The 115,343-nt window shown below is 51.6% G+C and carries 44 protein-coding genes and 2 CRISPR repeat arrays (2 of these 46 only partly in view); of the genes, 31 read left to right on the top strand and 13 right to left on the bottom strand.

The annotated features are described in order from the left end of the window. Positions 1–1,009 carry the 3' portion of an EAL domain-containing protein gene (locus CWB98_RS11675; protein WP_212751135.1) on the top strand. 161 nt of this gene lie to the left of the window's left edge, so only the last 1,009 of its 1,170 coding nucleotides appear in the window; its start codon lies beyond the left edge, outside the window; it ends in the stop codon at positions 1,007–1,009. Positions 1,010–1,105: 96 nt separating this feature from the next. Further along, on the top strand, positions 1,106–1,606 hold the full coding sequence (locus CWB98_RS11670; RefSeq protein ID WP_138545043.1) for a zf-TFIIB domain-containing protein: 501 nt from the start codon (positions 1,106–1,108) through the stop codon (positions 1,604–1,606). 40 nt (positions 1,607–1,646) lie between these two features. Here CWB98_RS11670 and CWB98_RS11665 read toward each other — a convergent pair whose 3' ends face one another. The 4 genes from CWB98_RS11665 to CWB98_RS11655 form a co-directional block, all read right to left on the bottom strand. After that, positions 1,647–1,988: a hypothetical protein gene (locus CWB98_RS11665; RefSeq protein ID WP_138545042.1), complete on the bottom strand. Its 342-nt coding sequence runs from the start codon at positions 1,986–1,988 to the stop codon at positions 1,647–1,649. Positions 1,989–2,041: 53 nt separating this feature from the next. Beyond that, entirely contained in the window at positions 2,042–2,218 is a 177-nt protein-coding gene (locus CWB98_RS23955) for a hypothetical protein (RefSeq protein ID WP_171045636.1), read from the bottom strand. A 195-nt stretch (positions 2,219–2,413) separates the two neighbouring features. Beyond that, the gene (locus CWB98_RS11660) at positions 2,414–3,385 is read right to left on the bottom strand and encodes a glutathione S-transferase family protein (protein WP_138545041.1); all 972 of its coding nucleotides are present in this window, start codon (positions 3,383–3,385) and stop codon (positions 2,414–2,416) included. Positions 3,386–3,423: 38 nt separating this feature from the next. Continuing rightward, a complete protein-coding gene (locus CWB98_RS11655) occupies positions 3,424–4,260 on the bottom strand; it encodes a pirin family protein (RefSeq protein WP_138545040.1) in 837 nt (278 codons plus the stop codon). 241 nt (positions 4,261–4,501) lie between these two features. On the opposite strand from CWB98_RS11655, the gene CWB98_RS11650 reads away from it, so the two are divergent. From CWB98_RS11650 to CWB98_RS11595, 12 genes are all read left to right on the top strand, one after another. Next, positions 4,502–5,467: a hypothetical protein gene (locus tag CWB98_RS11650; RefSeq protein ID WP_138545039.1), complete on the top strand. Its 966-nt coding sequence runs from the start codon at positions 4,502–4,504 to the stop codon at positions 5,465–5,467. 203 nt (positions 5,468–5,670) lie between these two features. Next, a complete protein-coding gene (locus CWB98_RS11645) occupies positions 5,671–6,735 on the top strand; it encodes a hypothetical protein (protein WP_138545038.1) in 1,065 nt (354 codons plus the stop codon). Positions 6,736–7,612: 877 nt separating this feature from the next. After that, entirely contained in the window at positions 7,613–7,810 is a 198-nt protein-coding gene (locus CWB98_RS11640; protein ID WP_138545037.1) for a hypothetical protein, read from the top strand. A 349-nt stretch (positions 7,811–8,159) separates the two neighbouring features. Further along, positions 8,160–14,849, top strand: a complete 6,690-nt coding sequence (locus tag CWB98_RS11635; protein ID WP_138545036.1) for a non-ribosomal peptide synthetase — start codon at positions 8,160–8,162, stop codon at positions 14,847–14,849. A 211-nt stretch (positions 14,850–15,060) separates the two neighbouring features. Beyond that, positions 15,061–21,807: a non-ribosomal peptide synthetase gene (locus CWB98_RS11630; protein WP_138545035.1), complete on the top strand. Its 6,747-nt coding sequence runs from the start codon at positions 15,061–15,063 to the stop codon at positions 21,805–21,807. Beyond that, positions 21,804–29,252 (top strand): non-ribosomal peptide synthetase, encoded by a 7,449-nt coding sequence (locus CWB98_RS11625; protein WP_138545034.1) that lies wholly within the window; start codon positions 21,804–21,806, stop codon positions 29,250–29,252. Before CWB98_RS11630 ends, CWB98_RS11625 begins: the two co-directional genes overlap by 4 nt. A 111-nt stretch (positions 29,253–29,363) precedes the next feature. Beyond that, entirely contained in the window at positions 29,364–31,037 is a 1,674-nt protein-coding gene (locus CWB98_RS11620; RefSeq protein ID WP_138545033.1) for a cyclic peptide export ABC transporter, read from the top strand. Positions 31,038–31,153: 116 nt separating this feature from the next. Beyond that, the gene (locus CWB98_RS11615; RefSeq protein ID WP_171045635.1) at positions 31,154–44,146 is read left to right on the top strand and encodes a non-ribosomal peptide synthetase; all 12,993 of its coding nucleotides are present in this window, start codon (positions 31,154–31,156) and stop codon (positions 44,144–44,146) included. Next, on the top strand, positions 44,146–47,670 hold the full coding sequence (locus tag CWB98_RS11610) for a non-ribosomal peptide synthetase (protein ID WP_138545031.1): 3,525 nt from the start codon (positions 44,146–44,148) through the stop codon (positions 47,668–47,670). The genes CWB98_RS11615 and CWB98_RS11610 overlap by 1 nt, the downstream gene beginning before the upstream one ends. Further along, a complete protein-coding gene (locus CWB98_RS11605; RefSeq protein WP_138545030.1) occupies positions 47,670–57,677 on the top strand; it encodes a non-ribosomal peptide synthetase in 10,008 nt (3,335 codons plus the stop codon). Before CWB98_RS11610 ends, CWB98_RS11605 begins: the two co-directional genes overlap by 1 nt. Next, on the top strand, positions 57,677–67,645 hold the full coding sequence (locus CWB98_RS11600) for a non-ribosomal peptide synthetase (RefSeq protein WP_138545029.1): 9,969 nt from the start codon (positions 57,677–57,679) through the stop codon (positions 67,643–67,645). Before CWB98_RS11605 ends, CWB98_RS11600 begins: the two co-directional genes overlap by 1 nt. A 460-nt stretch (positions 67,646–68,105) precedes the next feature. Then, positions 68,106–68,777, top strand: a complete 672-nt coding sequence (locus tag CWB98_RS11595; protein WP_138545028.1) for a hypothetical protein — start codon at positions 68,106–68,108, stop codon at positions 68,775–68,777. A 60-nt stretch (positions 68,778–68,837) separates the two neighbouring features. Here the strand turns inward: CWB98_RS11595 and CWB98_RS11590 are convergent, their stop codons facing one another. Together CWB98_RS11590 and CWB98_RS11585 are read right to left on the bottom strand one after the other, a co-directional pair. Then, positions 68,838–69,284 carry a DoxX family protein gene (locus CWB98_RS11590; protein ID WP_138545027.1) on the bottom strand — a complete coding sequence of 149 codons (447 nt, stop codon included), beginning with the start codon at positions 69,282–69,284 and terminating at the stop codon, positions 68,838–68,840. A gap of 149 nt (positions 69,285–69,433) precedes the next feature. Beyond that, entirely contained in the window at positions 69,434–70,333 is a 900-nt protein-coding gene (locus CWB98_RS11585; RefSeq protein ID WP_138545026.1) for a LysR family transcriptional regulator, read from the bottom strand. A 99-nt stretch (positions 70,334–70,432) separates the two neighbouring features. Between CWB98_RS11585 and CWB98_RS11580 the strand changes: the two genes are divergently transcribed. Then, positions 70,433–71,287, top strand: a complete 855-nt coding sequence (locus tag CWB98_RS11580) for an SDR family oxidoreductase (protein WP_138545025.1) — start codon at positions 70,433–70,435, stop codon at positions 71,285–71,287. Between the two features lie 8 nt (positions 71,288–71,295). On the opposite strand, the gene CWB98_RS11575 is transcribed toward CWB98_RS11580, so the two are convergent. Beyond that, positions 71,296–72,489 (bottom strand): GGDEF domain-containing protein, encoded by a 1,194-nt coding sequence (locus tag CWB98_RS11575; RefSeq protein WP_138545024.1) that lies wholly within the window; start codon positions 72,487–72,489, stop codon positions 71,296–71,298. Positions 72,490–72,821: 332 nt separating this feature from the next. On the opposite strand from CWB98_RS11575, the gene CWB98_RS11570 reads away from it, so the two are divergent. From CWB98_RS11570 to CWB98_RS11495, 16 genes are all read left to right on the top strand, one after another. Then, positions 72,822–73,553, top strand: a complete 732-nt coding sequence (locus CWB98_RS11570; protein ID WP_138545023.1) for a hypothetical protein — start codon at positions 72,822–72,824, stop codon at positions 73,551–73,553. Positions 73,554–73,663: 110 nt separating this feature from the next. Beyond that, on the top strand, positions 73,664–74,656 hold the full coding sequence (locus CWB98_RS11565; RefSeq protein WP_249364668.1) for an LNS2 domain-containing protein: 993 nt from the start codon (positions 73,664–73,666) through the stop codon (positions 74,654–74,656). Positions 74,657–75,082: 426 nt separating this feature from the next. Further along, on the top strand, positions 75,083–75,769 hold the full coding sequence (locus tag CWB98_RS11560; protein WP_138545022.1) for a hypothetical protein: 687 nt from the start codon (positions 75,083–75,085) through the stop codon (positions 75,767–75,769). Positions 75,770–75,974: 205 nt separating this feature from the next. Next, on the top strand, positions 75,975–76,652 hold the full coding sequence (locus tag CWB98_RS11555; protein ID WP_138545021.1) for a porin: 678 nt from the start codon (positions 75,975–75,977) through the stop codon (positions 76,650–76,652). A 145-nt stretch (positions 76,653–76,797) separates the two neighbouring features. Beyond that, positions 76,798–77,052, top strand: coding sequence for a hypothetical protein (locus CWB98_RS11550; RefSeq protein WP_054013689.1), 255 nt, complete (start codon positions 76,798–76,800; stop codon positions 77,050–77,052). Between the two features lie 9 nt (positions 77,053–77,061). Continuing rightward, positions 77,062–77,496, top strand: a complete 435-nt coding sequence (locus tag CWB98_RS11545; RefSeq protein WP_138545020.1) for a hypothetical protein — start codon at positions 77,062–77,064, stop codon at positions 77,494–77,496. Between the two features lie 255 nt (positions 77,497–77,751). Continuing rightward, positions 77,752–79,031: a CRISPR direct-repeat array (repeat unit 32 nt; unit sequence GTCGCGTCCTTCACGGGCGCGTGGATTGAAAC). Positions 79,032–79,453: 422 nt separating this feature from the next. Continuing rightward, entirely contained in the window at positions 79,454–81,937 is a 2,484-nt protein-coding gene (gene cas3, locus CWB98_RS11540) for a CRISPR-associated helicase Cas3' (protein ID WP_138545019.1), read from the top strand. 32 nt (positions 81,938–81,969) lie between these two features. Continuing rightward, positions 81,970–82,674 (top strand): type I-C CRISPR-associated protein Cas5c, encoded by a 705-nt coding sequence (cas5c, locus tag CWB98_RS11535; protein ID WP_138545018.1) that lies wholly within the window; start codon positions 81,970–81,972, stop codon positions 82,672–82,674. Beyond that, positions 82,671–84,635 (top strand): type I-C CRISPR-associated protein Cas8c/Csd1, encoded by a 1,965-nt coding sequence (gene cas8c, locus CWB98_RS11530; protein ID WP_138545017.1) that lies wholly within the window; start codon positions 82,671–82,673, stop codon positions 84,633–84,635. The genes cas5c and cas8c overlap by 4 nt, the downstream gene beginning before the upstream one ends. Positions 84,636–84,653: 18 nt before the next feature. Then, positions 84,654–85,523 (top strand): type I-C CRISPR-associated protein Cas7/Csd2, encoded by an 870-nt coding sequence (cas7c, locus tag CWB98_RS11525; RefSeq protein WP_138545016.1) that lies wholly within the window; start codon positions 84,654–84,656, stop codon positions 85,521–85,523. 2 nt (positions 85,524–85,525) lie between these two features. Further along, positions 85,526–86,161, top strand: a complete 636-nt coding sequence (cas4, locus tag CWB98_RS11520) for a CRISPR-associated protein Cas4 (protein ID WP_138545015.1) — start codon at positions 85,526–85,528, stop codon at positions 86,159–86,161. Next, complete coding sequence (cas1c, locus tag CWB98_RS11515; RefSeq protein ID WP_138545014.1) at positions 86,158–87,189, top strand: type I-C CRISPR-associated endonuclease Cas1c; 1,032 nt, start codon at positions 86,158–86,160, stop codon at positions 87,187–87,189. The genes cas4 and cas1c overlap by 4 nt, the downstream gene beginning before the upstream one ends. Before the next feature lie 11 nt (positions 87,190–87,200). Continuing rightward, the gene (cas2, locus tag CWB98_RS11510; RefSeq protein ID WP_138545013.1) at positions 87,201–87,494 is read left to right on the top strand and encodes a CRISPR-associated endonuclease Cas2; all 294 of its coding nucleotides are present in this window, start codon (positions 87,201–87,203) and stop codon (positions 87,492–87,494) included. 195 nt (positions 87,495–87,689) lie between these two features. Continuing rightward, positions 87,690–90,350: direct repeats of the CRISPR family, unit length 32 nt; unit sequence GTCGCGTCCTGCACGGGCGCGTGGATTGAAAC. Between the two features lie 238 nt (positions 90,351–90,588). Further along, positions 90,589–92,649: a M13 family metallopeptidase gene (locus tag CWB98_RS11505; RefSeq protein WP_171045634.1), complete on the top strand. Its 2,061-nt coding sequence runs from the start codon at positions 90,589–90,591 to the stop codon at positions 92,647–92,649. 221 nt (positions 92,650–92,870) lie between these two features. Then, the gene (locus CWB98_RS11500) at positions 92,871–94,259 is read left to right on the top strand and encodes a pentapeptide repeat-containing protein (protein ID WP_138545011.1); all 1,389 of its coding nucleotides are present in this window, start codon (positions 92,871–92,873) and stop codon (positions 94,257–94,259) included. 264 nt (positions 94,260–94,523) lie between these two features. Beyond that, positions 94,524–96,584 carry a M13 family metallopeptidase gene (locus CWB98_RS11495; RefSeq protein ID WP_138545010.1) on the top strand — a complete coding sequence of 687 codons (2,061 nt, stop codon included), beginning with the start codon at positions 94,524–94,526 and terminating at the stop codon, positions 96,582–96,584. Positions 96,585–96,785: 201 nt separating this feature from the next. On the opposite strand, the gene CWB98_RS11490 is transcribed toward CWB98_RS11495, so the two are convergent. From CWB98_RS11490 to fabZ, 6 genes are all read right to left on the bottom strand, one after another. Continuing rightward, positions 96,786–112,100 carry a non-ribosomal peptide synthetase gene (locus tag CWB98_RS11490; RefSeq protein WP_138545009.1) on the bottom strand — a complete coding sequence of 5,105 codons (15,315 nt, stop codon included), beginning with the start codon at positions 112,098–112,100 and terminating at the stop codon, positions 96,786–96,788. Positions 112,101–112,193: 93 nt separating this feature from the next. After that, entirely contained in the window at positions 112,194–112,967 is a 774-nt protein-coding gene (locus CWB98_RS11485) for an SDR family NAD(P)-dependent oxidoreductase (protein ID WP_171045633.1), read from the bottom strand. Next, entirely contained in the window at positions 112,957–113,724 is a 768-nt protein-coding gene (locus CWB98_RS11480) for a thioesterase II family protein (protein WP_138545007.1), read from the bottom strand. Before CWB98_RS11480 ends, CWB98_RS11485 begins: the two co-directional genes overlap by 11 nt. Continuing rightward, positions 113,721–114,431, bottom strand: coding sequence for a hypothetical protein (locus CWB98_RS11475; protein ID WP_138545006.1), 711 nt, complete (start codon positions 114,429–114,431; stop codon positions 113,721–113,723). Before CWB98_RS11475 ends, CWB98_RS11480 begins: the two co-directional genes overlap by 4 nt. Then, on the bottom strand, positions 114,428–115,156 hold the full coding sequence (locus CWB98_RS11470) for an SDR family NAD(P)-dependent oxidoreductase (protein WP_138545005.1): 729 nt from the start codon (positions 115,154–115,156) through the stop codon (positions 114,428–114,430). Before CWB98_RS11470 ends, CWB98_RS11475 begins: the two co-directional genes overlap by 4 nt. A 1-nt stretch (position 115,157) precedes the next feature. Continuing rightward, a protein-coding gene (fabZ, locus tag CWB98_RS11465; protein ID WP_138545004.1) for a 3-hydroxyacyl-ACP dehydratase FabZ crosses the window boundary here: on the bottom strand, positions 115,158–115,343 show its 3' portion. 261 nt of this gene lie beyond the right edge of the window; only the last 186 of its 447 coding nucleotides appear in the window; its start codon lies off the right edge, out of view; the stop codon is at positions 115,158–115,160.

The following is a 115,343-nucleotide window of genomic DNA, read 5'->3' as shown; positions in this document are numbered from 1 at the left end:
GCATGCGTTGGTCGCTTTACTGTCTCAGAATCAACAAGCAGGGCTGAAGCAAGACATTTTTGAGTTGGGCGAGTTGTGGTTCGAATCCGCGCAATTTGATACGCGGGAACAAGCTGAACGAGTGTGCAGTCAGTGCGTTGCACAGCACCTATTGAAAGAATTGGATAATCAGCTTGTCCATGAGGCTGAGATTCAGATTAGTTCAGCTGTTGTGACGGAGCAACCACAGGAAGAGCAGGTTATTCGTGCTGGGGCAGCCTGCGCACTAAATGAGCTTTACCCGGATAGTAAAGAAGCGCTGCTGAGGGTTTTTGCCAACAAAAACCTGCTCCCGTATTGGCAGTCAATTCAGTTAGTGCAAAGCGAGGGCATATTTGGCTATGAAGCCCTGATCCGGGGCCCGAAAGAGTCACAATTACATCGGGCGGATAAACTATTTGGTGCCGCGATGGCACAGGGACGGCAATTTGATATGGAAAAGCTCGCGCTTATGACACATTTTTCTGCGCACCAGCAGCATTGTGATTGTGCGCCCCTGGACGGTCATTCTAACAGGCTCACTGTTAATCTGTCTCCGGGATTACTGTTTGATGCAGAGGTATCGGATACGCTGTGTTGTTATCCATATGCTCATCTGATCTGCATCGAATTAACAGAACATCTGCCCGTCGAGGACTGGGCTCCCATCAAACAAAAAATGACTGAACTGCGGCAGCTGGGTTATACCTTCTGGTTAGATGATGTTGGCTGCGGCTTTTTCGAGCTGGCACTGATCAATGCCGTGAAGCCCGACGTTGCAAAGCTCTGTATTACCATTATCAGTCGGCTCGATTATGGTGCTGAGATTATTGAGGAGATCAAACAGGTTGTTGATACGGTACACCTGTATGGCGGTAAGGTACTGGCCGAAGGGATTGAAACTCAACAGCAACTGGATATTGCCCGTGACCTGGGGGTGGATTATGCGCAAGGCTACTTTTTTGATAAACCAAAGGAATTCGGCACTTAATGCTTGGATTTTGCAAACCTGGACACAAAAAGTATACTATTTTGCTCTGTGGCTCGGTAATGAGTACAGCGATTGCAAGAAGATTGGAGTTTAAATATGCAGTGTCCCAGAACTTTACACCCACTGAAAAAGGTCAAAGTGGGTGGTATTGAGGTGTTTATATCTGAACAAAGTGGCGGCGTCTTTTTTGACAATCAGGTATTGGCTAATTTCACCAATCCAGCTGAATTGCGTGCAGAGGTGCTGGCCAAGCACTTACGCCAGTTTTCAGCTCCACTGGCCGATGAAAGTAACCGAGTCAACTGCCCTAAATGTCCGGATATTGTGATGATGCGCCGTTATTTCAGTCCACTACGTGTCGTTGAGATTGACGAGTGTCCGGGCTGTGGCGGTATCTGGCTTGATACAGGTGAGCTGGACAAATTACACGAGAATCACCTGAGTGCAAAAGAGCGTGAGATGTTAAGGATCAAAATGCTGGAGGAGCACCGGGCTTTTCATATTGATAGTCCCAGTCGCTATAAATTGTCCGGGCAAGATGGCCGCAGCAACCTGGAAAAAGCGTTTGAAATCGCCGCGGAAATGATAAGTGATTGAGCTATAAACGGCAAATGACTGAACTGTGAAGTCTGTGTATTTAAACAACTAATGCTATTGAATGGAACAGCAGCATGGCTGACTGAATCCCAATACAACACCAAAATACGCAGGCAGAAATGACATACCATGTATGTCGTCGTTGCTTGAATTCAGGCTTGTCAGGATACTTGTAATCAGGCGGACCAACATACATGGGCAGACCCAGTTTATAGTCATTCATTAGGATCACAAAGGTGAGTCCCACTAACAGGTTTAGCGTTGCCAGGCTGAAAAATTGCTCTGCAGAGTAGCTAAAGTAATTCAAAGCAGACACGACCACAAGACAGGCCCAGCAACGAGACAATGCATACTGCGCAGACAAAAAGTGCAATAGCGGCACTGTGGCTGTCCTTAAAAAATCGAGCACCTGGATTGAGTTGGCTCCGCTGCTGTCTAACTGTTGATATCCAGTAGCATCCCTACTGCCACGCCGATTGCGATGCCCAGAGCCACACCATTGGCAATATTTTCCGATGAAACACCAATGGCCGTACCGACGGCTAAGCCCGTTACCATGCCAATACCTATTTTGCTGGCGGTTTTTTTACGGGTCTCTTTACTTGCCTTCATGATTTCGCTCCTTAAAACTCACGTTAGACTGTGGCTAATTTTACACCAATTGATTTCCTATTCCAGCAATTTTATCTAAAGTGCATCGTTAAACGCCAAGTCAGGGAAAGTGATATATGAACCGGAATGCGTGTGACGGGGTTTGGCAATAACAAGCCACTGTAAACGGGGTTTACAGTGGCTTAGGCAAAGCGGTTATCCGCGATTGTGCGGCTGTGTGTAGTCTATGTCCGGGCCGACAGGGACGACCTGGGTTGGATTGATCATGGTGTGGCTAAAATAGTAGTGACGCTTAATATGGTAAAAATCCACTGTTTCGGCCACGTTCGGCCACTGATATAGCTCACGAATATACCCAGCAAGATTCGGGTAGTCCTCGATTTGTTTCAGGTTACATTTAAAGTGGCCATGGTACACGCTGTCGAAACGGATCAGTGTGGTAAACAAGCGCCAGTCTGCTTCGGTGAGTGTATCGCCCACCAGGTAGCGCTGCTTGCTCAGTCGTTGTTCCAACTGTTCAAGGGCTTCAAACAAGGCCGTTACGGCTTCTTCGTAGGCTGCTTGTTCTGTCGCAAACCCTGCTTTATATACTCCGTTATTGATTTTGTGATATACAAACTCGTTGATTTCATCAATGTCCTGACGCAATGCTTCGGGGTAGTAATCATCGGTATTGCCCGTCAGTTCATTGAAAGCCGAATTGAACATGCGAATAATTTCGCTCGACTCATTGCTGACAATTCGGTTGGTGTGCTTGTCCCAGAGGACAGGCACAGTCACACGACCAGAGTAGTCTGTTTTATTACGGGTATATAGCTGGTGCATATAGCTTTGCTCAAATAGCGTGTCGCCACTGCTAAGCGTCTCTTTATCAAAGGTCCAGCCGTGCTCCAGCATGTCCGGGCTAACTACTGATATGTCGATATGGGTCTCAAGTTGCTTTAGCTTTCTGAAGATCAGGGTTCTATGTGCCCAGGGACATGCCAGCGACACATATAAGTGATAGCGGCCAGACTCAGCTTTGAAGCCGCTGTCTCCACTCGGTCCTGCACTGCCATCGGCGGTTACCCAATTGCGTAACTGGGCGTCTTCACGTTGAAACTTGCCCTGGTTACTTTTAGTGTCGTACCAGACATCATGCCATTTACCTTCAATCAATCGTCCCATTGTCTTGTCCTCTCAATTTGGTTAATTCTGACTCTGCGTTAAATGCTACCGAATTTACCGGCATGATAGTCACGCACGGCCTGATGTAGCTCTTCCTGTGTATTCATAACAAACGGCCCCATATGGGCAATTTTCTCCCCGATTGGCTGGCCTGCCAGCACCAGCATGCCAGCTCCTTGCTCGCCACTTTGCAGCTCTACAGGATGAGATGGGTCAAGCTCCAGCTGGTAGGTGGCGCTCAGGCGTGCATCGGCCAGGCTACCCGTGTGAATGTAGATCAGCACTTTGCCAAAACCCGACATATCCAGCGAGATCTGTTGCTGAGGGGGTAAAACCACATCTGCAATGGCGCCATTACCTGCTAAGTCATTTATCGGTGAGCTGGCTGTTTGCCCTTCAAGTTGCCAGTCTCCTGCCAGTGCCTTGAGTTCAGCGCCAGAGTGGGTGACTATGACGGGAGCCTTGTGCTCTGTCGTATCCTGATAACGGGGAGCGCGCATTTTTTCTTTGGCAGGCATATTGAGCCAGATCTGAAAACCGTGCATACCCTGTTCGGCATCACTCAGTGGCATTTCCGAATGGATCACGCCGCGTCCGGTACTCATCCATTGCACATCTCCGGCACGAATGGCTTTCTTGTTGCCCATCTGATCCTGATGTTCAAAGCCGCCCTTACGAATGTAGGTAAAAGTTTCAATACCTCGATGTGGATGGGGTGGAAAACCAGCCATATAGTCACTGCTGTTGTCTGATTTCAGTTCATCGATCATCAAAAAGGGATCCAAACTTTTACCATCAAAGCCCGCAATCCGGGTGATGTTTACGCCTGCACCATCCTGCGTAGCCTGCGCTTTATTGATACGAATAATTTGCATAAAAACCTCGTTGCCTGCGCCATCAGTTAAAGTTAGTCCAATGCGCTGTGTTTGCCTGTTGAAGTCACTTTAGCAATGGTATCAAGAGAATGATATTTGCAAATATTGAAGGTTTTGTTCGATTAAATAGAATCTACATCGTTCATGGACCGCTCAGTTTACCGATTGGATACTGGCGGCGTATAATTATAAGGTACGCTTAATCGCGACTAACAGCGATAGACATTATAAGGAAAGCATAATGAATAAAATCGGATTACTTGCCGCTATGGTGAGTGTTGTTTTACACACTCCCTTATCTGCGCAGGCGTCGGAACCAAGCTGGCACTGTAACGAGCAAGCGCTGGTGTTTAGGAATAAAGCGGAGGACAACTTACATGCTTACCTGAGTTTTCTGGCGCGCAACCCCAGTGTGTTTCCTCGCGGACTCAATGACCAAGATCAGCAAAAATGGCATGCCGCCATTGAGCAGTATCGTTTACTAACAAGCCAACCCAGATATCACCCTTTGTTCAGCGACTCGGAATTAAGTGAACTGACTCAGCATCTTTTGGATCCCAATAATGTTATGACCGATTTGCCAGTCAACAACCTGACGCGTGACTATTTCGCGGTGATGAGCAGCTATCGGGACGAGATATGGCCACAACATCAAGCTCAGAATATGGCCTGGACTGAGCAGAGCATCGCACTACTCAATGAGTATGGCGACGGTGTTTGCTCGCGGTTGAGTGACATATTTGGAACAGACGTGATTGTGGTGGAGCAACATCAGGTTTCTACCGTTGCCCGGCCTTTTGCGCACGCTGGCGCATTTACCTCAGGTAGGAACTATTTTACGTTTATCAATACATTTCAGGAGGGTTATAAAGACTGGTTTGCGCTTGAAATGGTATTTCATGAGGTGGCGCATACCAGCTTCCCTGATTCTCCTTTATATCAGACGTTAAAACGTCAGGCTAAACTGCAGGGCAAGCAAGAAGCCTTTAAGTCACTGTGGCACCCCATGTTGTTTTATATTGTCGGTGAGGTAACTCGGCAATCACTGGCCGCTCAGGGCCATAACTTTGTGCCCTATGTCGCCTGGAAAGGGTTATATAAAAAGCGCCAGGACCAGCTGACGAAGTTAGCGCGATATTTGCAGCCCTACATAGATGGCCAAGTATCGCAGGAACTAGCGATTAAAAATCTGATAGATGCCTTGTAAAAGGCAAATATAGTAGCCTGCAGCCTTGACCGATACCAAAATGTGGCATTTAATTTAGTCGGCTCTGCGGGCTGAATCGCGTAGATTGTTGCAACGGATTGTTTCAGTTACACTACGGCATGAAAGTAGGCAGATAAAGCCTTTTTAGCTTTTGGTGAGCGTCTTGCTGGCTGTCAGAGTCAGTAGTCAATAGAGTAATAAATATGTTAGAACAAATGCTGCTGAGCAACCTGAACAATAAAGCAGAACTCGATGATGAGTCTTTTGAGTACAAGAGTATCTTTTTAAGCTCTGTTGTTCCGGATCCCACCAATGGCCGGTTTTTACCTTCTATATGTATTGATGATGAAGATGCGCGCCTGTTTGTGGCCCGTAAATTAAGCAAGGCACAACTCACAAAGCTTTATCAGGGCGAAAACCACGTCCTGATTGGCAAATCTATCATTATTAACTGTCTGGAACACGGCTCGGAAGACTGGAAGCGTGCTTCTCAGACCATAGATTCGATCATCGAGTTGGGTGACAACATTTCTGTGTCGGAGATGATCCAGGCACCCACTTTGTATCCTCTGGAGGACGGCCGCTTCCAAATTCTAACCGGCCACCGTCGCTTTTTTGCACTGGTATATGCAAAAGGGTATGGCGCTGCGGCCCAGTTTAAAGTCTATGATAGTAAGCCCTTGCTTACTAAAGTGAAGCAGTTTCAGGAAAATGCCAGCCGTGAAGACTTGCCTCAGTATGGTAAGTTACAGGCATTTTCAAATGCGCTGACTGAGATCGAACAGTTAAATAAAGCACGTTTACAATCCGGTTTGTCGCGTCTCACAGTACGAGAAATAGTCCCTAAGCTTGGCATTTCAATGGGGGCGTATGATAACTACAAGGTGCTATCTCGCTACCCTGTGGTGATGTCAGCCTATGAAAGGGGCTGTAGTTACTCTTTTATAAAAATGAAGCGGCTGATTTTATCATTGGAATCCCAGTATAAAGAAGCGCACAATAAGTCGACCCTGAATGCCATGGACAAACGTGCAGTTTCAGAGCTGATTGAACAGCAATTACAGGGGATTAAAAAGCAGCCTGCGAAAAGCAAATCTTCCTTTATCACCACGTCGTTTGCATCACATACGGCCTTGCAAAGACTACTCACGCAAGATGTGACGCAACTGGCCTGTGGAGTGGATTGGCCAACACTGGACTGGCAAGATAAGAAAGCCGTCTCAGCGGCGTTGGAATGTGTTATTGCTTACCTAGAACAAGAGTCATAAGCTGAAAAACGGCGATTATGTCAGTATTTTATCGTATGTATCAGTGATAATAGCGGCATAATCGCACCAACTCAGTCCCGTTGTTTGATGGCTTATTATTGCACCTTGCGACGTATCGCTATCAGTATTATCCGCACAATTATAGCTTACAGACAGGCATTTTCTTATTAATTTCGTGCACTTTTTGGGTATTTTTATCTGAATAATCTGGCATGTAAACAGGGCCTAAAGTTGTCATATCCCAGAGTCACATTACCTTCTCTGATGCAGGGGGAGCTATATTTCAGTTTTGCAATTCTGCAAATAAAGGACGCTTTTTTCATACTGAGACAGTCAAGAGCCATCAAATTATGGTAATTTTCTTTCCCAATTCATAAAAACAAAATCTATAAATTAATCATAATAGTAGACGTCAATAGTACAGAAAATCTGTGTGTTGGAGCTAGTTGATACAGTTCCTTTCGGTACATTTTGAAACATATAATTCCTCAAATCGTCATGTTATTGTCCCGATGTGTGGGGTATAAATAAACCCATTGAAGATGATTGAGATGGCTGTAACGTTGAGTGCCAGGCGGGGAGTCTGTATAAAACCAATGCGTAGAGAATGATTCTTCCTGGTTCCAATGTTAACCGATGTTTTTTTTGTTAAATTTTTGATTGGTCGATGGTTGTCTGGGGGTGAGGGGGCTTTATGGGTAGGTTGGTGGAAGTGAGGGGTAAAATAAAATCAATAAAAATATAGGTTTATTGATCTGTTTTATGAAATTTATAATTTTTAGAAACAAAAGTGTAGAAAAAAAATGCAGATTACATAATAATGCGTTTGCGTGAAACATTTAACACTTTGCAATACTTTTTAACATGGACTGATAAGATGAAAAATGACGCATTGACAGAGTTGGGTATCAATCTGAACATTCACAATATGAATTCAGACGCTGTAGATGTGCAGCTGCTCCATCATATCTTCAAACTGGCCTATGACTTTGGCTATAAAGACGGTTGCAGCGGTGTATATGTGTGCCCGGCTTCTTCACTACGTTCATTAAACGGCAGTGAGCTTGACGCGTAAGTCAGGCTATGAATTTATACATATCTTAGCACTGCGACCGGACATATCAGCGCGGTGCAATAGCAACATAACAATGAAGAGCTGGGTGTGTTCGCATGTTGTTCTTCGTATCCCAATTCGCTTAATTAGGTGAGCTATTTTGTAGCGGAGAAATCGAGTTTTCGCATGACGCATTATCTATGCGCTTTGATTGTGTAAAAATTCTGGATAAATACGGTCAAAATCGGATTTTTCTCGCTGATAGTACAAGGGTTATGGCTGATTGGATTTGTGTGCACCTGGCGACCTCAAATGATGACATGTCTGCCAGTGTTTTCTTTATCATCAACTTGATTGCAAAAGCGAAAATATGAAACAGTTCTTTTTACAGCTCAGTGAAAAAGGGATCAAACTCACTGTCGATGAACAGGGTAAGTTGCTCGTCAGGGGTAAGTTAAAAGCCCTGACTACAGAAGAAAAAGATTTTCTAAAAAACAATAAAGCGCAGATCATAGAGTGTATTCTGGCACACCAAAAGGTGTCGGATGTTTCACCCATTGTTGCAGCAAAGCCTGAGTTACCGACTGAGTCTGTCTTGTCCTTTTCCCAGCGTCGTTTGTGGTTTATCGATAAGCTCAATGGAGGCTCCCGTGAATATAATATGCCAATGGCGTTTGAGGTGCACGGACAGCTAAACATCGATAGGGTAGAGAAGGCCCTGAACGAGATAATACAGCGACATGAAGTATTAAGAACGGTTTTTTATGAGCGCGATGGCGAGCCTAGCCAGACAGTGCTGGACAATACGTCGTTAACTATCACAGTGCAGGATATGAGCGGGCACCAAGATCCTCATGGTGCTGCTGAAGCCTATCTTATTCGTGACGCTGCCAGAACATTTGATTTGAGCAAGGACCTGATGGTGCGGGCCAGTTATTTGCAGCTGACGCATGATGACAGTGCTGCCTGCCAGGCCATTTTAAGTTTCAACATGCATCATATTGCCTCTGACGGTTGGTCGATGGATGTGCTGACCAAAGAGTTTTTTGCTATCTATCAGGCGCTTGAGCAAGGCATGCCAGGTACACTGACGCCGCTACCTATCCAGTATCGTGACTTTGCCTGCTGGCAACAGCAAGCCTTGGCGGGGGAAGGACTAAACAAACAATTAGATTACTGGCAACAGCAGTTAGAGAATTTGCCAGCACTGCATCAGCTGCCATTAGATGCAAGCCGACCTGCTGAAAAACAGTATCAGGGAGAACTGGTCACGGCACAGCTAAGCGGTACTATTGCTACTCAGTTACTGGAGCTGGCCAGAGCCTTTCAGTTAACTCCATTTATGCTGTTACATGGTGCTCTGGCGTTAGTGTTAAGCCGACACAGTAACACTAAAGACATTGTGATAGGCAGCCCGGTCGCTAACCGCCAGGATCCGGCTTTGGCACCTTTAATCGGTTTCTTTGTCAACACTTTGGTGTTCAGAGTCAGTACTGCACATGACACCCTGAGCGATTATCTGGGCCATGTCAGAGCTGTGCACCTGGGGGCACAGAGCAACCAGGATGTACCATTTGAGCAGCTGGTTGAAGTGCTTAATGTGCCTCGAAATAACGCTTACAGTCCATTATTTCAGATCTTACTGACCACGGATAATCACTATGGAACAGCCTCGTCTGACGCGCAGGGAGTAAAGCTTGGGGCTGCCACGTTGCAGGCCATGCAGGAAGTCGCGCTGACCACCAAGTTTGATTTGGACATTCATATGTCAATGAATGAAGCGGGTGTGTCCATGGGTTGGACTTATGATGTTACCCTGTTCAGCAAAGCACATATCAGTCAGTTGAGTAAGCACTTGTGCAATGTATTGACCTCTTTGGCTGAGTTGGCCAAAGCAGGTGATTGGTCTGTCAGGCTGGCTGCAATAGTGATGGAGAGTGAGCAAGAGCAGCAACACGCGTTAGCGCTAGGCTGCGGCCGTGCAGTTGATCCCCAGTACTCTGCTGTACATCACTTGCTTGAACATCAGGCGCAGGTCAACCCTGATGCCGTCGCGCTGGAAACACAGGAAGCACAGGTCACTTTTGCTCAGTTAAATGCACGTGCCGATGCACTGGCCAAGCGGCTGCTGACAGAGCATAAATTGACTGTGGGCCAGCCGGTGGGCATTGTAGCGCAGCGCTGCATTGACACTTTGTGTGGGATTGTCGCGATACTGAAAGCAGGTGGCGCTTATGTGCCACTTGACCCCCAGGCACCTGCAGACCGATTAAACTATATTGTCGGCGAACTCTCACTGTCGTTGATATTATCTCATTCGCTGGATTCTTTTGCCGGACTGTCGTGCGTAAAGCTGGATGATCCTGTACTGTGGCAACCCCCTGAACAGCCAGCTCGACTCCCTGAGGTGGCAGCCGACAATCCGGCTTATATTCTGTATACCTCAGGCTCGACAGGCAGGCCAAAAGGTGTCAGCCAGCGCCACAGTACGCTGGTTAATCTATGCATGCATCAGGCACATGTTGACGGCATTACACAACCCTATCGGACACTGCAATTTACGCCACTGACATTTGATGTCTCTGCTCAGGAGTTAGCAACAAGCTGGTATACCGGGTCTCCTCTGGTGCTGATGTCACAGCAGCAAAAAGACCAGTTACAGGACTTATTCGATCTGGTTGCACAACAGAGTATTGAGCGCTTATTCTTGCCACCAGCCGTGTTTGACCTAATGGCTGAACAGGCTAATCAGCATCCGGATATACCTAGGGCGGCACTTAAGCAAGTGTGTGTTGCCGGAGATGTGCTGAAGATCACCCCCAGCATTCGCGAATTTATGGCGCAGTACCCGCAGTGTGATTTATATAACCATTATGGTCCGACAGAGACGCATGTCGCCACCACCTATCATGTACAGAACCTAAACGAAGAAGAGGTCAGTATAGGCCAGACAATTGTCAATACGACTTGTCTGATCCTGGACGCCGATTTAGCACCTGTACCTGTGGGCTGTGTGGGCGAGCTTTATGTTGCCGGGCCTGGTGTGGCGTTGGGTTACCACAACAACCCAAGCCTGACTGAAGCGCGTTTTCTTGACGCATCGCAGTTGCAGGTACCACAGACGGATATCGCGTGCGTCTACAAAACGGGCGACTTGGTACGCATGACGTCACAGGGCAACTTGCAGTATCTGGGCCGCAGTGACGAACAAATAAAAATTCGAGGTTTCCGTATCGAGCCGAGTGAGATAAGTGCGGTGCTTGAATCTTGCCCTGAGGTGGAATCGGCGCTGGTGCTTGCCACTGGAGAAGCTGACAATAAACAGCTGATTGCGTATGTGCGTCCTTGTATCACGTGTGAGACAAAAGAGGCTCAGCAGCGCCTGAACACTGATTTACAGGCTCAACTAAAGGATCTGTTACCCGCTTACATGGTGCCTGCCGCCATTGTTGTGGTGGACCAATGGCCGCTGACCCGTAACGGTAAAATTGACCGACGTGCATTGCCTGTCATCGACTTGACTCAAACGCAGTGTCAGGGAGAGGCGCCACAAACTGCGACCGAACAGACATTGGCACGGATCTGGTCAACCCTGTTAGGATGTGAGGCTGATACGCTGACCCGAGATGCCGATTTCTTCGCGCTGGGTGGTCATTCGTTGCTGGCAGTCAGGTTAGTTTCTTTGATCCGCAGTGAGTTTGAGATTGAAATTGCGGTAAAACAGATTTTTTCAGCGAGCACGTTACTGACTCTGGCGGCTCTGATTGAGTCTGGTACTAAAGCCACTCGGCCACCCATTGAGCCACAGGAGAGAAATACAGATCGCTTTGCGTTATCTTATGCTCAGCAACGCCTGTGGTTTATCGACCAGTTCCAGGGCAGCTCCGCACAGTACAACATGCCGATGGCCTTTGAAATAGACGGTCCATTCGACCTGACTCTGGCCCAGCAGGCACTAACGGCGATAGTGGAACGTCATGAGGTCTTACGAACTGTCTATCAGGAAGGGCAACACGGACCTGTGCAAGTTATCATGGCGGTGCAACCGGTTGTGATACGACATCTGGAACTCAGTCACCTGGACGGTGCGCACACACACCAACTTGACCAGCTGTTGGCGGAAGATGCGCATGCGGCCTTCGATTTAGCCTCCGACCTGATGCTACGTGCCAGCTATATTAGCCTGGGCACGCAGCGGGGTGTGCTACTCCTTAATATGCATCATATTGCCTCCGATGGCTGGTCATTAAACCTGTTCAGAGAAGAATTTTTCACGCTTTATCGTGCATTCACTGCAGGTCAGGACAACCCGCTGCCTGCACTGAAAATTCAGTATGCCGATTTTGCCCAGTGGCAACGTAACTGGCTGCAAGGTGAGGTGCTGCAACAGCAGCTAGAATACTGGCAGGCACAACTGAGTGAAGCGCCGGGCGTACATAGTATTCCACTGGATAACCCAAGACCTGCCGACAAACAGTATGACGGCGCTATGGTGTCGGGCAAAGCGTCAGCACAGCTGGCTACACAGTTGTGTGATATGGCCGCGCACTACCAGATGACGCCATTTATGCTTTTGCATGCGGCACTGGCATTGACCATCAGCCGTTACAGCAACAGTCTGGATGTGGTGATTGGTACGCCTGTTGCGAATCGGATGCAAGCGGAAGTTGAGCCGCTAATCGGTTTTTTTGTTAATATTCTTGCGCTGCGGGTCAACACAGAACAGCCCTCTTTGGACTGTTATCTGCAACATGTCAGAGCCGTTCATCTGGATGCACAGAGTCATCAGGACTTACCATTTGAGCAGCTGGTTGATGCGTTACAGATCCCCCGGGGTGATGCCCATGCGCCGCTTTGTCAGATCATGACCTCATTTAACAGCACTCAGGCACAGGCAGGCTCAACACAGAGTGCACCAGAGGGCTTGGTGATCACGCCCGTTATGCAGGCCGGTTGTGTAGCAAAATTTGATCTCGAAGTGGAGTTTTCCATGAGTGAGTCCGGACTGCAGGCCAACTGGATTTATGATACTTCACTGTTTACTGAGTCGCATATCATTGAATTGAGTGAGCATCTGATGCTGTTACTGGAGCGCCTGGTGCAAACTGAGATGACACAAAATCTGAATCATTCTCCCGGACAGCTGAGTGTGCTGGCGAACGAACAAAGCCAGTATTTGGTTAATGCCCTCAATGACAATTACCATGACTATGATCGATCGTTATGTATTCATCAGGCATTTGAACAACAGGTAGCGCGTAATCCAGCGCATATTGCGCTGATCTTTGCCGATCAACAACTGAGTTATGCTCAGCTAAATGGCAAAGCCAACCAGCTTGCACACTATCTGCGCGAGCGCGGTGCCATACAGTCGGACACTTTGATAGGTGTGGCACTTGAGCGTTCACTGGAAATGATCGTCGCCACACTTGCGGTGTTGAAAGCGGGTGGCGCTTACGTACCGCTGGATCCGGCCTATCCGCCAGCACGACTGAGCTATATGCTCGAAGATGCTGGCATCAAAACCATTATCAGCAATGAGACCATTAGCGAAGCCGTACGTCTCTCGGGGTATGACCTTATCACTGTAGACGGTCTGCTGAGTGATGATGCGCTGGGGCCTTTCAGTTATTGCAGTGAGGAGAACCTGGACAGCAGAGCACTTGGGCTACTGCCCACCAGTTTGGCGTATGAAATCTATACCTCAGGGTCAACCGGTCAGCCAAAAGGCGTGTTGCTTGAGCATCAGGGGATCGTGAACCTGGCGGATAATCAGCGCCGGGCATTTGCCATCACCCCACGCAGCAGAATCCTGCATTTTGCTTCCATGAGTTTTGATGCTGGTACCTGGGAATACGCCATGGCGCTGCTAAATGGCGCGACTTTGGTGATTGCACAGAGCGAGCAAAGACGCTCGCCCGAGGCCATTACGGCGCTGCTGGCAGAGCAACAGATCAGCCATGTCACTTTGCCACCCGCATTCCTGGCCATGATGCCACTCGATACAACCTTGGCTTTACAGGCTCTGATTGTGGCCGGTGAAGCGTGTGAACCTGAACTGGTTAATCAGTGGTCGGCACATTATCCTTTCTTTAATGCCTATGGCCCAACGGAAGCCTCCGTGTGTGCGTCCTATCAGCGGCTCTATCCGGGTGCGCCAATCACCATAGGTAAACCCCTGAACAATGTCAGCCTGTATGTATTGGATAAACAGATGAACCTGGTGCCACCGGGTGTGATCGGAGAGTTGCACATTGGCGGTGATGGTCTGGCTCGTGGCTATCATCAACGTCCCCAGCTGAGCGCTGAGAAGTTCGTCGATAACCCGTTTTATTATTGCCCGGCTCATCGTGACAGCACACGCTTGTATAAGACGGGAGATCTGGCCCGGGTTCTGCCCGATGGCAGTATCGACTTTGTGGGTCGTCTGGATGCTCAGGTTAAAATCAGGGGCTTTCGGATTGAGCTGAGCGAAATTGAAGCGCAATTAAATCGCTGTCCGCAACTGGATTCGGCCGTGGTGTTAGTGAAACAAGCCAGTAACGGGGCAGATATGCTGGTCGCATACATCCAGCCACACACTGAGGCTGAAAACACCACAGAGACTATACAAAGCGTTGAGCAGGATATGTATGAGCAACTACCGGAATATATGGTGCCGAGCCGATTTGTGGTGGTTATGCAATGGCCACTGACTCCTAACGGTAAGATTGATAAAAAAGCCCTGCCTGACATATCCGCAGAAGACTCTGAGCAGCCTTATGTGGCGCCACAGACTGAAACTGAGCTGGCGCTGACCCAGGTCTGGTCCGATTTACTGGGTATAGATGCGGCTCTGATCAGCAGCCATGCGCGTTTCTTTGAGCAAGGGGGGAACTCCATTTTGGTCACCCGGCTTGAGACTCAGATCCGGCATCGTTTTGCGGTGGAGTTTTCAGTCAAAGAGCTGTTTGCCCAACCTCAGCTTAAAGAGCAGGCACTATATATTGATTATCTGCTCAGCCGCCAGAGCGACCTGCAGACCCAAGATGATACTGAGCTGGAGGAAATGGACTGGTAAAGATGGCGGCGGGTTACACAATTCGCCCGCTCAACATGAGAAAAGGTACCAATAAGCACGTATAAACCTGCCAGCCTAAGTATTCAACCAGGCTGGCTTTAAGTCGTAGAGGCTAAGCCGGTGTCGGGGCTTTGTTCGGATAGATGAACAGCACACCTGTTGCGGGCGCAGCGCTTTTGCAGTTAACACAGATATGAGTTAGTCAGTCATTATGGAAAATATCAAACAGCTACTCGTTCAGCTTGAGCTGGCGGGGATCCGGCTATTTCTGCAGGACGGGGCATTGAAGTCTAAGGCCAAAAAAGGGGCCATAACGCCCGAGATTGCTAAGCAGATCAAACAACATAAAAGTGCAATTATTGAGGCGCTGACACACTATAGCGATGCCCCGCTGGTAAACCCGGTGACCCCGCGTGAAGACCTCAGCCATTATCCAATATCGTTTGCACAGCAACGCCTGTATACGTTGGACCAAATTCAGGGTGGCTCCGCTGAGTATCATATGCCGATGGTCTTCAGGCTCAGTGGACAGATAGATGTGGCATTGATAGAGCGCGTGTTTCGCGAGATTGTTTCCCGCCATGAGGTACTCAGAGCCGTTTTCCGGCAATCCGCACAAGGTGTGCAGCAATCCCTGCTTGAGCCGCAAGACTTTGTCGTTGAGCTGTCACACCTGACAAGTCAGGACGAGGCAAGTGATATTGAGCGCTTTATTCGCGAGGCTGCTGAGCTGCCGTTTAATCTGGCTGAGGATTTTATGCTGCGCGTGCATTTTGCGACTCTGCCTGCGGGTGAAGCGGGCGTGTTGTTTATTAATATGCACCATATCGCTACCGACGGCTGGTCTATGGATATCCTGCTTCGGGAATTCTTTGCCCTGTTCCATGCCTTTGGTTATGGTCAGCCCAATCCACTGCCTGAACTTTCCATTCAGTATGCCGACTATGCACAATGGCAACGTGACTGGCTGCAAGGTGAGGTGCTGGATACCCAGCTCAGTTACTGGCAGCAGCAACTGGCCGAACTGCCCCGGGTTCATGCTCTGGGGCTCGACTTTCCAAGGCCTGAGGTGAAAACATATCAGGGCGAGGTTGTATCACAGACTTTGAGTGCACCGTTATGTCAGCAGCTGGCGGCCGTTGCCCGTCGCTATGGGTTAACCCCGTTTATGCTGATCCATGGGGCGCTGGCGCTGGTACTGTCTCGCAACAGTAATCACCATGATATTGTCGTCGGCACGCCTGTGGCCAACCGCCGTCAGGTGGAGCTCGAATCGCTGATCGGCTTCTTTGTTAATACACTCATCCTCAGAGTGAATACGCAGGCGCAACCTCTGGGTGACTATCTGGCTCAGCTCAGGCAGGTACACCTGGACGCCCAGTCTCATCAGGATCTGCCTTTTGAAAAACTCGTTGAAGTGCTGAAAGTGCCACGTAGCACTGCCCATAGTCCGCTGTTCCAGATCATGCTGACCACAAACTCAGAATTCGGTGTGCGTGATGCGCATGCTGATACCACTGAGCTGGCGGGTCTGTCCATCAGCCCGTTACAGAGTAATGGCGTAACGACCAAGTTTGATCTGGACATCAATGCCTCGATAAGTGATGACGGCGGCGCGATCGAATGGACCTATGATGTGGCACTGTTCACGCGCGAGCGCATCGAAATCCTGGCGCAGCACCTCAACAACACACTGGCTTTTCTGGCACAGCTCAATGCCGACAGTACGCTGAGCACCGCTGCTATCCCTATGCTGACTGATGCCGAGATTGCACAGCTCAGCGCGTTTAACGACAACGCCATTGAGTATCCACAACAGCGCTGTATACACGAGCTGTTTGAAGCACAGGCGGAGCAAACACCTGAACGCATTGCTGTGCAGTGTGGCGATGTTGCTGTGAGTTATGGTGAGCTGAATGCCAGAGCCAATCAGCTGGCTCACTATTTGCGGTTTGAGCACCACATTGCTCCGGATTGTCCGGTCGGGATATGCCTGGAGCGTGGCGTGGAAATGGTGATTGCTATGCTGGCCATCCTCAAAGCGGGTGGCGCTTATGTTCCGCTCGACCCGGCTTATCCTGAGGAGCGCCTGGCTTATTTGATTGACGATGCCAGCCTGAAAGTGGTCCTGACTCAGCAAACACTCACCGACACAGTGTCATTGCCCGGCACACAGGCGGTAATGCTGGACGACCTGATTGCGCAGCCCGGCTGTGCGTTCTCGCATTATTCCACAGCAAATATCGGGCGCTGCGAAAGTGGCGTGACCGAGCAGCACCTGGCCTATCTGATCTATACCTCGGGATCGACTGGTAAACCCAAGGGGGTGATGATCGAACATCGCAACACAGTCGCAATGCTTTACTGGGCCAGAGCAGCTTTTAGTGATCAGGCTCTGCGCCGGGTACTGGCCTCTACGTCACTGAACTTTGACTTATCGGTGTATGAAATCTTCTTACCTTTAAGCTTTGGATTCGAGGTGGTCGTGGTAAAAAATGCCCTGGCATTGGCGGATCAGCAGCTGGATATCAGCCTGATCAATACCGTGCCATCCGCGATGAAAGCGTTGCTGGATGTGGGCGCATTACCCGCAAGTCTGACCACAGTGAATCTGGCCGGTGAACCACTGACAGCACAACAGGTAAACCAAATTTTTGCAGCCTTGCCCGAGGCTGAGGTGTGTAATCTGTATGGACCGTCGGAAGATACCACCTACTCAACCTGTGCGCGTTTTTCCACACAGCTAGAGTCGGTGCCAGACATAGGTTATGTCATTGCCAACAGTCAGGCCTATGTGCTGGGTGACGCGATGGAGCGACTGCCGGTTGGCTGTGTTGGAGAGCTCTATCTTGGCGGTGCCGGTGTTGCCCGTGGTTATCTCAATCGGCCTGAACTGACCGAAGAACGCTTTATCGCCAACCCTTATCACGAGACACACAACACGGATTGCAGCCCTCGCCTCTATCGCACAGGAGACTTGGTGCGTTACCGTCAGGACGGACGACTGGAGTTTATTGGTCGCAGCGATGATCAGGTGAAAATCCGTGGTTTTCGTATCGAGCTGGGTGAGGTTGAGCATCGCCTGAACCAACTCGATGATGTTGCATTGTCGCAGGTACTGGCGCGCACAGTGGCGGATGGTCAGCAGCAATTGGTGGCTTATGTCCAGCCTTGTATCACGTGTGAGACAGCTCAGGGTGAGACGCAACAGGCAGGCTGGATCAGCGATATCAAACTACGTCTGGGACAACAATTACCGGCCCATATGGTACCCGGCCTGTTTGTGGTTATGCCACAGTGGCCGTTGACACCAAATGGTAAAATTGACAAAAAAGCCCTGCCAGTGCCGGATGCGTTACAACAAAGTAGTGCACAATATGTGGCACCTGAGACTGGGCTTGCCCAATTACTTGCCAGCCTGTGGGCCGAACTGCTGGGGCTGGAGCAGGATAAAATCAGTGCCACCGCTAACTTCTTTGAGCTGGGCGGCCACTCGTTGCTGATTATGCAGTTACTGGCCAAACTGCAGCAGCATAATCTGAGTTGCAGCGCCCAGCAGCTGTTCCAGGCCGTTGATCTGGCAGCTATGGCGAAGGTTATCTGCGAGGCCGACGACACCTTTGCCATTCCTGAGAATAAAATACCGCCTCAGTGTGATGCCATTACGCCCGACATGCTGACGCTGGCGACGCTTGAACAGTCTGAGATTGATGCTATCGCCGCGGCAACATCCGGCGGGATGCGCAATATTCAGGACATTTACCCACTGGCGCCTCTGCAAGAGGGTGTACTCTTCGTTCATACGCTGAATCCAGAACATGACCCTTATGTCACTACCGCCAGTTTTGAGTTCACATCCGCGGGTAAATTGTCCGGGTTTGTGACTCAGCTGAACTGGCTGATCCAGCGCCATGATGTGCTGCGTACCGCGATTTTCTGGCGTGGTCGTCAGCAGGCGATGCAGGTAGTCATGCGTGAAGCCAGGCTGCCGGTCACTGAACTGGCGTTCCGTGAGGGCAACATTGAGGCGCAGTTTACTGAGTTCGTGGCAAGCGGGCCACATGGGTTTGATCTGGAGTCTGCACCGCTGATCCAACTGGTGGTCACGCCAGAGGATGAACAAGGGCGGGTATTCGCCATGCTCAAATTCCATCATCTCATTACCGATCATGTGTCATTAGAGATCCTGATGAGTGAACTCGAAGCCGACAATGTGTTGGCACTGCCAGCGCCTCTGCCTTACCGGGAATTTATCGCTCGTTCAATGGCGCAAAGCGCTGAGCTGGACACTGAAGCCTTCTTCACCGAGCAACTGGGCGACATAGATACACCCACCTTGCCGTTTGATTTGGCTCAGGTCACCGGGGATGGTAACTCGGTAGTTGAATATCACTCGACGCTCAGCGACACGCAGTCTCAGCTGATCCGCACTTTATGTAAACGCCACCAGTGCAGCCCGGCGGCTTTGTTTCATCTTGCCTGGGCGCAAGTACTCAGTGCCTGTTGTGGCCGTGATGACGTTGTGTTTGGCACTGTGATGTCTGGCCGGATGAATGGTATGGCGGGCATAGAGCGTATGATGGGTATGCTTATCAATACCTTGCCATTGCGCGTGTCATTAGGTCATCAGGCAGCTCATGTTGCACTTAAGGAAGTGAATGATGCCTTGCAGGCGCTGTTACCCTATGAGCAGATATCTCTGGCCGAAGCGCAAAGTTACAGTGGGATAGACGGCAATACGCCGCTGTTCAGTGCCATTGTGAATTATCGCCACTCGGCAACACAGTCGGACCCTGCGGATGAACAGGATACGTCGCCCGGCGTGGCGCTGCTTAGCACGCGTGAGCGCACCAATTATCCATTCGATTTATCGGTGAATGATCTGGGAGAGGGCGATAGTTTTAGTCTGGACTATCAGATTGAACAAAGCGTCAGTGCAGCACGGATCGCTGAGCTAATGCACACAGCGTTAGACGCGCTGGTGGAGGCATTGGGTGAACACAGTGAGCAGCCGGTTGCGACACTGGCGGTACTGAGTGAGCCTGAGCTGACACAACTCAGTCAGGGGCAAAGTGGTGAAGCAAGTTATCCTCGCAGTGCCTGTATTCATGAGGTGTTTGAGCTTCATGCGAAGGCTACACCGGACAGCATCGCCTTACAGCTGAATGAGCAGATGCTCAGTTATGATGAGCTAAACGCTAAAGCCAACCAGTTAGCGCGTTATTTACGCGAAGCGCATCAGGTTAGCTCCGGAACTTTAGTGGGTCTGTGTATAGGCCGCTCTGTAGAGATGATAGTGGCCAGTTTGGCGATTCTGAAAGCCGGTGGTGCGTATGTCCCGCTGGACCCTAACTATCCGCAATCACGACTGGCCTATATGTTAGAAGATACTCAGTTGAGTGTGATCCTGACCGAGCGTTCGCAACAAGAGACTCTGGCTTTCAGTCAGGTGACAAAACTGATGCTGGATGACGCAGGCACGCCCTGGTCAGCCCTGAGTAAAGACAATCTGACCCGGGCAGATGCGCTGACACCGCAATCGCTGGCCTATGTGATTTACACCTCTGGCTCCACGGGCACACCTAAAGGCGTAATGACCCCACACCGTGCCGTCAATCGCCTGGTACATGCGCCTAATTTTATGGCTCTGGATAGCCAAACGGTATTTCTGCAAAGTGCCAACATTGCCTTCGATGCCGCGACGCTCGAAATCTGGGGACCCTTACTGAATGGCGGGCGCTGTGTGTTATATCCGGACAGCCTGATCACACTGGATGGGCTGAATCGGGTATTGCGTACTCAGGAGATCACGGCACTGTGGCTGACCTCGGGGCTGTTTACCGAGTGGAGCAAAGTGTGTAATGAACTGGCAGCTGACACACTGGCGTTGCAAAACGTGCTGGCCGGTGGAGACGTGCTCAATCCGCAGGCGGTTGTCGCCGTACAACAGGCACTGCCGGAGGTCACTGTGATCAACGGTTATGGACCAACGGAAAACACCACTTTTACTTGCTGTTACCCGGTGCCGCAACACAGTGACTTAAGCTCAGGCGTACCAATTGGTCGCGCAGTGCAAGGCGATCAGCTGCTGATCTTAACGCCGCATGGTCGTCGGGTACCACAAGGGGTGGTTGGTGAGCTGTGCGTTGGCGGTGATGGTCTGGCATTGGGTTATCTTAATCAGCCTGCACTGAGCAAAGAGCGTTTTATTCGCAATCCGTATCAGACTCTGGGCGACCAGCCTGAAATTTTGTATCGTACCGGCGATCTGGTGCGCTGCAATACTGAAGGGCTGATTGAATATGCAGGCCGGGTAGATGATCAAATTAAAATTCGTGGCTTTCGGGTTGAGCTGGGTGAAATTGAACGCCAGCTGGAAGCGCTGGACGATGTTGCCGCGGCTCTGATCACCATTAAAACGCGCACCGGGGCGGACAAACAGCTGGTGGCCTACGTGGAATTAAAGTGTGGTGGCAAACAGGAGGATCAAGGTGGGCACATTCAGGGGCTGGCTCAGGCACTGGCCGCCCAGTTACCTGCCTATATGATCCCCGCGGCCTTTGTACTGGTGCAAGACTGGCCGTTAACACCGAATGGAAAAATCGACAGGAGCGCTTTACCAGAGGCAGATTTCAGTCTCATGCAGGCCGAATATGTGGCACCGGCCAGCGAGCTGGAAACACAGCTGGTTGCATTGTGGTCGGAGTTACTGGACCTGCCAGCGGAGCAGATCAGTACACAGGCCAACTTTTTTGAGCTGGGTGGCCATTCACTGTTGGTCATGAAGTTGCTTCAGGCGCTTAACCAGCACCTTGAAATTGAACTGCAAATCGCCGACCTGTATCGCTGCGAAAATATTCAGCAGATTGCCGGGTTTATTGAGTCGGTTCAGGCCATTCATGACCAGACGCTGCCAGCGCAGCAAGACAACAATGAATTTGAGGATTTTGAGCTATGAGTGTTGAGTTGCTCTTTCAACAACTACAACAGGCGGGTGTTATTTTCCAGTCTCAGGACGAAAAAATCACCCTCAAGCTACCCAAAGAAATGGACAGCCAGTTGAAACGTCAGCTGGCCGAAAACAAGGACGCGCTCAAGGCATTTTTACACCAGCTTTATGCTCGCAGTCACAAACGCCCGACGCTTAAACAGATGCCGGGTTGCAGCGCACCTTTATCTTTTGCACAGCAACGCTTGTGGATGCTCAATGAGCTGCACGGAGGCAGTGCGCACTATAATATGCCGCAGATCTATCGTGTCGAAGGTCAGCTGAAGCCTGCACTGGTGGAACAGGCGCTCGCACAAATTGTGCAGCGTCACCAGGTATTGCGTACAGTGTACCAGTCTCAACAGGGCAAAGCAGTGCAGGTTGTGCGCGATGAAGTGGGTTTCTCACTAACTTGTGTGGATCTGAGTGCGCAGGCACCTGAGGCAGCACAACAGGCTTTGGATGCGTTGCTGCAAGAAGATGCTCAGACACCCTTTGACCTGAGCCAGGATCTGATGATCCGTGCAACCTGGGTGAGCATGAGTCATACGGCTCCGGGCCAGGTAGTGGGATACTTGTTATTAAACATGCACCATATTGCTTCTGATGGCTGGTCGATGGCGATTCTGAGCCAGGAGTTCTTTGCGATTTATGCCAGCCTGGTGCAGGGCAATGCGTGTCCGCTGCCTGCGCTGGCTTTGCAATACAAAGATTATGCGCACTGGCAGCGTGAGTGGCTGAGCGAAGAGGTGCTTGCATCCGCTTTGCAATACTGGCAGCAGACACTGACCGACTTACCCGCATTGCATAGCCTGCCGCTGAGCTATCCAAGACCCGCACAAAAAGGGTATCTGGGCGCCAGGCATGACGCCTCGCTGGGGGCACCTGTTGCCACCGCGCTTACTCAGCTGGGTGAGCAACATCAGCTCACCCCGTTTATGCTCATGCATGGGGCGCTGGCACTGACCTTGTCACGGTTTAGCGGCAACTCAGATGTGGTGATTGGCACCCCGGTTGCAAATCGCAGCGATGCCCAGCTTAAAGACCTGATTGGTTTTTTTGTCAATTCTCTGGTGCTCAGAGCAAGCACAGAGCACGACACGCTGGCAGACTTTTTAGCCCATATTCGCCACGTCAACCAGCAGGCTCAATCCCATCAGGATGTGCCGTTTGAACAGATTGTCGAGGCATTGAATATAGAGCGTGACAGCGCTCATACGCCTCTATTTCAGATAGTTTTGACCACTAACTCTGATTATGGTGTGGCCAGTGAGCAGGCGCACAGTGTGGCGCTGCCCGAGCTGAGCATGACACCGCTGAGTGGCGACGAGCCTATCTGTAAGTTTGATCTGGAGATCAATCTGAGTCTGGATGAGCAAGGTGTTCATATTAGCTGGTTATATGACAAAGCCTTATTCAGCCCGGCGCTCATTGCACGTTTCAACGCCCAGTTGATGGCAGTTATCGAAAGACTGGCAGGCGCCGCGGTGAGTGCCAGTCAGCCAATGTTGAGTGACATTTCGGCGCTTAATGCAACAGAGCAGGCGCAGCTGGCGGCGCTGATGACCCCCAGTGAGCTGCCAGAGGCGGCGCATCAGACGGTGACAGAGTTGTTCAGCCGCAGTGTCGCACTTGCGCCCCAGCATACCGCACTAGTGTGTGGCCAGCGTCAGCTTAGCTATGGTGAACTCGACAATGCGTCCAATCGCCTAGCCCGTTATTTGATAGCACAAGGTCGCCAGGCGCATATCGGCTTGTTACTGCCGCGTGGTATCGAGATGATAGTGGCGATGCTGGCTGTGCTCAAAAGTGGCGCGACCTATGTGCCGCTGAACCCAGATTATCCGCAGTCTCGTATCGATCATATTGTCGCAGATGCTGATCTTAAAATGGTGATCACCTGTGCTGAACACCGCCCGATACTACAAAGCGGTAATATACAGGCGCTTGAACTGACCCCTGATTTCACCATTGAGGGATGTGATGCGTTTATGCGTTTTGGCTCTGCACAGTTTACTGAGCATTCACCTGAACCAGACAGCCCAGCCTATGTGATTTATACATCGGGCTCGACCGGGTTACCTAAAGGGGTTGCGGTGCCACATCGGGCCATCAGTCGACTGGTGGTGTCGCCCAACTTTATGAGTTTGGACCGGGATACCGTGTTTTTGCAGGCTGCGAATGTGGCGTTTGATGCGGCAACGCTGGAAATTTGGGGCCCGCTACTCAATGGTGGTTGCTGCGTGATCTATCCGCAAGCCCATATCACGCTGGAGACACTGAATCAGGTGATTGAGACGCATCGGGTTAATGCGATGTGGTTAACCGCCGGACTGTTTAGTGAGTGGAGTAAGGTGAGCACGCAGGCACAGACACAGCTGAGCTCGCTGCGCACTGTGCTGGCTGGTGGTGATGTGTTAGACCCGCAGGCTGTGGCCCGGGTGCAACACGCTTTGCCAGCAGTGCAAGTGGTCAATGGTTACGGTCCGACCGAAAACACTACCTTTACCTGTTGTTATCCGGTGCCTGCGGACTTTGATCCCGCAAACGCGGTGCCGATTGGTCGTGCACTGCAGGGCGACAGTGTGATGGTGCTCAGCGGCAATCAACTGGTACCGCTGGGGAGTGTGGGTGAGCTGTGTGTCAGCGGGCCTGGGCTGGCGCTCGGCTATTTAAACCTTGCTGAGCTGAGCGCAGAGAAATTCACCGCTAACCCTTTCTATGACGATGCTCAAAGTGATGCCTATCGACGCCTTTATCGTACCGGTGACTTAGTACGTGTTCAGGCTGATGGCGTCATTGACTATGTGGGTCGTACCGACAACCAGATCAAGATCCGCGGTTTCCGGGTTGAGCTGGGTGAAATCGAGCAACAAATCACGCAGCTGGAGAGCGTGGCCAGTGCGCTGGTGGTGGTAAAAGGCGAAGTGAGTAAACGCCTGGTGGCTTACATTGAGCTAACCTGTGCAGCACGGGAGGCCGGGGTCGTGGATAGCACTCAACTGAGCCAGGCACTGGCACAGCGGTTACCTGGCTATATGGTCCCGGATACGTTGGTCCTGATTGAGCACTGGCCGTTAACCAGCAACGGAAAAATCGACCGCCGTGCGCTACCGGAACCGGCACTGACAGAGGCTGGTGCAGCATACACGGCCCCCGCCTCTGAAGCGGAACAGGTAGTGGTTGACGTGTGTGGTGACTTGCTTGAACGCGACCCGGCAGAGCTCAGCACAACGGCAAATTTCTTTGCGCTGGGTGGTCACTCGTTGCTGATGATACAGCTTATTGCTGCACTCAAAGAGCGGGGGTATCAGGTTGATAGTCAGGCCCTGTTTACCAGCAGCACACTGGCGCAGATGGCGACTCAATTGAGTGAGGATGCAGAACAGGGCTTTGTGGTGCCGCAAAATCGGATCCCTCCTGAGTGTACTGAAATTACGCCTGAACTGCTGGATCTGGTGAGCCTTACGCAAGACGAGATCAATGAGATAACGGCACAGGTTCCGGGTGGAGCTAGAAACATTCAGGATATCTATCCTCTGGCGCCGTTGCAGCAGGGGATCCTGGCGATGCATACACTCAGTGATGGCCGCGACCCCTATGTCACAACCATGGCGTTTTCATTCTCTCAGCGAGCATTATTATCGCTGTTGGAGGCGCAGCTCAATGCGCTGATCGCCCGTCATGATGTATTGCGCACCGCGATTTTGTGGCGTGGCCGGACAGAGCCCGTCCAGGTGGTGCTGCGTGAGGCGCAGATAGCGGCGCAATGGCTGCCGGTCAACGCCGGGCAGGAGGTGCAAGCGGTATTCGAAAACTATGTCGCACATGGCGCACATCGCCTTGAGCTAGAATCGGCACCTATGATGCAGTTACAGGCGATGGAGGATAAACAATCCCAGCAAATCTATGTTGTGCTTAAAGTGCACCACTTGCTGATTGACCATGTCTCGCTGGATATTCTGATGGCTGAGCTGGCCCGGATAGAAAGCGAAGGCGCAGCCAGTTTACCTGCTGTGACACCCTATCGTCATTTTATCGCTCGTGTACTACACGACCAGCAGCACCACGACGCTCAGCAATACTTTAAAGCGCAACTAGGAGACTTTGACCAGCCGGCCTACCCGTTTGGGCTGAGTGAAGTAAACGGCGATGGTGGTCAAATTGACGAGTTTAAACAGCGCATTCCGGCTGAGCTTGCCAGTAAAGTGAGAGACTATGCCAAAAGCCAGGCAATGAGTCCGGCTGCGTTATTTCATCTGGCCTGGGGGCGAGTAGTGGCCGCTTGTTCGGGTCAGCAGGATGTGGTGTTTGGCACTGTGTTATCGGGGCGAATGCAGGGCGGTCCTGAAATGGCAAACATGCTGGGCATGATGATTAATACCTTGCCTGTGCGTGTCAAACTAGACCTGCGCAGTGCACAGGAGGCTTTGCACGATGTGCATGCGGCCCTGCAGTCGCTGCTCCCTCATGAGCAGGCGCCGCTTTCTGAGGCCATGCAGGCTTCGGGCGTCGAGGGCAATATGCCATTGTTCAGTGCGGTACTTAATTATCGTCATTCTCACGATGTGAGTGCGCCCGATGAAGCGGCGGAGCTGAAACTATTGGGCGTGAAAGAGCGTACTAACTACCCGTGTGTGATGTCGGTCGACGATCTGGGCAATGATTTTTCACTAACGCTGCAAATCGACAACAAGGTGAATGGCCAACGGATTAATGCGTATCTGGTTACCGCGCTGACTCAGTTACTGGATGCGCTGCAAAGCGATTCACTCCAGCCAGTTGCTGCGCTGCCAGTGTTGCCGGATGACGAGCAACATCGTTATCTGGAACAGTGGAATGACACTGAGCAAAGTTATGCGCGTGAGGCCTGTGTGCATCAGCTGTTTGAACAACAGGTCGCAGCGACCCCCGGGAATATTGCACTGCGCTTCGAGGCGCAGACCCTCACTTATACCGCGCTGAACAGTAAGGCCAATCAGCTGGCACACTATTTACGCAACACTCATAGCATTGGCCCGGACTCACTGGTTGGACTGTGTGTTGAACGTTCTTTCGAAATGGTGATTGGCATCTGGGGCATTCTCAAAGCCGGTGGTGCTTATGTGCCGCTGGACCCTGAGCTACCTGCCGCCCGACTCAACTATCTGGTTGAGAATGCCAGTGCCGATGTGGTGCTCAGCACCCGCGCTGTGGCCAATCGCGTTGAACTGGGCGACGCTACTGTAGTGGCGCTGGATGAGTTTGATTATGACGCCCATGACGAGCGAAATATTGCCGTCGATGAAATCGGCCTGACGTCGCAGCATCTGGCTTATATGATCTATACCTCAGGCTCAACGGGCAAACCCAAAGGTGTACTGCTTGAGCATCAGGCGTTGCATAACCGCATCGACTGGATGGACAAAGAATATGGCTGTGATACGTCAGATAAAATTCTGCAAAAAACCCCTTACAGCTTTGATGTATCAGTGTGGGAGTTCGTCTGGCCTATGCTCAAAGGCGCCGAGCTGGTGATTGCTAAGCCCGGTGGACACAAAGACCCAACCTATCTGAGCGAGTTAGTTGTGGCCACCGGTGTCACTAAGCTGCACTTTGTGCCCTCGATGCTGGGGGTGATGCTGGAACAGGGCGATCTGGGCCGCTGCACCTCGATACAACAGGTGTTTTGTAGTGGTGAGGCATTACAGATAAGTCATGTCGAACAGTTTAAGGCCAGCTTACCAACTGCGCAGTTACATAACCTGTATGGCCCGACGGAAGCCGCCATCGACGTGAGCTACTGGGACTGTGCGCAGCCCTATGGCAGCAGTGTGCCGATAGGCAAGCCTATTCAGAATATTCAGCTTCTGATCCTCGATGAAGCACTGAACCTGCTACCGCAAGGGGCGTGCGGTGAGTTACACATTGGCGGTGAAGGCCTGGCCCGCGGCTATCTGAATCGCCCGGAGCTGACTGACGAGCGCTTTATCGCTAACCCGTTTTTCGATGCCAGTGCAGCAAACAGCAGCCAGCGGTTGTACAAAACCGGCGACCTGGTACGCTATCGCGAAGACGGCAACATTGAATACATGGGCCGACTGGATCATCAGGTGAAGATCCGTGGTTTGCGTATCGAGCTGGGCGAAATTGAATTCTATATCGGTGAGCACAGCGACGTAGACTCGGCACTGGTGATGGCTTTAACGGATGAGCATGGCAGTCAGCGTCTGGTGGCTTATGTGAAGCCGCTGGCTGAATATGATGAGCAGGCACTGACGACTGCCATCAGAGCACAGCTTAGCGAGGTACTGGCCGAGTACATGGTGCCCGATAGCTTTATCTATATTAGCCAGTGGCCACAGACGCCAAACGGAAAAATTGACCGCAAGGCGCTGCCTGCGCCAGAGTTATCCGCCCTGGCTGGCGGTTATGAGGCACCGACAGGAGATACTGAAGTGATGCTCGCTCAGGTGTGGGCCGATGTGCTTAAACTGCCCGCCGAACAGATCAGCCGTGACGCCAACTTCTTTGCACTGGGTGGCCACTCGTTGTTGGTAATGAAGCTGGTGCAGAATATTGATCAGGTTTTCAAAACCCACGGAATTGCTATCAACAAAGTGGTAGAGCGACCCACACTCAGCGCTATGGCCGAGTGCATTGCTCATCATAATGACCAGCAATGGCAGGCAATTCGCCCCGTGTTGTCACTGGATTTTGACCCGGCAGTAACGATTTATCTGGCGCCCGGAGCGGGCATGACCAGCGGTGGCTACATGGACCTGGCACGGGCGTTACCGCAGGTGCAGATCATGAGTCTGGAGCCTGTAGGCATGAGCGAGCAGGACCCGGTTATCGACAGCTGGGATGAACTTATCAGTTGCTATGCAGATGCCATTGTCAGTGAGCGCAATGCGCGTGGCGCAGAGGCGGAACCGGCTGTACTGATGGGTCATAGTTCAGGGGGAGCCGTGGCATTTGCAACCGCACTGAAACTGGAGTCATTAGGATGTAAAACACAACTGCTACTGTGCGAGTGTTTAGTGGCAACCGATGATGAAGCCCAGTTCGAGATCAGCGATGCTGAAAAGCAGGAGTTAATGCTGTCCTATGCCAAAGCGCTTAAACCTGAAGACAGCGAAGAGCAGTTGTTGTCCTGGCTCAGTCTGGCTATGACTCAGCGCCTGTTCAATGTGTATTTCCAGCAGGTGGACTGGTCAAGACGCTATCAGCCCGAAGCCAGCCTCAATGGTACGCTAAGCATGATAGTGACTCCTGAGCTGGGAGAAGCATACTGGCAGCAAAAACAGACCCAGTTGCAGGCATATGTCAGCACACAGGTAGAGACCATCCACACAGAAGGCAAGCATGTCACTATGGTGAAAAGTCCTTATGTCAGTGGCCTGGCAGACAAACTCATGGCGCTACTGGCCTGAGTAAACAAAGAGTAAAACGGGTTATCTGACCCAAGCAGGCAGGCTGGAGAAAATTAGTTCAAGCCTGCCTAATACCTATTTTAGAATTAGTAACCATTACAAGGCTGTTTTATGTTATATCGGCTAGTTTTATCTCATAAGAAACTCCTCATACTTGCCACGCTTTTGAGTGTTGTCAGTGCGCTTTCAGGCATCGGCATCATCTCACTGGTCAATGCTGAGATAGAAAATGTGTCTAACCCGGACTCTGACGTACTCAAAGCACTGGGCATTTTTTTCGCCGCACTGGCAGGGTTTCTAACCTTTAGTGTGATTTCTCAGTACATACTGACTAAGTTATCCGTTCAGATCATGGTAAGTATTCGTGAGAATCTGGTTCAGCGTGTTCTGTCGACCAGTTATGAACAGATCGAGCGCGTAGGGGGGCATCGTATTTTTGCCACTTTGACCAAAGACATTGAATCACTCACCGCTACCCTGAGTGCCGTACCGCATGTGGCCTATAACCTGGCTACCGTGTTGCTGTGTTTTGCTTATATGAGCTATCAGTCCTGGCAGCTGTTTTTGTTTGTCGGTGGCGTGTTGTTGCTAGCTATGCTGGTCGCTCAGCTGCTTATGAGCCTGGGCATTCAGCGCTTTCAGGCTGTACGGGAACTGGATGACAGCCTGTTTAAGAACTTTCGTGCCCTGATTGACGGTGGTAAAGAACTGAATATTAACTTCAACCGTAAGCGCTTCTTTTACAAAGAGGTGGTGACGCCAAATATTCAGGAAATTAAAAAGTCGACAATTTCAGCGCACATTATATTTATCATTCTGAGCAACTGGACCAATCTGATTCTGTTCCTCGCGCTGGGGTCTGTGGTTTTTATGTCACAACTGTTTTTGAGCGGCATAGCCACTGAGGTGGTGGTGAGCTTTGTGCTGACGCTGGTCTATGTGATAGGTCCACTGACGGTGTTAATTAACACCTACTCTGTGGTTGCTGAGGGCATAGTGTCGAGCCAGAAAATAGAAAAGCTGCAACTATCGGAAGAGATTTTGACTGATCAGCTGGACAACACGCTGCACCCTGAGCATAACTGGCACACTTTGGACATCGAGGCCATCGAATATGAATACCGTCGTGATGACAGCGACGACTACCACTTCTCCATCGGGCCCATCAGTACGCACATCCAGCGTGGCGAAATCGTTTTCCTGATTGGCGGCAATGGCTGTGGTAAATCCACCTTCGCCAAAGTGTTATGTGGTTTGTATACCCCAACTCGCGGCAGTATCCGCCTGGATGGTCGGGATGCCGCGCATGCAATGGACTGGTACCGTTGCCACTTTAGCACCATCTTCTCTGACTTCTACCTGTTTGAGCAAGTAATTGATGCCAACGGCATGCTGGCCGATGACAACAAAATTCGACAGTATCTGAGCAAGCTGAAACTGGATCAGAAAGTCACGGTAGAAAAAGGCATTTTATCGACCACTGAGCTTTCTCAGGGTCAGAAGAAACGTCTGGGCTTATTGCTGTCGTACATGGAAGATACACCGCTTTATATTTTTGATGAATGGGCAGCCGATCAGGACCCGTATTTCAGAAACTTCTTTTATCGCGAACTCTTACCTGAGCTTAAGTCTTTGGGTAAGACCGTATTCGTGATCAGTCACGACGAACATTACTTCTCACTGTCTGACCGCATTCTCAAATTTGAAGCTGGTCAGATGGAAGACGTAACCACGTCATTTGCATCTGCAGAACCTGTTGCTGAACAGCCTGTAGCGCTGGCCTAAAAGCCAGATAGCGGGCTTTCGGCCCGCCACGTTTTGTGCCTTACGGTTATGCCTTATGGCCTGAGTATTATCAAGGTCCCCGCGCATCGGGGCCAGTGAGTATGGATAGACCAAGAATGAATAATAGACGTTACCCCCTGACATCATCTCAGCAACCAGTCTGGATGGAGCAAGTATTCAAGAGTGAATCCCCACTGTACAACGTTGGGGGTCGGTTTGTATTAACAGGGGCACTGGACCCGATACGCTTTAAGCATGCACTGGATCACGTCGTGGCACATACCGACGCGTATCGTATCAATCTGGTACTGGAAGACACCCAGCCCTGGCAAATCATCAATGATGATCTGCAACTGGACTGGAAGTGTATTGACCTCAGTGGCTATGCGGATGCGCATCAGCGTGCCGCGGACTATTGCCAGACTCAGATGTCTACCCCTTTTGATATTTATGGACCTTGTTTATGGCGCATTCACTGGTTAAAAATCTCCGAGCAGGAGAGTGCCATGTGTATGGTGTTCCACCATCTGATAGTGGATGGTATCGCGGGCAGCCTGTTCCTTGAATACCTCAGTGAAACGTATCTGGCGATGAATGCACAGGGTCAGTTCATCAAAGAAGTGCCTGAACGCCCGTCGTACAGCGAGTTTATTGAAAAAGATCTGGCCTATCGACAAAGCAGCCGGTTCGAAAAAGACCGGGCTTTCTGGCAGGAAAAGTTTAAGACCCTACCCGATCCACTGCTGCTGAAGAAAACCAACCAGTTTGATGACCAGCCGTTTGCTCGCCGCGAGTATGAATTTACCCAGCAGCAGTACAATCAAATCGGCGCGGTTGCCGCGCGTTATGGCTGCTCAGCAACGCACTTTTTCACCACTTTGGTCGCGGTGTATTTTTCGCAGATGAATGATAAGCGTGATCTGGTCCACATCGGGATGCCCGTCCACAACCGCAGCTCGGCTAAATTACGCCAGACGATAGGTATGATGGCGTCAGTGATCCCCGTTGGCGTGGCCTTTTCGCGTACCGATAGCTTTGCTGACACTTTCAAAGCCGTGGCCGCCGAGCTCAAACGCAGCTATAAATATCAAAAGTACCCGCTGCATGAAATGATCCGCGACCTCAGGCCAATGAATGAGGGTGAGGGCCAGTTGTTTGATATTCAGTTATCGGTAGAAGATCACCCGTCCGATACCCAGTTTGGTGAAGTGTCCAGTTACAAGGCGGTACTGAACAGTGGCTTTAGCTCATACCCTTTGTCTATTTATGTGCGCAGCCATGATAATATTAATAACGTCCATGTTGAGTTTAACTTTGACCGAAATTTCTTCAACGAAGATGAGATTGATGGCCATGTCAGTCGTCTGACGACCATGATCACCGATGTAGTAACTAACCCAACCATGCTGATTGGCGATTACACGTTAGCCACTGAGCAGGAAATTGAGCAGCAGCTGTTCGACTGGAATGGCAACCAGGTGGACTATGCGTCTCAGTTAACGATACAGCAAGTGTTTGAGCAGCAAGTTGCTGCCACGCCTAACCACTGCGCTTTGGTGTTTGGTGAGACGTCCCTGAGCTACCAGGCACTGAATGAACGGGCCAATCAGCTGGCGCATTATATGGCGCAACAAGGCGTTATGCCGGGCAGCTATGTGGGTGTGTGTATCAACCGCTCCATCGAAATGATGATAGCCATCCTGGCGACTCTAAAAGCGGGGGGGGTTTACGTGCCTCTGGATCCCAATTACCCGGCGGAGCGCCTGGCTTACATGATGGAAGACTCCGCAGTCAGTGTGATCCTGACCAATGAGCGATGTCGTGAGTCGCTGGCATTTGCTGCTGACAAAGTGATCTCGCTGGACACCCAGGCTGGACGATGGGCTCAGCATGGCCTGCACAACCTCAGCACAGAGATACAGCAGCACAGCGATGAGCTGGCTTACCTGATTTATACGTCGGGTTCGACGGGCAAACCTAAGGGCGTGATGTGTACCCACCGTGGTATTGTCAATCTGGCCCAGAATCAGCAAGCCCGATTTGCCATCACGCCACAAAGCCGGGTATTACATTACGCGTCAATCAGCTTTGATGCGGGCACCTGGGACTGGGTGATGGCGCTGCTGAACGGCGCAACTCTGGTGATAAGCAGCGATGAAGCACGTCTTGAGCCTGGCAAAGTGGCCGAGTTGTTCACCCATCAGCAGATCACTCATGTGACCTTGCCACCGGCGTTTTTGGCGACCATGGAATATCGCGAAGACTATGCCCTGCAATGTCTGATTGTGGCGGGTGAGGCCTGCGAGCAAGAACTGATGGACTTATGGTCTGCACGTTATAGTTTTTATAATGCCTACGGTCCGTCTGAGGCATCGGTGTGTGCCACTGTGTGTCAATTGATGCCGGGTAATGCGGTTCGCATCGGTAAGGCGCTCGATAATGTGTCTTTGTTTGTCCTGGATGAATATCAAAAAATGCTACCGGTTGGCTCAATTGGTGAGTTGTATATCGGTGGTGCCGGATTGGCGCAAGGCTATCTGAATCGCCCTGAATTAAGCGAAGAGAAGTTTGTCGCTAATCCCTTTTATCAGCAAAACCCGCAAACCGGAGCGCGTCTGTATCGCAGTGGCGACCTGGTTCGTTATTTGCCGGATGGTGAGCTGGAGTTTGTCGGGCGTGCTGACGATCAGGTTAAAGTGCGCGGGTTCCGCGTCGAGCTGGGAGAAATTGAGCACGGCCTGAATAAACTCTCGGCCGTGCACTCCTGTGTGGTGCTGGCAAAGCGCCAGGGTGGCACCAATCAGTTACTGGCCTGTGTGATTCCGGAGCAGCCGGTGGCAGAGTCGGAGCAGGCTGAGTTTGTCTTTGCGCTGCAACGAGAGCTTGAGCAGGAGTTGCCTGCACATATGGTGCCTGGGCATTTCACTTTGCTGACTCAGTGGCCACTGACCCCGAACGGTAAAATTGATAAGAAAGCCCTGTTAGCGTGCACAACCATTGCGTTGCAGGGGGAATACCTTGCACCACAAACGGAGACCGAAATGACGTTGGCGGCCTTATGGTCTGAGTTACTCAAAGTCGATGATGTAAGCGCGACCGCCAACTTCTTCCAGCTGGGTGGTCATTCCCTGTTGCTGATGCAACTGGCCAGTCAGCTGCAAAGTCGTGGCTGGCAGGCGCGGGTTCACGATCTGTTTGCTACCGCGTCGTTGCGGGAAATGGCAGAACTGCTAGACAGGCAGGGTAAAGATGGCAGCACGTTTGAAGTGCCCAAAAATGGCATCCCGGCTGACTGTCACTATGTGACGCCCGAGATGCTGGATCTGGTTGAGTTGAGCCAGCATGAAATTGATGAAATTGCCGCAAAAATACCGGGTACGCATCGTAATATTGCCGATATATACCCACTGGCACCCCTTCAGGAAGGTGTGCTATTTGTTCATACCTTAAATACCCAGGCTGACCCTTATGTCACCACGGCGGCGTTTGAGTTTACCAGCCCGGCACAGCTGACTAATTTCCAGCAGGCGCTGCAACGCATGCTGACAACCCACGATGTGCTGCGTACTGCTGTGATGTGGCGTGAGCGAGAAACCGCGGTACAAGTGGTGATGCGTGAAGCAAAACTGAGCGTATCGCATCTGGTGTTTGATACTGAACAACCGATCAAAGCCGCATTTGAAGCCTATGTGGCTGAGCATCAGCACACTCTTGACCTTGAACAAGCACCGCTTATCAAGCTGGCTGTTACAGAAGCCTGCGAACAGGGCAAATGCTACGCACTATTGACTTTCCATCACCTCACAACGGATCACGTGTCACTGGGTATTCTGGTATCCCAGTTACAGCAGCTATGTGATGATCCCGATTCGGCATTGCCCACGCCCTTGCCTTATCGTGCCTTTATCGCGCATACGCTTGAACACAATCGAGGGCTTGACGTAGCCGGATTCTTCTCGGCGCAATTGGGCGATATAGAAACCCCCACACTGCCTTTTGGTCTGAGTGAGGTGACAGGCAGTGGTGAGACTATCGTTGACCACCATGACACATTACCGATTGAGTTGAGTGACGCAATCCGCACCCTGGCCCGGCGTGAAAGTCTGAGTCCTGCAGCCTTGTTCCATCTGGCCTGGGCGCAGGTGATAGCCGCCTGTTGTGGGTCGCAGGAGGTGGTGTTTGGCAGTGTGATGTCTGGCCGGATGAATGGCATGGCGGGCATTGAGACCATGATGGGGATGATGATCAATACCCTGCCGCTGCGGGTTTCACTGGATGAGGCTCCTGTGCTGACTCAGCTTAAGCGGGTCGATCAGAGCCTCAAAGCCTTGTTGCCTTACGAGCAGGTATCGCTGGCCGAAGCACAAAAATACAGTGGACTGGCCAGCGGCGCAACCCTGTTCAGCGCCATGCTGAACTATCGCCATTCTGCTGCGCAGGATGATATAACTGCGCTGCACGACAGCAATGCTGCCTGGACTTTACTGAGTGCCAAAGAGCGCACCAATTATCCGTTTGGCGTGTCGGTAAATGATTTAGGACAAGGCTTCTCGCTGGAGTATCAGATTGACCAACAGGTTGATGTAAAGCAGGTAGCGGCTTATCTGGCCAATGCGCTGACAAACCTGGTGACAGCATTAAATGAGACACCGGAGCAGCCTGTTTCTTGCAGTATACTGCCTGATCAGGCACAGCAGCATCAGTTGTTGCAGTGGCAGGCGGATGTGCCCTGGTATCGCAGTGACATGCAGATCCAACAGGTGTTTGAAGCACAAGCTGCAAAGACACCAGACGCCATTGCATTGCAACTTGATGAGCAGACACTCAGCTATGGCGAGCTCAACGCGCAGGCTAACCAGCTGGCCCATTACTTACGTGAGCAACATAGCGTGACTGATGGTACTTTAGTGGGTTTGTGTATCGGTCGCTCAGTTCAAATGGTTGTTGCGACTCTGGCTATTCTTAAAGCGGGTGGTGCTTACCTGCCACTGGAGCCAACTTATCCGCAAACCCGCCTCGAATATATGCTGGCAGACTGCGGCGCCCACTTAGTACTGACTGAATCTGCACTTTGTGAGCGACTTTCTTTCAGCAACGCTCATTTGTTGGCCGTAGATAATGACAGTGCCCGGTTTGCCCACTATGGGACGGAAAACCCTGCAGCGGGTGGCGCTCAGTCACCTGAGTCTCTTGCCTATGTAATTTATACTTCAGGTTCAACAGGCAACCCTAAAGGGGTTATGACGCCGCACCGTGCGGTTGTGCGTTTGGTGGATAATCCTGACTTTATTCAGCTTGGTGATGAAACCGTTTTCTTACAGTGTGCCAACATCGCTTTTGATGCTGCGACCATAGAAATTTGGGGACCGCTGCTCAATGGAGGTCGTTGTGTACTGTTCCCCGACGAGTTCTTAACTGTGTCTCGTTTGGATGAGGTGATAGACGAGCAACAGATCACTGATATGTTCCTGACAACCGGGCTATTTGATGAATGGAGTCGCACGCAGGTTAAGCAACCATCGTTAAAATGTGTGATTTCCGGTGGTGAGGCGGCCCGACTGAATGGCCTTAAACGTGCTATGGCGACCAACCCTCACTGTACTTTTGTAAATGGCTATGGACCTACTGAAAACACCACATTTACTACATGGCACGCGTTTACCAGTGAAGATCTGGCGTGCGGAATATTACCGATAGGGACCGGCATCTGTGGTGATCGATGCTTTATTCTCTCGCAACAACAACAACTTTTGCCCGTTGGTGCTATCGGAGAGTTATATGTCGGTGGTGCCGGATTGGCACTGGGTTATCTGAATCGTCCAGATTTGACCACTGAGAAATTCATCCCTAATCCATTTTCCACTGACCCCGAACAGCCTTCGATGTTGTATCGAACTGGCGATCTGGTGCGATATGACGAACAGGGCCAGATTGTGTACGTTGGTCGGGTAGACGACCAGATTAAGATCCGGGGTTTTCGCGTCGAGTTAGGTGAGATTGAACACACACTCAATGCATTGGAGCAGGTTGAGCAGGCACTGGTCGTTGCCCGTAAAGACCTCAGCAATAATGCCTTGATAGTGGCCTATGTGGAACCTGCAACTCAGGTGCCTGAGGGCCAGACGCTGGGTCACTGGTTAAGTGAGGCACTGGGCGATAGTTTACCGGCCTACATGGTTCCGGGTGCGTTTGTAGCAATGACGCAATGGCCACTCAATGCCAATGGTAAAATTGATAAACGCGCGCTGCCGGAACCCGATATGGTCGCAGGGCAGGGACACTATGAAGCGCCCGAGTCGGATACGGAAATTCTGCTCAGTGAGATATGGTCGCAGTTGCTCGGTATTGAAGCGAGCAACATCAGCCGCACGGCGAACTTCTTTGAGCTGGGCGGACACTCACTGCTGGTGATGAAGATCCATGCCCGGCTTAAGCAAGCTGGGTTTACGGCAGAAGCGGCGGCTATTTTTAAGGCCCAGACCCTGGCTGAGATGGCCACCACTGTGACTAAGCAGGACGAAGAAGCGCTGAGCTGGCAAGTACCCGAGAATGGGATAATGGCTGATACCACTATTATCACGCCACAAATGCTGCCATTGATTGCGCTGACCCAAAGTGAAATCGATTCAGTCTGTGCGCAGATCCCTGGCGGTGTGCAAAACATTCAGGATATTTATCCGCTGGCGCCACTGCAGGAAGGCATTTTATTTGCGCACTCTCTACAGCAGGAATTCGACCCTTATGTGATTTCTGCGGCACTGACCTTTGCTGATGATGACAAGTTTGGGCGCTTCGTTAATGCATTGGAGCAGGTTGTCGCGCGCCATGATATCTTGCGTAGCGTGATCCTCTGGCGTGGCCGGGACAAAGCGATTCAGGTGGTGCAAAGAGAGGTTGGCAGTCTGGTTGAGTGGCTGGACTTTGCTGCACAGCAAGATGTGCTGGTGGCATTTAATGACTTTGTTGAGCACGGCAATCATAAAATAGATGTTGAGCAGGCCCCGCTGGTACGCATGCAGGTTGTTCGGGACGAGGCCAGTGGCAAAGTCCATGCTTTGTTTAAGCATCATCACCTGATCACCGACCATGTCTCCGTCGAGCTGATCCTCGAAGAGCTTGCCATGTGTGTGGCGGGTGAGCAGGCCAGTTTGCCACCTCAGGTGCCGTATCGCGAGTTCGTTGCCAAATCACAGCACATTGCCAAAACCCTCGACAGCGCAGCCTTTTTCTCGGCGCGTCTGGGTGATGTTGATACGCCAACGTTACCTTTTGGCCTGGCAGATACGCTGGGTGATGGGTCGAATTCGCAGGAGCTTAGCTATGCGCTGGTACCTGAGCTGAATGAACGAATTCGTCAGTTGTCGCGGCAGTTACAAATGGGCCCCGCAGTGCTGTTCCATGCAGCCTGGGCACAGGTGCTGAGCCACTGCTGTAATATGCAGGATGTGGTGTTTGGTACTGTCCTCTCCGGACGCATGAGTGGAGAGGCGGGTGTAGACCGTATGCTGGGCATGTTGATCAATACCTTGCCGGTGCGTGTAACGCTTGCGGATGTGGATGCCAGAACCTTGCTGACTCAGGTCCATGAGCAGCTGCAGGGATTGATCCCCTACGAGCAGGTAGCACTGGCCGAGGCACAGCGCCATTCGCAGGTGGATGCCAGTTCGCCCCTGTTCAGCACCACGCTGAATTTCCGCCACTCTGAAAACCTCGATGAGCAACAAAGCAGCCTATATGATATTGCTGCAGTGCGTGAGCGCAGTAACTATCCATTGGACTTGTCGGTCAATGACTTTGGTGATGCATTCACCCTCGACTTTCAGGCAGATGCGCGTGTGCCGCTGGCGCTGGTAGCAGATCTGATGAATACTGCCATCGACAACTTATTACATCACGCTATGCGCGATTCTGAGGAATCTCCGTCTCAGTGGACGGCCTATTCTGCTGAGCAGCGTCAGGTATTACTGAGTGCACAGCTGGGGCCGGTTGTGGATTTACCACAAGTTTCAGTGCACCAGCTGTTTGAGCAGCAGGCCACTAAAACCATGGACAGAGTGGCCGTCAGCTATGACGATGATATCCTGACCTACCATTTACTCAATGAGCGTGCCAATCAGCTGGCGCATTATTTACGCGCCGAGCATCAGGTGGGCCCGGATACGCTAGTTGGCCTGTGTGTGGGCCGCTCGCTGGAAATGATGGTCGCCGTACTGGCCATCCTTAAAGCAGGCGGGGCCTATGTGCCGCTGGACCCGGATTATCCGCAGGAACGTCTGGCGTACATGGTCGAAGACACCGGCCTGTCTGTGGTGCTGACCCAGCAAAAGGTCGCCGGGATCCTGAACGACTTTAACGTCACGCCAGTGCTGCTGGACGATGCCAGCCAGTTTGCAAGCTACCCAATCAGCAACCCGGATGTGGCGCTGACTCCTGAGAGCCTGGCCTATGTGATGTATACCTCAGGCTCAACCGGTAATCCTAAGGGCGTGATGATAAGCCATCATAACCTGATCAACTTTGCCGCGAACTGTGAGCAGCGCTACGAAATCACCGAAGCGGATAACGTGCTGCAGTTCTCAACTATGAACTTCGATATTTTCGTCGAGGAATGGCTGGCAACGTTGACTCAGGGCGCCACTTTGGTGCTGCGCGATGAAGAGGTGTCGCTGAGCCGCGAGGCCTTTATTGCCTTCTGTGACAGCCATGCCATCAGCGTGGCCAGCCTGCCAACGGCGTTCTGGCATATGCTGGCGCTGAGCGAAGCAGAGCTTGAATCTCTGGCGCTGCGCCTGGTAATTGTGGGCGGTGAAGCACTGGATAAACAATCGGTGGCCGCGCTTAAACCGGGCTTTGTGCTGCTCAATACCTATGGCCCGACCGAGACCACAGTCACCGCATCCGGCTATGCCATCCGCGGCCGGTACGATGACCCGCGCGCGGTGCCCATTGGCCGCGCCAACGTCAATACCGCGACGCTGGTACTCAGCGAGCAGCTGACCTTATGCCCGCCGGGTGTAGTGGGTGAGCTGTACATCAGTGGTCAGTGTCTGGCCAGCGGTTATCTGCATCAAAGCGAACTCACCGCCGAGCGATTTATTGATAACCCGTATTGTGACCCGGCTAATCCTGCACTGAGCGCCCGTTTATACAAAACCGGTGACCTGGTGCGCATAGGGGCAGATGGCGAAATCGAGTTTGTCGGGCGCAGCGACGATCAGGTCAAGATCCGTGGTTTCCGGGTTGAACTGGGTGAGATAGAAAGCCAGCTGATGAGTCACCCTGAGGTGGAGTCGGCGGTGGTACTGGCTGAGGCCGGTCAGCAAGGTGGCAAGGTACTGCGCGCTTTCATTCAAAGTGCGCAAGACAGCAGCCTGATTGACGCACTGCAACAGCACCTGAGCGGCAATCTGCCGGATTACATGGTGGCGTCGGCTTACAGTTTTGTGGCGCAGTGGCCGCTGACTGCCAATGGCAAGCTGGACAAGCGCGCGCTGCTGGCTCTGCCTGCGAAAACGGTCGAGCAACCTTATCAGGCACCACACACCGAGGCCGAGAAAATGGTGGTCGAGATTGTCGCGTCGCTGTTGTCTCTGGACGTCGATAAGGTGGGTGTCCACGCTAATTTCTTTGCGCTGGGGGGCCACTCGCTACTGATTATGCAGCTGGTCAGTCAGCTGCGCGCACGTCAGTATCAGGCGGACGTGCAGGCCTTGTTCAGGGCACACACGCTACAGGACATGGCGCGCCAGGTTCGGGCACTTGGGAGTGAGGAATCAAGTTGTGTGCCCGCCAATTTAATCCCGACAGACTGCAGTAAAATTACCCCGGAGATGGTGACGCTCACCGAGCTGGATGCGCAACAACTCGACGACATTGCGGCAACCATCCCCGGTGGCATGGCCAATATTCAGGACATCTACCCACTGGCACCGCTGCAAGAAGGCGTGTTGTTTGTGCACACCATGAGTGAAGGGCAGGACCCGTATGTTACCAGCACCACCTTTGAGTTCGACAGCACGGAGTCCCTTGAGCGCTTTAAATGGGCACTGAATACGCTGATTGCCCGTCACGATGTGCTGCGCACCGCCATATTATGGCGCAACCGCACCACTGCACTTCAGGTGGTGCAGCGCGAGGTGGAGCTGCCCGTGACTGAGCTGGACTTCAGCGGGGAAGCGGATGTCCGGGCCGCGTTCAGTACGCATGTGGCTGAGCAGCCGCTATGGATTGAGCTGGAAAATGCGCCGCTTTTACAACTGAGCGTGTGCGAAGACGCCGCGCAGGGCAAGCATTATGCGCTGTTGTGCGAGCATCACCTGATCTCAGATCACGTGTCGCTGGAAATTCTGGTGCACGAGCTGACGGCGCTGCTGAATGGCAATGAAGCCAGTCTGGCTGAGCCGGTGCCGTACCGGGAGTTTGTCGGTCGCACACTGGCACGCACCGCGAGTCTGGACACCGAAGCCTTCTTCACACAGATGTTGGGGGATGTTAGCGAACCCACCTTGCCTTATGGTCTGACGGACGTACTGAATGACGGCTCAGGCATTGAAACCGTGCATGTTACGCTGGATGAGGCACAGGCGCAGCGCATTCGCCGTCTGACCCGCCAGTATCACAGCAGCCCGGCGGCGTTGTTCCATCTGGTGTGGGCCAAAGTGCTGGGGGTGTGTAGCGGTCAGTCGGAGGTGGTGTTCGGTACTGTGTTATCGGGCCGCATGAGCGATGATGGCCTGAGCAGCCAGCTGATGGGCATGATGATCAACACGCTGCCGCTGCGCGTGTCGTTGAGCGGGCAGGATGCGATGAGTCTGCTGGCACAAATTAACGACGACCTGCATGCACTGATGCCGTACGAGCAGGTCTCTCTGGCCGAGGCGCAGCGCTGTAGCGGCGTGAGCGCTCAGCTGCCCCTGTTCAGCGCGATGCTGAACTATCGTCACTCGGCGACGCAGGAGTCTCAGCTGGAACAGGATGCCGGGTTTAAAGTGCTGGCCACCGAGGAGCGGACCAACTATCCGTTTAATCTGTCGGTGGATGACTTCGGCGATGGTTTTGGCTTTGAGCTTCAGGTGGATAAACGTGCCCCGGCGGCGCGCATAGCACAGTACCTGCAAGTGACTTTGACTCAGGTGCTGGATTTACTGGACAGCCAGAGTTGTACAGCGGTGCAGAGCCTGTGTGTGCTGGATGAAGCGGAGCGTCAGCAGCAACTGCACAGCTGGAATGACACAACGCTGGATTACCCGCGCGAGCTGTGTATTCACGAGCTGTTTGAGCAGCAGGCAGCGGCGATGCCGGAGCAGATTGCGCTGCGCTTTGGAGAGCAGACTCTGAGCTATGGTGAACTCAATGCCAGAGCCAACCAGCTGGCTCATTATCTGCGTGCAGAGCACAATATCGGACCGGATTCGTTAGTGGGCTTATGTGTTGAGCGTTCACTGGAGATGGTCATCGGGATTTGGGGCATTCTCAAGGCCGGTGGGGCTTATGTGCCATTGGATCCTAACTACCCGCAGTCTCGTCTGGCCTACCTGATTGAGGATGCAAGTCTAAATGTTGTATTAAGTCAACAGAATGTTGCAGAAGAGGTAACGCTGGGGTATGCTAACGTCGTTTTACTGGACGCACCAGAATCTCATAATCACGACATATTTTCGGCTTATCCTGCACACAATTTGACGCGAGCAGAAACGGGTGTGTGTGCCCGGAGCCTGGCTTATCTGATCTACACGTCGGGGTCGACCGGTAAGCCAAAAGGGGTGATGATTGAGCATCGCAATACTGTGGCTATGTTGCAGTGGGCGAAACAGGCCTACAGCGATGCTGAGCTGGATAAAGTGCTGGCATCGACGTCACTAAACTTTGACTTGTCGATTTATGAATTGTTCTTACCGTTGTGCTTTGGTTATCAAAGTGTGATTGTGAACAATGCCATGGCACTGGCCGAACAGCAGCTTGATATCAGCATGATCAATACCGTGCCGTCTGCAATGAAAGCCTTGCTGGAAGTGGGGGCGGTGCCGCAAGGGGTTAAAGTGATTAATCTGGCTGGTGAGCCTCTGACCGCTCAGCAGGTAAATCAGATTTTAGAAGCGTGCCCTGGGGTGGTCGTATGTAACCTTTATGGTCCATCGGAAGACACCACTTATTCGACGGCAGCGCGCTTTACGTCTGCCTTGAGTCAGGTGCCGGATATTGGTCGGGTGATTGCGAACAGTCAGGCGTATGTACTTGGCAGCGCACAAGAATTGTTGCCGACAGGCAGTGTCGGTGAGCTGTATCTGGGTGGTGCCGGTGTCGCGCGGGGGTATTTGAACCGTCCTGAACTGACGGCCGAGCGTTTTATTGACAACCCTTACTATGAAGCGGCGGGAGTTAATAACAGCAAACGCTTATATCGCACTGGTGATTTGGTTCGCTATTGCGAAGATGGTCGAATTGAGTTTATTGGCCGGATAGATGATCAGGTCAAGATCCGCGGTTTCAGGATTGAGTTGGGTGAAATTGAGCACCGACTTAATAGCCTTACTGAGGTTTCAACGTCTCTGGTGATGGCACAAGAGCACAGTGGTGGCGGACAATACTTGGTGGCGTATCTGCAGCCTTGTCTCACGTGTGATACAAGAGAAGAAACACAGCAACAAGTCTGGTTGAGTGATGTTAAGAGCGCGCTGGCAGGTGAGTTACCGGCACATATGATCCCGAGCCAGTTTGTCCTGATAGACGAATGGCCACTGACGCCAAACGGAAAAGTAGATAAAAAAGCCCTGCCAGCGCCGCAAGGTATGTTGGCAGGGCAAGAGTATATTGCACCACAGAGTGAGACAGAACATGCCTTGGTGGCAATTTGGGCTGAGTTGCTTGGCCTGGATCCACAGCAGATCAGTACCTGCGCTAACTTCTTCGAGTTGGGCGGGCATTCTCTGTATCTAATCAAGCTGGCAGGTGCAGTTAAAACCCAGTTCGAAATCGAGCTGACATTACGGGAAATTTACGACGCTGCAGAATTAGCGGTCCTTTCGCAGGTAATTGAGAGCAAGCAGGCACAAAAATATCTCGAAGACAAAAAAGCCAATGAATCGGTAATGATGAGTGGAACACTATAATGATTGCACAACTAGTTAAATCGGCAGCAGATCAAGGCGTTTATCTGTATGCCAAAGAGGGCGCGTTACATTTTGACCTGACGGTGGCTGAATTCCCGGCCGCACTGAAGCAGGACATCATCGCAAATAAGGCAGAGATCATCGCATTTCTGTCTCATGCCCAAAGCGCAGGCAGCGAGTCACAAGGACCGCAACCCGGAGAGTATCCGGATGGCTGCGTGCTCTCTTATACCCAGCAGCGCTTCTGGCTGCTGGAGCAAATGCAATCAGGCCAGAGTCAGTACAACATGCCTGTCGCGTTGAATGTTGAAGGCGCACTTGAACTGACTTTGGTTGAAAAGGTGCTCAGCACTATTGTGGCACGCCATCAGATCCTGCGTACCGTTTATCGTGAGCAGGATGATGAAGTGCGTCAGCATGTTTTGCAAGACAGCGAGTTTACTCTGAGTTTTGTCGATCTCAGTGACAGTGAAGGTGAGCAACAGCAGGCGCAGTTGTCTCAGTGTCTGCTTGAAGAAGCGCAACGTCCTTTTGATTTGACCCGGCAACTTTCAATCCGGGGTCAGTACCTCAAGCTTCATGGAGCCGGCCATGCCCAGCAAGGCGTGTTATTGCTGACGCTGCATCACATTGCTTCTGATGGCTGGTCGATGGATGTATTGATCAATGAGTTTGTGACTTTGTATCGGGCCTATTCTGCTCAGCAGGTTAACCCGTTACCTGAGCTGGCACTGCAATACGCCGACTTTGCCGTGTGGCAAAGAGACAAAATGCAGGGCGGCGAATTTGAGAAGCAACTGACATACTGGCAGCAGGCGCTGGAAGATGCGCCATTGACACACAGTCTGCCGACCCAGCATCATCGCCCGGAAGTAAAACAGACACGGGGCGCGCATGTCACGACGTCGTTGCCTGCATATGTGGCACAGCAATTGGAGCTCGTTGCCAGGCAGGCACAGCTGAGTCCGTTCATGTTAATGCATGCTGTGTTGGGAGTGGTCATCAGTCGTCACAGTAATCAGTCGGATATTGTAATAGGCACACCGGTGGCAAACCGCGCCGATGAGGGACTTAGCCCGTTAATTGGTTGTTTTGTTAATACTTTAGCACTGCGTCTGAATACCTGTCATAGCACACTGGCCGAGTACTTGGATCATGTTCGTCAGGTACATATGAACGCCCAGGTTAATCAGGACGTGCCGTTCGAGCAGCTCATAGATGCCCTTAACCTGCCTCGCACTTCTTCCTATACACCTTTGGTGCAGATCATGCTGACCACCAATGACAAGTTTACCGATGGCGCTGATGAATCGTCTTTACTGAACCTGCCAGACCTGAGGCTGTCTCCATTGCAAGGCAGTCATCCGGCCATAAAATTCGATATGGAAATTGCGCTGAATATCAGCGATAAGCACATTGAGACTACATGGAATTATGACGTGGCCTTGTTCGACGCTGAGTTTGTCGAACAGCTCAGTGAACACTTTAACAATGCCTTGATATCATTGGCAGATATGACTGCTCAGACACGTAGCACCTTACCTTTGAATCGTTTGTCTATTCTGGGTGACAAGCTCGAATCGTATCTGATCGATGGTCTGAATAACAATGCCGCGGATTATCCGGTCGATCAGTGTATTCATGAGGTCTTCGAGCAGCAGGCGATGCAAACGCCTGAGCAGATCGCCGTTAAGTTTGGCAGTAAACAGCTGACCTATCGTGAGCTTAATGAGCGTGCCAACCAGCTGGCCCACTTCCTGACTCGTGAATACCAGGTTACCCCGGATTCCTTTATCGGCTTGTGTGTTGAGCGTTCGCTGGAAATGATCATAGGTACTCTGGCCATCCTCAAAGCCGGTGCAGCATACGTACCACTGGATCCGGCTTATCCGCGTCAGCGTGTCACCTATATGATGGAAAATTCCGGCGTTAAAATCATCCTTTCAACGCACTTTATCATTGAGCAACTGGATTTAACCGATTACCACAGCATTTGTATTGACGGACTTGGCAATGCGCAAGTGGTTCAGACTTTTGTTGATTACCCTACCTACAACCCAAGTGAGTTGGTAAAAGGGCTGACATCGTCAAATCTGGCCTATGCCATTTACACCTCGGGCTCAACCGGCAAACCTAAGGGCGTGCTGCTAGAGCATAAGGGAATAGTCAATATTGCGTTTAACCACCGCCACTATCTGAAAGTGGATGGGCAAAGCAAGGTCTTACACTTTGCTTCTATGAGCTTTGACGCAGGGACCTGGGAATATGTGATGGCGTTGTTGAGCGGCGCCACTTTGGTCATTGCTGACAGTGTTCAGCGTTTGTCTCCGGAGAGCATTACTCAGTTACTTCACAGCGAAGCCATTACCCATGTGCTGTTGCCACCGGCATTTCTGGCCATGATGGAGTTTCGTGATGACTTAGCACTCAAAGCGCTAGCTGTGGGTGGAGAAGCCTGTGATCAGGAAGTGGTTGAGCAGTGGGGGGGCACCTACCGGATGGTCAATGCCTACGGCCCGACTGAGATCTCTATCTGTGCAACCTGGGCTGAATTGCGTCCCGGGCAGAAAGTCACCATAGGTAAGCCCCTGAAAAATACCAGTGCCTTTGTGCTGGACAGTAATCAGGCCTTGCTATCGCCGGGGGTAGTCGGTGAGCTGTACATCAGTGGTGTTGGTCTGGCGCGGGGGTATCACCAGTTACCTGAGCAAACCGCAGAGCGATTTGTGTCGAACCCTTATTTCGATGGCCACAATAAATGTGTAACCGAAACCTTGTATAAAACAGGGGACCTGGTCCGATATTTACCCGATGGCGAGCTGGAATACCTGGGTCGGATTGACCAGCAGGTCAAGATCCGGGGCTTCAGAATCGAAATCAGTGAAATAGAAGGCTTACTGAGTGAGTGTCTTGATGTGGATGCCGCGGTGGTCACTGTTGCGACCAGTGCAACGGGTGCCAAACACTTAGTGGCCTATGTGCAGCTTAGTAATCAAACCGCTGTTAATAGTGCCTCTGGCCATGAAAATATTAATGACAGTCAGGCTGCGATCCAGCGGATCAAAACAGAGTTGGCAGACAGACTCCCCGATTACATGGTACCCGGGATGTTTGTACCAGTATCGCAGTGGCCTTTGACCAGTAACGGCAAGATAGACAAACGTGCGTTGCCAGAGCCGGACATGACCGCGGTTGAAGGGGAATACATCGCGCCCGAAACCAACAGTGAAAAACGTTTGGTGATCATCTGGGCGCAGCTACTGCATTTGCAGGAGAGTGAGATAAGCACTTCTGCTAACTTTTTTGCGTTGGGTGGTCACTCACTGCTGGTCAGCAAGTTGGTCAGAGCAGTCACATCGGACCCGGAATTACAGCTACAACAGATAGACATGCAGGACATTTTTACGGCGCAGTCGCTGGCCCAGCTGGCTCAGCACATTGATCTGCTGCGTATGCAACAGCTTAATGCACAGGCGGCAGACAGTATCTGCGATCAGGATTTAGTTGAGGATGGTGAGATTTAATGAATGTACATCAGGCTTTCGAGTTAGCGATATCACAGGGCGTTCATCTGTATGTCGAGCAGGGCAAACTCAAGTTTAAAGCAGCAAAAGGCAGTATGACTGATGAGCTGAAAAGCGCACTCAAGGAAAACAAAGCTCAGCTTATTGAGTTGTTGAGCCAGCAAGCAGTAAAACCAAATGCGTTCACCCAGTCCGCAGGCGCGATCCCCGCCCTGGGGTTAACGCAAAGCGTGTTGTCTTTCTCACAGCAGCGTTTATGGTTTTTAGAGCAGCTACGAGGGCCATCGGCCGAGTACAATATCCCCCTTGCACTGGATGTGCAGGGCTGTGTGGATTTGGCGGCCGTAGAAGATGCATTCAACGACATAATGGTGCGCCACACTGTTTTGCGCTCCGGTTACTATGATTCTGAGGATGGACCAAGGCAGACGACACGCGAGGATGTGGCGCTCAATATCCACCAAATTGATTTGTGTGATAGCGACGACCTGGCGACAGAGCTGGCTGCATACATAGAGCGCGATACCCTCAAGCCGTTTGATTTGACTAAAGATGTGCTGTTCAGAGTGACCTACCTGTGTACTCACCAGCACAATGATGGCACCCAGCAGGGCGTGTTACTGCTCAATATGCATCATATTGTATCGGATGGCTGGTCGATGGAAATTCTGACCCGTGAGTTTGTCCAGGCCTATCAGGCCAGAGTTACCGGACAGGTCCCCGGCTGGACGCCATTGCCGCTGCAATATGCGGATTATGCACACTGGCAACGTGAACACCTGACTAAAGAGGCGCTTGCTGAGCAGCTATCATACTGGCAACAAAGTTTAGCCGACGCACCTGCGGTGCACGGGATCATACCGGACTTTGAACGACCAGCTACTAAGCAGCTGCACGGTGATCTGGTGCGCAGTGAGCTGGGATCCGCTGAAGCACAAGCGCTGCAAAACTTAGCCCGACAGCACCAGTTAACGCCCTTTATGCTCATCCACAGTGCACTGGCCTATGTATTATCGCGTCACAGCAACAGCAATGATATTGTCATCGGCACGCCCATCGCCAACCGGGGCCACGCAGAGTTAGAGGGCTTGATTGGTTACTTTGCCAATACCCTGGTGCTGCGAGTCAATACCGGGCAGTCCAGTATTGGCGATTATTTTACCCATGTTAAATCGGTGCATCTAGGCGCTCAGGCCAATCAGGATGTGCCTTTTGAGCAGCTGGTCGAAAAGCTTAACGTTCCTCGCAGCGGCGCCCATGCGCCGCTGTTTCAGATCATGCTGACCACCAATTCTGACTATGGTGTCAGAGATCAGCAATTAGCACTGGATGGCCTGCATATTTCACAACGCCGTGCCAGCAGTGTGACGACTAAGTTTGATTTGGAAATTGAAGTCGCGCTGAACGAGCAGGGCGTGGCGATAGAAATCACCTATGATACAGCCTTGTATCGTGCACACCGTGTGGCCGCCATCGCCCAGCACCTGAATACGGTGCTTACGCAGCTGGCAAGGCTGACACCCGCTGACGTGTCTGGAAAGCTAAGCGCATTGTCATTGCTGTCTGACGCCGAACGTAAGCAGCAACTTGCTGACTGGAATGATACACAGCTTGCCTACCCTCGCCAGTTGTGTGTCCATGAATTATTTGAACAGCAAGCCAAAGCCACGCCGGATGCTATCGCCTTGCGCTTTGGCGGACTTACCATGAGCTATGAGTCACTCAATACCAAAGCGAATCAGCTGGCGCATTGTCTGCGTACTGAGTATAACATCGGCCCAGATACCCTGGTTGGCTTATGCACAGAGCGCTCATTTGAGATGGTGATTGGCATCTGGGGAATATTGAAGGCCGGTGGGGCGTATGTGCCGTTGGATCCTGAATTACCATCAGGTCGGCTGAATTATTTAATCGAAGATGCCAGCGTCAATGTAGTGTTGAGTACCCAAAAAGTGATTGAACAGGTGTCACTGGGCGATGCTGCCGTGATCTCGCTGGATAGCTTCGATTTCGATGCATATGCGAGCGGCAATATACCGGTTGGTGACGTCGGCCTGACAGCCAATCATCTTGCTTATGCCATTTATACTTCGGGCTCCACAGGTAAACCCAAGGGCGTGTTGCTGGAGCATCAGGCGCTGCATAACCGCATTGACTGGATGGACAATGAATACGGATGTGAGCCACAGGATAAAATCTTACAAAAAACGCCTTACAGTTTTGATGTCTCGGTATGGGAATTTGTCTGGCCTATGCTCAAGGGGGCACAGCTTGTTATTGCCAAACCCGGTGGTCACAAAGATCCTGCTTATCTGAGTGAGCTGATTGAGAAAACGGGCGTAACTAAACTGCACTTTGTGCCCTCTATGCTGGGTGTGATGCTGGAGCATGGCGACCTGGCCAGGTGCGGCACGATTAAACAGGTGTTCTGTAGTGGTGAAGCCCTGCAGGTAAGCCATGTCGAGCAGTTTAAAGTCCGGCTGCCTGAGGCGCAGCTGCATAACCTCTATGGTCCGACGGAAGCAGCCATCGATGTCAGCTACTGGGATTGTGCTTTGCCTCATGGCAGCAGCATCCCTATCGGTAAACCCATCCAGAATATTCAGCTATATATACTGGACGATACACTTGACCTATTGCCACAAGGCGCTTGTGGTGAGTTACATATTGGCGGTGAGGGGTTAGCAAGGGGCTATCATAACCGCCCTGAGTTGACCGAAGAGCGCTTTATCACTAATCCATTTTATCCGCAAAACCCCAGTAAGCGTTTATATAAAACCGGCGATCTGGTGCGTTTTCGTGAAGACGGCAATATCGAATATATGGGTCGTCTGGACCATCAGGTCAAGATCCGGGGGCAGCGCATCGAGCTGGGTGAAATCGAATATCACATTGGCGAGCATGAACTGGTTGATTCTGCGCTGGTGATGGCAATGAGTGATGATAAAGGCAATCAGCGACTGATTGCCTACGTTAAGCCTTGCATTGAATTGACTGAAGACACACAGCAGGCGCTGATCGCTTCCGTTCAGGCGCTGCTGGGTGAGTCGCTTGCCGATTATATGATCCCGGCAAACTTCGTTTTATTAAACGAATGGCCACAAACGCCAAACGGTAAAATTGACCGCAAAGCGCTGCCGGTGCCACAAAACCTTGGTTATGAAGTGGCATATGAGGCCCCAGTCACCGAGCAGGAAAAGGTGTTGGCCGAGTTATGTGCTGAGCTGTTAACCCTTGAACTTGCCGAAGTTAGCATGGCCGCCAACTTCTTTGAGTTAGGCGGGCATTCACTGATGGTGATGGAGCTGGTCAGTCGGTTGAAAAAGCAAGGCTGGTGCACCTCGGTACAGGCGCTGTTTAATGCCAGGGTATTGGGCGAAATGGCCAAAACCATCAAGGATGGCACACAGCAGAGCGCCCCTGAACTACCGCAAAATGGCATCCCGGCGCAATGCACACGGATCACCCCAGACATGGTAACGCTGGCCTCGGTGACTCAGAGCGAACTGGATTCGCTGGCACAGCGTATTCCCGGCGGGGCCGCCAATATCGCGGATATCTATCCGCTTGCTCCTTTGCAGGAGAGTATTTTCCTGGTTCATAGTGCGACGGAAAAAACCGACCCTTATGTGACCACCATCACGCTGGAGTTTGGCTGCAAAGATGAAATTGACCGGTTTGTCACACGCTTCAATCAGATCATTGCACGCTATGATGTGCTGCGTACATTGGTTGCGTGGCGAGAGCGTCAAGCCCCTTTACAGCTGGTATTACGCCATTGTGAATTGCTGCCAACCTGGTTGTCATTCTCTGGTCAGCAAGACGCCAGACAAAAACTCGATGCTTACGTGGCACAAGGCACACACCGTATGGATCTGGAGCTGGCGCCTTTGGTGCAACTGGAGCTGGCCCATGACCCCATCACAGATAAATACTGTGGCGTGCTCAAAGAGCACCACATTTTGCTCGACCATATCTCAGTTGAAATGATCATGACTGAGCTGGCAATGGATGAGCAAACCTTCCGGCAATTGCCGGAACCACTGGCGTATCGACAATTTATAGCTCACACACTGCACAATGCCGAGCAGCTGAATACCCGTGACTATTTTACCGAACAGCTGGGCGATATCGACACGCCCTGCCATCCGTTTGGGCTGGACAGCATCCAAGCCGATGAGTTGCATTGCAACGATTTGCATGTTGAGCTGACTCTGGAACACTCGCAACAGATCCGCACTCAGATGCAACAACGTGGCATGAGCCCGGCGGCATTTTTCCATCTGGCCTGGGCCATGGTGGTATCGGCCTGTAGCCAGAGCCGGGATGTGGTATTTGGTACAGTATTGTCGGGCCGCATGAGCGCTCAGCAGGGCATTGAACAGATGATGGGTATGATGATCAATACCCTGCCTTTGCGTGTTGATCTGGCTGACAAAACGGCAGCAGCGCTGTTGGAGCAGGTCGATAAGTCCCTGCTCGGGTTAATGCCTTACGAGCAGGCGTCGCTAACCGAAGCGCTGGCATGCAGCGGAGTCAGCACACAAACACCGTTATTCAGCGCCATTTTCAATTACCGTCATTCACGTCTGGCAGAGTCCTCAGCGCAGGGGGGCGCGCAGGCCACAGCCGCCAGAGAGCGCACTAACTATCCATTTAACTTATGTGTTGATGACTGGGGTGAGGGTTTTTCTTTCAACCTGCAGGTTGAGCGCTCTGTCGACATTAACGCGGTGGGTGACTACGTGGCATGCGCCATCGAACAGTTACTGAGTGCACTGAATAAAGAGTCAGACACACCAGTGGCACAGCTGGCGGTACTGACTGAGGCGCAACAGGATGTCCTGATGCAGGCGAATGTCGGCGAAGTGGTGAACATAGATAGCGTCAGCAGTATTCAGGCCCGCTTCGAGCGCCAGGTGGCCAGAGTTGGTGAGCGCGTTGCACTGGTGTATCAACAAGAGTCGCTAACCTATCATGAACTGAACGCGCGGGCGAATGCACTGGCACACTATCTGGTTGATGCACACGATATCCGTCCGGACACGTTGGTAGGCTTGTGTGTCGGTCGCGGTGTCAACATGATTGTGGGCATACTGGCGATACTTAAAGCCGGTGGTGCGTATGTGCCGCTTGATCCCAATTATCCGCAAGAGCGTCTCGATTTTATCTGTCAGGATGCTGGCGTGACACTGGTACTAAGCGAAGATCAGGTGGCTGATGCGTTAGCGATACAAGACACGCCTGTTATCGACCTGAACCAGCTGACACTAATCGACTACAGCACCGATAATGTGCAGCTGACAGGGCTTACATCTGACAATCTGGCCTATGTCATTTACACCTCAGGCTCCACGGGCAAACCAAAAGGGGTGCTGCAAACCCACCGTAATGTCGGTCGTCTGTTTGATGTGACTCAGCCTGATTTTAACTTCAGTGAAGACGATTGCTGGTGTGTGTTTCATTCCTTTGCCTTCGATTTCAGTGTCTGGGAGATCTGGGGCGCCTTGTTGTTTGGCGGCAAACTGCTGATGCCGAGCCTGGATGAAGTCAAAGACAGTCAGTTGTTCGTAGAACTGTGTCAGCGCAATGCACTGACTATTCTTAACCAGACGCCGAGTGCATTTAAACAACTCACCGAATATCTGGTTACGGCTCAGCTGGCGCTGCCCTCATTGCGTAGCATCGTATTTGGTGGGGAAGGGCTGACGCCAAGCCATGTAACTCAGTGGTGGACGCATTTTGCGAGTCAGCCAACTGAGCTGATTAATATGTATGGGATCACAGAAACCACTGTGCATGTGACCTACAAACGTATTGAGCCAGGTGCGCCGATCAATATCGGCAGACCGTTGCGCGACCAGCATATTGTATTGCTGGACGACGCGTTAAAGCTGGTACCTAAAGGCTGTGCGGGCGAAATCTATGTCGGTGGAGCAGGCTTAGCACTGGGCTACCTCAACCGCGAAGCACTCAGTGCAGAACGTTTTATTGACAATCCGTTCGACAGAGGACGTTACCCCTGGTTGGGTGAGCGCTTGTACCGTGCTGGAGATTTAGCGCGTTATGACGAGCAGGGCGAGCTACATTATCTGGGCCGTCAGGATGACCAGGTGAAAATTCGCGGTCATCGCATTGAACTAGGCGAAGTTGAGAATCGCATTGCTGAGCTGACATTGGTTGACTCTGCTCTGGTGTTGGCTTTGCCTGCTGTGGATGGCACGCTACAACTGGTTGCTTATGTCAAAAGTGCACAGGACAGTGCTGATGAGCACTGGCTGAGCAACTTAAAAGTGGCACTTGGCGAGCAGTTACCTGCATACATGCTACCGGGCGCTATCGTCACTGTGCAGCAGTGGCCGCTGACCGCCAATGGCAAGGTCGACAGGCGCGCTTTACCTGCGCCAGATAGTGGACTGTCTCAGCAAGTGTATGTCGCCCCACGCGATGACGTCGAATACACCCTGGTTGGGATCTGGGCCGAGTTGCTTAAGCTTGAGCACAGTCAGGTTAGTGTCGAGGCGAACTTCTTCGAGCTTGGCGGGCACTCTTTACTCCTTATGAAGCTGCTTGCAGGTATTCGCGAGCAGCTCAATTGTGAGCTGAGCGTGAAGGATATCTTTGCCGCCACCACCATTACACAACAAGCGCAGCGGGTCGCGCAGCAGGCAGATAACGTGGTGCGGCCGCCTATTGCCGCACAACCACGTGAAGCAAATGCCCACCTGCCATTATCGTTTGCCCAGCAGCGTCTGTGGTTTATCGATAAACTCAATGGTAGCAGCGCCGAGTACAATATGCCTGTAGCGTTTGATGTTGATGGCGTATTGGACCTGAATGCGGCAGAAGCTGCGTTGAATCGCCTGATTGCCCGACATGAAGCGTTACGTACAGTGTATCTGGAACAGGGGGCGGAGCCTGTTCAGCTGATCCGTAGTGAAGCGCAGCTGACGCTGACCCTGCATGACTTAAGCGACCTGAATGAGCACAGTAAAGCAGAGCGACTTAGTCAGTTGCTAAGTGAAGATGCACGAACGCCATTTAAGCTGGATAGCGACCTGATGCTGCGTGCTCAGTATATCCTGCTGAATTATGCCGATCAGAGCGAGGCACAGCGTGGTGTGCTGGCGTTCAATATGCACCATATTGCCTCGGATGGTTGGTCAGTCGAGCTGATGTCGAATGAGTTTATGGCGCTTTACGAAGCCGCCATTGTGGGCACTGTGGCTTCCTTGTCGCCTTTAACTATCCAGTATGCCGATTATGCCTTGTGGCAACGCGACTGGCTGAGTCAGGCACAAGGGGGAGCAAAAGCGCTGGAAACACAACTCAATTACTGGCGTGAGACACTGGCCGATGCGCCGGCGGTGCATGGTCTGCAACTGGATAAAGCTCGCCCGGAAGAAAAAGCATTCAATGCCAATGGCTTCACCAGTTTATTGCCAGGCTCGCTGAGTCAGGGTCTCAAAGCGTTTGCTGAAGCGGCAGGGATCACGCCATTTATGCTGGTGCACAGCGCGCTGGCCTATATTTTGTCGCGGCACAGTAATCAGCAGGATATTGTGATAGGCACGCCGGTGGCGAATCGTGCCCAGCCAGAAGTGGCCGGTCTTATCGGATACTTTGCCAATACCCTGGTACTGCGCGTGAACACCCATCATTCTAGCCTTGGTGACTATCTTGCTCATGTGAAAGACGCCCATATTGGTGCACAATCGCATCAGGATGTGCCGTTTGAACAGCTGGTCGATGCCTTACAGATCCCCCGTTCAACGGCTTATAGTCCGGTGTTCCAGATAATGCTGACAACCAACTCAGAATTTGCCCTAGCAGAACAACCTGAGCAGGGACTGGCAGGACTGACGTTTACTCCAAGACTGCCACAGGCCTGTTCGACCAAGTTTGATATTGAAATTAACATCGATCTCGATGAGGCCGGACTGACCGTTAACTGGTTGTATGATTGTGGTCTGTTTACAGAGCAACACATAGCAGCGCTGGATAAACATCTGCAAGGCGTACTCAGATATCTGGCGCGACTGACTCAGGCTCAGCTAGCCAATCCTCTGGATACGCTCCCGTTGCTATCTGAACAGGAACGTTATGAGCAGTTGCACCAATGGAATGATACGGCGCGGGAATATGATCACACGCTGTGTGTCCACGAATTGTTTGAGCAACAGGTTGTAAAATCGCCCAATCAGACAGCCTTACGTTTTGGCGCTCAGTCCATGAGCTATCGTGAACTCAATACCAGAGCGAACCAGCTTGCACATTATCTGCGCAGTGAACACGGCGTCGGACCTGACACTCTGGTGGGACTATGTGTAGAACGCTCATTTGAAATGGTGATTGGGATCTGGGGCATTTTGAAGGCCGGCGGGGCTTATGTGCCGCTGGATCCTGAGTTGCCCAGCGCCAGGCTGAACTATCTGGTTGCCGATGCCAGTGCCAGCGTCGTGCTCAGCACGCAAGAGGTCGCCGCACGTGTCGTGCTGGGCGAGGCCTGTGTTGTTGAGCTTGATGGCTTTAATTATGACGCGTTCAGCGAAGCCAATATTGCACCGAACGACATTGGTCTGAGTGCCCGAAATCTGGCCTATACCATTTACACCTCGGGCTCTACGGGTATGCCAAAAGGTGTGCTGCTTGAGCATCAGGCGCTGCATAACCGCATCGACTGGATGGACAATGAATACCATTGCGGACCTGACGACAAGATCCTACAGAAAACGCCGTACAGCTTTGATGTGTCGGTATGGGAATTTGTCTGGCCGATGCTCAAAGGTGCTGAGCTGGTGATTGCTAAGCCGGGCGGCCACAAAGACCCGGGCTACCTGAGCGACCTGATTGTTGAGACGGGCATCACCAAATTGCACTTTGTGCCGTCTATGCTGGGCGTTATGCTGGAGCATGGTGACCTGAGCCGCTGTACGTCAATCCAGCAGGTCTTCTGTAGTGGTGAAGCCTTGCAGATCAGCCATGTTGAGCAATTCCAAAGCGTGCTGCCAGCGGCGCAGCTTCATAACCTCTATGGCCCAACTGAAGCGGCCATTGACGTCAGCTATTGGGATTGCGTGCAACCACATGGCAGCAGCGTACCCATTGGTCAGCCAATCCAGAATATCCAGTTATACATCCTTGATGAGGCGCTGAACCTGTTGCCACAGGGCGCCTGCGGCGAGTTACACATAGGCGGAGAGGGTCTGGCACGCGGGTATCACAATCGCGCTGATCTGACTGAAGAACGCTTTATCGCCAACCCGTTTTACGATGACAGCCAGGCAGGCAGCAGTCAGCGTCTGTATAAAACCGGCGATCTGGTCCGTTATCGCGCTGATGGCATTATTGAATACATGGGTCGTATTGACCATCAGGTAAAGATCCGCGGGTTGCGTATCGAGCTGGGCGAGATTGAGTATCACATCGGTGAGCACAGTGAAGTGGACTCCGCCTTGGTGATGGCGCTCGATGACACGCAAGGTAATCAGCACCTGGTGGCCTATGTGAAGCCGCATACGTTGGGCGATGAAGCGTCTCAACAGGTACTGATCGACACTATCAAGTCACAACTCGGTGACGCCTTGGTTGAGTATATGATCCCCGCCAGCTTTGTGCTGCTGGAAGAATGGCCACAAACGCCCAACGGCAAAATTGATCGTAAAGCCCTGCCAGCTCCGGAGCACGCCGGGCTCGGTGGTGAATACGTTGCGCCTGACAGCGACACCGAGCGGACTCTGGTGACTATCTGGTCGCAGGTACTTGGCCTGGATGAAGCGCATATCAGCACGCAGGCGAGTTTCTTCTCACTGGGTGGTCAGTCTTTGCTGGTCGTCAAACTGATGAAAGAAATAGAGGCCAAGTTTGACTGCGCGCTGACCATCAAACAGTTATTTAAGTACACCTCGGTGGCTGAACAAGCCTTGCAGTTAGACGAGCTGCACGCTGCTCAGGCTCTGAAAGACAAGTTAGAACAATCAGATAATGTAGAAAGGATTGTGTTTTAATGAAACCGCAACAGTTAGTCAGTCTGCTTCAGGACAAGTTGATTTTGGTGAGTGTCTCTGACGGGTCGCTCGTAGTCGAAGCTGAAAAGGGCGCAGTCACCGCAGAGATTGCGCAACTGATCAGAGATAATAAAACACAATTGCTGGCTTATTTGAGTGACAGCGAAGCACAACCTAAGCGTGAGGCCGTTACGCCGCGTCCTGAACAATATCAGACCTTAGCACCGCTGTCGTTTTCACAGCGTCGATTATGGTTTATCGACCAGCTGCAACAGGGCTCGGCACACTATAATATGCCAGCCCTGATGACCGTCACCGGGGAGCTGGATCTGGCGGTGGCTGAACGTGCCTGTCAAACCATTATCCGCCGTCATGAAGTACTGCGCACCGTGGTGCTTGAGGGCGAAAACGGGGCCCAGCAGCATATTCGTGATGAGGTGACGTTTGCTATCGCCCACAGCGATTTGACCACACTGGAGGCAAGTGCTCGTGCGGCGCAGCTCGACACCCTGATTGATGAGGAGCTGAATACCCCGTTTGATCTGACTCAGGATGTGATGATGCGGGCACGTTATATTTTGCTTGCCAATCCGGGTAGCGCGCAGCAAGACGGGGTGTTGCTGTTCAATATGCATCATATTGCGTCTGATGGCTGGTCAATTGAATTGCTCAGTCAGGAGTTTCTGACTTTATACCGCGCGTTTGCGCAAGGGGCAGAGAATCCTTTGCCTGAACTGGCGATTCAGTACGCTGATTATGCGCTGTGGCAGCAAACCTGGTTGCAGGAAAATGTGCTGGAATCACAGTTATCGTACTGGCAGGAAACCTTAGCCGACGCGCCCTCGGTCCATAGCCTGCCGTTGAAACAACCGCGCCCGGAAGAAAAACAAAACGCAGCCGGGTGCCAGAGCTTTGTCCTTGACAGCGCTCTCAGTCAGCAGCTGAGCACAGCGGCACAGCGCAATGACATGTCGCCCTTTATGCTGGTCCACAGTGCACTGAGCTGGGTGCTGGCACAACACAGTAATCAGCAGGATATTCTAATTGGCACGCCGGTTGCCAACCGATTGCAAAGTGAACTGGAACCGCTGATCGGCTTTTTCGTTAATAACCTGGTGCTCAGAACTCAGGCCAGACATGCCAAGCTGGGCGATTATTTTGCCCATGTACGCGATGTGCATCGCAATGCGCAGGCCAATCAGGATGTGCCGTTTGAACAACTGGTTGAACGTCTTAATGTGGAGCGCAGCTTGTCTCACGATCCGCTGTTTCAGATCATGTTGTCCATGGACAGCGAGTTTGGTGTTAGCGACCAGGCCGATGCTGGACTGGACGGACTGCGCTTTGGTCGATATGAACGCGAGATAGTGTCGCTGAAGTACGACATAGATATCGATATTACCCCACAGGACGGAGGCTACGTACTGCGCTGGACCTATGATCTGGCGTTGTTTGATGCCGACTATATTGCAACTCTGAATCGTCATCTGATCCGGGCAATACACCTGTTCAGTGAAAGTGCTGCCAGCACGGCCCTGACTCAATTGAGTTTGATGGACACACAAGAGCAACAAGCCTATCTGGCAGATTTATGTGGGCCAAGCGTGGCTTTGTCTGCGATGCCCGTACATCAGCTCATTGAAACACGCGCCGCACAAAACGACGCGCGCATTGCCGTTAAGAGCAATGGGGGCACACTGAGTTATCAGCAGTTGAACGAACGCGCCAATCAGCTGGCGCATTATTTACGGGCCGAGCATCAGGTGGGCCCGGATACCCTGGTGGGCCTGTGTGTGGGCCGCTCGCTGGAAATGATGGTCGCCGTACTGGCCATCCTTAAAGCAGGCGGGGCCTATGTGCCGCTGGACCCGGATTACCCGCAGGAACGTTTAGCGTACATGGTCGAAGACACCGGCCTGTCTGTGGTGCTGACTCAGCAAAAGGTCGCCGCTATGCTGAACGACTTTAACGTCATGCCAGTGCTGCTGGACGATGCCAGCCAGTTTGCAAGCTACCCAATCAGCAACCCGGATGTGGCGCTGACTCCTGAGAGCCTGGCCTATGTGATGTATACCTCAGGCTCAACCGGTAATCCCAAGGGCGTGATGATAAGCCATCATAACCTGATCAACTTTGCCGCGAACTGTGAGCAGCGTTACGAAATCACCGAAGCGGATAACGTGCTGCAGTTCTCAACTATGAACTTCGATATTTTCGTCGAAGAATGGCTGGCAACGTTGACTCAGGGCGCCACTTTGGTGCTGCGCGATGAAGAGGTGTCGCTGAGTCGCGAGGCCTTTATTGCCTTCTGCGACAGCCATGCCATCAGCGTGGCCAGCTTACCTACGGCGTTCTGGCATATGCTGGCGCTGAGCGAGGCAGAGCTTGAATCTCTGGCATTGCGCCTGGTGATTGTCGGTGGTGAAGCGCTGGATAAACAGTCGGTAGCGTCGCTTAAACCGGGCTTTGTGCTGCTTAATACCTATGGCCCGACCGAGACCACAGTCACCGCATCCGGCTATGCCATCCGCGGTGGATACGATGACCCCCGCGCGGTGCCCATTGGCCGCGCCAACGTCAATACCGCGACGCTGGTACTCAGCGAGCAGCTGACCTTATGCCCGCCGGGTGTAGTGGGTGAGCTGTACATCAGTGGTCAGTGTCTGGCCAGCGGCTATCTGCATCAGAATGAACTCACCGCCGAGCGATTTATTGATAACCCGTATTTTGACCCAGCTAATCCTGCACTGAGCGCCCGTTTATACAAAACCGGTGACTTAGTGCGCATGGGCGCAGATGGCGAAATCGAGTTTGTCGGGCGCAGCGACGATCAGGTCAAGATCCGTGGTTTCCGGGTCGAACTGGGGGAGATAGAAAGCCAGCTGATGAGTCACCCTGAGGTGGAGTCGGCGGTGGTACTGGCTGAGGCCGGTAAGCAAGGTGGCAAGGTACTGCGCGCTTTCATTCAAAGTGAGCAAGACAGCAGCCTGATTGACGCACTGCAACAGCACCTGAGCGGCAATCTGCCGGATTACATGGTGGCGTCGGCTTACAGTTTTGTGGCGCAGTGGCCGCTGACGGCCAATGGTAAGCTGGACAAGCGCGCGCTGCTGGCTCTGCCTGCGAAAACGGTCGAGCAGCCTTATCAGGCACCACACACCGAGGCCGAGAAAATGGTAGTCGAGATTGTCGCGTCGCTGTTGTCGCTGGACGTCGATAAGGTGGGTGTCCACGCTAATTTCTTCGCGCTGGGGGGCCACTCGCTACTGATTATGCAGCTGGTCAGTCAGCTGCGCGCACGTCAGTATCAGGCGGACGTGCAGGCCTTGTTCAGGGCACACACGCTACAGGACATGGCACGCCAGGTTCGGGCACTTGGGAGTGAGGAATCAAGTTGTGTGCCCGCCAATTTAATCCCGACGGACTGCAGCAGAATCACCCCGGAGATGGTGACGCTCACCGAGCTGGATGCGCAACAGCTCGACGACATTGCGGCAACCGTTCCCGGTGGCATGGCCAATATTCAGGACATCTACCCGCTGGCACCGCTGCAAGAAGGCGTGCTGTTTGTGCACACCATGAGTGAAGGGCAGGACCCGTATGTTACCAGCACCACCTTTGAGTTCGACAGCCGCGAGTCCCTTGAGCGCTTTAAATGGGCACTGAATACGCTGATTGCCCGTCACGATGTGCTGCGCACCGCCATATTATGGCGTAACCGCACCACTGCACTTCAGGTGGTGCAGCGCGAGGTAACGCTGCCCGTGACTGAGCTGGACTTCAGCGGGGAAGCGGATGTCCGGGCTGCGTTCAGTACGTATGTGGCTGAGCAGCCGCTGTGGATTGAGCTGGAAAATGCGCCGCTTTTACAACTGAGCGTGTGCGAAGACGCCGCGCAGGGCAAGTATTATGCGCTGTTGTGCGAGCATCACCTGATCTCAGATCACGTCTCGCTGGAAATTCTGGTCCATGAATTAACGGCGCTGCTGAATGGCAATGAAGCCCGTCTGGCTGAGCCGGTGCCGTACCGGGAATTTGTTGGTCGCACCCTGGCACGCACCGCGAGTCTGGATACCGAAACCTTCTTCACTCAGATGCTGGGGGACGTTAGCGAACCCACTCTGCCTTATGGTCTGACGGATGTGCTCAATGATGGCTCGGGCATTGAAACCGTGCATGTCACGCTGGATGAGGCACAGGCGCAGCGCATTCGCCGTCTGACCCGCCAGTATCACAGCAGCCCGGCGGCGCTGTTCCACCTGGTGTGGGCCAAAGTGCTGGGCGTATGCAGTGGTCAGTCCGAGGTGGTGTTTGGTACTGTGTTATCGGGCCGCATGAGCGATGATGGCCTGAGCAGCCAGCTGATGGGCATGATGATCAACACGCTGCCGCTGCGCGTGTCGTTGAGCGGGCAGGATGCAATGCGCCTGCTGGCACAAATTAACGACGACCTGCATGCACTGATGCCGTACGAGCAGGTCTCCCTGGCCGAGGCGCAGCGCTGTAGCGGCGTAAGTGGCCAGCTGCCCCTGTTCAGCGCGATGCTGAACTATCGTCACTCTGCGACGCAGGAGTCTCAGCTGGAACAGGATGCCGGATTCAAGGTGATTGCCAGTGAAGAGCGCACCAACTATCCGTTTAATCTGTCGGTGGATGACTTCGGTGATGGCTTTGGCTTTGAGCTTCAGGTAGACAAACGCGCCCCGGCGGCGCGCATTGCCGAGTATCTGCAAGTGACCCTGACTCAGGTGCTGGATTTACTGGACAGCCAGAGCAGTACAGCGGTTCAAAGTCTGTGTGTACTGGATGAAGCAGAGCGTCAGCAGCAACTGCACAGCTGGAATGACACGGCGTTGGATTACCCGCGTGAGCTGTGTATTCACGAGCTGTTTGAGCAGCAGGCGGCGGCGACGCCGGAGCAGGTTGCATTGCGCTTTGGAGAGCAGACTCTGAGCTATGGTGAACTCAATGCCAGAGCCAATCAGCTGGCTCATTATCTGCGCGCAGAGCACAATATCGGACCGGATTCGTTAGTGGGCTTATGTGTTGAGCGCTCGCTGGAGATGGTCATCGGAATTTGGGGCATTCTCAAAGCCGGTGGGGCTTATGTGCCATTGGACCCCGAGCTGCCACCGGCGCGCCTGAGCTATCTGGTTGAAGATGCGAATGCTACGGCAGTGCTGAGCACAACCTCAGTGGCCGAGCGAGTTAGCCTTGGCGAAGCCCGTATTACCCGACTGGATGAGTTCGATTTTGGCGCATATCCGGATACCAATATTGCAGTGGACGATGTCGGTGTGAGTGCGCACAACCTGGCCTATGCCATTTACACGTCAGGTTCCACCGGGCTACCTAAAGGCGTGCTGGTTGAGCATCAGGCGTTGCATAACCGTATTGACTGGATGGACAACGAATACGGCTGTGGCCCGGACGACAGAATTTTGCAAAAGACGCCTTACAGTTTTGATGTCTCCGTGTGGGAATTCGTCTGGCCTATGCTCAAAGGCGCGGAGCTGGTGATTGCCAAACCGGGTGGTCATAAAGAGCCGGAATACCTCAGTGAGCTGATTGTCGCGACCGGGATCACCAAATTACACTTTGTCCCCTCTATGCTGGGTGTGATGCTGGAGCATGGCGACCTGGCTCGTTGTACGTCTATTAATCAGGTGTTCTGTAGCGGTGAAGCATTGCAAATCAGCCACGTTGAACAGTTCAGAGCGAGTTTACCTTCGGCACAACTGCACAACTTATATGGCCCGACAGAAGCGGCCATTGATGTCAGCTACTGGGATTGCCGTCAGCCACACGGCAGCAGTGTACCTATTGGTAAACCCATTCAGAATATTCAGCTGGTGATTTTGGACGAGTCACTGAATTTATTACCGCAAGGTGCCTGTGGTGAGTTGCACATCGGCGGTGAAGGTCTGGCGCGTGGTTATCATAACCGCCCTGAGCTGACGGCCGAGCGCTTTATCGACAACCCGTTTAAAGATGAGTTACCAAGCGCACGACTTTATAAAACCGGCGATCTGGTGCGTTTTCGTGATGACGGCAGCATAGAATATATGGGCCGGATGGACCATCAGGTGAAAATTCGTGGCTTACGCATCGAACTGGGTGAGATCGAATATCATATTGGCGAGCATCATGAAGTGGATTCGGCACTGGTAATGGCCTTGTCTGATCCGCAAGGCAACCAGCGTTTGGTGGCCTACGTTAAGCCGCTCACTGAGCAGCCGGATACGGCAAAGCAGGTGTTGATTGAGTCGATTGTCACCGAGTTGAGCCAGTCACTGGCAGAGTATATGGTGCCGACCAGTTTTGTATTGATGGATGAATGGCCACAGACACCAAATGGTAAAATTGACCGTAAGGCCCTGCCTGCGCCCGAACAGGCTGATTTAAATAGCGACTATGTGCCGCCGCGGAGCGACACAGAGCGCACGCTGGCGGTAATCTGGGCCGACGTACTTACTCTGCCCGTTAAGCAAGTTAGCCGCGATGCCAACTTCTTTGCGCTGGGTGGTCACTCCTTATTGGTGATGCAGCTGCTTACCCGGGTTAAACAGCTAGGCTATCAATGTCAGGCACAGGCCCTGTTTAAGGCCAGCAGTCTGAGTGCAATGGCCGCGCATCTCGATGCACAACCTCAGGTTGAGTGTGAATTCATAGTGCCGCAAAACCTCATTCCAGCGCAGGCAAGCACCATTTCGCCAGAGATGTTGCCTCTGATTGAACTAACGCAAGACAGTATTGATGCGATTATTACGCAGGTGCCCGGTGGTACTGCGAATGTGCAGGATATGTACCCGCTTGCGCCACTGCAGGAAGGGGTGTTGTTTGTTCATACCATGAATCAGCAGCACGATCCGTATGTTAGTACTATGGCGTTTGAGCTGGACAGCGAACAACAGCTGGCTCAGCTTAAAGAAGAGTTGAACTTTGTGATTAAGCGCCATGACGTGCTGCGTACCGCTATTTTCTGGCGCGGCCGCGAGCAGGCTGTGCAGGTGGTATTACGTGACGCTGAGTTGCCCGTGACATTGCTGTCATTTGAGCCGACAAGGGTTAAGGTACAATTTGAAGAGTATGTGGCAAATGCCTCTCATGGCTTTGATCTTGAATCTGCGCCGCTGATCCAGTTAATGGTTTCGCCGCAGGATGAACAGGGCAAAGTCTATGCGCTACTGAAATTTCACCACCTGATCACCGACCATGTGTCACTGGAAATTCTGCTGGCAGAACTCGGTGCCCAGAACAAGGCTGATTTGCCCGCTCCTTTGCCTTATCGTGAGTTTATTGCCCGCTCCATGGCGCAAAGCGCTAAGCTGAACACCGCGGCGTTTTTCTCTGCGCAGCTTGGTGATATCGATACGCCAACCCTGCCATTTGGCCTGGCTCAGGTGACCGGCAATGGAAATGCGGTGGTAGAGTACGCTACGGAGCTAAGCCCGGCGTTGTCACAACAGATCCGCGCTTTGTCCAGACGTCTGCAATGCAGTCCGGCAGCGTTGTTCCACCTGGCCTGGGCACAAGTGTTGAGCGCCAGTACGGGCCGCGATGAGGTGGTATTTGGTACTGTGATGTCGGGGCGGATGAACGGTATGCCGGGCATTGAGCGTATGATGGGTATGCTGATCAATACCTTACCGCTAAAAGTTAAGCTAGGACAGCAATCGGCACAGGCGGCGCTCCATGAAGTCAACGATGCGCTCCAGTCGTTACTGCCTTATGAACAAGTCTCACTGGCCGAAGCGCAAAGTCATAGTGCCATCAGTGGCAATACGCCTTTATTCAGTGCCATTCTCAATTATCGCCATACTGAGCAGTCTCAGGCGTCTCCTGAGGGAGGTGCCAACCTATTAAGTACCCGTGAGAGAACCAACTATCCGTTTGACTTGTCTGTCAATGATCTGGGCGAGCAGGCCAACTTTACGCTGGACTTCCAGATTGACCAAAGTATTGCAGCAACCCGGATTGCGGCATTAATGGATACGGCGCTGAAGGCACTGGTCGTGGCGTTAGAAAGCCACAGTACGCAGCCAATTGCCACTCTGGCGGTGTTACCGGCAACCGAGCAAGCGCAGCAAAGTGCGTGGCAAAGTAATGCGGCAAACTATCCACGGACTGCATGTATTCATGAGTTATTTGAACAACAAGTTGTGGCACATCCACAGCAGATTGCCGTGCAGCTCAACGAGCAGGTCCTCAGCTATGGTGAGCTAAATGCGCGAGCCAACCAGCTGGCCGGATATCTGCGTGACGAATATCAGGTAGGCGCAGGGTCTTTAGTTGGACTGTGTCTGGGTCGCTCTCTCGATTTACTGGTAGCAACCCTGGCTATTTTAAAAGCGGGTGGGGCGTATGTACCGCTGGATCCGAGTTACCCTGAATCACGCCTGGCATATATGCTTGAAGATACTCAGCTGTCAGTTGTGCTGACAAGTACAGCAGAGCGCGACGTGTTGGCGTTTAGCTCGGTTGCTAAAGTTACGCTGGATGAGGGCAGTGTGCGCTGGTCTACTCTCAGCCCCCAAAATCTGGCTCGCCCTGAAGGACTAACGGCGCAGTCACTGGCCTATGTTATTTATACATCAGGCTCCACCGGCACGCCCAAAGGGGTTATGACCCCGCACCGGGCAGTCAATCGTCTGGTGTGTGACCCCAACTTTATGACACTCAATTCAGAGACGGTCTTTTTACAAAGCGCCAATATTGCCTTTGATGCGGCAACTCTGGAAATGTGGGGGCCATTGCTCAATGGCGGGCGTTGTGTACTCTATCCTGAAGCCTACATCTCACTGGCTGGGATCAACAAAGTGTTGGCAACTCAGGGGATTACGGCTATGTGGCTAACCTCGGGATTGTTCACCGAATGGAGCAAGGCCTGTGCTGAACTCGATACCGGGTCACTGGCACTGCAGAGTGTGCTGGCTGGCGGAGATGTGCTCAACCCGCAGGCTGTGATGGCAGTGCAGTCGGCACTCCCTAATGTGACTGTGATCAATGGCTATGGTCCGACCGAAAATACCACCTTTACCTGCTGCTATCCGGTACCTGCGGAGCGGGATATCAGTGCAGGAGTGCCCATCGGGCACGGCGTTCAGGGCGATCAAATTTTGATCCTGAGTCCGCAGGGACGCAAAGTGTCTAACACTGTCGTTGGTGAGTTATGCGTAGGCGGCGATGGTCTGGCGCTGGGCTACCTCAATCAGCCTGAGCTGAGTAAAGCGCGGTTTATCGATAACCCGTATGCGGCTGAGCTGGGGCAGCCATCGCACTTATACCTAACTGGCGATTTGGTACGCTTTAACACTGAGGGGCTGATCGAATATGTCGGGCGGGTAGATGATCAAATCAAGATCCGTGGTTTTCGGGTGGAACTGGGCGAAATCGAAAACGCCCTGAATGCAGATGAACGGGTCGCGCAATCTCTGGTGGCTGTCAATAAAGAAAAAGGCGTTATTGTGGCCTATGTTGAGCCCGTTTCTGAGGTGTATCAAGACACGTTAACCGCGCAATTAACGGCAAGCTTATCAGCAAGTCTGCCTCCATACATGGTGCCCTCAGCCTGGAAACTGGTCGATACCTGGCCACTTACCGCGAATGGCAAAATTGACAGAAAGGCATTACCAGAAGTTGAGCTGACAGCCCTGGCCGCTGAGTACGTTGCACCGCAAAACGAGCTTGAGCAACAGCTGGTCGAGATTGTGGCACGTTTGCTGGGCGTAGACGCGGGTGATATCAGTATGTCAGCCAACTTCTTTGATCTTGGGGGACATTCCCTGTTGATGATGCGACTGTTGAGTGAGGTGAACACACACTGGCAGATTGAGTTGAGTGTTGGGGATGTCTTTGAATGCCAGTATCTTGCTCAGGTGGCGGAGCTTATTCATAGCGAAGTTGCCTTGTTATCGGCCTTTGATGACAGTGACATTGATGAGGATGAAGAAGTCCTTGAGATCTGAGCCTATAAAAGCAACTCGATAGCACATTTTCGGGTTGCTTTTATTTTTTACTAAATTGTGATTTTTTTGTCTTTTAAGCTGAGATTAACTTGCCAATCATATCCTGATACAGGTGTTTGTAAGATGCCTGGGTCACGCCTTTGTTAAATGTTGACTTAATCTTTTTATAGGGAATCTAGTGATTGATTTTTATTGTTTTTCTTAGCTCTTGTATAAGCTGGTTGAAGTATATGACAGCGTTGTCATTTGTCTTACAAAATTAAACAATTGTGCACATTTACCAACCTTGGCGTAGGTAATAAATATGTTAATATTTGCGCGTAAAAAACATAGTTAGACGCAGGTGAACAACACCGTCGGGTGCCGCCGTAGGTTGGGGCCGGATGACACTTATGATTTGTTTCAGGCCCAATGATGCCTGGCAGAATGACTTTTATTGTATGGATTTATGGAGATGAGTATGAACAATGGCAACAAGGGATTAGGGTTTGCGTTAGTGCTGGGTTTATCAGCGGCTCTGACAGGATGTGGCGAAGGTAGTGAAGAGCTAAAAGAGCAATTGAACCACGACGCGAAGATGTCTTTCATTAATTCACTGGACTACATGGCGGATTTTCATGCTAAAAAGCGCTCTATCAGTTCAGGATATAGTGGCCTGTTTGATAGCGGCAGTGTGGTGTCGGCGGATGTACCTGCAAAAGAAGTCGGTCAGACCTACAGCTACAGCTATAAAGCCATCAACAATATGATCAACCTGGGCGTTAAGGACAGCAACAGCGGCGAAAAACAGGATCGCATGAACACCACGCTAAAAGATGGCGCCAACTTATGGGTGATTGCCTGGGAAGCGGACGGGGAGCGCGCTTTATCTGTGGTAGGTAAAAAGCAAGACAATAAAGCGGATGTCTTTAACGTGCGTTTGTTTGCCAACGGTAGCTACGAGGTAATGGTCGATGGCGCTGCAGTCGCGCCAACCGAGAAAGGCAAAGTAACTGATTACTATGCTGTCAGCAGCTGCGCTGATGGCTTACAGGTTGCTGACAACGCGATTGACCTGTGTAACGGTGACTTTGGCAAGTCTTATTTGCTGGTCGTTGATGCCAATGGCAAGCGTGTTATGGCGACAGAATAATACCGAAAACGCGCAGTGACCAAAGTCACTGCGCGTTGTTAATCATGGTAAACTGACGGCTTAAGCTAGTTTTCCTTTTACCAGTGACTGAGATGCCATTACTTTGTGGTCGATACTGAATTTCCCCGCACCGTGTGCCGCTAGCGCCAGGAAGCCTCCCGCCATAGCGACGTTTTTGAAGAACATAATAAACTGCATCTGATCCGCCAGGTCGAAGTGGAACAGCAATGCACTGATCAGACTAAACCCTGCAAATGCAATGGCCGTCAGACGAGTCAACAGGCCTCCGAGTATCATCAGGCCACCAATGAGCTCAAATGCGATGACCAGAGGGAGCAACTCACCAGGCAAACCACTTGATGCCATATACTGGGCATTGCCCTCAAAGTATTGAATTTTGTTCATTGCAGCGAGAATAAAGATGGCTGACAGGCCAACTCGTGCCAATAAAGCCGCAAGATGAGACAAAGATGTGTTTTGGTCGAATAGTTGAATTAGTTTAGTCATTACCGTTTCCTCAAGTTTGTAGAATCAAAGTCAGGGCTTGCGGGAAACGCCCTTAGTTGTTTTCCCCTCAGCCGATATGAAACAGTATAAATTCGTTTTTTAATTTTAAAATTTCTTAAAATCGCACTCTTCGTTCTATAAAAAAGAACTTAACTCGTAAACAAAGATTCCGAGAGCAGAAAGTCAATCACGGCACGAGTGCGCTGAGGTACCTGTCTTCTGGAGGGGTAAACTAAAGAAAAGACCAGTGGCTCACTGTGTAGTTGTTCAAAAATGCGTATCAGTTTGCCCTGTTCAACCTCTTGACGTACGGTGGAAGGGAGCAAGGTAGCCACGCCAAGCCCGCAGGCGACCATTTGCTGTAACAGGTAAGGTGAGTTACAGCTGTGATGCCGCTGTGGGCGGAGGAGTACTGGTTCATCATTGCAATACAGTATCTGCGCCCCCTGCTCAGCCGTTTGCTTTAGCTCCAGCCAGGGCATGGCTTCCAATTCGTTCAGGCTGTTCGGCATGCCATACTGCTCTAATAGCGCGGGGCTGGCGAACAAAGCAAAGCGCTCCTGATGTAAAATACGGGCAACCAGAGATTCATCCCTTACAAAGCCTATACGAATGGCCAGGTCAATCTGTTGCTCAATCAAATCGAGCGGGTCATCATCGACAATGAGGTCCAGGCTTATTTGCGGGTAGCGCTGCGACAGTTTATCAAGCTTGGGCAAAATGAATTTATGTGCAATGTCATGATTCATCGTCAGCGTGACCCGGCCACTGGGTTCTGGATCTGTCAGCTGGGCCTCAATATGTTGCAAAATGCCGTTGAGCTGCCGGGCATGTTGCAGCACTTTTTCTCCTTCCTGCGTCAGTTTTAACTGGCGGGTACTGCGTTGCAGCAGGCGTACATTTAATTGCGACTCTAATTGAGAAACCTGCTCACTGATGCGTGAGCGACTGGAATGCAGGCGCCTAGCGGCAGCCGCAAAGCTACCACTGTCTATGACTGTAGCGAAGATAGCTAAAAGTTTCAGGGAGTTATGATTTATTGTAATCAATTATAGAACACTCCATTTTGAAATAACCATCTTATGATAACAATGTTTATGCCAGACAATAAGCCCATCGACAGTAATCACACTAAGTGGAGATAAAATATGATTGCAGTAACAGGAGCAAATGGGCAGTTGGGTCGTCAGGTAATCGATGCATTATTGAAGCGTGTAGCGGCTTCGCAGATTGTTGCCTTAGTACGCACACCAGAGCAGGCAGATGATTTGGCCCAGCTGGGGGTTGAACTCAGACATGCTGACTATGACAAGCCAGAAACCCTAGATAATGCACTTGAAGGTGTAAGTAAGTTATTACTTATATCCGGTAATATGATTGGCGAGCGAGTACGACAGCACAAAGCCGTCATTAGCGCAGCGCAGCAAGCGGGTGTCACTTTGCTGGCTTACACCAGTATTTTACATGCCGATAGGTCGCCTTTGCTGCTGAGTGAAGAGCATAAAGTCACCGAGCAGCTAATCACACAGTCGGGCTTGCCCTATGTGCTGCTGCGCAACGGTTGGTACAACGAAAATTACAGCGACGGGATTGCCGGTAGTCTTGCCGCCGGAGCCATCACAGGTGCCATGCATGAAGGGCGTATTGCCAGCGCAGCCCGCGCAGATTACGCAGAAGCGGCGGCTGTGGTACTGACGGAGCCCGGTCATGCAGGTAAAACTTATGAACTGGCGGGCGATCAGAGCTTTTCTTTGCAGACGCTGGCTGAGCAGGTGGCAGAACTCAGTGGTAAAATCTTGCTAACCAATTTTGTCTCTGAGCAGCAGTATGCTGAGTTTCTGACTCAGGTAGGCGTACCGGCCGGGTTTGCTGCACTGCTTGCTGATGCAGAAATCCAGGCCAATAGGGGATGGCTGAATGAGCAAAGTGGCACACTGAGTACCTTAATTGGCCGACCAACCACGCCTATGCGTGAGAGCCTGACACAGCAGCTTACTGCCTGATCAGCCCGTTACGGCTGTTCTTCTAATAAACTGAGCGACATGCTGGCGACTTTTACACAGTTTCGTCCAGCATGTTTGGCTTCGTACAGAGCACTGTCGGCCTGGTTTTGTGTCGTTTCGAACCCTTGTTGACTGATCTCCCGGCTGCAAGCTATGCCAACACTGATGGTCAACGGGGTATCATCTAGCCCAAGTGTCAGGCTTTGCTGTGCAAAGGCGTGCTGCAGTTTATTTGCGCAGGTTACAGCCATGTCTGGTTGCATATCAAATAGCACCAGGCAAAACTCTTCGCCACCCCAGCGTGCTAACAGATCGGCACTGCGAAACTGCTTTTTAAGTACCTCGGCAATGCAGCGAATGGCACGGTCGCCACTTTGATGCCCATACAGATCATTGACGCGCTTGAAGTGGTCCATATCTATCATCATGACGGTGAGGGAATCGCACTTTCTTTTACTTAGGGGCAATAGTTCATTTAATTGCCTGGCAAGCCCACGACGATTCAACAGGCCGGTCAGCAGGTCATGATTGGCCGCAAACTCCAGTTGCTTTACGAAGCGCCCTGCACTGAGCAGCAGCAAGATAGGGGCGCCTGCCAGGATCCCTAGTAGTGCCGCAACCCAAGTGTATCCGGCTACCCAGTTAAAAGCCTCGCCAATCTGTGGCAGGTTCCCCAGTGCACCTTGTAGCGTGTATAACACAGTAAATGATACTTCCAGCAATACCACGCCTGCGGTTATTTGTGCAGCCAGAAACTCGTTTTTGTCTTGCCGCGCATGTTTGTAAAGTACCCAGGCGTAATGACACCGTACGGCTATCAGCCAGATACCAATGATCGTAATGCGTAGCTCTCGTTCAGGGTAAACTGTGGCGGTCAGCCAGGAAGCAAGCAAAACCGGTAAAATAAGCGCGGCAATTTTCCGTTTTGATGGGGTACGCTGAACAAATTGCCAGGTGCCTATCAGCCAGGCAGAGTGACCTAATATAAGAAAACTATTGAAGGTTAAAACCCGCCACTGCACGTCGAGGTTTTGCATACTCAGCTGAGCTAAATAAGCGAATGAAAGTAGCAACATGGCCAGCGACCAGAATCGAGTGCCGGATATAGTCTGAGTCATTTTGGAAATTACAAATAGCACTGTTGCACCCGCAAGTGATGCAATCCATAGCGACAACATCAATGTAAGATCATGAACCTGCATTAAATCGACCTATTGTTCTTCTACTAGCTGCCCGTGCCTTTGAGGTTAGTTTTGTAGCGCGAGCCAGGGATCTTCAAGATTCAAGCATAGCATTGTCATACTCAGATGAGCAGATATTGTTCGAATTACAGCCTTTTATCAACATATTGAGGCTACCTTCATTCTGGGTAATGTAAACAAAGGTAAATAATGTTTCTCTTTTAACATATTGATATTAGATTATTTATATCTCGGACGAGTGCAGATGGGCGGTGTCTCAATTAATCTCACTTGATAAAAAATGGCAGAGCAATTAATGTTCCCATAAGTACTTTATTTGTTAATTTTTTGATATGTTGAAAGTGTTCACTTACATATTGATGGGCGTCTTTACGTGGTCGTCACTCGCTTTATTGCTGTTTTATGGCAATGTAAGCGCATACTTCGATGCGCAAGAGGTGTCGGGCGAACAGGTGAGTGCCTCTTTTAATGTATCCGAGTTGCAGCAGGCGATGACCCATGAACCTGAGTTGATGGCTTCGGGTCTGCAAACTAGTTCGGTCCGACTACCGCAGCATGAATTACAGAGCACCTATTACACTATCAACAAAGAGTCTCAACACGCCAGAGCCTTCTTTAAATCAGGTACTACGGTACCTTATGAGCTGCATAACGAAGCCTACCTTGAATTAGATGTCAAAAGTATTCGTGAGTTGGATATGGGTGATAGCTTTGAGTTTCTGATCCCTCAGACTCAGGAAAAAGTGTGCGCAGAAATCGTTGAGGTAACATTAAACGAACGAGAAAAACGCTTGATCGGGCAGGTAAGTAAGCAGCCGGACGACCACTATCAGGTGCACCTGACTCTGACGGATGAGGTGATTTATGGCCAAATCCAGCTGCCCAGTGGCAACTACGTTTTTGAGTCCTACGAGCAGTATGCCTGGGTGGCTGCAAAACGAAATATTCACTCGACTCCGACTCGGGTAAAAGGGCTGGCAGCCCAAAGCCTGGCACCCAAAACAAGTGGTGCAGACCATGTCGCGAAACCACTAAAACCTCAAACCGTTCCCACCAGTTTATGATCTTGATCACACCTTGTTGTTAATTTGTTTGTTAATGTGAAAAGTTTGCGTTAATAAAAATGTAATCTAGAGTATATATTCTTGCCTCGAATTTAACGACGGGAGTATGTATGAAGTTATCAAGGTTGACTCATATCACAGCTAAAACGGTTGCCGCTGTAGCCATTGCATGGTCTGTTGGTGCGCAGGCGCTGCCACAATGTCCAGATCCAAGCTGGATTGAGCAAAATTATGCCAAACCTGAGGTACCCAGTGCCGGGTATCGCAATGGTCTTAATCGGTTTATTACCTGGCTGCCAAGCTTTCATATGGTCCATGACGAGGTTGTGGCTGAGGGTCATAGTGTCAAAGTGACTGCAAAGTTTGATTATGGCGCGATTGCACACAAAGATCTGGAATTTGAAACTGTGCGCTTTTACCTGCGCGGACAACAAGACAGTGACTGGCACTATCTGGGTGATGCTGTGACCAACAGTGATGGCAAAGCCAGCGTCACTTTACCGGCCATGAATGCAGGTCAGTACCGTATTTATGCCGCTGTCCCTGCTGATGGAACCGGTGCCGAAGGGTTTGTGACTGTGGTTCAGCCAAACACACCCGCCGTGCTTTTTGATATTGATGGCACCTTGACCGAATCAGACGCTGAGCAAATAGGCGACTACACCGGCATTGATCGTGCCGATCAAAAAGAAGGTGCTTACACTCTGGTACGTCGTTATCTGGACTTGGGGTACCAGCCTGTCTATCTGACCGCTCGTGTCTACTGGTATGCCAAAGGAACACGCGACTGGCTAAACTGGATGGGCCTGCCAAGGGGCTTCCTACGCACTTCACTCAGTAATGAAACCAGCTTATTTAGAACGGCTGAGTATAAAATTGAGCAGATCCAACAGCTACAATCACAGGGCCTGAACATAGTGCGGGCGTACGGTAACGCAAAAACCGATGCTGAAGCATTTATCCGTGCTGGCCTGGGTGCACAGAACAGCTTCACAATTGGCCCGGATGCCGGACATTACGGCACCACGGCGATTACCAATAATAACTATTATTCACATATTACCAATGAGGTAGATACCTACCCGGCTGCACAATGTGAGTAACATGTTAGCTGCGGGGCTTATGCGAGAGTAAGCCCCCGAACCCTTCAAAATTGAGTAATACCAATTTGCTTAATTAAGTGTCCTATTTTGAAGCGAGAGGATGTGGTCGATAACACCGCTCCCGCGTCCTGCAATCGCAGCGGCACTTATATCCATACAGGCGAGGCGAAAATCTGCCAACTCATACCTTAGAGACAAGTTCTAAACGAGAAATTTCTAATCTCGTTAGTGTCTTATTTGTTCCTCCAAATTGAACGGGAATTAGGTGAAATTGGTAATGTATAATCCCCAATTAGCCTGTTTCTTATACATTTATTGCGGTGAGTCTATACATTTTAAAACAAATATCTATAATGCCGCATCGATATTAGGGTCAATACAGGCCCGGTAGTCAGTATTTTTTGAGATAGAATTATAAGGAATACAATGAAGCAGTTATCTCTTGTGGCTGGATTGGCCACGCTTTTGGCAGGTGCACCTGCTGCGGCTCACACTATTAACTTTGATAAAGTAGAGGTGGGTTATAAACGTTTTAGTGATAGCGATGATGATGAGGGTGGTTATGATGCGTTTACCGGTGTAAACGTGGCAGCAAGTAAACGCTTTGATAACTATTATGTTGAAGGTCGTTATTACAGTGTCAGTGATTCATATAGCTTTGGTAATATCGATTCTCAATATGCTAGCGCTTACACCTTCCGTGAAACGCTTGAACTAGAAATTAACCAGTTTACACTTGGCGCGGGCTACATTCACGAACTAGATGAGCACTCATTATTAGATGTGAGTTTTCACGTTGGCCGATTGTCACTGAAAGGTAAAGCCGAAGTGGTTGAAAAAACACCATCTGGGTATTTTCGGCAAAACAGCTCTGGGTCTATTGGCGAAAACATCTATCGCCTGCGCGGCCAATATCAGACTCGCGTGATGAACGATATTGAACTCAGAGCCGGCCTGGGTTTGGAAAGAGTGAGTGACGAAGACAGCGATACCGAAGCGTTGTTCTTTGTTGGTGCAGGCTATCACTTTAACAGTATGTTCTCTGTGCATACCGAATATCGCCACATTGATGACTACAACACCTTAGACGTCAACTTTAGATACAGCTTCTAATCGCGTATTGAGTTATAAGCACAAGGCCAGTAATTTCGACTGGCCTCACAGTAACCCATTTCGACTGTCCCTAACAATTTCCCCAATCTGTATACATTGTCAGATGACACATCTATAATCCCGCGCGATTTTGCGCGCTAACAGGTAACGATGATCAGCTGATGGCGCGACTAATTTTTAAGGTACATATTTAAAAAGGATAAATATGAAGCAGTTACCTATTGTGGCAGGTATGATCTCTGCGCTTGTAGGCGCACCAACCATGGCACACAGCATCAATTTCGATAAAGTTGAAGTGGGTTATAAACGCTTTAGCATCGACGGTAGTGCCGCGGAAAGTTATGATACATTTACCGGTGTAAATCTGGCAGCAAGTAAACGCTTTGAGCACTATTATGTTGAGGGGCGTTACTACAGTGTAAGTGAAACAGATAATGACAGTCGTCAATATGGCGACTATCGCTCTGTTAAATCTAGCTTCGAGCTGGATATTAGCCAGTTTACATTTGGCCTGGGTTACGTCCACGAATTGGACGAGGCCTCATTGGTTGATGTGAGCTTTCACCTTGGCCAGGTAGATCTGAAAAGTAAGCTCCACGTCACGGAGTCATACCGAACAAGCGATTATCAGTATAGTAACTCTGATTCTGATGATGTCACCATCTATCGCTTGCGTGGTCAATATCAGACACGTTTGCTGGAAAATATTGAATTAAAAGCAGGACTTGGCTACGAAAAAACCGACGAAGAAGGCAGTAATAGTGAGCCGCTTTTCTTTGTTGGTGCAGGCTACCACTTTAGCGACATGTTCTCGATAAATGCAGAATACCGCGATGTTGATGACTACAATACGCTGGACATTAACTTTAGATACAGTTTCTAACCGCGTATTAAAGTATAAGCAGAGGGCCGGTCATTTGACTGGCCTTTTTTGTCCTTCATAATTACGTACTCAACCTTGTTTTAATTGCACCCCCTTACTTATTCCACTAATATTGGAAGAAATCCGGAAATTTTTTGGAGTAATTATGGCAGACAGTAAAAAAACTGAAGTACGCTTTTCCGTCGATGCAGATTATTTGGCTCAGTTACAGCAGCGTTTAGGGTTAAAAAAATCCAGCGATCTGACCAAAGTAGCACTGACTTTACTAGATTGGGCCTCAGACGAGGTGGTTCATGACAGAGCCATTTTATCTGCAGATAAGCAAGGAAAAGATGTACATAGATTAGTGATGCCTGAACTCAATAACATCAGCAAATCAAAGCCGAGCGCACAACATTAGGTAAACAGGATGACGGGGAACGCACAGGACAGCGACCAAAACAACACTCAGACACCATGGCAAAACCTGGACTTAAGCATAGCCAGGGATTCATCACCCATGGAAGCCCCGGTATCCGATCCAGAACCACTCACGGGCAAAGAAAAAGCCGGTGTAAACCTCACTTGGGGGATCATCGCGGTCTTAATCGGTTTTCTGCTCATTATTCTCAGTATTTTTGTCTGGGGCGAAATCCGCTTTTTTAACGCCATCACCGCCAACCCAAACAACACATTAACCGCCGAACAAATGCAGGCCAAACTTGAGCTGCTCGCCACCCAGCGCGCCACCTTCCGCGCCTTCTGGTTCGACACTCTCCAGTTGATCATTCTCAACGTACTCTTCCCAACCCTCACCGCACTACTGGGGTATGTATTCGGCACCAGCAGGAACAATGGGGGGTAAAGAACGGCCCGGTTCCTTGGTTAATATGTTTGCCATTATCTATATTTTATTGCTAAAAAACCTGAAAAAGTGAAATGGAGCGCTAGTCCTTAGTTCTCATAAAAAACCTGAGAGGTTAGCGCTCTTATATGTTCTTTAAAAATAAGGATATTTTTACAGCTACTTAGTTTGGTGATGGTTTTATATGCTATTTCCACAGAGGTTAGCGCAAAACCTGAACTTTTGTTAAGCTGGTTGCGCCTTAACTATAAGGCTGTCGCGTCCTTCACGGGCGCGTGGATTGAAACTGCACAGGACTTGTTCAGACCGTACTACAAGCATGTCGCGTCCTTCACGGGCGCGTGGATTGAAACATTTGCTGGCGTGGGAGCGGGATATTACGCCGCTGTCGCGTCCTTCACGGGCGCGTGGATTGAAACTTGGTTTCTGAGATGGCCTTTTGAATAGCTCTAACGTCGCGTCCTTCACGGGCGCGTGGATTGAAACATCAGTATTAACCACAGACGACGCATTACAATCGTCGCGTCCTTCACGGGCGCGTGGATTGAAACTTGATTTGGCCTGCGATTGCAGGTGTAGGGGGGGTCGCGTCCTTCACGGGCGCGTGGATTGAAACAGCAGGGACAACATGAGGGACTATAAATGTCTGGTCGCGTCCTTCACGGGCGCGTGGATTGAAACATAATACAGCTGCTGGAAAAACTGCTCTATATCGTCGCGTCCTTCACGGGCGCGTGGATTGAAACGGTCGATTGTCTGCTGGCGGCGGTCTATTCACGGGTCGCGTCCTTCACGGGCGCGTGGATTGAAACTCCAGCATTTTATATATATTTTCATTACCGGAGGTCGCGTCCTTCACGGGCGCGTGGATTGAAACTTCGCGTATTCCAAGACGGTGACGTTGCAGTAAGGTCGCGTCCTTCACGGGCGCGTGGATTGAAACGTATCAGGGTTGCTTTTGCTTGTTGAAACGGTTGGTCGCGTCCTTCACGGGCGCGTGGATTGAAACATGATGTTGAATTTCTTTTTGGGACAGGCATAACGTCGCGTCCTTCACGGGCGCGTGGATTGAAACTCATATATCCCCAGCTGCTCGTTCCAGACGACAGGTCGCATCCTTCACGGGCGCGTGGATTGAAACCGCCTCGTCGGTATTAGACGTCAGTCCGCTGGCGGTCGCGTCCTTCACGGGCGCGTGGATTGAAACAAGAGCCACAACCCGGGTTGTTAGATTGGATATGGTTGCGTCCTTCACGGGCGCGTGGATTGAAACACTCCACCAAGTAAGCTAAACATAGACGGCCTCAAGTCGCGTCCTTCACGGGCGCGTGGATTGAAACTGAATTAAATGCATCACTCCTTGATGCAATAGGGTCGCGTCCTTCACGGGCGCGTGGATTGAAACCCCGAAATGGCGCAAGGGATATTGAAAAACTACGTCGCGTCCTTCACGGGCGCGTGGATTGAAACAATATGCCAGCGTCTGAAATGGGCCGTATGGCTGTTGCGTCTTTCACGGGCGCGTGGATTGAAACTTTTAGAAACCTTGGGCCTGTTGTTCAAGATAATCGAGATTGCTATTTGGGCGGTTCTGAACGTAGCAACTGTTCAGCCAATGACCACACAGTGCCAAGCGTTATTAAGATCAGGCCAGCAATAAAAATAGTCAAACTTATTAGCAGAGTAAAAATAGCCGCCAGAATCGGCGCACCTAACATAGCACTAAGCCAGTCGTTTTGTACGGTAAGGTAAGCCCAACAGCATAACAAACACCAAGGGAACAAAGTGCCAGGCTCCAACAAGCTTGTGACCCAGCTATCCAGTTTGATTAGAAACTTTCCAAGTGCCATCGCCATTGTTTTAGATCACATTTTAATTTAAAAATTTATTCATTTAATTTACATTCTTGTCTGCATAGGCAAAATAAACAATAAATTAAGCGCTAAAAAGGAGTTTTATGCCATTCATTGCCCACCCCGCAGCAACAGGAAGTGAACATCAAAGCGTCCTTACTCATTTACGCGAAGTTAAAGTACTGGCTGAAGCCCTTGCCGAAAAATTTGGTTATGCGCAAGCAGGTGCCTTGATTGGTCTGTTACACGACTTTGGTAAGTATAGCGCTGCTTTTCAGGGTTATATGGACGATATTATTACCTTAAAGCAGGCTCATGCTAACCCCGATCTGGATGAGGATATTGAATCCCTGGCAAGAACGGTGAAGGGACAAAAAGGCACAATCAATCACTCCACCGCGGGTGCGCAATGGTTGGTTGACCACTTGATGCAGATTGCCCCTGTGATTTTTAAAGAAGACAGTTCATTGAGCCAGTACTGCATGGTCGTTGTGCAGGGGCTGGCTTTATGTATTGTGTCTCACCACAGTGGGTTGATCAATTGCCTGGCCGAACCAAGTGGTGGTTTGCGGAATAGGTTAGATCAAGGGGAAGAAGCTACGCACCTTAATGAATGTACTCAAAATGCGAACCCTGAAGTACTGAACGAAGCCCGCAAGCTGGCCGGTTATGACTTTTTAAAATCGGCCGCACAGGCGCTTAAAACCAGTCTTAGCCCTTATCGTTCAAACAAAACAGAGCATGACTTTTATCTGGGCATATTTGTTAAACTGTGGTTTAGCTGCTTAATTGATGCAGACAGAACAAACAGCGCCGACTTTGAAACACCCGGCAATGAACCCACACGCAATACACAAGCAGACTGGCATATGGCTTGTGCGCTTTTGGAGTCAAAAATTGCTGGATTTGATACAGAGGGTATTAACCAGATCCGCGCGGCTATCTCAGCTAATTGCCAACAAAAGGCGTTAGGTCAGCAAGGCATATACAGCCTTACCGTGCCGACGGGGGGAGGAAAAAACCTCGCCAGTCTCAGGTTTGCCTTACACCATGCTAAACAACACCAGCTCGACCGTATAATTTATGTGATCCCTTACACCTCAATTATTGAGCAAAATGCTCAGGCAGTGAGGGACGTCTTTGGTGATGAGCTGGGTGAGCAATGGGTGCTTGAACATCATTCAAATCTGGAGCCCGAAGTGCAAACCTGGCGCACCAAACTGGCCTGCGAGAACTGGGATAAACCCATTGTGTTTACCACTATGGTGCAGTTTCTTGAGAGCCTGTTTGGTGGCGGCACACGTGGCGTAAGACGTTTGCACCAGCTGAGCAAGGCGGTGCTGATCTTCGATGAGATCCAAACCTTACCGATTAATTGTGTTCATCTGTTTAATAACGCCGTGAACTTTTTGACCCGGCATTGCCATACCACAGCCGTGATGTGCACCGCGACACAGCCACTACTGAACAAACTACCCGAGCGGGTAAGGCCGCGGGGTGAGCTGGCACTCACAGGTGACAATGAGCTGACTCCGGATATTTCAAAGCTCTATCAGGCACTGGAGCGTGTTACGGTTCGCAACCTTGTGCGGCCTCGGGGCTGGGATGAAAGTGAACTCACAGCGCTTATCGCACAGCAGCTTGAATCTAATACCAGTTGCCTGGTTATTGTGAATACCAAACACTGGGCTAAAGCCTTGTATCACGCACTCAATGAACACTTAGCCTGGCCGGATGGTATTTTTCATCTCAGCACAGATATGTGCGCGGCGCACCGCAAAGCAAAACTTGACGAAATAAGGTCGCGCCTGGATGACGGCTTGCCCACCTTGTGCCTGTCAACCGCGCTAATCGAAGCCGGCGTTGACGTTGATTTTAATACCGTAGTGCGATTTTTGGCGGGCCTGGATTCCATTGCCCAGGCAGCCGGGCGTTGTAACCGCCATGGCAGACAACAAGGCATGGGCGAAGTCTTGGTGGTGAATCCGCACAAAGAAAACCTCAATATGCTGACGGATATCAAACAGGGCGTTGCAGCAACAAAGTACATCCTGGATGCGGATGACTTTGATGAGGCCAAGCTGCTGTCGCCCGAATACACCACACGTTACTTCGATAAATACTTTTATGAGCGCTGCGATGAAATGGGTTACCCGACAGGCACGCATGGATTGACCCAAGGCCAAAGCCAGTTGGTTGACTTGCTCAGCAGCAACGAAAAGAACATTGAAAAGTCGCCTATTGCGATCAGGCAGGCATTTATGGTTGCGGGTAAAGCGTTTAAGGCAATCAACGCGCCCACGCAGGGGGTGATAGTCCCGTATGACAATACAGCCAAAACGCTGATCAGCGCGCTGCTGGCGCTCGATAAACGCTTCGATGCGGCGCAGTACCGTAAATTGTTACAACAGGCACAAAAGTACAGTGTGAATGTGTTTACCCACAAGTTAAAGCAGTTGCTGGATAGTGAGGCGGCCTACCCGATAGCAGAGGATGAGCCGGTGTACTACCTGCGGGATGAGCATTACAGCAGCGAGTTTGGATTGAGTTTAGAAATCTGTGGTGAGCAGGAAGGTTTAGTCCTCTAGCGCAACATGGAAAAACGGAACAAGGAGATAGAATGAAAAACAGTATCAGTTTTCGCTTATGGGGGCGGCACGCGTTGTTTTCCGATCCCATTACCCGGGTGGGTGGCGAAAAGTGTTCTTACCATATCCCCACCTACGAGGCCATTAAGGGCGTACTAAAGTCCATTTACTGGAAGCCCACGCTGGTCTGGCATGTTGATAAGGTACGGGTAATTAAGCCCCTGAGAACACAAACCCGGGGCACCAAGCCACTGAACTGGGGTGGTGGTAACAGTCTGGCCTATTACACGTTTTTGCACGACGTTGAATACCAGGTTCTGGCCCACTTTGAATGGAATGAACACCGTCCTGAGCTTGCTCAGGATCGTGTTGATGGTAAACACTTTGCCATTGCTAAGCGGATGCTGAACAAAGGCGGACGCCAGGATATTTTTCTGGGAACTCGTGACTGCCAGGGCTATGTGGAACCTTGCGAGTTTGGCGAAGGCAAAGGCGCATTTGACGACACAGACGAACTGGGCTTTGGTCTGATGTTTCATGGCTTCGATTATCCGGATGAAACCGGCAAAGATGAATTACGAACCCGTTTTTGGCATGCCGTGATGAAAAACGGTGTGATCGATTACCCAACGCCCAAAGAATGCCCGGTAAATCGTTACGTGCGTGATATGAAGGCCAAAGCATTTGAGCTGGATAACAATATGCAACCAGTGGCGAGTACGGAGGAAAGCCTATGAGCTGGCTTGCAAAACTATACAACACCTACGAGCAGGCACAGCAAAGATTTGCCGATGCGCCGCTGGATGAGCAGATCATGCCCATCAGCCACACACCGCAAACGGCCCATATTCATGTGCGTCTGAACGGAGAAGGAGAGTTTTTAGGAGCAGAAGTTGACAAGCAGATACTGGTTTTGCCTGCAACAGAAAAGTCAGCCGGAAGAGCTAGTGGCCTAGCAGCTCATGCTTTGGCAGATAAAATCCAGTATGTCGCAGGTGACTATGAAGCGTTTGGCGGTATTAAAAAACCAGGATTCGATTTATACCTGACCCAGCTTAAAACTTGGGCAGACTCGGAATTTTGTAAACCCCCCTTACAAGCGATATTGCGTTATGTAGAAAAAAGAACGCTGGTTGCTGATTTAGTAGAGCAGGGCGTATTGCATGCGCAAGACGGCGTGCTCCTGACTGAGTGGTCAGGGGAGGGCGACACTCCTGCATTACTCAAACTGCTGCCAAAGCAGCAGGGAAAAATTGACCAAGGCGCTGCGCTGGTTTGCTGGAGTGTCGAGCAACCGGACGAGCTGCAAAGTAAAACCTGGCTGGATCCTGAATTGCAACAAAGCTGGATTGCGTTTGATGCACAAAACGGCGGCAACGCAGCACTGTGTATGGTGACTGGCGAGGAGTTACCTGCGTCTGATAATCATCCTGCTAAGCTCAGGCACAGCGGCGACAAGGCCAAACTGATCTCTTCAAATGATAGCAGTGGCTATACCTACAGAGGACGCTTTAGCAGCGGACAGGAAGCCAGTTCGGTCAGTTTTGAAGCCACCCAGAAAGCGCACAATGCGCTGCGCTGGTTACTGGCAAGGCAGGGTCACAGAACCGGTGAACAGGTTTATTTGGCCTGGGCGATATCAGGTAAAGCCGTACCGGACCCGGCTGAACAGGACTGGTTAAACTGGCAGACAGCCAAACCTGAAGTAGATCACACCGTGGACCTGGGTGAGCGTTATGCCAATAACCTGAACCATTACTTTAATGGCCTGACAGGGCCTGAGCAGCTCGATAAAAACGAGCAAATTGCCATGATAGGGATTGATTCAGCAACCCCCGGACGCATGGGGATCTTGTACTATCGAGAAACGGTGGCGGAAGATTTTCTTGCCCGGCTAAAACAATGGCAGCTGGACTTAGGCTGGTGGCAGCGGGTTAAGCTGGATGACAAAAACAGCGGCTGGCGGATCTGTGCCCCGTCGTTATACAGGACACTCGATGCCACTTATGGGGATGTGCTGAAATCCTCTGAAAGCCTGAAGAAAAACCTGGTGGCCCGACTCTACCCCTGCATTGTCGAAGGGAACCCAATCCCCAGAGACATTATGAACAATGCATTTCATCGCGCAGTTAATCGGGTGGCTTATAAGAACGATCAGAACTGGCTGTGGGCGCAAAACCTGGGGGTCGCCTGTGCGCTGATCCGGGCTTACTACAAGCGTACAAAAATCAAATCTGAACAAAAGGATTACGAGATGGCACTTCAAGAAGACTACAAATCACGCGACTACTTATTTGGTCGCTTGCTGGCAGTGGCCAACAAGATTGAACAAATTGCATTGTCGATAGGCGACAGCAAGCGAATGACCACAGCAGAGCGATATATGAACCGCTTTGTGAATAAACCCAGTTCAACCTGGCTGACCATAGTATCGGCTTTGGTGCCCTATCAGCAGCGTATTTTTGCTCATTATGGTGAATCGTTCGAACGGGCATACACACTCAAGCTGGCGCAAATTACAGATTTATTTGCTGAGGTTGAGCATTACAACTCAGACAAAAAACTATCGCCGGAATTCTTGCTTGGTTTTCATAGTCAGATGATGTGGCTGGAGCAGCACTCGCCAGTAAAAGGTCAGTGGCAGCCCAAAGCAACCAACAAAACCGAACCATCCTCACCACAAACCGAATCAGTTTAATTTTAAAAGGAATGAACCATGAGCTTAACCAACAAAATTGACTTTGCCCTGATCTTTACCGTTAAAAATGCTAATCCCAACGGCGATCCGCTGAATGGCAACCGCCCAAGAACGGACTACGATGGTTTTGGTGAGATCACCGACGTGTGCCTTAAACGCAAAATTCGCGACCGTTTACAAGAAGCGGGTGAAAGTATCTTTGTTCAGTCGGACGAAAAGAAATCCGACGGTATGCCGAGCCTGAGAAGCCGCGCTGAATCAGACGAATTTGGGGTAGGCAAAGACACCTTTAACAGCAAAAAAACGTCGGTCGATACCGCGGCTAAAATTTGCTGCGAAAAGTGGCTGGACGTGCGCGCGTTTGGACAGGTCTTTGCTTACAAAGGCAGTGGCAGCGATGGTGTATCCATTCCGGTGCGTGGTCCGGTGACGATACAAAGTGCATTCAGCCTGGAGCCGGTGAGTATTTCCAGTACCCAGATCACCAAAAGTGTGAGCGGTGAAGGCGATGGTAAAAAGAAAAGCTCAGATACCATGGGCATGAAGCACCGGGTTGATAACGCAACGTATGTTGCCTTTGGTGCGATGACGCCTCAGTTAGCTGAAAAAACCGGCTTCAGTGATGACGATGCCGACAAGCTAAAGGCTGTGTTACCTCGCCTGTTTGAAGGCGATGCCTCCTCGGCACGCCCGGAAGGCTCTATGGCCGTTTCTCACCTTATCTGGTGGCAGCATAACAGTAAGTCGGGCCAGTATTCTTCTGCCAAAGTACACCAGACACTGCGCAGCCATATTGAACATGGTGAATCGCTTGATACGTCGGCACTGAACGACGCCTTGCTCAGTGCACTGGAAGGGTTAGAGCCGCAAGTGATCGAAGGGTTTTGATCATGCACTCGGACGTAGCTGATCGTCGCTCAGTGGCGATCTCTGCGTTGCAGCACTATCTATTTTGCCCCCGGCAATGTGCGCTGATCCACTTGGAACAGGTATGGCAGGAAAATTTTCTGACGGCCCATGGCCGTCAGTTACATGAGCGAGTAGATAGTGGTGCGCCGGAGTCGCGCAAAGGCGTGCGGTTTGAGCGGGGTATCACCGTGAATGCGCCCAAGCTTGGCTTGCATGGTCAGCTCGATTTGCTGGAGTATCACACCACAAGTAGTACCTACTTGCCGGTTGAGTATAAGCGGGGCAAACCCAAAGCCACCAATGTGGATAAAGTGCAGTTGTGTGCTCAGGCACTTTGCCTGGAAGAAATGATGGCGACTCAGGTAGAAGTGGGCGCGTTGTGGTACTGGCAAACGCGTAAACGTTTAGAAGTTGAAATTGATGCCGCATTGCGCACTCAGACCCTGGCATTGCTTGAGCAAATCCAAAACCTGTTCAGGCAAGGCCGAACACCCCAACCCGAGTATGGCAAACACTGTAAAGCCTGCTCTTTGTATGAATTATGCCAGCCCAAGCTGATGCAAGGGGACAGATCAAGTGCCTATGTATCGGCCATGTTCAACCTGGATGAAAAATGAAGAAACTCCAAAACAGTCTGTATATCACCAAAGAGGGTGTTTATTTGCATAAACAGCGAGAAACCCTGCTGATTGAGCAACGTACCGAAGGAGTCAAAGAAAAGCTGATGCAGCTCCCTATTCACTCTATTGGTAGTATTTTTTGCTTTGGTAATATTATGGTTTCTCCCCAGCTGTTGGGGTTTTGCGGTGAGAGCGGCACGCACCTGAGCTTTTTTGATATGCAGGGACGGTTTCTGGCAAATGTGGTGGGTAAACAAACCGGCAATGTGCTGCTGCGCCGCCAGCAATATCGGGTGGTCGATCAGGCATCGACTGAGATTGCCAGGCTGGTAGTCAGCGCGAAAGTGCGTTCAAGCCGTACTTTTTTACAGCGCCACCGTCGCAATCATGGCGACAGTGAAAAGCTGAATAAAGCCATCAATCGGCTCAGACAGATCTTAGAACAGCTGGAAGTACAGCTTGATTATGAGCAAGTGCTGGGCATGGAAGGGGAAGCCGCTGCACATTACTTTGCCGCTTTTGCTGATGTGATTAAAGCGAATCAAAATGGCAAGTTATTCAATGGCCGTAGCCGAAGGCCACCTAAAGATCCCGTTAATGCAGTGCTCTCGTTACTTTACTCAGTACTTGGGCAGGAAATAAGTGGCGCATTGCAAGGTGTTGGCCTGGACCCGCAAGTGGGGTTCTTACATAAGGAGCGACCGGGGCGCGATAGTCTGGCACTGGATCTGCTAGAAGAATTTCGGGCATCGCTGATAGATACCCTGGTGGTGACTTTATTCAACCGTGGACAGCTTTCAGAGTCTGACTTCACAACCGATAGCGTAGGTGGTGTAACGCTAAAAGATGAAGCCAGAAAGCGAGTTTTTCAGGCTTATCAGAGTAAAAAGCAAGAAGAGATCCGGCATGAGTTTTTACAGGAAAAAATTCAGTTGGGGTTACTACCGCACGTGCAGGCCATGCTGCTGGCTCGACATATTCGGGGCGACCTAGAGTGCTACCCGCCTTTTTACCTGAAAAAGTAAGGATATACACTATGATGGTATTGGTGACTTATGATGTTTCTTTTGAGAGCGAAGACGGACAAAAACGCTTACGTAACCTTGCCAAGGTGTGCCTGGATCATGGAGTTCGTGTACAGTACTCAGTATTTGAGTGCGAAGTAGACTCGGCGCAGTGGGTGAGCTTTAAGGCTAAACTATTAAAAATCTATGACCCACAAGTCGACAGTTTGAGATTCTATAAGTTAGGCAAAAACTGGCACAATAAAGTGGAACATCACGGCGCCAAAACGGCCATTGATATTTTTCGTGATCCACTCATTCTTTGATCCCCAATTTGAATACCTCAGCGCTAACCCCTGGTTCTCATAAAAACCCTGGAGGTTAGCGCTTATGTATGTTCTTTAAAAATAAGGCTATTTTAAATTACCGCCAGCTTGGCTGTGTGTTTGACAAAGATTTTTGTCGAGGTTAGCGCAAATCAAGCATTTTTGCTAAGCTGGCTGGGCCTTGGTAACAAGGCAGTCGCGTCCTGCACGGGCGCGTGGATTGAAACAGCATGTCAGCAGCAGTATTGGAGATGTCCGCGTCGCGTCCTGCACGGGCGCGTGGATTGAAACAACTCAGCAAAAAAGATCCTCAAAGAAATTTATAGTCGCGTCCTGCACGGGCGCGTGGATTGAAACCCGGTACCGGCGAAACCCGGAGCCTTTACGAACGTCGCGTCCTGCACGGGCGCGTGGATTGAAACAGCACAATCCAGTGGTCACGTGCCTGGGTCAGGGGTCGCGTCCTGCACGGGCGCGTGGATTGAAACGATTTTCTGTGGCACAGAGCGGTATTCTGCCAGGTCGCGTCCTGCACGGGCGCGTGGATTGAAACATTAGGCCTGCGGTGTTTATAGACACGCTTTGAGTCGCGTCCTGCACGGGCGCGTGGATTGAAACTTCGACTAGCTTTATGCAGTCTTGACGAGTTAGACGTCGCGTCCTGCACGGGCGCGTGGATTGAAACAACGGCGCTTTTTTGGCAAAAATGCCTAATGATGTCGCGTCCTGCACGGGCGCGTGGATTGAAACAATACCCAAACCTTACCACTCATGCTGAATGCAGTCGCGTCCTGCACGGGCGCGTGGATTGAAACACATGATGTATGTCTACCAAGCGCAAAACTTATAGTCGCGTCCTGCACGGGCGCGTGGATTGAAACCATTGGCGCGATGCTGACCAATCTAATCAGCAGTGTCGCGTCCTGCACGGGCGCGTGGATTGAAACCATGACGCCCTGGCTGATCGCCTGCTGGAGTTCGTCGCGTCCTGCACGGGCGCGTGGATTGAAACTGAGCCAGCAAAGCCACCCACGGCTGCGCCTATGGTCGCGTCCTGCACGGGCGCGTGGATTGAAACATGCACTTATGGCCCGACTTTGTACGTGAGGGTGTCGCGTCCTGCACGGGCGCGTGGATTGAAACATTACTAAAGCGTGTAAGATGGTAGTTGACTGGGTCGCGTCCTGCACGGGCGCGTGGATTGAAACACCCGTCGGCACAGCGTAAATCTCCCTTGGAAGGTCGCGTCCTGCACGGGCGCGTGGATTGAAACTAACTATGGGGGCTTAGCCCCCTTTCGAGGTTTTGTCGCGTCCTGCACGGGCGCGTGGATTGAAACACGAAAAAGAGAAATGACCAGAAAAAACAATGCGTCGCGTCCTGCACGGGCGCGTGGATTGAAACAGACAATCGAAAACTGGCCGGACGAGAGCATAAAGTCGCGTCCTGCACGGGCGCGTGGATTGAAACATCTTCCGGACGCATAAACAGCAAAACATGCCAAGTCGCGTCCTGCACGGGCGCGTGGATTGAAACGCCGAATAGATAAAGCGGCCTCTAAACGATTGACGTCGCGTCCTGCACGGGCGCGTGGATTGAAACCAGTTTCAGGGCTCGCCAAGTGTGACGGTGTATCGTCGCGTCCTGCACGGGCGCGTGGATTGAAACGCCTTTTTTCGATGCTCTCCATCCCTCTTAAAAGTCGCGTCCTGCACGGGCGCGTGGATTGAAACAGGCAGTGCTATCTGGATAAACACCGTGGAGTGGTCGCGTCCTGCACGGGCGCGTGGATTGAAACTGCGAAATCGTAAAGGGCTTTGGTAATGGCAAGCGTCGCGTCCTGCACGGGCGCGTGGATTGAAACACCATAGTTTGTTATTTCGATTTCAGCACCAGCGTCGCGTCCTGCACGGGCGCGTGGATTGAAACATCGCACCTCATGGATGACGGCGTTAGACCACAAGTCGCGTCCTGCACGGGCGCGTGGATTGAAACCGGCAACAAGCACATTAACCAAAATCAGCCAGCTGTCGCGTCCTGCACGGGCGCGTGGATTGAAACTGATTTAGGTTGCAGCGTCTGCTTTTTAGGTGGAGTCGCGTCCTGCACGGGCGCGTGGATTGAAACTCAGATGAGGATAAGCGGCATTACTCGCAATCCAGTCGCGTCCTGCACGGGCGCGTGGATTGAAACCACCACTCATGACCGTTTGCCTCCATGATTGATGGTCGCGTCCTGCACGGGCGCGTGGATTGAAACAAAGAAAAAACCAATGAGCAAGAAAGGTCCAATGGTCGCGTCCTGCACGGGCGCGTGGATTGAAACTGACAGGTCAACAAACTCTACGACCATTTCGTTGGTCGCGTCCTGCACGGGCGCGTGGATTGAAACCTCATAATACAGGCGTTGAAAAAACTGCTCTATGGTCGCGTCCTGCACGGGCGCGTGGATTGAAACACCCCGTTTTAAGCTGCTTTTTTAAAGTGATGCGTCGCGCCCTGCACGGGCGCGTGGATTGAAACCGAAGTAACAAAGCAGATGCTGAAAAAGCGATTAAGGTCGCGTCCTGCACGGGCGCGTGGATTGAAACAAATCCCAGGCGCATCATATTTTCTGGGGCGGTTGTCGCGTCCTGCACGGGCGCGTGGATTGAAACCTTTTGTGTGCATGGTTGAGTGGTTCGTTTATGAGTCGCGTCCTGCACGGGCGCGTGGATTGAAACCCCGCTCTGTACATCATTGGGCACATGCAAATTATGTCGCGTCCTGCACGGGCGCCTGGATTGAAACGATCAAGTGGGCGATTTGCCTACAGCAGTATAAGGGTCGCGTCCTACACGGACGCGTGGATTGAAACAGAGATGGAACGTCCGGCGCTTAGGGCTGGACACGTCGCGTCCTGCACGGGCGAATGGTTTGGTTTAGCTGCTGGTTCAACGGTGTTGCTGTTCATATTGCTAATATATTGATAGCAATGGAGTATTTTTTGTTAAACCATTATGCGGCAGAGAGGGGATCTGGCTTGCAATATGATTTGCGATACGACATAGTGCGGCCTTAAAAATATGAATAATAACAATATTAAGGATAGTAGGATGAAAAAGAGCGCGTTGGTGTTGTCTGTGTCGGCGGCGTTGGCCATGTTGGGGGGATGCTCTCAGCATGTGAACCCAAGTGATAATAGTGAGCATGCTCAGGTGCAACAAAGCCTTAAGTCTGGAGTTGAGTTACACAACTTTGACATGAGCGTCAGGCCACAGGACGACTTTTATCAGCACGTCAATGGTAAATGGTTAAACACGACAGAAATTCCGGCAGAACGCTCGTCGTGGGGCAGTTTTGACAAGCTGCGTTACGAGTCGGATGAAGCGGTTAAAGCGCTGATCCAGCAAGCGCAGCAACAACCGGGTGCTCAGGGGAGTAGTGAGCAAAAAATTGGTGACTTTTATGCCAGTTTTATGGATACACAACGCGTGGAACAGCTCGGGCTTAAACCGCTCAGTCCCCTGTTGGCTGAAATTGACGCTGTGCAGAGCTATGACCAGCTAAGCACATTAATTGGTAAACTGACAACACTCGGGGTAACTACGCCATTGATGGCGTTTGCTGTGCCAGATGGCAAAAACTCATCTTACAATGCGTTGTACCTTATGCAAGATGGTACGGGAATGCCAGCCAAAGAGCATTATCTTAGCGATGATGAAAAGACTGCTCAGATCCGCCACCAGTATCTTCAACATGTAACGACTCTGCTGCGTCTGAGCGGTGAGCCTCAGCCGCAAGCACGTGCTCAGGCTATACTTGAGCTGGAGACCAAAATGGCCGCAGTCAAGTTAAGCCGCTCTCAGTCACGTCAGCTCAGTCTTACTTACAATCCGCATACGCCCGAACAGTTGCAAGTTATGCTGGGAAAACTGAACTGGGAAAAAACCGCACAGGCTATGACGTTACCGGCAATGGATAAAGTGATCCTGATGCAACCAGACTTTGTTGCCGGGCTCGGTGAGTTATTTGGTCAGGTGTCGGTGCAGGAATGGCGGACTTATCTCAGGTTTCATACTCTCAATCACTTTGCACCACAACTGAGCGAGCCATTTGTCACAGCACACTTCGATTTTTACAAGCGCACGCTGCGCGGTGTTGAAAAGATGGAGCCTCGCTGGCAGCGGGGTGTGGGGCTTGTCAGCGACAATTTGGGCGAAGAGGTGGGCAAGTTGTATGTCGAAGCACATTTTTCACCTCAGGCAAAAGCAAAAATGGAAGAAATGGTCCGCAATCTAATGGCGGCCTATCGTGATAGCATTAATGAACTGACCTGGATGAGCGATGAGACCAAAGCCGCAGCGCAGGAAAAGCTGGCCAAAGTTCGCTACAAGATTGGTTACCCGGATGTCTGGCGTAGTTACAACTTTGAGATCCGCCGCGATGATCTGATTGGTAATGTCATGCGGGCCCATCAGTACAATTTTAAACATGAGATGGCACAAATCAATCAACCGGTTGACAGTCAGCAATGGGAAATGACGCCGCAAACAGTCAACGCTTACTATCATCCACTGAAAAATGAGATTGTTTTCCCTGCCGCGAGGTTACAGCCGCCATCGTTCGATTTGTCAGCTGACGACGCCGTTAATTACGGTGCGATTGGTTCTGTTATTGGTCATGAGTTGAGCCATGGGTTTGATGATCAGGGGGCTCAGTTTGACGGTGACGGGAACATTCGAAACTGGTGGGCAGAGCCCGACCTGGCTGAATTTAAAGCCCGTGGCGATGCATTGGTTGCGCAGTTTAATCGTTATCGTCCTTTTGAAGATGTTGCTATCGATGGACGTTTAACTCTGGGTGAAAACATCGGAGATCTGGGAGGCATCACATTGGCATACAAGGCCTATATGCTGTCTTTGCAGGGTAAAGAAAAAACGCTGCTTGATGGTTATACGCCAGAGCAACGTTTTTTTATTGGCTATGCGCAAAAATGGCGGACTAAAAAGCACGAAGTAGCGTTACGTCAACGCCTGGTAACGGATGTGCATGCTCCGGTAGCATTCCGCGCTAATGGTCCTTTATCTAACTTTACGCCTTTCTATGAGGCATTTGCTGTCAAAGAAGGCGATAAGCTTTATCGTCCACAAAGCGAGCGCGTTAAAATCTGGTAGCGCATCACTTCTTTGCAACAATCTAAACAACAACCGCAGGCAATGAGCCTGCGGTTGTTGTTTCAAGGTACCTGACAGCATATGAGGTGTGTATAGCCAAGGAATATGCCCTGCACTTACTTTATACAAAGGTAAAAGTAAACTCAGCTCTACCCAAAACCGACTATTCCATACCCCATCTAAATCAGTAATATGGTTCATATAAGCATTGCGAGGTAGATATGGAAAAGGAATTAGAGCGGGAGCAAATGAGCCAGGCAGATAAGGTCACAAAGCTTGAAGGTGACGATGCAATCCTGTTGTGGCTAAAAGGCAAAGACGCCTGGAATAATTGGATGAAAGACAACCCGGGAGCTGAAGTGAGCTTTGAGGGGGTGGATTTTGACTATGCTGCGCTAAAAAAACGTTTTCCGAATAACAAAGACTTAGAAGTATTAATTGCAAAACAGCCGGTTGAGCAACCGATTTTTAGCTTTGAGGGGTATAAATTTAGCGGTGTAGCAGACTTCGGCAAAGCAACTTTTAGAGGTACTGCGTACTTTCGCGAAGCGACTTTCGTTTTGGATGTGTGCTTTCGTGATGCAAGTTTCAGTAAAAAAGTAGACTTCCGAAGTGCTATTTTCTGCAAACCGGTGGATTTTGAAGGTGCAACCTTCGACGATGACGCAAGTTTTAGCTATTCAGTTTTCAACAGTATAGTGAACTTTCGTGAAGTAGCTTTTAACGGAAATGCGAACTTTGGGTGTGCAACTTTCAACTGTGGTGCTCTATTTAGGAAGGTAACCTTTGGTAGTAAGGTAAGTTTCTTGGCAACAAACATTTCAGAGGTTCTGGAATTTACGAGTTCTTTGTTTGAATCCAGTTTTGAATTCTCACCAGCTAAAGCTGAAAAGATAACCGTGCTTGACTTCACAGGGGCGTCCTTTGAAAAGCTATTCATTCTGTCTGGTTATTACAAATGTATCCCCGACCTTCGACAAACCAAAACAATTCACCATATAGATTTAAGCCAATTTATTATTAAGCCAAAAAGAGGTCTGGTTATAGGCTTAGGTTACACAAAGTACTTTATATCCGATGATGTAGAGCGCCTTTGTCGGTTAAAGGAAATTGCTTCATCCAACAAAGACCATAAAAGAATGTTAGCATTTAACGCGGATGAGCTTAGGCATAGCCGCTGGATTGAAGGCAACCCACTGAAGTATATTTTAAACCTGCTCTATAGCATTACTAGCAATTACGGACAAAGTGTTTTTAGACCAATGCTGCTATTGATCCTCTCAATCATAATGTTTGCGCATTTTACCTTTATTGAAGCAAAGCTATTAAAGAGTGAGCTTTCGACTGAAGTTATTGAGATACCTCTTGAACAAAATAGTGCTTCGCTTGTCGGTAGGCACTTGGATGAAAAGGCAGCACTCACTGTCTCGATAGCGACTGTGGCACCATTCATTTCTATATCAAAAGGGGCACGGGAAAGAGCACTCACAGAGCTTTTTGGTGACAAACTCCCCAGTAGTTATGATCTGTACAGCTACCTCCATGCATTTATGTCTTTCATTTTTATATTTTTAATCGGCCTTGGCCTGAGAAACCGGTTCAGAATTTAACTTATATTCTGGAACTAAACATTCTGGGACTAAACAAACCTCGCAACAGCGGGGTTTTTTTATGTTTAAGCAAAGGAGGCCCGGGTGCTTACCCTGTCTTTTTTGTAACATTTTTTCTGTTAGGTTTTTTCAACTTGCTGATATTAAATAAAAAAGATATTTGAAACGATAAATGCGTACATACAGAAACATCTTTGGCTTGTGTATTTTACGCTGCTGGGTGATATTTTTGCCCGCTAACACACAATAATAAGAGGGAAACGCATGAAAAAAACAACATTAGTGATTGCTATGGCAGCTGCGTTGGCGGCTCTGAGTGGGTGTTCATCACAAGGTGAGCACGGTACTCAGGTAGCAGCCTCGCAGAAGGTACAGTCGCTTAAATCGGGTATAGATCCAAGCCATTTCGATACGACTGTCAGGCCACAGGATGACTTTTTTCAGTATGTAAATGGTCGCTGGCTGGCGAACACGGATATTCCGGCGGATAAGGCGTCCTGGGGCAGCTTCGACCGGTTACGCTATGAGTCGGATGAGGCGGTAAAAACGTTGATCCATGAAGCGCAACAACAGTCGGGTAAAGCGGGCAGCAGTGAGCAGAAAATCGGTGACCTGTACGCAAGCTTTATGAATGAACAGGCGCTTGAGCAGCTTGGTCACAAACCACTGCAGCCGCTGCTGGAAGACATTGCCGCGATTGATTCGTACGATCAGCTCAGTACGCTGATGGGTAAACTACAAAGACATCATATTGCCATGCCTTTAGGTTTATTTGTGATACCAGATGGCAAAGACGCGCGCTTTAATGCCTTGTATGCGGCGCAGGATGGCATAGGTATGCCAGACAAAGACTATTACACTAAAGATGATGATAAATCAGTACAGCTAAGGGCCGACTATCAGAACATGGTTGTGACTATGTTACGTTTGATAGGAGAGCCAAACCCCGAAGCGCAGGCCAGGGCCGTGCTCGCTATTGAAACTAAGTTGGCTGATATCATGTGGAGCCGCACCAAAAGTCGTGAAATAAGCTTGATCTACAACCCCCATAGCGCTGCTGAGTTGGATTCAAAACTGGGCAAGCTTAACTGGAACAATGTATCAGCCGGGCTGGGCCTGCCAGCGCAAGATAAAATCATTGTTATGCAGCCAAGTTACTTCGAAGAATTAGGCGCGCTATTCGACCAAATCTCCCTGGCGGATTGGCAAACTTATCTGAAGTTTCACACAGTCAACAGTTTTGCAGAATTGCTGAGTGCGCCCTTTGCTGATGCCCGGTTTGCGTTTTACAGCGCAGCATTGCGAGGGGTGACGGAACAGCAACCAAGGTGGCAACGTGGTGTGGCCATGACCAACGGCATGTTGGGCGAAGAAGTTGGCAAGCTTTATGTGGCCAGGCACTTCTCTCCTGCGGCAAAGGCGCGTATGGAAACCTTGGTACAAAACCTGATTGCGGCGTACCGTGTGAGTATCGACAATCTGGACTGGATGACTGACGAAACCAAAGCCGCAGCTCAGGATAAGCTCACCAAAGTCAGCTACAAAATTGGTTATCCCGATCACTGGCGTAGTTACGATTTTGAAATCAAAGCAGACGATCTGGTTGGCAATGTGATCCGCGCCAGACAACATGAGGTGGACTACCACTTGGAGCAGATTGGCCAGCCTGTTGATCAGACTAAGTGGGAAATGACACCGCAAACAGTGAATGCCTATTATCACCCATTGAAGAACGAAATAGTGTTTCCTGCCGCGATATTGCAGCCGCCATTTTTTGATATGAGCGTGGATGATTCCGTCAATTACGGCGCCATTGGTGCGGTGATTGGGCATGAACTGGGACACGGGTTTGATGATCAGGGTGCGCAGTTTGATGGTGATGGCAATATTCGTAACTGGTGGCAGGACGCCGATCTGGACCAGTTTAAACAACGTACAGATGCTCTGGTTGCGCAGTTTGATAGCTATAAGCCGTTTGAAGATGCCGCAGTAAATGGGCGCATGACGCTGGGCGAGAACATTGGTGACTTAGGTGGTCTGACTGTGGCGTACAAAGCGTATCTGCTCTCACTGTCGGGCAAGGACAAAGAAATCATTGACGGGTATACGCCCGAGCAGCGCTTTTTTATTGGCTTTGCGCAAAGCTGGAGAACCAAAAAGCGTGAAGCGGCGGCGCGTCAGCGTTTGATCACGGATGTCCACTCTCCGGCGCAGTATCGAGCCAATGGTCCTTTATCTAACTTTACGCCTTTCTATGAGGCATTTGCTGTGAAAGAAGGCGATAAGCTTTTCCGACCACAAAGCGAGCGCGTTAAGATCTGGTAGTCAGTTGGCCCTAACTCGGTTGTTTCCCCGGGCAGCACAGCCGTGCTCGCCTGAGGGAATCACTGCCTAGCCTGGCTCTGTGCAGAGCTTATATCGCGATGGCCAAGTTCCCGATTCCGGTTGTGCTATCGGCATGAATAAAAACAGGGCGCCACTTAACGGGCGCCCTGTTTTTTATGTCGCGTATTGCTGATGTAGAGTTTAGGTCAGTTCAGCTTCTGCCAACTGACATAGCTCATGCAGTACTGTGACATAAGCGTGTGCCAGCCCTTCAATGGTCTCCCGACGGTGAATGGCATGACTGAAAGACCAGTGGAAGCTGATCTGTCCCTGGTTCACAAAACAGTCGATCCCCAGCAAGGCAGAGCGGTGGGCTTTCGGGCTGTGTAGCGGCCCGATGGCGTCATCGCTTATCACCATCTTGGGCGACGCATTGCCCTGACTGACAAACTGACCAAGATAGTTAAACTCTATTTGCGGCTTAGGCAAGTGTTGCAGCTGCTCAGCCTGATCACTGGCGTATTTCAGTACCCCGTAGCCCATCCCTTTGTTTGGCACTGCGTCCAGCTGCGACTGAATGCTTTGCAGGCCGCTCACCAGATCCGCATGCTGGTCAAGCTGTAATACCACAGGGTAGATTTTAGTAAACCAACCCAGAGTGCGGCTGATGTCGACACTGTCCACGCCGGGCAGTTCATCCCGTCCGTGACCTTCAAGGCTCACGGCAAGGTGGTCGGCGCCATGCCACTGGGCCATTACCCGATGCAAAGCAGTCAGTAACAGTGCATTGATCTGGGTTGAAAACGCCTGTGGAATGGTCCGCAATAATGTATCGGTGCGGGTTTCATCCAGCGCAACTGAAACCACTTCGGCACACGCTTCGGTGTTGTCCTGCACAGCAAAATCCTGAGGCAGGGCCGGCACTTTGTCGAAGGGCAGGTTGCGCCAGTAATTCAGCTCATCTCGGTACACATCTGCATGTTCTGCCAGGTGATGACCCCACTCAATGTACGACAAAGTCGTGGGCAGCAATGTCTCGGCTTGTGGCTCGGCACTTTCAATCAGCTGATACAGGTCCTCAAAAATGGCGCGCCAGCCCATCATATCAATCGCCAGGTGGTGCATAATAAACACCAGCTTCTGAGGTCGGTGCTGGCCACAATCGAATAATAAGACCTTGCTGATCGGCCCCAGTTGCAGATCCAGACTGGCCTGAGCATCTCCGGCAATGAGCTGGAGCTGCTCTGCCATCAGGCTGTCGTCATGCTGGCTTAAATCATGATACTCAAGCACCAGACCGGTGCCTGTCTGGTCTATCCTTTGTTGCCATTGTCCTTCCTGACGGTCAAAGCGTAAACGGAAGATCTCATGGTGCTTGTCCAGCTGGGTAACTACCTCAGCAATAAAATCTGGCGACTGAGGCTGCAGTAAAGTGAAGGCAAAAGCCTGATTCCAGTGGTGTTGCTCGGCAAATTCTTGCTCGAAGAAACGTGCCTGAATAGGCACCAGCGGACCAGACAGGCGGGCTTCAACCGGCGCCTGTTCACAGTCGGTGAGTGCCGTGCAGCAGGCCGCCACCTGGCTCAGGGTTTGCTGCGCCAGCAGATCCTTCACCTGCAGGCGCCAGCCGTCGCGTTTCAGACGGGCACCAAGCTGAATGGCAATCAGTGAATCGCCACCCAAAGAGAAGTAGTTATCTGCAAGCGAAATCTGCGCTGTTTCCAGACTCAGTAACTCGGCCAGTGCCACTACCAGTGCGTATTCTGCCTCACTTTGCGGTGCGACGCGTTGTGCTTCCCCTGTTTTTATCAGGTTGAGCTCGGGCAGCTTTTTACGGTCTACCTTAAGACTTGGCAGGCGCGGCAGCGCTGTGAGCTGCTGATATACGCCAGGTCTGTGGGTTTGCGGTAAATGGGCCTCTGCATGGGCTCTGAGTGCGCTTTGCAGATCATCATCTGTGTCTTCGCGCGCCACCCAATAGGCGACCAGCACGGGTTTGTTGTTTTGTGAGGCCAAGGGTTTGACTGCCACACACAGCTCTTTTACGCCAGCCAGTGTTGCCAGCTGGTTTTCAATCTCTTCAGGCTCCAGACGCACCCCGTTCAGCTTCACCTGATGGTCGCGGCGTCCTGCATAAAGGTATTCGCCCTGTTGATCCCGCCAGACCAAATCACCACTGCGATAGTAGCGCTGGCCGTTCAGGGTAACAAAGGCGCGACGGGTTAACTCGCTGTCGTTGCAGTAGCCCTGTGCCAGTTTGAGCCCGCTGAGCAGCAGCTCGCCAGTCACGCCATCGGGAACAGGGTTAAGATTGTGATCGACCACCACGGCGGCGATTGGACCGGCCGGGTTGCCTATTTTGACTGCCTGTTCAGGGCCAAAGGTTCGCGGCGCGCGCCAGAACAGACTGTCGACACAACATTCAGTCGGGCCATACAGGTTAATTAACTCGCTGCCGGGCAGGGCCTGATAAAATGCTGTGACGGTTGACGCTTTCAGAGCCTCACCGCCTGCTTTGACATACCTCAGGTCATCCAGGGTGGCAAACTCGGGCTGTTGCAACAAAATGTCCAGCATACTGGGGACCAGGTGCAACTGACTGATATGGTTATCTCTGAGCAGGGTTATGAGCCGGTCCGGTTCATTGTGCACGTCGGCAGGGGCCAGATACAAACTGCTGCCACAGGCCATAAAGGGCAACAGGGCATTGATTGAGGCGTCGAACACCACAGGTGTGATCAACAAACAGCTATCCTGAGGCTGCAAGTCAAATTCACTGACATGCCAGCGAATATGCTCAGCCAGCGCCTGGTGGCTGATCTCAACCCCTTTAGGCTGACCCGTTGATCCCGAAGTAAAGAGCACATAGGCCAGCGCACTGGGTCCGGGTAACTCGCACGCCGGGTGAATTGTACTGGCAAGGGCCGCAGGCGTGTTGATGCAGCACTGTGGCACGCTGAGTGCCTGGCAGCTGTCCAGTAAGGATTCCTCACAGATCAGGACCTTAGCCTTGACCTTATTGGCGATGTACTCGATACGTTCCGCCGGAAAACCCGGGTCTACAGGCACATAGACACCACCGGCATACCAGATGGCCAGCAGTGCGCGTATTAAGTCCACCGAACGTGGCAGCGCCAGAACTACGGCATCGCCCGGGCAGCAACCCTGTGCAATCAGGCCGTGTGCCAGCGCTTTTGCATTGGCTTCCAGCTCAGCAAAGCTAACGTCCTGTGTGCCATCGGTCAGGGCCGTTGCCTGTGCTCTGAGCGCAACCTGCCGGCTGAACTCATCCAGTAGGGTGGTGTTTTGCGCAGCGTGCATGGGGGCAGTACAGATCAATGCCGTTTCAGATAGTTGCAGCGGCTGGTGTGCGTCTTCAGTCAGTCGGTTCAGGTTGGCACACAGGCTGTCGAGCAGTGTCTGGATCCCTGCACGGTTGTACCTGGCGGTTTTATAACCCAGGTTCAGGCTGAGCGTATCGCCCGGGCAAACGCTCAGGGTCAGGCCAAAGGCGGTATTTTCTCTTGCGTGTAAATCACAGATAGCCAGACCGTCACCACGCATCATGTCTTCGTCAACCGGGTAGTTTTCAAACACCAGTATGCTCTCGTACAGGTCGTCTTCGGCGTCAATCTGTGCCCATTTCTTGATCTCCTGAGCAGAGCTGAATTGCCAGCTCATCAGGGCGCTTTGACAGTCGCCGATCTGCTGAACCAGCTCGCTACCCGTTTGTCGAGGCTGACAGTCCACTATCATAGGCAGGGTATTGATAAACAAGCCTGTCATATCCAACACGCCGGTCATGTCGGTGGGGCGGCCAGAAACCGTTACCCCAAAGACCACCTGATTGCTATGACATACTGCGCTGAGAGTCAGTGCCCAGGCCGCCTGTACCAGGTTGTTTAGTGTGGTGCCTTGTTGCTCTGCATGCTCACGCAGCCTGGTAAACTGCTCATCGCTCAGCGTCTCGCTCAGCATATCGAAACTCTGCGTTTCATCTGGTGTAGGTGGCGCCAGCAATAATTTACGCTGCTCAGGCAAGGCTGCTAAATAGGTTTGCCAGAACTGCTGCTGAGCCTGTTGATCTCGTCCGGCAACCAAATCAACATACTCGCGATAAGGCGTCAGGGAGCGCATTTGGGTGCCCGGCTTTAATGCCGCAGACAGCTGTTGCAACAGATTGGCCTGAGACCAGCCATCGAGGATGATATGGTGATAGGTCCAGCAAAACAGGGTGCGTTGCTCGCTGAGGCGGATCAGTTGCAGGCGAAATTGCCCTGGCTGTGCCAGGTTGAATTCCTGGTAGCGGCTGTTCGTGAGTGCCAGATCTATTTGTTCAGCCTGTTGCACTGAGCCAGTGAGATCGAGGTGCTCTAGCGGTGGGGCCATTTGTGTATGGACCACCTGAGCGTGCTCGCCTGAGGATAAAAAGTGGAAGCTGGTACGCAAAATCGGGTTGTGGTCTATCAGAGTTTGCCACGCACCAATAAAGGCTTCCTCATCCAGCGTCTCGGTAAAGGTCCAGTAAAGCTGGCAAATGTACACGCCCTTGCCCGGATCAGCCAGAGTATCAAACGCAATACCTTGCTGCACTGGTGTCAGCGGATAAACATCGGCGACGTTATTTAGTGTCAGTTGCTGCTCGGTCAGGGCCTGTGTCAGTTCACCCATGGCTTCCTGGTTGAGCCGGTTGGCAGAGAAATCGCTCGGCCACAGGTGTGCGTCATCGCTGCTTTGTGGCGCTTCTAAAGTCTGCCACAGAGTATTTGCCAGATTATTCAAAGGACCCGCCAGCAAATCCGGGTTCACGATTAAGCGGCTGTGTAGCTGTCCCTGATCAAGCCAGAAAATCACTTCCAGTAAATAAGGACGGTTATTTTCCGGTGCCGCGTTGTCACCCAGCGGCAGGTGATGTAACGGTGCACTCAGCAGCGCGTCTGGCGTATCCTCGGCGCTAAAATCACCGAGGAAATTAAAGCTTAGCCAGGCCTTTGGCAGCGCACTCAATTGCTCGCGCAGGGCCGAATCAAAACTTAAGTAGCGTGCCAGATTATAGCTTAACCCCTGCTCGGGCACGGCGCGGAGCTGTTCTTTGATACAGCCGACCAGATCCGTTTGCTGCGCTTTACCCTGAAGCAGAACCGGATAAATGCTGGTAAACCAACCTGCTGTGGCCGAAACATCCAGCTGCTCGTCATAACTGTGGCGGCCATGGCTTTCTAAGTCCAGAACCAGCGCGTCTGTGTCCAACAGCCCGGTCAGTGACTGATACAGCCGGGCAATCAGGTATTCCTCCAGTGTACACCGCATGCGCTGACATGCATTATGCAGTGCCTGAGTTGCTGCGCTGCTCAGGGTGTGTTTCACGGTGGTGGCATCACCATACAGGTTCTCTTCATAGTTGCTTTGCAAGGCGTCATCGACCCCGCTGATGTGCCATTTGGGTGACAACCAGTAGGCGGTGATCTCACTGACGACTTCTGGCTTTTGAGCCTGCTCAACCAGGTGCTCAGCCCACTGCCGGTAACCGGATTGTGGGGCGGTTAGTTTGGTGTCTGGGTTTGCCAGTGCATCTGCCAGATCTTTCATCAGCAGACGCCAGGAAACACCGTCAATTAATAAGTGGTGACACGCCACCAGCAGGTATTGCTGTGGTTGTTCATTGTGCGTTGCACAGATGCGGGCAAAGACCAGGTTACAACCTTGCCAGGGGTCGACCATTTGGTGCACCTGATTAGCAAATTCATGCAATACCTGAGTCCGGGCTTCTTCATCCTGCCAGTGTAGTTCAGCGTCAATCACCTGATAGAGCGGCGCGTGGTTTTGCTGCTTGTCATACAGCCACTGCATTTGCTGACCCTGTTGCTCACTAAAGCGGGTATGGAACAGGTCGTAAACCTCAGCCAGTCTGGCCACCGCGGCATTCAACTCGCTTTGCCCGATACTCAAATCCAGCGCAAAGATGGCACTTTGGTCCCAGCCAGCGGGGGTGGCAAATTGCTGAGCAAAGAACCATTGCTGGATTGGCGTCAGCGGCACTTGCCCGTAATTTTGTACCGCGTGGTTGTGGCTGGTGACAAGCTGATCGCTTAATGGCGCCAGAGCCGCCAGCGTTGGGTTGCTCATAAATTGTTTGGCAGTGAGTTTAATGCCCTGTTTGGCAGCTGCGGCAACCACTTCCAGCGCCGAGATCGAATCCCCACCGAGTGTGAAGAAGTTGTCTGTGTCACTGAAGTCGTTGCGCTTTAGTACTCTGGCCCAGATAGTGCGCAGCGGACTGAGGGCATCAGGTACTGCTTTGCTATGGTGTGTCGTCATGGCATTCGGTGCCGGACGCGCCAGTTTGTCTTGCAACTGTTGTAGCAGGGCTTTTTTGTCGGCTTTGCCGTTACTGGTGAGCGGGAAGTCATTCACCGCATGCAAATACGCTGGGATCATATAAGCAGGTAAGCGGCCCTGTACCTTAGCCTTGAAAGCCGCTTCGTCGATATTGGCATCGGCGGTAGCTGCCATTTTCAGGCAGGCAACAATGCAGGGGTCGCCTGCATCTCGTTGCCATACCATAGCTTCACAGGCTTCGACCAGTGGCAAAGCGGAAAACGCCGCCTCAATCTCACCCAGCTCGATACGAAAACCCCGGATCTTCACCTGATTGTCTTTGCGCCCGCGATAGACCAGCTCGCCACTGGGGTGCCATTTGGCAACGTCGCCACTGCGGTAAAGGCGTTGCTCGCGCCCATCCAGCTGTTTTGTCACAAAGCGCTCCGCGTTAAGCTCTGGCCGGTGTAAATAGCCCAGCGTAACACCGTCACCACCAACAAACATTTCACCGTATACGCCCAGCGGTTGTGGTTCACCTTGTTCGTTCAGTACCCAGATAGACAGGTCATCGAATTGACGACCGATCACATTGCCCACGCCTGAGGTTAAGTCTGCGGCTGTGATCTCCCGGTAAGTGTTATGCACCGTGGTTTCTGTGATGCCATACATATTGATCAGGCGGTGCTGTCGCTTGGGGTAGCGCTCAAACCACGGTCGCAGCTGCATGATATCCAGCTTTTCACCGGCAAAAATCACATAGCGCAGTGCGTCATACCGGAACTGATTATGACTCAGGTGCGCGCGCATCAGCGCCAGAAATGCCGTGGGTGTCTGGCTTAATATGGTGACCTGCTGATCGTGAATAAAGCGGTCAAACTGCTCTGGTGCACGACACACCCATTGTGGCACCAGGGCAATGCGGCCACCATATAACAGCGCTCCCCACATTTCCCAGACCGATACATCAAATCCGTAGGAGTGGAACAGGCTGAACACATCCTGCTCGCTGAAGTGATAATTTTGTTCATTGGACTTGAGCAGGCGCACCACGTTCCTATGATTGACCACCACGCCTTTGGGGCGTCCGGTTGAGCCAGAAGTAAAGATCACATAACAGGGTAGTTCGGAGTCACGCCGCGCCAGTATCTCTGCCCGGTCATAGTCAGCGGCTTCACCTTTTTGCAGCTCACTCAGTGCCAGCCAGGGCGCACCACTGGCGGCGACTATCTCGCTGGGTGTCTGATCGACAATAAAGGCGGCAACACTGACGTCTTCCAGTATGGTGGCGATCCTGTCTTGCGGTACATGGGTATCGAGCGGGATATAGGCCGCGCCCAGCTTGAGCACCGCGATGATGGAGGCGATTAAATCCAGTGAGCGCTCGACGTTAATGGCAACAAAGTCTCCGGCAGCAATATTCAATGCCAGTAAAGACGCAGACACTTGCTCAGCACGCAGGTTGAGTTCGCGATAGCTCAACGCTTCGCCCTGATAATTGACGGCAATGCGATCACCAAAACGCGCAGCTGTTTGTTCAAAAGCAGTCGCCAAGTCGGTCACAGGGTATTGGGTTTGCGCCGCACTGAACCGGGCAATCTGCGCCTGCTCCTGGGGCGCCACCACAGATACCTCGGCCAGTGCGCTATGCTCCAGCAGCTGAGTCATGACGCCTTGCAGATTGGCGCCAAAGCGCGCTATGGTGTCGCGTTCAAAGCGTTGTGTGTTGTATTCAATGGCCAGCCCCAGTCCCTGCTCATCTTCAACCAGGGTAAAGGTGGCGTCAAATTTAGCGCTATGCATGTCCAGCGGTAATGCTCTGAACACGCTGCCCTGTTGCTCGGTATTGGTTTCAATGCCGTGCATCTGGCTGTCGAATACCACTCGCACTAAGGGGGTTTCACCCTCGACACGTTCAACGCCCAGTGCATCGACAATACGGTCAAAGGGGGCGTGCTGGTATTGTATGGCAGATGTAAAGCGCTGACTGATCTGTGCCAGCAGTTGCGCGGTGTTGTCTGCCTCATCCAGGTCGACTACGAAGGGCAACATGTTGACAAAAAAACCTATCTGCGACTGGCTTTGTGGTACCTGACGGTTTGCGAACGGTGTGCCAATAATGACTTTGTCACTGTTGTTGTAGCGCCCCAGTAACAAGGCCATGGCAGCCAGGCCGAACTGGTAAGGCGTGGTGCTGTATTGCTTACAGCAGGTGTTGATTGCCTCACTGAGCTTGCTATCTAAGCTCAGTCGGAAGATTTCTCCCTGATGACGATTCTCGCCGCTCTCTTCATAGTCGTAGGGTAATACAGAGTGCTTTGGCTCGCTGCCGATTAAAGTTTGCCAGTATGAAACGGCGTCATTCACCGCGCTGTGGTTGCTGTCATGGCGCTCCCAGTAGGCAAGATCTTTCACCTGTAAAGGTAAAGTGGCTAACGTCGCCTGGGTCGCCCGACAATGGCTTTCATATAGCTCAGCCAGCTCCTGTTGTAGTATCCGTACCGACCAGCCGTCAGCAATAATATGGTGAAAGTTAAATAACAGTATCTGACGTTCTTCGGCGCAATTTAGCAGGGTAACCCGAAACAGCGGAAGCTGGCTCAGATCAAACGGTGTCCGTGCCAGGTGACGCAGTGTCAGAGTGAGCTCATCGTCACTGTGTGTTCGGCAATCCTGCTCTTCAATGGCGACTGTAAAGGGGCTTAACACCTGCTGCACCGGCCGACCTGCCAGGCGTTTAAACACGGTACGCAGGCTACAGTGGCGCAAGACCAAATCGCTCAATGCGGCGCTGAAGGCGGTTTTATCGAAACTGCCGTGGATTTCTAAAGCAAAGGGGATGTTATAGCCCGGATCCTGGCTTTGCAGTTGGTTGATAACCCATAATCTTTCCTGCGCATAACTGAGAGGATAGCAGTCTTGCGGATCAAAATGGACTGACAGCGCCTGGTTGCTTTGCTTAGTGGCCTCTGAGGCAATAGCGGTTAAAAAGTCACCCAGTTTAGGGTTGGCAAATAAGGTTGCAACCGGGACCGAAAGTTCGAGTGCCTGATTAATTTGATGCAATAAACGCATAGCCAGGATGGACTGACCGCCGAGTGCAAAGAAGTCGCTATTGCGGTCGGCCTGTGGCACGCCCAGTAGCTGCTGCCAGTGAGAGACTACGATATTTTCCCAGTCATCAAACGGACGTTCATCAAGCGGAGCCGGATCGTCGCTTGCCTTGACTTGTGGCTCTGTCAGCGCCCGGTAGTCGAGCTTACCGTTGGCGGTCAGCGGCAGTTCTGAAAGGCATTCATATACCCCGGGCTGTGCATAGGCCGGGAGTTCACCTGCCAGCTCTGCGGTGATCTGTGACAGGTCGATGCCAGTGTCGGGTCCGGCAACCAGATAAGCCGCCAGATACAATTCGCCCTGACGGTCATTAAACGCGCGTACCGCAGCATTGGCTACGTTCGGGCAATGACGCAAACAGGCCTCAACTTCTGCCGGCTCGACCCGGAATCCACGGATCTTGAGCTGATTGTCCAGCCTGCCGCCAAATTCCAGATTACCGTCTGGCAGATAACGCACCCGGTCGCCACTGGCGTACAGACGTTCAGTGCCGACCTCTGGCAGCGTCAGTTCCGTAAACTTCTCGGCATTGAGTTGCGCACTGTCGAGGTACCCTGAAGTTAGTCCCATACCGGCAATATACAGCTGGCCCCAGCTGCCGTCAGCCACGACCTGTAATTGCTCATCCAGTACGTACAAACGCGTATTGTTCAGCGCCTTACCCAGGGGGGCATGGGCGGTGTGATAACGGGTTGCCGTAAAGTCGCCATGATTGGCCGGGCAATAGCTGCTGACATAGAAGGTTGATTCCGTGGGTCCGTAGCCATTCACAATCTGTAGTGGTTGATGACAGGCATCCAGCACCGCGTGCATCAGTTTGAGGTCACCAGCCTGGCCTCCGGTTAACAGGGTTTGCAGACCCTCAAATACCTCCGGGCATTGACGTGCCAACTCATGGAACAAGGCCGTCGTCAGGAACATATGGCTGATCCTGCGTGCACTGATGTACTGGCGCAGCGTATCCGGGGCCAGTGCCGCTTCGCGTGGCACCACGGTCAGTTCACCACCGTGTAGCCAGGCACCCCAGAGTTCAAACAGGGCGGCATCAAAGGAGATATTTGCTATTTGCGAGATCACCGACTGACAGCTCAGTTCGGTGTAGTTGTTGTTACAAACCGTACGCAGTATGGCGCCATGAGAGACAGGCACTGCTTTTGGCAAACCGGTTGACCCTGAGGTAAATAATATACACAGCGGATCCGCTAAGGTGCCCTCACACTCTGGCAAAGTAACGTCTTTGGGTGTTGGGGTCTCATTCAAATTCAGGCACGGACAGGCAAGTTCAGCGTCCAGTACCTCCTTCACATCACTCAGTAACACTTTTGCGTCACTGGCCTCTAGCAGGTGTTTGATACGTGACAGAGGATAATCCACAGAAACGGGCACATACACGGCACCCAGGCGTACTGTGGCCAAAATTGCGATAAGTCCCTCGCTGCCCTGCTGATAGCACAGCGCGACTTTATCGCCTGCGATGATGCCTTGCTGGTGCAACTGCTGTGCTATCTGCTCTGTTTGCTGCTGTAGTGAGGCATAATCCAGGCTTTGCTTGTCGCAGCTTAAGGCGGTGCGTTCGCCGTGAAGCTGCACCTGTTCACGGAAGTAAGTATAAACATTCCTGGTTTTTGGCAGCGCCACTTCTGTGTTGTTGCGCTCGCACAGGATCTCGGTGCGCTTGTGTGCAGATACGCAGTTTAGTTTGCCTACGCGCTTGCTGCTGTCCTTTACCAGATCTTCGCACAGAGTGAGCCAGTTATCGATAAAGTCGTTGGCATAGACTGAGTCCATCGCTTTAAGTGCGTACTCAAAGCACAGTTCAACCCGGTCATTGCTGGCCAGTACATTCATAGTCAGCGGGAATTTTGCTTGCTGTGCATCCACGGCAAACGGTGCCATATCGAGTCCGGGCAACTGAATGTCAGGCTGAGCCTGCACCCAGGAAAACAATACCTGCACCAGGTCGCGTTTAGCGCCGGTCGCTGCGCCTTCGCTGCTTTGCAGGATATGATGATAGGGCAGTTCGGCGTGCTCCAGTACACTCAGACAGTGCTCTTTTACCTGCCCGGCCAGCGCAGTGAAGCTTTGCTGCGGGTCAATTTCGGCCAGCAGCGGCAAGGTATTAATGAAAAAACCAAGCGTATATTGTTGTGCTTCTTTGCGCTCCGACGCAGGCAGGCCAATGACAAACCGTGACTGGCGGCTGTAATGCCATAAAAGCACCTGAAAACTGGCCAGATACAGCATGTTCTCAGACACCTGCAAGCGCACTGCCAGTTGTTTCATAGCTGTGCTCAGCGGGATTGGGATTTCGCGGCGCACTGTGCCCGCCTTATCGTCAGCATCTATCACTCCCGCGACGGGAAACGCCAGTGCCTGTGCTTCATTTAAGTAGTCGTGCCAGAAGGTTTGCTGTCTTGCACAGGCCGGACTTTGCAGCCATGCGTGCTGCATTCTGGCATAGTCGCTGTAACGACCTGCCTGCGGCCAGTGTGTTGTTTGCAGATCTGGTTGCTGCCAAAGCTCGGTGAGTTCGCGTAAAAATAAGGCGCCAGAGCTGGCATCTGCAACGATATGGTGAAACACCAGCGCCAGCACGTGGTCCTCGTTGCCCAACTCAATAAGCGCACAGCGTAGTAGTGGTGGCTGAGACAGATCGAAGCAGGTCGTCAGTAATTGCGACTGATACACATCAGCAGCAGCTTTCAGTCGTTGGGCCTCATCATCGTACTCAGTTACGCACAAATGCTCGACTTGCAGTTTTGGTGGAGTAACCAGATGGGTGGTTAATTCACCCTCTTCTATGCGAAAAGCGGTATGCAAGATCTCATGACGAGCCGCAACCTGGTTCAGACAGGCGGTGAGTTTCTCGCTGTCCAGTGCGCCCTGAATGCGCAGTGCTATGGGAATATTATAGCGGGCGTGTGCGCCCTCGTGTTGCTCGACAAACCATAAGCGCTCGGCACTGAGTGACGGCTGGGTAAAGCGCTGAGCGTCAGTGGTGGGCGCGGACCAGCTGCTGGTTTCCCCCTGGCCGGGTTGTGCCAGGAGCAGTGCGGTTTGCTGAGCTATGCTGGTGGCCTGATAAAAGTCTTTAATGCCAGCCACACTATTGAGTGCCTGACAAGCCTGACGATGCGCCTGGCTTAGTTGCAGTGAGTCAACTCCGAGCTCAAACAGATTGGTATCCAGTGCGACGGGGTGACCCAGCAGCGCCTGCCAGATTGCCTGTATGGTGTGCTCTTGCTCGCTTCCTGCTCTGTCGGCAATCTGTGGCTGAGACACCTCAGCCTGTACGGATTCGCTCAGGCGTTGCTTATCAATTTTGCCGCTGACATTGAGTGGTAATACTTCTCGCTCGCTCCAGCGGGTCGGCACCATGTAATAGGGGAGTCGCTCAGCCAGATAAGATTGCAGTGTTTGTGCGCTTATTTCGCAATCGGGCTCGGCCACATAACAGGCATGCAGGTAAGTTTTCCCGGACTGTTGCAGCGCCAGAATACACGACTGCCTGACCTGAGGGTGGAGCGTGAGATGCTGGGCGATTTCCTCGGGCTCAATGCGAAAACCGCGTACTTTAACCTGCTGATCAATACGACCGGCAATTTCCAGTTCACCGTTGGGCAGCAAGCGAGCTTTGTCACCCGTTCTGTAGTAGCGCAGGGTGGGCTCATCCGGCTGTTCAATAAAAGCGTTGGCTGTTGCTTCGGGCTGGCCAATATACCCCAGTGCCAGACCCGCTGAGCTGACACACAGCTCGCCCCAGCACATGTCGGGTACTTGTCTGCCCAAAGGCGTGAGGATCTGCACCTGCATCCCCGTGATGGGCCGGCCAATATTATTGCTGTGTAACGCTTCGGGCTTTGCCAGCTGCGCCGAGGTGATTACTTTGGCCGACACGCATACGGTACATTCAGTCGGGCCGTAGGCATTCACAAATCTCAGATGCTGAGGCCACAGTTGGAGCAGTTTTTTCGGACAGGCTTCACCTGCGCTGATCAAGGTTTTCAGCTGCGGAACCAGGCCGGGCTGTAGTAGCTGGATCAGGCTCGGCGGCAAAGTCACTGAAGTGATAGCCAGATCGTTAAGCAGTGCTAACAGCGTCTGATGAGAGAAAGTGTCTGCTTGTTTGGCCATGACCAGGGTCGCACCGGCGGCCAGCGTTACCACGATTTCCGAAATAGCGGCATCAAAGGACAAAGAAGCAAACTGCAATACTCTGTCGTCAGGCGAGACGTTGAATAAGGCTTGCTGGGCGCGGGCCAGCGGCATCAGTCCGGCATGGCTGACCAGTACGCCTTTGGGTTTACCTGAGGTGCCCGAAGTGAAGATCACATAGGCCGCAGCTGTGGCATTGAGTTCCGCTATTGATGTGGTCAGCGCCTGTTGCGGTGGGCTCAGTTGTGCGGGCACCAAAGTGCGACAAGGCATATCCATATTGGTTTCCTGGCTGAGTAGCAGCAAGCTCAATCCTGGCTGATCCAGGCATGCCAGCAGTCGTTCTTTCGGCCAGGCAATGTCGCAATGTAAGGACACGGCCTCCAGGCGCCACAGGGCTAAAATCGTGACCAGGCTATCGAGAGATTTGTCGAGACAGACGGCAACCTGCATGCCCTTGCTGACACCTTGTTCGCTGAGCTGGGCGGCGCGCCGTTCCAGTGCCTGCATCAATTCAGTGTAGCTCAGTGCAGTGTGCTCATCTTCAACTGCGCATAACGTCCCTTGCTGCTGTGTCAGCTGGTGGAGGTGTTGCAAAATGTGCGTGTGCGGCTGTTCGGGTAAAGAGACAAACCCCCTGTCAGATGTTAAAAGGTTCGCGATGGTTTGCGGCTGAGTTGGGGTCAGTGTTGTCAGGGCGCAGCTAAACAATTCGGCCAGATGGGCCAGCTCCTGCTGATCGAAATAATTCGCCCGGCCAATCAGCTTAGTGTGCAGTGCATCATTCACTTCAAACAAAGTCAGTTCCAGATCAACCTGAGCAATGGCACTGTCTTGCGCGTTACTCAGGCACAGTCCGTGACACTGCGCCTGGCCATTTGCGAGGCTTAACGGGGTGGATTGTACGCCCGACAGTAATCCCATCAGACCCGGGCGAAAGCCACGGATCTTGAGCTGTGGCAGGTAGTTACAGATCACATTATGTTTGTGCCCTTGCGGATCGGCCGCTGGTGAGCGCAATGCGGTCATGGTTTGTTGCTCCAGCTTACCCAGCAACTCCTGAATACTGAGGCTGTCGATGGCGGTGATACTGACAGGTTGCAGGTCGACAAAATGGCCCAGATGGTAGCGATTTTTACGGCTGCGCCTTGCTACCGGAATACTGATAGTCAGATCTGTCTGACCGCTGTGGCGATATAAGGCCAGGAACCAGCATGCCAGTAGCACGGAGAATCGACTGACCCCATATTCGCCGGCCAATTCAGCCAGTCGCGTGTACTCATCGTTGAGGGTGTCGAACTCACCTAATCCGCTGAACTTATTGTGTGCCTGTTGCAGTCCGGTATCGCTAAAGTCGAGGGCGTGATCAGGCTGGTATAAGGGCTCATCATCGGTGTTTTGTTCACTGACCGAGGTATAATCAAGCGGCTCTAAAGTCGCATCTCTATGCTCCAGTATGGATTCTAAAGACGCGAGGAAGTCATTCACCAAGACCTGCAAGGACCACTGATCACAAATCACATGATGAAGCTTGAACAGCACCAGATATCCGGCTTCACAGGCTTTGATCCGGCAGTCGTACAGTTTGCCCTCCAGGCTGATGGCGCTAGCTACTTGCGCCCGGCACCAGCCTCGCAGGTCTTCACTCAACTCGGGATCGTAGCTGAATAGTTCGTCAGGCTCATGAGCGTCTGTGCAGGTCACCAGATTGTCGCTGCCTGCCTGCCAGCGACAATTGAAGAGCGGGTGGCGCACTAGCAGCTGGCGTCCGGCCTCCTGTAATTGCTGGCTTGTCAGGCCCTTAACCAAAAAGCCCGTGTACACGTTATACACTGGGCTTAGCGGATGCAGCTGTTGATCTTGGAGTAAATGAACTTGTCTAGGTGAGAGCTCGATAACCAGGTTGGTTTGTTGATTACGCGTATTCACTGGGACTTCCTGTTATTTTATTCGTTATTTTAAACACTGCACAGGCGCGCCCGGGGCAACCCCGGGGGCCGGATAAAGCTTGGGTAATACTGCTCAGGCACGACAGCTGAAGCCGCCGTCTACATATAAGGTACTGCCGGTGCTCCAACGGTTTTGCTGCAATAAGTACAGCACCGCATCGCTGATATCCCCGGGTTGGCCAAAGCCGAGCGGGTGTTTGTTCTCGATTGCACTGATGGCTTCTGCGGCAACTTCGGCATAGCCGTTATTGAGCGGGGTTTTGATCATTCCGGCGGCAATGCAATTGACCAGCACGTGATCTTTTGCCAGTTCGAGCGCTGCACTACGACATAGCGCAGCCATCGCCGCTTTACTCGCGGCGTAGCCAGACACGGCTGGCTCTGCCTGAGACTGGCTCACCGAGGACAGCAACACCACAGAAGTCGGGACACCGGCTGCGCGCACTTTTTTACGGGTAAAAGCCCTTAGCAATGCCAGGGCACCGCCGGTATTGATGCGAAACATGCGCTCAAAGTCGGCGTAGCAGGTGGAACGCAATGGCGTCATCTGATGCACGCCGGCGCATTGCACCGCGCCCTGAAAAGGGCCATGGGCCGTGGCGTTGGCAATGATGTGCTCGGTCAGGCTATCTGGTTCGTTGAGGTCAACCTGCGCGACCTGGTGTTCGCCGGGTAAGGTGCCGCGGATCTGTTCCAGTAGTGCCAGGTTGCGCCCCAATAACAGCAGGTTGTAGCCGTTGTTGCTCAACCGCTGACAAATATCCTGGCCCAGCTCTGAGCTGGCACCACAGACAACAACCCGGGCAGAGCTGGCTGCCTGATTGTCGTTACCTTGCTTAAACTCCATGATTAACTCCTTGCAAAGTGCCTTGATTAGGGCGCTGGCGCGTTTGTGCAATGACCGCGGAAATATCGTGGTCGATTTGCGCACATACCTCGGCGCTGTGCTCTTCAAGGTAAAAGTGCCGCCCCGCATATTGGTGGCTGCACAGGGAAAAGTGAGAAAAGTCCTGCCAGGGGGTCAGCTCTGTCGTGTTCACGATTTCATCATCAGTGGCGCTGAAGACACTGAGGGCACAAGCGAGCGGACTGGGCTTGCGCAGTGGTGCACATTCGGCGAGATAAAAGTCGTCGCGTACCTGCGCCAGCAGACGTTGCCGGACTTCAGGGTGGGTGAGTCTCTGGGCTGGGAACTGTTGCAAACGCTGCAGCTGCTCGGCCAGCGGCTCATCCGCCAGTGTGTGGACCTGGGTTCGGCTGGGCAGTGAAGGTGCCCGGCAGGCGGACACGCCCAGCCACAGTGGCAAAGGCTGGCCCGACTTTTGAAGTGCCAGAGCCAGCTCAAAAGCGACTCTGGCTCCCAGACTGTGTCCGAAAAAAGCAAACGGAGTCTGGCATTGGTCTAGTTCACTCAGTAGCTGCGCTGTCAGTTCTGACCAGTCACGACAGCCTGCCATCGCCAGTTTGTCGCCACGACCGGGCAAGTCGGGACAAACCACGCGCCAGTGAGCGGGCAACAACTGCGACCAGGCACGAAAATAGCGTCCCGACCCGCCGGCATGGTGAAAGCAAAACAAGGTGATCGGTTTCACAGCATGGGTCATAGCTTAATATCCATCGCCGGACGCAACGCCAGGGTCTGGCCGGTTTGCCAGCCCGGATCACTGGCCTGACGCCATATTTCGGCCAGCACTTGCTCGCGCAGCATGACCGCAGGCTTAGCACCGTATATCGAATTGCGCATGGCCCGTTTTAGTGTCTTGCGTTCGGTGTCATCACTGGCGCACAGCGGCAATGCCAGGCTATTTACCCGCACAGGATAGCCACACCATTCTTTGGCCAGGCTTTTCTGCAGCGCATCTATGCCATAGCAGGTGATGCTATCATGGCCATGCGGGTAACCTTGCTCCTGAACATAAGCATAAGCATCCGACAGTAACGGATAACACAGACTGCCTTCAAATTCGCGCAACACACCACAGCAATATTTGGCGGTCAGAAACGCCGCTTCGATGTGCGCCTGGCTGACCGTTGCATCGACTGTTGCGGCGCTATCCGCAATGCCACCGATGGCATGCAGCACAACCAGGCCGGTGTCTTTGCTTTGTGCACTGAGCTGTTGAAACAGCACCGCGTCTGGTTCATCGGCTTGTGCCAGCGCTTCTATTGTCAGCGTTGCTAAAGCCGGAAAGCGCGCGGTTATCTCTGCTGTCGGCGCGAGCAATAGGGGTGACTTGCCCTGAGCTTGCAAATAGTCGAGCAGTGCGCGGTCCCAGTCGCTGTGGGCAAACGCGTAGATGACTCTGCTCATAGTAAAAACCCTCCGTCCAGTTTGAGCACCTGGCCGTTGCAATATCCTGCTCGGGGGGTGGCAAGAAACAGCACCCAATCGGCCACTTCTGATACGTGTCCGACCCGCCCGAGCGAGGTATGTGCAAGCACAGGCCTGGCCTTGTTTTGTGGCATGGCATCAGCCATTTCAGTGGCTATCAATGCAGGCGCCAGCGCATTGCAATAAATGCCTGACTCACCATAACGTCGTGCCAGCATGCGGGTCATGCCAATCACGGCTCCCTTAGAGGCCGCATAGTTGGCCTGGCCTTCTCGTCCTGATACACCGCTGAGCGATACCAGATTGACGATCCGCCCCTGACCCTCGGCTTGCATGTGTGGCAGTACGGCCTGGCACAGGGCAAAAGTGCCGACAAAATTCACCCGCATCACGGCGTTAAAATCGTCCCGGCTCATGGTCTGTAACAGGCTATCCCGGGTTACCCCGGCATTATTGACCAGCACATCAATACGCTGATGCTGGGCAATAATCCTGGCTACTGTTTCCTCGACGAATTCAGGGTCGTCCACTGAACCACTGAATTGGACATAGTTTGGCTGCGCCAATTCTTCAGCCACTTCTTTACTGCGGCACAGCCCGAAGACCCTGGCACCCTGTGCCAGAAAAGCCTGCGCCAGCCCCAGTCCTATTCCGCGGGACGTGCCTGTGATCAAGACCACCTTATCTTGCAATTGCAGATCCATATCAGGCCTCCGACGACACAGGCTGACTGAAATGGATAGATACCTTGGCCCGGGCGACTTCTTCTTCGCCGACATAAGCGATGGCCTGAAAGAGCGCCATATCCTCCAGACGGGTTAATAATTGCGACTTAATCACCAGAATATCGCCAGGTACGACGGGACGCAGAAACTTGGCTTTGTCGATGCT

Source organism: Pseudoalteromonas rubra, from assembly GCF_005887115.1.
Classification (GTDB): domain Bacteria; phylum Pseudomonadota; class Gammaproteobacteria; order Enterobacterales; family Alteromonadaceae; genus Pseudoalteromonas; species Pseudoalteromonas rubra_F.
This window is presented reverse-complemented; position numbering and strand designations above follow the sequence as displayed.

Coding starts and splice junctions, on each gene's coding strand:
- CWB98_RS11670 (WP_138545043.1), top strand. CDS start 1,106: ATGCAGTGTCCCAGAACTTTACACCCACTGAAAAAGGTCAAAGTGGGT.
- CWB98_RS23955 (WP_171045636.1), bottom strand. CDS start 2,218: ATGAAGGCAAGTAAAGAGACCCGTAAAAAAACCGCCAGCAAAATAGGT.
- CWB98_RS11660 (WP_138545041.1), bottom strand. CDS start 3,385: ATGGGACGATTGATTGAAGGTAAATGGCATGATGTCTGGTACGACACT.
- CWB98_RS11655 (WP_138545040.1), bottom strand. CDS start 4,260: ATGCAAATTATTCGTATCAATAAAGCGCAGGCTACGCAGGATGGTGCA.
- CWB98_RS11650 (WP_138545039.1), top strand. CDS start 4,502: ATGAATAAAATCGGATTACTTGCCGCTATGGTGAGTGTTGTTTTACAC.
- CWB98_RS11645 (WP_138545038.1), top strand. CDS start 5,671: ATGTTAGAACAAATGCTGCTGAGCAACCTGAACAATAAAGCAGAACTC.
- CWB98_RS11640 (WP_138545037.1), top strand. CDS start 7,613: ATGAAAAATGACGCATTGACAGAGTTGGGTATCAATCTGAACATTCAC.
- CWB98_RS11635 (WP_138545036.1), top strand. CDS start 8,160: ATGAAACAGTTCTTTTTACAGCTCAGTGAAAAAGGGATCAAACTCACT.
- CWB98_RS11630 (WP_138545035.1), top strand. CDS start 15,061: ATGGAAAATATCAAACAGCTACTCGTTCAGCTTGAGCTGGCGGGGATC.
- CWB98_RS11625 (WP_138545034.1), top strand. CDS start 21,804: ATGAGTGTTGAGTTGCTCTTTCAACAACTACAACAGGCGGGTGTTATT.
- CWB98_RS11620 (WP_138545033.1), top strand. CDS start 29,364: ATGTTATATCGGCTAGTTTTATCTCATAAGAAACTCCTCATACTTGCC.
- CWB98_RS11615 (WP_171045635.1), top strand. CDS start 31,154: ATGAATAATAGACGTTACCCCCTGACATCATCTCAGCAACCAGTCTGG.
- CWB98_RS11610 (WP_138545031.1), top strand. CDS start 44,146: ATGATTGCACAACTAGTTAAATCGGCAGCAGATCAAGGCGTTTATCTG.
- CWB98_RS11605 (WP_138545030.1), top strand. CDS start 47,670: ATGAATGTACATCAGGCTTTCGAGTTAGCGATATCACAGGGCGTTCAT.
- CWB98_RS11600 (WP_138545029.1), top strand. CDS start 57,677: ATGAAACCGCAACAGTTAGTCAGTCTGCTTCAGGACAAGTTGATTTTG.
- CWB98_RS11595 (WP_138545028.1), top strand. CDS start 68,106: ATGAACAATGGCAACAAGGGATTAGGGTTTGCGTTAGTGCTGGGTTTA.
- CWB98_RS11590 (WP_138545027.1), bottom strand. CDS start 69,284: ATGACTAAACTAATTCAACTATTCGACCAAAACACATCTTTGTCTCAT.
- CWB98_RS11580 (WP_138545025.1), top strand. CDS start 70,433: ATGATTGCAGTAACAGGAGCAAATGGGCAGTTGGGTCGTCAGGTAATC.
- CWB98_RS11575 (WP_138545024.1), bottom strand. CDS start 72,489: ATGCAGGTTCATGATCTTACATTGATGTTGTCGCTATGGATTGCATCA.
- CWB98_RS11570 (WP_138545023.1), top strand. CDS start 72,822: ATGTTGAAAGTGTTCACTTACATATTGATGGGCGTCTTTACGTGGTCG.
- CWB98_RS11565 (WP_249364668.1), top strand. CDS start 73,664: ATGAAGTTATCAAGGTTGACTCATATCACAGCTAAAACGGTTGCCGCT.
- CWB98_RS11560 (WP_138545022.1), top strand. CDS start 75,083: ATGAAGCAGTTATCTCTTGTGGCTGGATTGGCCACGCTTTTGGCAGGT.
- CWB98_RS11555 (WP_138545021.1), top strand. CDS start 75,975: ATGAAGCAGTTACCTATTGTGGCAGGTATGATCTCTGCGCTTGTAGGC.
- CWB98_RS11550 (WP_054013689.1), top strand. CDS start 76,798: ATGGCAGACAGTAAAAAAACTGAAGTACGCTTTTCCGTCGATGCAGAT.
- CWB98_RS11545 (WP_138545020.1), top strand. CDS start 77,062: ATGACGGGGAACGCACAGGACAGCGACCAAAACAACACTCAGACACCA.
- cas3 (WP_138545019.1), top strand. CDS start 79,454: ATGCCATTCATTGCCCACCCCGCAGCAACAGGAAGTGAACATCAAAGC.
- cas5c (WP_138545018.1), top strand. CDS start 81,970: ATGAAAAACAGTATCAGTTTTCGCTTATGGGGGCGGCACGCGTTGTTT.
- cas8c (WP_138545017.1), top strand. CDS start 82,671: ATGAGCTGGCTTGCAAAACTATACAACACCTACGAGCAGGCACAGCAA.
- cas7c (WP_138545016.1), top strand. CDS start 84,654: ATGAGCTTAACCAACAAAATTGACTTTGCCCTGATCTTTACCGTTAAA.
- cas4 (WP_138545015.1), top strand. CDS start 85,526: ATGCACTCGGACGTAGCTGATCGTCGCTCAGTGGCGATCTCTGCGTTG.
- cas1c (WP_138545014.1), top strand. CDS start 86,158: ATGAAGAAACTCCAAAACAGTCTGTATATCACCAAAGAGGGTGTTTAT.
- cas2 (WP_138545013.1), top strand. CDS start 87,201: ATGATGGTATTGGTGACTTATGATGTTTCTTTTGAGAGCGAAGACGGA.
- CWB98_RS11505 (WP_171045634.1), top strand. CDS start 90,589: ATGAAAAAGAGCGCGTTGGTGTTGTCTGTGTCGGCGGCGTTGGCCATG.
- CWB98_RS11500 (WP_138545011.1), top strand. CDS start 92,871: ATGGAAAAGGAATTAGAGCGGGAGCAAATGAGCCAGGCAGATAAGGTC.
- CWB98_RS11495 (WP_138545010.1), top strand. CDS start 94,524: ATGAAAAAAACAACATTAGTGATTGCTATGGCAGCTGCGTTGGCGGCT.
- CWB98_RS11485 (WP_171045633.1), bottom strand. CDS start 112,967: ATGGAGTTTAAGCAAGGTAACGACAATCAGGCAGCCAGCTCTGCCCGG.
- CWB98_RS11480 (WP_138545007.1), bottom strand. CDS start 113,724: ATGACCCATGCTGTGAAACCGATCACCTTGTTTTGCTTTCACCATGCC.
- CWB98_RS11475 (WP_138545006.1), bottom strand. CDS start 114,431: ATGAGCAGAGTCATCTACGCGTTTGCCCACAGCGACTGGGACCGCGCA.
- CWB98_RS11470 (WP_138545005.1), bottom strand. CDS start 115,156: ATGGATCTGCAATTGCAAGATAAGGTGGTCTTGATCACAGGCACGTCC.